Raw genomic sequence first — 111,456 nt, forward strand, 5'->3', positions numbered from 1 at the left:
GCCCGGTAACATTCCGAACCCGGAAGCTAAGCCCTCCAGCGCCGATGGTACTGCACTCGGGAGGGTGTGGGAGAGTAGGACACCGCCGGACAAACATTCGAATTCAGGGCCACCCCCAACCGGGGTGGCCCTGAATCGCGTCATGCCCCCGAGAGCCGGCCGGAGCCCGGCCCTCGGATGAGCGAGGTCAGCGGCGCTGGACGGACTCGCGGATGTCGCGGAACAGCGTCGCGGCGTCGTCGACGCGGCGGCCCGGGAACATACCCATCACCACGCTGCCGTGGTCGGCCCAGCCGCAGACCGCGAAGTCGCCGCCGTCGCCGCTGGTCGTGCCGCACTTCATCACGCCACCCAGGCGGCCGGCGTCCACCTCGCGCAGCCCGGCCACCCGGCCGGTCTCGTCGGCCATCAGCCGGAACAGGGTGTCCAGGTCGCGTTCGGGCTGCCACAGCAGCGTCGTGCCGCCGAACAGGAGCACCGAGCGCTTGACGTCCCCCTGGTCGGAGTAGACAGCCCCGAAGCCGCGATCCAGCTCGATGTCGGCGGCCAGGCCGTCGCGCAGGTATTCGGCGGTGCTGCGGGCCCGCTCGCTGTCGTCCCGTACCAGGCCGGCCACCTCGGCGGGCTGGCCGAGGGTGGTGTCCTTCTGCTGGAGCACGCGCCAGCCGCCCAGCCCGAGGGCGCCGGCGCCGGCCAGGCCGGCCGCGACGAGGGCGGTCAGGATGATCTTCCGGCGTCGCGAGAAGGGACGGCGTTCGGGCTCCTGCGCGGGATCGCGGCGGCTCAGCTCGATCGGCTCTTCGGTCAGCTCGACCGGATCGGAACCCCCGTCGACCGCGCGCTCGGTGAGATGCGCGTCGGACATGACCGCCACCGTACGCGAATCACAGGTGGTGCACGTCGGGTCCCCGAAAGCGCTCCGTAGACTTTCAGGGTGACCGAGAGACTGGATGCCCGACGCCCCGACGCCCCGACCCTCGCCGGCCAGTACCAGCCCGGCGAGGTAGAGCAGCGACGGTACGAGCAGTGGGTATCCGGCGGCCACTTCCGGGCGTCGGCGGACAGCGAGAAGCCGCCGTTCACCATCGTCATCCCGCCGCCGAACGTCACCGGCTCGCTGCACATGGGTCACGCGTTCGAGCACACGCTCATGGACGCGCTCACCCGGCGCAAGAAGATGCAGGGGTACGAGGCGCTCTGGCTGCCGGGCATGGACCACGCCGGCATCGCCACCCAGAACCTGGTCGAGCGGCAGCTCGCCGGGGAAGGGCTGTCCCGCCACGACCTCGGGCGGGAGAAGTTCGTCGAGCGGGTCTGGCAGTGGAAGGCCGAGTCCGGCGGCGCGATCCTCGGCCAGATGCGCCGGCTCGGCGACGCGGTCGACTGGGACCGTGAGCGCTTCACCATGGACGAGGGCCTGTCCCGGGCCGTGCAGACCATGTTCAAGAAGCTCTTCGACGACGGGCTCATCTACCGGGCCAACCGGATCATCAACTGGTGTCCGCGTTGCCTCACCGCGCTGTCCGACATCGAGGTGGAGCACACCGACGACGAGGGCGAGCTAGTCTCGATCCGCTACGGCGACGAGGTCGTGGTGGCGACCACCCGCGCGGAGACGATGCTCGGCGACACCGCGGTGGCGGTGCACCCCGACGACGAGCGCTACCGGCACCTGATCGGCACCGAGGTGGAGGTGCCGCTCACCGACCGGCGCATCCCCATCGTGGCCGACGAGCACGTCGACCCGAGCTTCGGCACCGGCATGGTCAAGGTGACCCCGGCGCACGACCCGAACGACTTCGAGATCGGCCAGCGGCACGACCTGCCCTCGCTGACGATCATGGACGAGCGCGGCGTCATCACCGCGCCCGGCCCGTTCGAGGGCCTGGACCGGTACGAGGCCCGCCCGGCGATCGTCGCCGCGCTGCGCGAGCAGGGCCGGATCGTGGCCGAGAAGCGTCCGTACCTGCACGCGGTGGGGCACTGCTCGCGGTGCAAGACGACTGTCGAGCCGCGGCTGTCGTTGCAGTGGTTCGTCAACACCGCGCCGCTGGCGAAGGCGGCCGGTGACGCGGTGCGCGACGGCCGGGTGAAGATCGAGCCGGCCGAGCTGGCCAAGCGTTACTTCGCCTGGGTCGACAACATGCACGACTGGTGCATCTCCCGCCAGCTGTGGTGGGGCCACCGCATCCCCGTCTGGTACGGCCCGGACGGGGAGATCGTCTGCGTCGGCCCGGACGAGGAGCCGCCGTCCGGCGAGGGCTGGCGGCAGGACGAGGACGTGCTGGACACCTGGTTCTCCAGCGGGCTGTGGCCGTTCTCCACGCTCGGCTGGCCGGAGCGCACCCCGGACCTGGCGAAGTTCTATCCGACAAGCGTGCTCGTCACCGGCTACGACATCCTGTTCTTCTGGGTCGCCCGGATGATGATGTTCGGCCTCTACGCGATGGACGGCGTGCAACCGTTCGACGTGGTGGCGCTGCACGGCATGGTCCGCGACGAGCACGGCAAGAAGATGTCGAAGTCGTTCGGCAACGTGGTCGACCCGCTGGACTGGATCGACCGGTTCGGCGCCGACGCCACCCGGTTCACGCTGGCCCGGGGCGCCAACCCCGGCCAGGACGTGCCGGTCAGCGAGGAGTGGTGCCAGGGCTCCCGGAACTTCTGCAACAAGCTCTGGAACGCCACCCGCTTCGCGCTCCTCAACGGCGCGCACACCGACGGCCCGCTGCCGGACGCCGCCGGCCTCTCCACCGTCGACAGGTGGATCCTGTCCCGGCTGGCGCACGTCACCGCCGAGGTGGACGAGCAGTTCGAGGCGTACGAGTTCGCGAAGGTCTGCGACCTGCTCTACCACTTCGCGTGGGACGACGTCTGCGACTGGTACGTGGAGCTGAGCAAGCCGGTGCTGGCCGAGGGCGGCCCCGCCGCCGACGCCACCCGCCGCGTGCTCGGCCACGTGCTGGACCAGCTCCTGCGGCTGCTGCACCCGGTCATCCCGTTCGTCACCGACGAGCTGTGGGCCGCGCTCAGCGGCGGCGAGACCGTGCTGACGGCGTCCTGGCCGGTCGCCGACCGTACCCTCGTCGACGACGCCGCGGAGGGCGAAGTCGGCACCCTCCAGCGGGTGGTGACCGAGGTCCGGCGGTTCCGGTCGGACCAAGGGCTGCGACCGACCCAGCGGGTCGCGGCGCGGCTCGACGGCCTGGCCGGCGCGGGCATCGCGGCGCACGAGCCGCTGGTGCGCTCGCTGGCCCGGCTCGACGCGCCGGGCGACGACTTCCAGGCCAGCGCCACGCTCGCCATGCCCGGCGCGGTCAGCGTCGCGCTCGACACCCGCGGCTCGATCGACGTGGCCGCCGAGCGGGCCCGGCTCACCAAGGACCGGGCGGCGGCCGAGAAGGAAGCCACCCAGGCGCGGGCGAAGCTGGACAATCCGGCGTTCGTCGGCAAGGCGCCCGAACCGGTGGTGGCGAAGATCCGGGAACGGCTGGCGGTGGCCGAGGCGGACCTGGTCCGGATCGACGCCGCACTGGAGGCGCTTCCCTCGTGAGCGCGAGGAGTGAGCCGGGGTCGCGAGCCCCGCAGTCGCGAACGAAGGATGGCTCCGCATGAGTGACCGCACCGAATTCGCCGAGGTGGAGGCCGCGCTCAACGCGCGCGGCTTCACCCGGATGCGCTTCGAGCTGGAGAAGATCGAGACGCTGCTCGACCTGCTCGGCAGCCCGCAGCGGGCGTACCCGTCGATCCACCTGACCGGCACCAACGGCAAGACCTCGACGGCCCGCATGATCGACTCGCTGCTGCGGGCGTTCGGGCTGCACACCGGCCGCTACACCAGCCCGCACCTGGACACGGTCCGGGAGCGGATCAGCCTGGACGGCGAGGCGGTGAGCGAGGAGCGGTTCGTGGCGATGTACCAGGACATCGCGCCGCTGGCCGAGCTGGTCGAGCAGCGGTCCACCGAGCCGCTGACGTATTTCGACATGACCACGGCGCTGGCCTTCGCCACGTTCGCCGACGCGCCCGTCGACGTAGCGGTGGTGGAGGTCGGGCTCGGCGGCGTGGAGGACGCGACGAACGTGATCCAGGCCGGCGTCGCCGTGATCACCCCGATCGGGTTGGACCACACCGAGTGGCTCGGCGACACGATCGAGGACATCGCGCTGCACAAGGCGGGCATCATCCACCCCGGCGCCACCGTCATCGCGGCGGCGCAGGAGGAGGAGGCGGCCCGCCCGCTCCTGGAACGCTGCGCCGAGGTAAACGCCACCGTGGCGCGCGAGGGCGCCGAGTTCGGCGTGCTGCGCCGCGCGGTCGCGGTCGGCGGCCAGGTGCTGACCATCCAGGGCCTGGGCGGGGTGTACGAGGAGATCTTCGTCCCGCTGCACGGCGCGCACCAGGCGCAGAACGCGGCGGTGGCGCTCGCCGCGGTGGAGGCGTTCCTCGGCGCCGGGGCGCGACGGCAGCTCGACATCGAGGCGGTCCGTGAGGGCTTCGCCGCGACCAGCTCGCCGGGCCGGCTGGAGCGGGTGCGTACCGCGCCGACGGTGCTGCTCGACGGCGCGCACAACCCGCACGGGATGGCCGCGACCGTGGCCGCGGTGCAGGAGGAGTTCGCGTTCAGCAAGCTCGTCGGCGTGCTGGCGGTGCTCGGCGACAAGGACGCGGCGAGCCTGCTCGAACTTCTCGAACCCGTGCTCGACTCGATCGTGGTCGCGGAGAACAGCTCGCCCCGGGCGATGCCGGTGGACGAGCTGGCCGAGCTGGCGCGGGAGGTATTCGGGCCGGAGCGGGTGCAGGCCACCCGGGAGATGCCCGACGCCATCGAGGCGGCGGTGGCGGAGGCCGAGTCCGACGTGCCGGGCGAGCTGTCCGGGGTGGGCGTGCTGGTCACCGGATCGGTGGTGACAGTGGCCGACGCCCGCCGGCTGCTCAAGCGATGACCGGCTCGCAGCAGGGTGCGGGCGCGGACCAGTCGGCCGGTCCGGAGCAGGTGGGCGGCGAGCGGCGGTCCGGGCTGCGGAACCCGGACAAGGCGGTACGCGGGCTCGGCGCCGGCACCATGTCCCTGGAGGCGCTGGTGCTGCTGCTGGCCATCCAGCCGATCCGGGTGGTCGGCGGGGACCTGAGCGGCGCGGCGATCGGCGCGATCGTGGCGCTGGCGGTCGCCTGCGTGGTGCTCGCCGGCATGATGCGCCGCCCCTGGGCGTGGCACGCCGGCACCGTGATCCAGGGCCTGCTGCTGCTCTCCGGGCTGCTGCACTGGTCGCTCTTCGCGCTCGGGGTGATGTTCGCGCTGGTGTGGGCGTACGCGCTGCACGTGCGGCGGGTCATCCTCGGCTGAGGACGGCCCGCCGCGTACGGCTCAGGCGTCGGCGAGCGTGCGCCACTGGGTCAGCGCGACGCCGTGGCCGTCGGGGTCGCGGAAGGCCGCCGCCCACACCTCCAGCTTGGTGCCCCGGTTGACCACCCGCGGGGCGTACGTGAACCGGACGCCGGAGTCGCGCAGCCGCTCGTACGCGCCCTGGATGTCGTCCACCTCCAGGTTGACGTGCACCAGCCGGCGGCTGATCGGGGCGGCGCCGGTCACCCGGCGCAGCACCAGCCGGGTCGGCCCGGAGGCGAGCACGGCGTTGCCCTCGCCCCGGTCCAGCTCGTCGAAGCCGAGTTCGCGGTAGAAGTCGAGGGACCGGTCCAGGTCGGCGACCAGCAGCGTGATGCCGACGCCGCTGATCGGGCTGGCCAGCTCCTCCGGTTCGGCCGGCTCGGCCGTGCCGGACGAGCCGAAGATGGCCTCGTCCAGTTCCTCGGCGGTCGGCGGCACGTCGGAGCGTCGAGGCGCGTCCGAGGGGTCGTCCAGCGGCACGTCGATCGGGTCGGGCACGGTGTCGGCGGCTGCCGGCCCGGGGTCGACGAGCAGGGTCTCGACCGGCACCGTGTCGACCGGCTCCTCGGCAGGCGAGCGGGGCGCCGGGGCGCGGCGCGGGAGCGGGCCGGCACCGGGGCCGGGGCCGGCCGTGCGGTCGGCCCGTTCGACGAGTTGCCCCTCCAGCACCACCGGGCCGCCGGGGCTCTGGTGCAGCACCACCGGCTCGCGTTGTTCGGCCCGGGGCGGGACGTCGTCCAGGTACGGGTCCGGCGCGGGCGGGTAGTCGTCGCGGAAGTCCTCCTCCGGCGCGCGCCCGGCCCACGGCGGCGCCTCCTGCGCGATCAGCGGCTCGTCCAGCGGGTCCGGCTCGGGGGCGTACTCGGGTGGCAGGTCGGCGAGGGAGGCGGCGCTCTCCGTGTGCGTGGGCACCTCGTCCCAGAGCACGCGTACGTGCCGCTGGTCGTCCAGCGCCACCCGGACCGGCAGCGCCTGGCCCAGCGAGGGCCACTTGGCGACCGGCACCCGAGGCTCGATGATCTTCTTGGAGCGGGGCGGCAGCCCCGGCGCGTCGATGACCAGTTGCAGCTCGCACCGGCCGAACGCGTACTGGGTGGGCGGCTCGGAGGCGCTGTGCACGTGCCCCAGGCCGATCACCCACGTGCGACCGCCGCCGCGCACCGTGGCCAGGGCGATCGCCAGCACCAGCAGGGCGACGCCGAGGGCGACGATGGCCCAGCTCGTCATGCCGAGCCCGAACACCGTCACGAAGGTGGCAACGGTGCCCAGCACCACGCCGATCAGTTTGCGTACCGGCGCGATCGTGCGGTTCCCGCCATTCGCCACAGTGGACCTCCCAGGGGTTCCAGGGCCAGGCTAGGCCGCCGCGGCGGGCCAGGGAAGACGCAGCCGCCGCGCCGGCGCCGGGACCGGGTCGCTACGCTGACCGTACCCAGCCGAACCCCGTTGAGCGCACAGGAGGCAACCAGCGTGTCCAGCAGCAGCCCGGACGAGCGGACGCTCGTACTGATCAAGCCCGACGCGGTGCGCCGAGGTCTGGTGGGCGAGGTCCTGTCCCGCTTCGAGCGCAAGGGGCTGCGGATCGACGCGCTGGTGAGCCGGAGCATGGACGGCGACTTCGCCGACCAGCACTACGCCGAGCACGTCGACAAGCCGTTCTACCCGCCGCTGAAGACGTTCATGACCAGCGGGCCGCTGGTGGCGCTCGTGCTCTCCGGCGACCAGGTGATCGAGGTGGTGCGCGCGATGATCGGCAGCACCGACGGCCGCAAGGCCGCCGCCGGCACCATCCGCGGCGACCTGTCGCTGTCGAACCGGGAGAACCTGGTGCACGCCTCCGACTCGGCGGACAGCGCCAAGCGCGAGATCGCGCTCTGGTTCCCCGAGCTGGCCTGACCGACCCGCCGACGGCCCCGGTCCCGCGCCGCGCGGGACCGGGGCCGTCGTGTGTCCGCGGTCGGACCAGGGCCGCCCTCAGACTAGGGCCGCCGTCGGACCAGGGCCGCCGTCAGACCCGGGCCGGCGGCTGGGTCTGGCAGGTCACCGCGATCCGGTTCCACACGTTGATGGTGGCGATCGCCATCACCAGGTCGGCCAGCTCCTTCGCCGACCACACCTTCGCCGCGGCGTCCCAGACGTCGTCCGGCACGCCGTGCTCGCCGAGCCGGGTCACCGCGTCGGTGAGGGCCAGCGCGGCCCGCTCCCGCTCGTCGAAGAACGGCGCCTCGCGCCACGCCGCGACCGCGAACAGCCGGCGGCTGTCCTCCCCGGCCGCCAGGGCGTCCCGGCTGTGCATGTCGACGCAGAACGCGCAGCCGTTGCGCATCGACGCCCGCAGCTTCACCAGCTCCAGCACGGTGTGGTCCACGTTCGCCCGGACGTACTTCTCCAGGCCCAGCACGGCCTGGTACGCCTCCGGCGCCACCGCCGCCATGTCCATCCGGCTCATCGCCGCCTCCTCCGAGATTCGGGTACGTGGACAGGACGAGGCTGCGCGGGCGCGGTGTGACGGGACCGCGGTGTGACGGTGGTCATGATCGGACGTCGCCGTCAACCTCATGATCAACGGGGGGAGGGCCGGGCGGGCGATACTCGGCGGCGCGGCGGGCGGGGGGTCGAGTACGCTTGACGGGCACAGGCGACGACCCGGCCATCACCGGCGAGCCTCCGGAAGAACGGCCGGGTCACCGGCTCAGTAGACCCGGACGGGACCGGCCCGTCACAGCCGGCCAACGAGCGGGCGGTCGCACCTCGGCCGCCAAGCGGGGTGGTACCGCGGGCCAAGCCCGGGCGCCGGTCACGGCGTACCGGATTCGGCTCGTCCTCGCAGACCACTGACGAGTGAGCTGCTGAGGGAGAGCGACAGGCGATGGCCTATCCGTTGCACGACCCGACCGGCGCCGGTGTCCCGGCGAGCCCGGACCTGCCCGCGGTCGAGCGCCGGGTGCTGGAGCACTGGACGGCCGACAAGACCTTCGAGGCGTCCGTCGAGGCCCGCGACGCCGGCCCTGACGGCGAGAACGAGTACGTCTTCTACGACGGCCCGCCGTTCGCCAACGGCCTGCCGCACTACGGCCACCTGTTCACCGGCTACGTCAAGGACGTGGTGCCGCGCTACCAGACCATGCGCGGGCGGCGCGTCGAGCGCCGGTTCGGCTGGGACTGTCACGGCCTGCCCGCCGAGGTGGTGGCCGAGAAGCAGCTCGGCATCACCACCAAGGCGGAGATCCTCGACCTCGGCGTGGCCCGGTTCAACGACGCCTGCCGCGCCTCGGTGCTGGAGTTCACCCACGACTGGGAGCGGTACGTCACCCGGCAGGCCCGCTGGGTTGACTTCGCGAACGACTACAAGACGCTCGACCTGGACTACATGGAAAGCGTCATGTGGGCCTTCAAGACCCTGCACGACAAGGGTCTGGTCTACGAGGGCTTCCGGGTGCTCGCGTACTGCTGGCGGTGCGAGACGCCGCTGTCGAACACCGAGACCCGGATGGACGACGTCTACCGGGACCGGCACGACCCGACGCTCACCGTCTGGTTCGAGCTGACCGCCGACGAGAACGCGCCGGAGCCGCTGCGCGGGCCGGTCAAGCTCGGCGTCTGGACGACCACGCCGTGGACGCTGCCGTCGAACCTGGCGCTCGCCGTCGGCCCCGACATCGAGTACGCGCTGCTCGAGCGCGACGGCGAGCGGTACGCGGTCGGCGCCGCGCGCCTCGGCGCGTACGCCAAGGAACTCGAGGGGTACGAGCAGGTCGGCACCGTGTACGGTCGCGACCTGGTCGGACGCCGCTACACGCCGCTCTACGACTTCCTCGTCGAGCCGGCCGGCCCGAACGCCTACCAGGTGCTCGGCGCGGACTTCGTCACCACCGAGGACGGCACCGGGATCGTCCACCTGGCCCCCGCCTTCGGCGAGGACGACCAGAACACCTGCAACGCCGCCGGCATCCCCACCGTCGTGACCGTGGACGACCACACCCGGTTCACCGCGTTGGTCCCGCCGTACCAGGGCGAGCAGGTCTTCGACGTCAACAAGCCGGTGATCCGGGAGCTGAAGGAGCGGGGGGTGGTGCTGCGGCAGGACACCTACACCCACTCCTACCCGCACTGCTGGCGCTGCGACACCCCGCTCGTCTACAAGGCGGTGTCGTCGTGGTTCGTCGCGGTGACGACGTTCAAGGACCGGATGGTCGAGCTGAACCAGCAGATCAACTGGACCCCCGGGCACATCAAGGACGGCTCGTTCGGCAAGTGGCTGGCGAACGCCCGGGACTGGTCGATCAGCCGGAACCGGTTCTGGGGCTCCCCGATCCCGGTGTGGCGCTCCGACGACCCGAACTACCCGCGCGTCGACGTGTACGGGTCGCTGGCCGACATCGAGCGTGACTTCGGCGTACGCCTGACCGACCTGCACCGGCCGGCGGTGGACGACCTGGTCCGTCCCAACCCGGACGACCCGACGGGGAAGTCGATGATGCGCCGGGTGCCGGAGGTGCTGGACTGCTGGTTCGAGTCCGGCTCGATGCCGTTCGCCCAGGTGCACTACCCGTTCTCCAACCGCGAGTGGTTCGAGCACCACTACCCGGGTGACTTCATCGTCGAGTACATCGGGCAGACCCGCGGCTGGTTCTACACCATGCACGTGCTGGCCACCGCACTGTTCGACAGGCCGGCGTTCCGCAACTGCCTCAGCCACGGCATCCTGCTCGGCTCGGACGGGCGCAAGATGTCCAAGAGCCTGCGCAACTACCCGGACGTCTACCACGTGTTCGACTCCTACGGGTCGGACGCGATGCGGTGGATGCTGATGTCCTCGCCGGTGCTGCGCGGCGGAGACATGGCGGTCACCGAGTCGGGCATCCGGGACGCGGTGCGCCAGGTGCTGCTGCCGTTGTGGAACGTCTGGTACTTCTTCTCGCTCTACGCCAACGCCGACGGCCACACCGCGCGGCGTCGTACCGATTCCACGAACGTGCTCGACCGGTACGTGCTGGCGAAGACGAACGAGCTGGTGGCGACCGTCGGCGCGCAGATGGACGCGTACGACATCTCCGGCGCCTGCACGACCGTGCGGTCCTACCTCGACGCGCTCACCAACTGGTACGTGCGCCGGTCCCGGGACCGGTTCTGGGCCGGCGACGCGGACGCGTTCGACACGCTCTGGACCGTGCTGGAGACGCTGTGCCGGGTGGTCGCGCCGCTGGCGCCGCTGACCGCCGAGGAGATCTGGCGCGGGCTGACCGGCGAGCGGTCGGTGCACCTGACCGACTGGCCGCAGGCGGCGCAGTTCCCGGCCGACCACGAGCTGGTCTCCGCGATGGACAACGTGCGGGCGGTCGCCTCGGCGGCGCTGTCGCTGCGCAAGGCCAAGGGCCTGCGGGTGCGGCTGCCGCTGGCGAAGCTCACAGTGGCGTCGCCGGTCGCCGACCAGCTGCGGCCCTTCGCCGAGCTGGTCGCCGACGAGGTGAACGTCAAGGAGGTCGTGCTCACCGACGAGGTGTCCGCGTACTGCCAGCAGGTGCTCACAGTGGTGCCGCGGGCGCTCGGCCCGCGCGTCGGCAAGGCCGTCCAGCAGGTGATCAAGGCGGTCAAGGCGGGGGAGTGGGAGCTGCGCGACGGCGCCCCGGTCGCCGCCGGGGTCACGCTGGCCGAGGGCGAGTACGAGCTGCGCCTCGTGGCCGCCGACGCCGAGCACTCCGCGCCGCTGCCCGGCGGTGAGGGCGTGGTCGTGCTGGACACCGAGGTCACGCCGGAACTGGCCGCCGAAGGGCTGGCCCGGGACGTGGTGCGCGTCGTGCAGCAGGCCCGCCGCGACGCCGACCTGGACGTCTCGGACCGGATCACGGTGGCCGTCTCCGCCTCGGAGGAGGTACGCGCGGCGGTCGCCGCGTACACCGGGTTCGTGGCCCGGGAGGTGCTCGCCGACAGCGTCGACTTCGCCGACGGCCTCGACGGCTTCGACGGCGAGGCGGGCGAGGGCGAGCGCGTGACAGTGGTGGTACGCAAGGTCTGATGTAAGGCGGGGGCCCTTCCCGACGCCTGAGGTACAGGAAGGGTCCCCGCTCGACACCCGCCCCAGGAGTGGACCACGGGCGACCCGCTCGGTGGCGGACGGCAGCGTCCGCTACCGTGACAGCGCCTGTTTCACGTACGACCGCCGGAGGACCCGTGCCCCTGCTCTACACCATCGGCAAGCTCACCGTGGCGCCCGCGCTCCGGTTGGCCTTCCGTCCGCACGTGGAGGGTTTGGAGCACATCCCGGCGACCGGTGGCGCGATCTTCGCCAGCAACCACCTCTCCGTCGCCGACGAACTGCTCCTCGGCACCGTGGTGCCCCGCCACCTGGCGTTCTGGGCCAAGTCGGAGTACTTCACGGGCACCGGGCTCAAGGGCGGCTTCTCCAAGTTCGTGCTCACCGGGCTGGGTGCGATCCCGGTCGAGCGGGCCGGTGGGCGGGCCGCGCTCACCGCGTTCGACGCGGCGATCCCGGTGCTCAAGGCCGGTGACCTGGTCGCCGTCTACCCGGAGGGCACCCGCTCCCCGGACGGGCGGCTCTACCGCGGGCGTACCGGCACCGTCCGGCTCGCGATCGCCGCGGGCGTGCCGATCATCCCGGTCGGCGTGACCGGAACCGACAAGGCCCAGCCGATCGGTACGCGGATCCCGCGTCCCGGCCGCGCCAAGATCACCATGAAGTTCGGCAAGCCGCTGGACTTCACCGGCCGCCCCGACGACCGCACGTCGCTGCGCGCGATGACCGACGAGATGATGGCCGAGATCCAGCGGCTCAGCGGCCAGGAGTACGTCCCGCGCTACGCGCCGAAGCGCGCCGACCAGGCCGGCGGCGAGCAGACCGCCTGAGCGGTCAGGACTTCGGCACCACCACACGCTGGCGCAGGTCGTTCAGCAGCCGCCCGCTGTCGTCCACCGACAGCCGGGTGAACACGCCGGCGGCGAGACTGCCGTGGTCCACCGAGACGCAGACCACCACCGAGTCGCCGTCCGCCAGGCCGACCGCGCATCGCGCGTACCGGCCCCGGACGCCGGTGTCCACGCTCACCGACCCCTGCAGGGCGTAGTCCCCGGCGAGGCGGTCGAGTTCCGACTTGGCGTCCGACTCCGGACTGAACCGCAGACCGGTGCTGCCGAACAACGTCACCTGCTTGTCGTCGCTCGTGGTGTAGATGCCGGCGAACGTGTCATCGGCGAGCAGGTCCGACGCACGTACCCGGGCTTTCAGCTTCTCGGCGGCGGCCCGGCTGCTCTCGTCCTGGCGCAGCTGCAGCGAGTCGATCTGGTCCGGGAGGCCGGCGCTGGCCGGGTACTGGCTGGAGATCGGCTGGAACCACCAGAGCGGGAGGCCGCAGCAGCAGGCGACGGAGAGCAGCAGCACCCAGGGCCAGCGGCGCCGGCGGCGGTTCCGCTTGGGCGGCTGCTGCCAGCCGGGCGGCGGCGCGACCGGCGGACCGGCCTTGCCCCGGCGTTGCTTCGGCGGCCGTCCGCGCTTCGCCGGCGGCGCGACGGGCGCGGCCGGCGGCATCGGCCGGGCGGCCGGCGGCGCGGGGTGGCGCGGCGGCGAGACCGGCCGGGCCGCTCCGGGGTACGGCGCGCCGGGCGGCGACACCGGGCGGGCGGCGGGCGGCGCGGGATGGGCCGCGGGCGGTGCCGGCTGCGGGGCGGACTGCGCCGGCGGCGCCGGGTGGGCCGGGTGCGGGTTCGCCGCGGCCCAGGGCGCGGTGTACGGCAGCGTCGGCGTCAGCGGCGGCAGCTCCGGCGAGTGCAGCTCCCAGCCGGTGGTGTCCACCCCCGCCCACGGGTCGACCGGTGTGGCGTGTTCCGGCGCTGCGAGCGGCGGCACCGGCGTGGGCTCGGCGGACTCCCCCCAGGCGGGCCGGCGTGGCGGCGGTGGCGGGACGGCGGCGGAACCACTCCAGCGGGGCGCAGGCGCCTCGACCCGGGTCGGGTCGGGGGTCGTCTCCACACGTGTGGGATCCGGCGTGCTCGCGGCCCGGGCGGAGCCGGCGGCGTTCTCGACCTTCGTGGGGTCCGGGGCGGTCGTGGCCCGGGGCGGCTGCGGCGCGAGGTCGACGCGGGTCGGATCCGGCCGGCGATCGGTCCGGGGAGTGGGTACGGGCGTGGTGCGGCCCGGAACCGGAGCCGATCCCCGAGCCCGGGTGACCGGTGCGGGCGATCCTGTCTCGGCGGTCGGCGCGTCGGCCGTGTCACCGGGTGTCCCGGCGTCGCCGGCCGCCGTGCCGGCGGGCGGGTGCGGGTTGGCGTCGTCGAGTAGGGCGGTGTCGGCAGGGCCCGCGTGGCTCCCCGCCGGTTCGGCCTGCGGTGCCGGTTCGGTCGGTACGGGCGTGGACTGAGGGCCGAGGGTCGAGGTCGCCGGGCTCTGCGCGGTCGGGACCTCGGGCGGCGAGTCGTGGGAGTGATCGCCCGGCGGCCGGGCGCCGGGCGGCTGCTCGTCGGACGCGGCGGACGGCTGGCGGTCGGGCGCACCGTCGTGCGGCCGGCCGTCGGCGTCGGACGGGCGTTCGACGGGCGCCCCGGCGGGGGTCTGGTCGGCGGCGGCGTCAGACGGTCGGTCGGCCGGCGCCCTGTCGGGGGTCCGGTCGTCGACGGTCTCCGTGCCGGCCGGAGCCGAGGCGCCGGTGGCGTCCTCGGTGTCGACGGCGGTCGGCGGCTCGGTGACGGACGGCATCTCGGCCCCGTCCGCCGGTCGGCGCGCCGCCGGCTGCGGCTGCGGCATCGCGGCTATCTCCTCTCGCGCCCGTTGCGAGGTTAGTACCGTCCCGCCACCCGGCACGAATCCCGCCCGCCCCCGCCCACCCTCCGCCCCGCACCGGTGGCCCGGTCCCCACGCCCGGTGATCAAGGAGTTCGTGTCCGTCAGGAGCGCGGGACAGCACGCAAACTCCTTGATCAACGCGGCGGAGGTGGGCGCGGGCGGGTGGCGGCGGGGCGGAGGGCGAGGGAGGGCGGGGGGCACCGCGTACGCTTGGGCATCATGAGTGCCCCGTCCACGACCCCGCGTCCCGCCGCCGCCAACTCGGTCTGGCCCCGGCTGGAGCCGTTGCTGCCGCAGGTGACAAAGCCCATCCAGTACGTGGGTGGAGAGCTGGGAGCGGTGGTCAAGGACTGGGACGCGGCCACCGTCCGCTGGGCGCTCATGTACCCGGACGCGTACGAGGTGGGCCTGCCCAACCAGGGCGTGCAGATCCTGTACGAGGTGCTCAACGAGCTGCCCGACGTGCTGGCCGAGCGCACCTACGCCGTCTGGCCCGACCTGGAGAAGCTGATGCGCGCCCACGGCGTGCCGCAGTTCACCGTCGACGCCCACCGTCCGGTGCGTGACTTCGACGTGTTCGGCGTCTCGTTCTCCACCGAGCTGGGCTACACCAACCTGCTCACCGCGATCGACCTGGCCGGCATCCCGCTGCTCGCCGCCGACCGTACCGACGCCGACCCGGTGATCGTGGCCGGCGGGCACGCCGCCTTCAACCCGGAGCCGATCGCCGACTTCGTCGACGCCGCGGTGCTGGGCGACGGCGAGGAGGCGGTGCTGGAGATCACCGCCATCGTCCGGGAGTGGAAGGCGGAGGGCTCCCCGGGCGGCCGGGACGAGCTGCTGCTGCGGCTGGCCCGCACCGAGAGCGTCTACGTGCCGCGCTTCTACGACGTCGACTACCTGCCGGACGGCCGGATCCAGCGGGTCGTGCCGAACCGCCCGGACGTGCCGTTCCGTGTGCACAAGCGCACGACCATGGATCTGGACGCCTGGCCGTACCCGAAGAAGCCCCTGGTCCCGCTCGCCGAGACCGTGCACGAGCGGTACGCGGTGGAGATCTTCCGGGGCTGCACCCGGGGCTGCCGGTTCTGCCAGGCCGGCATGATCACCCGCCCGGTGCGGGAGCGTTCGATCACCACCGTCGGCCAGATGGTCAAGGAAGGGCTGGAGTTCTCCGGCTTCCACGAGGTGGGCCTGCTGTCGCTGTCGTCGGCCGACCACTCCGAGATCGGCGACATGTGCTCCGGCCTGGCCGAGCAGTACGCGGGCACCAACGTCTCGCTGTCGCTGCCGTCGACCCGGGTGGACGCGTTCAACATCGACCTGGCCCAGGAGCTGTCCCGCAACGGGCGGCGGACCGGTCTGACCTTCGCCCCGGAGGGCGGGTCGGAGCGGATCCGCAAGGTGATCAACAAGATGGTGTCGAAGGAAGACCTCATCCGCACGGTGGTCACCGCGTACTCCAACGGCTGGCGTCAGGTGAAGCTCTACTTCATGTGCGGCCTGCCCACCGAGACCGACGAGGACGTCCTGGAGATCGCCGACATGGCGCACGAGGTGATCCGGGCCGGCCGCGCGGCCACCGGGTCCAAGGACATCCGCTGCACGGTCTCCATCGGCGGGTTCGTGCCGAAACCGCACACCCCGTTCCAGTGGGCCTCGATGGCGCCGCCGGAGGTCATCGACGCCCGGCTCAAGCTGCTCAAGCAGGCGATCAACAGCGAGCGCTCGCTGGGCCGGGCGATCGGCTTCCGCTACCACGACGGCGAGCCGTCGCTGATCGAGGGCCTGCTGTCCCGGGGCGACCGCCGGGTCGGCGCGGTGATCCGCAAGGTCTGGGAGAACGGCGGCCGGTTCGACGGCTGGAGCGAGCACTTCTCGTACCAGCGGTGGGTCGACGCCGCCGCCGAGGTGCTGCCGGCGTACGGCGTCGACCTCGACTGGTACACCACCCGGGAGCGCGAGGAGCTGGAGGTCCTGCCCTGGGACCACCTCGACTCCGGCCTGGACAAGGACTGGCTCTGGCAGGACTGGCAGGACTCGCTGTCGGAGTACGAGCAGGACGACTGCCGCTGGACGCCCTGCTTCGACTGCGGCGTGTGCCCGTCCATGGACACCGAGATCCAGATCGGCCCGACCGGCCGCAAGCTGCTGCCGCTCACCCCGGTCAACGGGCTGAAGCTGCCCGCCGCGGCCCAGGGCTGAGGCCGCAGGACTCCGACCGAGCGCGGGCACCCGACCGGGTGCCCGCGCTCCGCCGTCTCTCCCGGCGGTCGCCGCGATACGCGGGGTGGGGGTGCCCCGACTGGTCCTTCCTCGATACGCTGCGTCCGTAATGGACCGGCCGGGGCCGGCAGCGGGGGAGGACAGGCAGCATGGGTATCAATCCGCCGGACACCGGCGATCTGCACGTCAGCGTCGAGGACCTGGATGCGACGGCCGAGTACATCGAGCGCCTCAAGCAGTACGTCGAGGACACCATCTCCTGGGAGATGGAGCGCATCAAGCTGAACATGAAGGGCGACAGCAACAGCCCGCAGATCGTGGCCAACGGCACCCCGTTCGGCGCGTTCGACGACGCCCGCCTCCAGTGGCAGGAGCTGGAACGCTCCACGGCCAACATGGAGGCTCACCTCAAGGGCCTGTCCGCGAAGCTGGACGGCCTGAAGAAGGGCACCCAGGACATCGCCAAGGCGTTCCGCGACGCCGAGGAGCGCAACGCCGCGAACGGCAAGGACATCGAACGGCTGCTGGAGTCGGCGGCTCCGCCGCCCACCGGCGCAGAGCCGCCCACCTACCCGTACCCGGCCTGAGAGAGGAGACGGTCATGGCTGGAGCCACCTGGGAACGTTGTGTCCGCGAGGTGACGCTGTCGGCGGATCCGTACACCGTCGGCCTGGTCGGCTCGGGGTGGAGCAACCTCTCCACCGCGCTCGGTCACCTGCGCGACTCCCTCGTCGGCCGGTCGTTCGTCGGCCCGATCGCGGCCGGCCAGGAGCGCCCGCACACCGGCGGCCTGCCCGGGATGCTCGCCGGCTGGAAGGGCAGTGGCGGCGACGCGTACCGCGAGCACCTGTCCGAGATCGGCAAGGACATCGAGGAACTCATCACGCACGCCAGCAACGTCAGCGGCGCGCTGTCCCGGATCGAGGGTGACATCCGCAAGACGGTGGCCAGCATCCCGGTCCCGCTGATGGACAACTTCGGCTGGAACGAGTGGAGCCTGCCCGGCGGCACCGAGCTGGACGACGCCCGCGACGGTGAGAGCCAGTCCGGATTCCTCGCCGCCCTGCGCAGCGACTTCCAGGCCAACCAGGCGTTGTACGCCGACGGCGCGTTCCGCGACAAGGCCGACGACCTCGAAGCCACCATGAAGATCGACGGCAACGCCAACGACCAGAAGCGTGGCGGCTGGTGGGACACCAAGTCGCACCTCGACAACTGGTACAACGACAACCAGAAGGCGGCAAACACGGCGATGTCGCCGTTGCCGGCCGCGGTGGAGGCCGAGCGCCCCAAGCTGGCCGTACCCCGCCCCTCCGGGGACGATCTGGGCGACGGCTACCGGCCCGACCCGCGGGTTCCCCCGGCGGGCGTGCCCGGCGGCGGCCTGCCGGGCGGCGGCGCACCCGGCGGGGGTGGGCCCGGCGGCGGCCTGCCCGGCGGCGGCCCGACGCCGTCCCTGGGCAGCACCGGCATCGGTGGTGGCATGCCCGGTGGCGGTTCGTTCACCCCGCCGAGCACCGGTGTGCCCGGCGGCGGCATCCCTGAGGGCGGTTCCTACACCCCGCCGGGCACCGGCGGGATCCCCGAGCTCGGCGGCGCCCCCGGCTCGGGCACCCCGGAGTACGGCAGCGGCCTGGCCGGCGCGGGCGGACCGGGCACGATCACCGCCGGCGGACCGGGCACGCTCGGTCTCGGTGGTGGCGGTGGTGGCGCGGGTGGACTGAGCGCCGGTGGCGGCGGCTTCGGTGGCGGCGGCGCCGGGCTGGGCTCGGCCGGCGGGATCGGCGGCGGCGGGATCGGGGCGGCCGGCGGAATGGCCATGGGCGGCCTGCCCGGCATGGTCGGTGGCGGTAACGGCAAGGTCCCGCCGCTGACCAGCGCGGCCAGCGCGCTGAAGGCCGCGGCCGGTGCGGGACCGGGCGGCGCGGCCGGTGCGCGTGGCGGGATGGCCGGGGCCGGGATGATGGGCGGCGGAATGATGGGCGGCCACGGCGGCGCCGGTCACGGCGGCGACGCGGCCGGGCACTCCTCATGGTTGACTGAGGACGACGATCCGTGGGGCACCGGTGACGGTGCGTCCCCGGGCATCCTGCGATGAGGACGGACGGATGAAGGTGCACGTCGGCGCGCTCCGGCCGGTGGCGGCCGGTCTGCTTGCCGGACTGATGCTGCTGGGCGCCGCCCAGCCGGCGGTCGCCGCTCCGCGCCGCGCCGAGCAGTGGTATCTGGACGAGCTGCGGATCGACCGGGCGCATCAGATCTCCACCGGGCGGGGCGTCGTCGTCGGGGTGGTGGACACCGGCGTCGACGCCGGGCACCCCGACATGCGGGGCCAGGTACTGGCCGGGGGCAGCACCCGCGGCTCCGGCGACGGCCGGCGCGACCCGGACGGCCACGGTACCCACATGGCCGGGATCATCGCGGCCAACGGCGCCGGGGTGGTCGGCATCGCGCCCGACGCCCGGATCCTGCCCATCCGCAAGCCCGCCGGCGCGGCGGCCACTCCGGACGACTCCGCGACCGGCATCCGGATGGCTGTCGACGGCGGGGCGAAGGTGCTCAACCTGTCGTACGGCGGCGCCGGGGCCGTGGACGAGGGCGAGGAGGCCGCGATCCGGTACGCGCTGGAGCGCGACGTGGTCGTGGTCGCCGCCGCCGGCAACACCCGGCAGTCCGGCCCGGACGTCGCCTCACCCGCCAACATTCCCGGCGTGATCGCGGTGACCGGCACGGTCCGGGGCGGAGGATTCTGGTCCGGATCGGCCCAGGGCCCGGCAGCGGTGATCGCCGCGCCCGGCGACGAGGTCTACAACATCGGCCCGGACCGGGGCTACGGCTGGGGGGACGGCACCTCCGACGCCGCTGCCATCGTCTCCGGTGTCGCGGCGCTGATCCGGTCGAAGCACCGAGACCTCTCCGCGCCCGACGTGATCAACCGGATCATCCGCACCGCCCGGGACGCCGGCCCGACCGGCCGGGACCCGCGGTTCGGCTTCGGCCGGATCGACCCGGTGGCGGCGCTCACCGCCGACGTGCCGTCGGCGGCGGCGAACCCGCTGCTCGGGGACGCCGCGCCCAGCGCGTCCGCGCCGCCGGCCGCCGCCGAGGACGACAACTTCGACGTGACGAAGTACGGCGACCGGGGCGGCCCCACCGACCAGCAGGTGATGGTGATCGGCATCGGCATCGCCGTGGCGCTCGTCGTGCTGCTGGCGCTCGTGGTGTTCCTGATCTGGAACCGCCGTCGTCACCGGCGCGAACTGGCCCGGGCCGGCTCGATCCCGGCCGAGGAACTGGACCGGATGAACGGGCAGGGCCCGCCGGTCCCCGCCGGTCACCCCCAGCAGGGCGGATACTCCCAGCCCGGTGCGTACCCGCCGCCCGGCGTGGGCGCCTACCCGCCCCACGGTCAGGCCCAGCACACTCCACCCGGCCGGAGCCCGTACGCCCCACCCGGCGACGACGACCGTTCCTGACCCGCCGCGTCCCCGGCACCAATCCCGCACACCCACCCTCACCGTCCCCGCGCAGCCCTCCGAGGCCCCTGAGCTGGTCGATCATGACGTTGACGACGCAATCGGAGATCAAATCGCCGCCAGCTTCATGATCGACGGGATGGGGTGCAGGGCGGTGCGGGGCGAGTTTGGGTGGGTTTGGGGTGGGTGGGTGGCCCCGGGTGTGGGGCGCGGTGAGCGCTGCGTCAGGATGAGACCGATACGCAGGCACAGCCGAGGAGCTCACGATCGCCAGAAAGCCTCAACCCGAGGGCGGCCAGGCCCCCGTCGTCCAGCGGGTCCGTATCCGGTACGCCAAGCGTGGGCCGCTGCGGTTCACCTCGCACCGGGACTTCGCTCGGGCCTTCGAGCGCGCGCTGCGCCGGGCCGGCGCGCCGATCGCCTTCTCCCAGGGCTTCACCCCGCACCCGAAGATCTCGTACGCCTCGGCCGCTCCGACGGGCGTGGCGAGCGAGGCCGAATACCTGGAGATCGGGCTCCGTGAGCCGGTCGACCCGGCGCGGCTGCGCGAGGCCCTGGACGCCGCGCTCTCGCCCGGTCTCGACGTGCTCGACGCGGTGGAGGCCACCGGTGGGAGCCTGGCCGACCGGATCGAGGCGTCGTACTGGCGTATCGAACTGCCCGAAGTCGATCCGAAGGTGCTGGCGGAGGCCGTGGCGGCCTTCACCGCAGCCGAGGAGATCCAGGTCGAGCGGATGACCAAGCAGGGGCGGCGTACGTTCGACGCCCGCGCGGCAGTGGCGTCGATCGATGTCGTGGCTCCGGCTGAGATGCCTTCCGGGGCGGCGGCCGTACCGTGTGCGATACTCGAACTGGTCGTGCGGCAGGTCACCCCGTCCGTTCGGCCCGATGACGTCCTGTCCGGCCTCCGCGCGGTGGCCGCCCTGGAGCCGCCGGTCACCCCGAAGGTGATCCGGCTGGCGCAGGGCACGTTGACCGCGCAGGGCGAGATCGTCGATCCGTTGGACGCGGATCGCGACGGGGCAATCATCGGAGAGCGCTGACCGTCGGTCAACGCTCTGGCAGGCAGACTTCGGCGGTCGTGCGTTTGCGCGTCCGGCGGAAACACCTTTGCGGCAACCCTGCGTGGCAGCGCTCACCCGCGCCCGGGGCGGCCAGAACTGGAGAACGTCCATGCTCGAGAACGAGCCCGAGGGCGGCGAACGGACCGGCGCAGAGCCGACCGGGACGACCGCCGACAGTGCCACCACCGCCTCCGGCAGCGCCGGGAGCGCGACCTCCGCCGGCGCCGAGGGTGCCGCCTCCGGCAGTGCCGACGGCACTGTCGCGGAGGGCGTGGCCGAGACCAAGCCGCCGGCCCGCAAGCGGGTCAGCCGCCGCAAGGCCGCCCCGCTGAACCAGCCGGAGCAGACCGACGCGCCGGTCGAGGCGTCCACGACAGTGACCGGCAGCGGCGAGTCGCCGCAGGCCGAGGTGTTCGCACCGGTGGCCGGCGAGTTGGACACCGCGCCGAAGACCACCCGCCGGCGTCGCAAGGCGACACCGGCGAAGGCGGTCGAGGAGCCGGTGGCCGCGGCCGGGGTGGAGGCCGCCTCGGAGGAGGTCGTGCCGCCGGTCAAGGTGACCCGGACCCGCCGTCGCAAGGCCACGCCGCCGGCCGCCGAGACCGTCGCGCCGGACGAGACCGCCGCTGGGCAGACGCGCGCGGACGCGGTGATCGACGGGCCGGTCTCCGCGCCCGGTGGCGACCTGATCGCCGAGGGACGCGCCGACATCGACGGCGGCGAGGCCAGCGTCGACCGGCCCGCCACGGACGAGGCCGCCGCCGGGACCGCCGGGCAGTCCGCTACCGGCGAGAGCACCACCGGCCGGCGCACCGCCCGCACCCGCAAGGCGAGCACCCGCGGCACGGCGAGCACCGGGGCCACGGCGAGCACCGCCGGCATCAGCGAGGGCGTCGAGGACGAGGACGCCGAGAGCGAGGCCGGCGAGGCCACGAGCGCCGCGTCCACGCGTACCCGGGAGATCGACCTGGCCCGCGGTGGCGGCCCGGCGGACGCGACGGGCGTGGTGTCGACGGGCGCCGCCGTGCCGCGTGCGGACGAGGAGCCGGCCGAGACGCCGCCCGCCACCGGCCGCTGGCGTCGTGCCGCGCTCTCCGCGCCGACCGTCCTGTTCATGGCGCCGCAGCCCGACGAGGCGCCGGCCGTCCAGGTGACCTACCCGGCCGCCGAGGAGCCGATCGAGGAAGCGGTCGAGACCACCCGGCGCCGCCGTCGTGGCCGCCGTGAGGTCGAGCCGGTCGAGGCCGAGGTCGAGCCGGAGGTCGTCGAGGAGGAGCCGGTCACCGAGGCCGACGCGGACGACGCGGACGAGGACGACGAGGACGACGAGACAGCCGCGGGCCGGCGTCGCCGCCGCCGGGGCCGCCGTGGTCGCGGCCGGGGCAAGGGCGGCGCGGACGAGGCCGACGACGAGGATGTCGACGAGTCCGGCGCGGCCGAGACCGTCGAGGGTGAGGCCGAGGAGCCCGCGGAGGACGAGGAGGCCGAGGGTGACGGGATGACCCGCCGCCGTCGCCGTCGCCGCCGCCGGGGCGCCGGGGAGGCGGACACCGCCGCCGAGGACGGCGTGCCGACCGTCGTCAAGATCCGTGAGCCGCGCAAGCCGGTCGACGAGGTGCAGGGTGTCTCCGGCTCGACCCGGCTGGAGGCCAAGCGGCAGCGCCGCCGGGACGGCCGCGAGCAGCGGCGTACGCGGCCGCCGATCCTGAGCGAGTCGGAGTTCCTGGCCCGTCGCGAGGCGGTGGACCGGGTGATGGTGGTCCGCCAGCGCGGTGACCGCACCCAGATCGCCGTGCTCGAGGACGGCGTGCTCGTCGAGCACTACGTCACGCGCAACTCGTCCGGCACCATGGCCGGCAACGTCTACCTGGGCAAGGTCCAGAACGTCCTGCCGAGCATGGAGGCGGCCTTCGTCGACATCGGGCGCGGGCGTAACGCGGTCCTGTACGCCGGTGAGGTCAACTGGGACACCACCGGCCTGGAGGGCCGGGCCCGCTCGATCGAGCAGGCGCTGCGCTCCGGCGACTCGGTGCTGGTGCAGGTGACGAAGGACCCGATCGGGCACAAGGGCGCGCGGCTGACCAGCCACATCGCGCTCTCCGGTCGGCACCTGGTCTACGTGCCGAACGGCAACGCCTCCGGGATCAGCCGCAAGCTGCCGGACACCGAGCGCAAGCGGCTGCGCGACGTGCTGAAGAAGCTGGTGCCGGACGGCGCCGGGGTTATCGTCCGGACCGCGGCCGAGGGCGCCAGCGAGGACGAGCTGGCGCGCGACGTCAAGCGGCTCCAGGCGCAGTGGGAGGACATCCAGGCCAAGGCGACCGAGGGCGGCGCCCCGGTGCTGCTCTACGAGGAGCCGGACCTGGTCATCCGCGTGGTCCGGGACCTGTTCAACGAGGACTTCCGGGAACTGGTCATCGAGGGCGAGTCCGAGTACGACCTGGTCGAGTCGTACCTGTCGCACGTGTCCCCGGACCTGGTGGCGCGGCTGCGCCGGCACGCCGGGGTGGCGGACGTGTTCGCCGAGTACCGGATCGACGAGCAGATCCTCAAGGGGCTGGACCGGAAGGTCTTCCTGCCCTCGGGCGGCTCGCTGGTGATCGACCGGACCGAGGCGATGACGGTCATCGACGTCAACACCGGCAAGTACACCGGCTCCGGCGGCAACCTGGAGGAGACGGTCACCCGCAACAACCTGGAGGCGGCCGAGGAGATCGTGCGCCAGCTCCGGCTGCGCGACATCGGTGGCATCCTGGTGATCGACTTCATCGACATGGTGCTGGAGTCGAACCGGGAGCTGGTGCTGCGCCGGCTCACCGAGTGCCTGGGCCGGGACCGTACCAAGCACCAGGTCACCGAGATCACCTCGCTCGGCCTGGTGCAGATGACCCGTAAGCGCATCGGCGCGGGCTTGCTGGAGGCGTTCAGCGAGACCTGCGAGTGCTGCAAGGGCCGGGGCGTGATCATTCACACCGAGCCCGTGCCGGAGAAGCCGCGCGGCGGGGCGGGGGAGAAGGTCAAGGCGGTCGCCTCGGCGGTCGTCGCCCCGGCCGAGGAGAAGGGCCGCCGCCGGGGCCGCAAGGCCGCCGCGGAGAAGCCGGCCGTGGAGACGGCGCCGGAGCCACCCGCCGCACAGCAGCAGGCCGCCGCCGTGCCGCCGGCCGCCGCCGTGCCGCCGGCCGCCGCCGTGCCGCCGGCCGCCGCCGTGCCGCCGGCCGCCGCCGTGCCGCCGGCCGCCGTCGCGCCGCCGGTCACGCCGGAGCGGACCGCTGCCGAGGTGGTCGAGACCGACGACGACTACTACGACACCCAGGGCTACGACCTGTCCCGGTTCGAGACGGACACGCCTGCCGCTCCGGCGGTGTTCGACAGCCAGGAGGGCGACTCGGCCCGGCTGGCCGCCGCCGACGACCCGGACGCGATCGGTGACGGCGACAACGGCGACAACGACGACGACAGCGGCGCCCCGCGTCGGCGGGCGCGGCGCGGCGGTACTCGGCGGCGTACCCGGCCGTGAGGCTACGGCGCTGACCTGCGCGAACAGGGCCCCCGTTCCGCCGGGAAAGGCGGAGCGGGGGCTCTGTCGTGCGCGCCGGGCCCGACGAAAGGCACCTACCGGCAGCCCGGTTTGGGGGGCGGGCCGGGTATGGCGTAGGCTTGCCTGCGGCGCACTTTGGTGTGCCGAGTTCCCGCGTGCCCGCGCCGCCGGTGTCACGGCTCCCGGCGAGACGCCGTGGGAACGACCGTCGACGGTGTGACAGCCGACAACGGTGGAATAGACGCCAGCAGCCTCAACGACAGGGAGTCCGCCTCCGATGTACGCGATCGTCAAGACCGGCGGCAAGCAGTACAAGGTCGCCGAGGGCGACGTGATCGAGGTCGAGAAGCTCGCCGGTGCCCCCGGCGACGCGGTGAAGCTCACCGCGGTGCTCCTCGTCGACGGTGACGACCTGGTGACCGACGCGGCGAAGCTCGCCAAGGTCGCGGTGTCCGGCGAGATCGCCGCGCACACCAAGGGCCCGAAGATCCGGATCCACAAGTTCAAGAACAAGACCGGCTACCACAAGCGTCAGGGTCACCGCCAGCCGCTGACCCAGATCAAGGTGACCGGCATCTCCAACAGCGGGAAGTAGGTCGTCCTCCAATGGCTCACAAAAAGGGTGCGTCCAGCTCGCGTAACGGCCGTGACTCCGCGGCCCAGCGACTCGGCGTGAAGCGCTTCGGTGGTCAGGTCGTCAGCGCGGGTGAGATCCTCATCCGTCAGCGTGGCACCAAGTTCCACCCCGGTGACCTGGTCGGCCGTGGCGGCGACGACACGCTGTTCGCGCTGGCCGCCGGTTCGGTGCAGTTCGGCACCAAGCGCGGTCGCAAGACCGTCAGCATCGTTCCGCAGCAGTAGTTCTGAAAGCGTTGCGGGCCGCGGACCTCGAGTCCCGGCCCGCTTCGCTTTTCCCCGTGCGGGGCGGACCCCGCTGGAAGGATTGGCGTCGTGACGACGTTCGTTGACCGGGTCGTCCTGCACATGCAGGCCGGCGACGGCGGGCACGGCTGTGTCTCGATCCACCGGGAGAAGTTCAAGCCGTTCGGCGGGCCGGACGGCGGCAACGGCGGCCACGGCGGCAGCGTGTCGCTGGTGGTCGACCCGCAGATCACCACGCTGCTCGACTTCCACTTCCGGCCGCACCTCAAGGCCGAGAACGGCAAGGGCGGCGCCGGTTCGAACCGGGACGGCGCCAACGGCCGCGACCTGATCATCAAGGTGCCGAACGGCACCGTCGTGCAGAGCCTCGACGGCGAGGTGCTGGCCGACCTGGTCGGCGTCGGCACCACCTTCGAGGCGGCCCGGGGCGGCCGGGGTGGGCGCGGAAACGCCTCGCTGGCCAACGCCCGCCGCAAGGCGCCGGGCTTCGCCGAGCTGGGTGAGCCCGGCGACCGGCTGGACGTGGTGCTGGAGCTCAAGAGCGTCGCCGACGTGGGCCTGGTCGGCTTCCCCTCGGCCGGCAAGTCGTCGCTGATCTCGGTGATCTCCGCGGCCAAGCCGAAGATCGCCGACTACCCGTTCACCACGCTGGTGCCGAACCTGGGCGTGGTCCGGGTGGACAATCACACCTTCACCGTCGCCGACGTACCCGGCCTGATCCCGGGCGCGGCCAGCGGCAAGGGCCTGGGTCTGGAGTTCCTCCGCCACATCGAGCGCTGCGCCGTGCTGGTCCACGTGATCGACACCGCGACGCTGGAGCCCGGCCGCGACCCGCTCGCCGACATCGACGCCCTCGAGTCGGAGCTGTCGCAGTATGGCGGGCTCGCCGACCGGCCCCGGCTGGTCGCGCTCAACAAGGTCGACGTGCCGGACGGCAAGGACCTCGCCGACATCGTCCGCCCCGACCTGGAGGCGCGCGGCCTGCGCGTGTTCGACGTCTCGACCGCCACCCGCGAGGGCCTGCGCGAACTGATGTACGCGATGGCGGAGCTGGTCGACCAGGGCCGCCGGGCCGCCCCGCCGGCCGAGCCGACCCGGATCGTGATCCGCCCGAAGGCGGTCGACGACGCCGGTTTCACCATCGAGACCGAGGACGACGGCTCGTACACGGTGCGCGGCAGCCGGCCGGAGCGCTGGGTGAAGCAGACCAACTTCGACAACGACGAGGCAGTGGGTTACCTGGCCGACCGGCTGGCCCGCCTCGGCGTCGAGGAGAAGCTCGCCAAGGCCGGCGCGCAGGCCGGTGACCTGGTGCGCATCGGCGACCGGGAGTTCGACTGGCGGCCGACGCTCTACGCCGGTGCCGACTTCGTGCCGGGTAACCGGGGCACCGACGTGCGGCTGGAGGAGAAGTCGAACCGCCCGTCGGCGTCCGACCGGCTGGCGGCCCGCAAGGCCCGCCGGGTGCGGCCGGAGGACGAGATCGAGGCTGCGCCCGCGGCGGAAGCGGACGCCGAGTAGCCGTTTCCGGGGCGGTGGCGGGAAACCGGCGCGAAATCCGGCCGCTCTAGCGTACGGGCATGTTGGTCGAGTCCCGTCCCGCCACCGATCCGGAGATCGCCGCGCTCGTCGTCGCCCAGCAGCGTGAGCTGCGCGACTCCGACGGCGGGCTGGACGGGCAGGTGACCGTCGTGCACACCGACATCCACTACCTGGCCGCTGTGATCGGCGGCCGGGCGGTCGGCTGTGGCGGGCTCCAGGCGCTCGACGCCGACACCGGCGAGCTGAAGCGGATGTACGTGCGGCCGGCGTACCGGGGGCGGGGCATCGCCCGGCAGTTGCTCGTGGCGCTGGAGGAACTGGCGTTCCGGGAGGGGCACCGCACCGTGCGCCTGGAGACGGGCACCTACCTGCCGGCCGCGATCGGGCTCTACCGGTCCAGCGGTTACGAGCCGATCCCGGTCTACGGCGAGTACGTGGACAACCCGTACAGCGTCTGCTTCGCCAAGCGGCTGCCGGTAGCGGCCTGACGTTCAGGCGCTGGTCTGCGCGTGCGGCGCGGTGACCGGCTTGGACTCCGGGCTGGCGTGTTGGCGCAGCACGATGCTGAGCAGGATCAGCGCGCCGACGGCGAGGAACTCGCTCTGCCAGTTCTGCATCGACTGGAACCAGAAGTCGCTGGTGCCGAGGAACTGCCAGGCGCTGATCGGGGCGCCGCCGTTCTCCAGCGCCTGCTCCTGGTTGTAGGCGGCCACGCCGCCGAACAGGTGCCCCAGGAACGCGCCCCCGAAGATCATCAGGAGGGCGACGGCGAGGCTGTTGCGGTAGACCACGAGCGGCAGCCCGCCGACGCGTACCGGCCACGGCGCGTTCGGGCCGGCGTGGTCGCGGTTGTCCTCCGGCCGGTCCGTCTGGTCCACCGGCTTCGACTCGGCCGAGCCCTTCTGCACCAGGTACGCGGTGAGCAACACGTAGCCGCCCATCTGGAGGAACTCCGACTCCCAGTTCTCGAACACCGCCTCGGCGAAGTGCCCGGTGCCGAGATAGGCCCACCAGCTCAGCGGCGCGGCGCCGTACCGGGTCAGCTCCTCGTTGTGCACCTGCCAGCCGAAGACGCTCTGCAGCAGCAGGAAGACCAGGAACGCGCCGAGCATGGCCACCGAGAGCATGTTGTCGCGTAACCACCGTGGCATCGCCGAACCTCCTCGTCGCGGCCCTCCTGCCCCCGGCCGTGCCCGGGCAAACGCCGGCCCGGCGTGTCGTGCCTGGTCAGGGGCGGTCGAACGGGGCCTCCACCGGGCTGCCGGTGCCGAGGTCGTCGTTCAGCAGCAGGCCGGCGGCGAGCATCCCGAAACCGAGGAACAGGTGCAGCCAGTTGTCGGCGTCGTTGACCGGCACGAAGTTCACCGCGGTGTCCCGGTCGATGGCGAAGCCGTACAGCCACAGCACCAGGTAGAGCGCGCCGCCACCGGCCAGGAACACCCGCGCCCCGGCCAGCCGCCGGGCCATCACCAGCCCGACCAGCCCGAACGACAGGTGCAGCAGGTTGTGCAGCACGGACACCTGGAACACCCCGAGCAGCTTCGCCTCGGAGTGGTGCCCGGCGAACGTCAACTCGCCGTAGTGCGTGGTGATGCCGGGCACGAAGCCGAGTACGCCGATGAGCGCGAAGAGGGCCGCCGCCGCGAGGGCGACCTTCTGCACCGCAGGCCGGGCGGGCGCGTGTTCGCGCACGTCACGTGCCATCCCTGTCACCCCCGTGGAACTCGCCGCCGCCCGGGCGGGCAGCACCTCATTGTCCGACCGGGGCGGTCCGGTCCCGCAGAGAATTCACGAATTAGGCATGGAGCCGCCGACCTGGGGTAGGGCAGTTGCTACGCGGAAACGATCCGCGTACCCCCCCGAAGACAAACCGCTGGGAACACACGAGCGGAAGGGACACCATGACTCAGGATCTTTCCCCCAGTTCTTCCACGTACCAGTCGACGAACGGTGGTGGCGGCGTGCGTGACCAGGCCCGCCAGGTCGGCGCCGACGCCGCGAACGCGGGCGGCGCGGTCGCGCAGACCGCCAATGAGCAGGGCCGGGAGGTGGTGGGCGAGGCCAAGCGGCAGGCCCGCGGCCTCTACGGCGAGACCCGCAGCCAGGTCACCGCGCAGGCCGGCCAGCAGCAGCAGCGCGCCGCCACCGGTCTGCGGTCGCTCGCCGACGAGATGCGCACCATGGCGCAGCAGGGTGGCGGCTCCGGGCCGGTCACCGAGCTGGCCCACCAGGCGGCCGAGCGCGTGCACGGCGTGGCCGGCTGGCTGGAGCAGCGCGAGCCGGGCGACCTGCTCAACGAGGTGAAGAGCTACGCCCGCCGCAACCCCGGCACGTTCCTCGTCGGCGCGGCGCTGCTCGGCGTGGTCGCCGGGCGGCTCACCCGCAACATCACCGCGCTCGGCGACGACAGCGGCGTGCGGCCGGCGTACGACCCGGACCGCACGGCCGTCATCCCGACCGCGCGCGAGGTGCCGGGCCAGGTGCCGCCGGGCGGCTACCTCGACCCGACGCCGGGCAGCTACGCCGAGCCGGACCCGGGTTACTCCGCGCCGGGCGCGACCTACCCGGCCGGTGGCGCCCCGAACACCTGGGCCGACCCGGCGGGTGGCACCGGTCAGCCGCTGCCGCCGCCGGAGCGCACCGACCCGCTGCCGGGTGTCCCGTCCACCGGCGCTCCCCGCCCGTGACCGGCCGCACCGGCAGAAGGGAGGCGACGGCATGACCGTACCCACGCAGGACCCCGGCTATCAGGCGGCGGGCGCCCCGCCCCACGCCGACGAGGTGCGCGGCAGCTCGCTCGGCGACCTGATGCGCCAGGTCACCACCGACCTGTCCACGCTGATGCGCCAGGAGGTCGAGCTCGCCAAGGCCGAGATCCGCCAGGAGGGCAAGAAGGCGGGCAAGGCCGCCGGCCTCTTCGGCGGCGCCGGCTTCGGCGGCTACATGGTGGCGCTCTTCGTCTCGATCGCGATCTGGCAGTTCCTCGACAACGTCATGGACTCCGGGCTGGCCGCGCTGATCGTGGCCGTCGTCTGGGCCGCTGTCGCGGCGGTCCTGTACTCGATGGGCAAGAAGAACGCCGAGCGGATCCGCGGCCTGAAGCAGACAAACGACAGCGTGCAGCGCATCCCCGATGCGCTCAAGCCGCACCCGGAGGGAGTCGCCCGATGAGCACCGATCCCGAGCAGATCCGCCGCGAGATCGAAGCCACCCGCAACAACCTCAGCTCGGACGTGGACGCCCTGGCGTACAAGGTCAGCCCGAGCCGCATCGTCGACGACCGCAAGCAGCGCGTACGCAGTGCGCTGACGAACGTGAAGGACAAGGTGATGGGAACCGCATCGGACCTCGGCCACAGCACCGGCCACGCCGCCCACTCGGTGGGCGACCACGCCTCCTCGATGGCATCCACCGTGGGCGACAAGGCGCAGTCCGCCGCCGCCACGGTGAGCGACGCCGCCCACCGGGCGCCGCAGGTGGTGCGGCGCAAGTCCGAGGGCAACCCGATCGCCGCCGGTGTGATCGCCTTCGGCGTCGGCATGCTGGTCTCCTCGCTGATTCCGGCCACCCGCCGCGAGCAGCAGGTCGCCGCGCAGGTCAAGGAGAAGGCCGCCGAGCACGGCGGGGTGGTGAAGGAGAAGCTGGGCGAGGTGGCCACCGAGCTGAAGGAGGAGCTGCGCGAGCCGGCGCAGCACGCCGCCGAGTCGGTGAGGGCCACCGCGCAGGACGCCGCGCACACGGTCAAGGACGATGGCCGCGCCGCCGCCCAGGACGTCCGGCACAGCGCCGAGCAGGCGCGGTCCTGAAGGTCCGCGCCCTCGGGTAAGGAAGGGCCCCTCTCATCGCCCAGGCGATGAAAGGGGCCCTTCCTTACGCCTCGGCGCGCAGCGGCGCGGGCGCCGTCCCGGTCTCCACCCAGAGGACCAGGTCGTCGGGGCGGCGCCGCGTCATCCGCCGGCGCAGGGCACGCGTGGGGTTGGCCGCGGTCCGCAGCCGGGCGCCGGCGTAGGGCACCCCGCCGCGCAGCCGCCGGCCCACCGCCAGCCACGCGCACAGGCCGCGCTCCAGCACCCAGGCGGGCGCGGCGAGGCTGGTGTGCGCCGGGAAGACCCGGGTGCCGCCGGCCCGTCGCCGGCCCAGCTCCGCCACCGCGACCGTCGCCAGCCCGGCCCGCAGCAGCAGCCCGGGCCGGCGGGCGGCGAGCGCGACCGCCGCCGCCGGCAGCACCGCCAGCGCGGCCAGCAGCCAGCCCGGCCGGGCCGTCTCGTCGTACGCCTGGCGCACGCGCTGCCCGAGGAAGTGCGCGGCGGTGGGCGGGCGCCGCCGCACGTACAGCCATGCCGGGGTGGCGGTGCTGCCGCCGTACGCGCGCACGGTCCGGACCAGCTCCAGGTTCTCGAAGAGCACGTCCGGGTCGTAGCCGCCCATCGCCAGGAACGTGCTCCGCCGCACCGCGAGCGTGCCCGGCCAGTCGCCGCCGAACACGCGGGCGAGCAGCGTCCGGCCGGTGTCCCACCAGGCGTGCCAGGGCAGCGGGTCGAAGTGGTTCTGCGGCCGGACCAGGTCCACCCCGTCCAGCATCTGGTGCACGGCGCACAGCGCCGGCCGGTCGTACCGCACATCGTCGTCGGCGACGACCACGTGCTCGTGCCGGGCCAGCGCGACGCCGGTGAGCACGCCGAGCACCTTGCCGTTGCGCCCGCGCAGCGCCGGGTCCGGCGGCACGTGCCGCACCAGCCCGCGCCAGGCGGCGGCGTGCCGGGCGAACAGCTCCGGCGTCGATCCGTCGACCACCACCACGTCGACCCACCGGCTCAACTCGCGCAGGTACCCGGTCAGCTCGTCCAGGCCGCTGTCGTCGTGGGCGCGCAGCGGCAGGACGTACGCCATCGGAAGCCGGACTGGCGCGGACGCGGCGCCCTCGTCGCGCGGATGCGCGGCGGTCTTTCGGGTCACGTCGCCTCCCTCGTGTCGGGTGACGCGACTTGCCCGCAATGCGGTCGCTGAAACCGTTTCGGGCGCCCTGCGTCGGGTAGCGCAGCCGGATACGACGGACCGAGTCGGAAGGAGACGTGATGCCCAGCAACGCGACGAGATGGGCGCTGGCCGGCGCCGCTGCCGTGACAGCGCTCGGAGTCACCCGGACGGTGGCGCGGCGGCGGCACCGGCACCAGCCCGACCGGGAGGACGGCTGGTACGTGGTGCATCGCGGGATCACCGTGGACCGGCCGGTCGACGAGGTGATCGGGTTCTGGACCGATCGGGAACGGCTCGACCGGGGTCTGGCCGAGTGGGCCACGCTGGAACAGCTCGACGCGAACCGATGGCGCTGCGTGGCGGCCGACCCGGCCGGCGGCGGCACCGAATGGCGGGCCGAGATCACCGTCGACGGGCCGGGCCGGCTGAGCTGGCAGGTCACCGACGGGCCGGTCGCTCAGCGCGGCCGGGTCGAGCTGGTCGCCGCCCCCCAGGACCGGGGCACCGAGATTCGGGCCGAGCTGCGGTGGCGCTCCGGGCCGATCCGGCGGATGGCCGGCCTGGCCGGCGGCAGCGACCCGGACCTGGGGCTGCGCACCGCACTGCGCCGGATCAAGTCGCTGATCGAGACCGGGCAGGTGCTCGACACCCGGCACGACCCGTCCGGGCGCAGCCCGCGGCAGGAACGGGCGACGGACAAGGTACGCGAGAAGTTGATGGCGGGAGGACGACCGTGAGGGCGTTGTGCTGGGAGGGCGTCGGCAAGCTGGCCGTGCGGGACGTGCCGGAGCCGACCATCAGGTCCGGCGGTGACATCATCGTCAAGGTGCGCGCGAGCAGTGTCTGCGGCTCCGACCTGCACCTGATCAACGGCTACCTGCCGGCCATGCGCGAGGGTGACATCCTCGGTCACGAGTTCATGGGCGAGGTGGTCGAGACCGGCCCGGACGTCCGACGGATCTCCGTCGGCGACCGGGTCGTGGTCGGATCCGTGGTGGCCTGCGGCTCGTGCTGGTACTGCCGCACCGAGCAGTTCTCCCTCTGCGACAACTCCAACCCGCAGCCGGTCTTCACCGAGAAGCTGTGGGGCCACTCGCCCGCCGGCATCCTCGGCTACTCGCACGCGGCCGGAGGCTACGCGGGCAGCCACGCCGAGTACATCCGGGTGCCGTTCGGCGACGTCGGCGCGTTCACCGTGCCGGAGGGTGTGCCGGACGACTCGGTGGTCTTCGCCTCCGACGCGATGCCGACCGGCTGGATGGCGGCCGACTTCTGCGGCCTCAAGGGCGGCGAGGTGGTCGCCGTCTGGGGTGCTGGCGGCGTCGGTCAGATGGCGGCCCGGTCCGCGCAGATCCTCGGCGCCGAGCGGGTCGTGGTCATCGACCGGCTGCCGGAACGGCTCGACACCGCGGCGCAGCGTCTCGGCGTGGAGACCATCAACTACGCCGAGACCGACGTGCTGGAGGCGCTGCGGGAGATGACCGCCGGTCGGGGCCCGGACGCCTGCATCGAGGCGGTCGGCATGGAGTCGCACGACGTCGGCCCGGCGTACGCGTACGACAAGGCCAAGCAGACGGTGCGCGCGCAGACCGACCGGCCCACCTCGGTCCGGCAGGCGATCATGGCGGCTCGCAAGGGCGGCACGGTCAGCATCGTCGGCGTGTACGGCGGCCTGGTGGACAAGTTCCCGCTCGGCGCGGCCATGAACAAGGCCCTGGTGCTGCGGATGGGGCAGATGCACGCCCAGCGTTACATCCCGATGCTGCTGGACCGGATCGCGGCCGGCGAGATCGACCCCGGCTACCTGGCCACCCACCCGATGTCGTTGGAACAGGGCGCGCGGGGCTACGAGATCTTCGAGAAGAAGGAGGACGGCTGCCTGCGCAGCGTGCTGCACCCGCAGGCCGCCTGACCGCGCGACGGGGTGCGCCCGTTCACCGCAGCGGGCGTACCCCGTCGGCCGGGTGCGCGCCGTCGGCCGGGCGTACCCCGTCGAGCACCAGCCCGCCGGGCGGCAACGCCGGCATGGAGCCGAGGTCGAGCGCCAGATCCTGCGGCGGTACGCGGTAGCTCATCGCGCCGGTCAGGTTCGTCACGGCCCGCTTCATCAGCTCGATCGTGATCCACTCACCGGCGCAGCGGTGGCCGGTGAAGTGGTCGCCGCCGCCCTGCGGGACCAGGCCGAACGGGTCGTCGCGCCAGCCCGCGAAGCGCTCCGGCCGGAACCGCTCCGGCTCCGGCCACACGTCGGGATGGTGGTTCGTGCCGTACAGGTCGAGCAGAACCCGGCGGCCCTGCGGGAACGCGTATCCCCGCCACTGGAACGAGCGGCGCACCCGGGCCGCGGCGACCGGGAAGAACGGATAGTAGCGGCGTACCTCCTGCACGAACTGCTCGGTCGCGGCGTCGTCGCCTGGTAGCCGGTCCCGCCAGTGCGGGTGATCGTGCAGCGCCAGCGCGGCGAAGACCACGTACCGGTCCACCGCGACGGTGGGGCGCAGCACGTTCAGCAGCTCCACAGCGGCGATCCGGCGCGGCAGCGGCCGCCCTCGCTCGTCCCGGTGCCCGGCCACGACCGCGAGCGCGCTGCCCTCCGGGGCGGGTGCCGTGCCCGCGCGTACCCGCTCGATCAGCTCGCCGGCCCAGCGTTGCGCGTGGCGGCGGCCGAGCCGCCCGCGCCAGTGCCGGGGGCCCAGCGCGGCCGGTGACTCGATCATGGCGTGCATCTCGGCGGTCCGGCGCGGCACGTCGGCGTCGGCCAGCGGGACCCCGGCCCAGGCCCAGACCGTACGCGTCAGGATCCGGCCCACCTCGTCGTAGAGCACCACCGGTCCGCTCCGCGCCCAGACCGGGATCCGGGCCCGCCACTGCTCGTCGAAGATCTCCCCGAGCCGGCGGATCGTGGCCGGTGTCATGATCGACATGAACATCGCCTTGCGGACCCGGTGCGCCTCGCCGTCGAGGCCCTGCACACCACCGACGCCGGTGAGCGTGCGCTGCCCGCGCATCGGCATCGCGCCGCGCCGGACGAACCGCTCCTCGTCGTAGAACAGCTCGGCGGCCTCCCGGCCGCGCAGGCAGATCGTCGGCTCCAGCAGCAGCCGGGTCTGGAAGACGTCCGTGCCGAGTCGGTCGCAGCGGGCGCCGACGAAGCGGTAGCCCTCCCTCAGGAACGCAAGCGTGCTGTCCGGGCTCCGGTCGCTCGACATGGTGCGCATCTCGGCTGCTCCTGACGCGGTTCGGCGGCGTTGGCTACCTACCCGGGGCGGCGCGGCCGAACCCTCCATTCCAGCAGTTCCGGCCCTTCGAGGGAGGGGCCGGCGACGCGGGCGCGTGCTGGCCCCTCCCCGGGCGCGGAAAAGCTGGTTTGCTCGGTTTCGCGGACCGGCGGCGACCGGTCCGCCGCCGCCGGCACGACGTCCGGCGGCGCGGTCACCGGCGACGGGGGAGGGCACCGATGCGTGACGACAGGGCGGCACGACGGCACCGCGAGGCAACGGCTCGGCTGCGCGGCGACCGCGGCGACGGGCCGCTGATCGGCGGGCCCCGGCGCTCCGCACCCCGCCCACCGCGCCACTTCACAGTGCACCTGGGCTTCGCCGCCGCCGATCCCGCCGTCGCGCGGGAGCACGCCGTGGCGTACGCCGAAGCCCTCGGCCTGCTCCGCCCGGAGCTGGCACTCGGCGCGGCGGCGTTGTCCCCGGCGGACGCCTGGCACCGGGCCGAGCGGCTGTTCTGCGACGTCGTCGGGCCCGACGGCGAACGCTGTGCCGACGTGGCCGGTCACCCCGGCTTCCACCACGCGCCCGGTCCGGGCGGCCTCGGCTGGGGTGACGGTGACTGAGGCGCGCTCAGTCCAGGTCGAACTCGCCGTCCTGGGCGCCCGCGACGAACGCGTCCCACTCGGCCTGCGTGAAGACCAGCACCGGCCCGTCCGGCTCGGCGGAGTTGCGCATACCGATCAGGTCGTCGACGAAGGCCACCTCGACCGCTCCCTCGGAAGTGTCGCCCTCTGCCCGCTGCCAAACCGCCCGGGAGAGGTCGAAATCGCCCTTGGGGTGCTGACCCATCGCTGCTCCTCCATCGCCACGCGTAACGAGAGGGCCCGAGCGGACCTCATCGGGCAGGATAAGCGGATGCCAAGCCTCACCCGCGCAGAGGCGACCGCGCGTCGCGCGTCGATCACCGTCGAGTCCTACGATGTGGACCTCGACCTGACCGGCGACGCCGAGCGGTTCCGCTCCGCCGTCACCATCCGGTTCCGGGCGACCCCCGGCGCCGAGACCTTCGTCGACGTCAAGCCCCGCCGACTCCTCGCCGTCCGCCTCAACGACAGCGACCTCGACCCGGCCCTGCTCGCCGGCGACCGGCTGCCGCTGACCGGCCTGGCCGCGACGAACACGCTCACCGTCGAGGCCGAGATGGCCTACTCCAACACGGGCGAAGGGCTGCACCGCTTCGTCGACCCGGCCGACGGCGAGACCTACCTCTACGCGATGTCCTTCCTGGACGACGGGCCGCGCGTCTTCGCCGCGTTCGACCAGCCCGACCTGAAGGCACCGGTGACGCTGACCGTCACCGCGCCGCCGGAGTGGACGGTGGCCGCGAACGGGCCGCTGGCCGCCCGGCCCGAGCCCGGACGCTGGGAGTTCGCCGCAACCGAGCCGCTGGCCACCTATTTCGTCTCGCTGATCGCCGGGCCCTGGCACGTGTTGCGCGCCGAGCACGACGGCATCCCGCTCGGCCTCTACTGCCGGCGTTCGCTCGCCGCCCACCTGGACGCCGACGCCGACGAGATCTTCACAGTCACCCGGCAGTGCCTCGACCGTTTCCACCAGCTCTTCGCCGAGCGCTACCCGTTCGGCAAGTACGACCAGGCGTTCGTGCCCGAGTTCAACGCCGGCGCGATGGAGAACCCGGGCCTGGTCACGATCCGCGACGACTACGTCTTCCGTTCCGCTGTCACCGACACCCAGCGGGAGTTGCGCGCCACCACCATCGCCCACGAGATGGCGCACATGTGGTTCGGCGACCTGGTCACCATGAGCTGGTGGGACGACCTGTGGCTCAACGAGTCCTTCGCCGACTACCTGGGCACCCGGGTCACCGCCGAGGCGACCCGGTTCGACCAGGCGTGGACCACGTTCGCGAGCCGCCGCAAGGCCTGGGGCTACACCGCCGACCAGCGCCCCTCCACCCATCCCGTCGCCCCGGAGGAGGTCGCCGACGCCGCGCAGGCGTTGCTCAACTTCGACGGCATCTCGTACGCCAAGGGCGCCAGCGTGCTGCGCCAGCTCGTCGCCTGGCTCGGTGACGACGCGTTCCTGCCTGGGCTGAACGCGCACTTCGCCGCGCATCGGTTCGGCAACGCCACGCTCACCGACCTGCTGGCCGCCCTGAGCGCGGCGAGCGGCCGCGACCTGGACGGCTGGGCCGAGCGCTGGCTGCGCCGCGCGCAGGTGAACACGCTGCGGGTGGAGACCGCTGTGGACGCCGACGGCCGGTGGACGGACGTGGCGATCGTGCAGACCGCCCCGGCCGGCCACCCGGTGCTGCGGCCGCACCGCATCGGCGTGGCCCATCTCACCGCTGACGGGCCGGCACACCGGTTCGAGGCCGACCTCGACCCGGACGCCGACGGCGGCCGTACCCCGCTGCCGCAGCTGATCGGGCAGCCCGCCACCGGGCTGCTGCTGCCGAACGCCGGTGACCTGACGTTCGCCAAGATCCGGCTCGACCCGGCCTCGGCGGACGCGGTGCCGCTGCTGCTGCCCGGCCTCGCCGACCCGCTGGCCCGGGCGCTGCTCTGGGGCGAGACGCTGGACGCGGTCACCGACGGGGAACGGCCGGCCGCCGCGCTCTCCGGCCTGATCGCGGCGGCGCTGCCCGCCGAGACCGAGGTGACGATCGTCGAGGACGTGCTGTTGCTCAGCCGCCGGCTGATCGACAGCTACCTCGACCCGCTCGCCCGCGACGCGGCGCTGCTGCGCGTGGCGACCGCCTGCGCGGCGCTGCTCGACTCGGCGCCGGCGGGCGGCTCGTTGCAGCTCGCCGCCGCGCGGGGCCTGATCGCCGCCACCACCGACACCGCGATGCTCACCGGCTGGCTGGCCGGCAAGGGCGTCCCGCCGGGGCTGGCGATCGACGCCGACCTGCGCTGGGCGGTGCTGCGTCGCCTGGTGGTGCTCGGCGCGGCCGGCGCACCGGAGATCGACGCCGAGGCCGACGCCGACCGCAGCGCCACCGGCGCCGAGCGGGCCGCCGCGTGCCGGGCCGCGCTGCCCGACGCCGACGCGAAGCGGGCCACCTGGGAGATCGTCACCCGCAGCACCGAGCTGTCGAACCGGCTGGTCGAGGCGACCGCCCAGGGCTTCTGGCAGCCCGAGCAGGCCGAGCTGACCGCCGGGTACGTCGAGCGCTACTTCACCGACATGCCGGCAGCGGCGCGTCTGCGTACCGCGTGGGTGGCCGACGCGGTCACAGTGGCCGCGTATCCCCGCTACGCCGTGGCGCAGCCCACCCGGGAGCTGGCCGCGGCGCTGCTGGCCCGCGACGACCTCACGCCCGGCCTGCGGCGGTGGGTGACCGACCTGGACGACGACATGCGCAGGGCGCTCGTGGCCCGGACGGCGGTGGCCGTCGCGTCGGCCTGACCGGGCACACCGGGCGGGGCCTGCCCCGGCATGGCCGACCCCGCCCGGGCCCGTCCGAGACGCGGCCTACGATCGCTGAGTGGAGGAAGACATCCGGCGGGTCGGCATCATGGGTGGCACGTTCGACCCGATCCACCACGGGCACCTGGTGGCGGCGAGCGAGGTGGCCGACCGGTTCGGCCTCGACGAGGTCGTCTTCGTGCCGACCGGGCAACCGTGGCAGAAGGCGGAGGAAGCGGTCACCCCGGCCGAGGACCGCTACCTCATGACGGTGATCGCCACCGCCTCCAACCCCCGCTTCCAGGTGAGCCGGGTCGACATCGACCGGGGTGGTCCCACCTACACCGTCGACACGCTGCGCGACCTGCACGCCGAGTACGGCCCGAAGGCGCAACTGTTCTTCATCACCGGCGCGGACGCCCTGGAGCGCATCCTCTCCTGGAAGGACCTGGACGAGGTCCTCGAACTGGCCCACTTCATCGGCGTGACCCGGCCCGGCTTCGAACTCACCGACAAGCACCTGCCGGCCGACTCGGTCAGCCTGGTGCAGGTGCCCGCGATGGCGATCTCGTCGACCGACTGCCGCGCGCGGGTCGCCCGGGGCGAGCCGGTGTGGTATCTCGTGCCCGACGGTGTGGTGCAGTACATCGCGAAACGGCGTCTTTACCAGCGGTGATTCGACCCGCCCCGTCCCGTTTCATGCCTGAAACCGACCAGAACTGACAAGTCGCCACACCGCCGGGTGTGAGACGCTTGGAGGGTCGCACTGTTGATCGAAGGAGTACGGTGACAGTTTCCGAACGCGCGCACGAGCTGGCGATGGCCGCCGCCCAGGCCGCGGCCGACAAGAAGGCACAGGACATCGTCATCATCGACGTGGGCGACCAGCTCGCGATCACTGACGCGTTCCTGCTGGCCGCCGCTCCGAACGAGCGTCAGGTGCTCGCCATCGTCGACGCCATCGAGGAGCGCCTGCTGGAGCTGCCGGAGAAGGCCAAGCCGCTGCGCCGCGAGGGCGAGCGGGGTGGCCGCTGGGTGCTGCTCGACTACGTCGACATCGTGATCCACGTCCAGCACACCGAGGAGCGCGAGTTCTACGCGCTCGACCGGCTCTGGAAGGACTGCCCGCAGATCCCGTTCACCGATCGCGACCTGGCCGACTCGGCCGCCGGCACCGCCACCGCCGAATGACCCGCCTGATCGTCTGGCGGCACGGCAACACCGACTGGAACGCCGCCAACCGGGTCCAGGGTCAGACCGACGTGCCGCTCAACGACCTCGGCCGCGAGCAGGCCCGCGCCGCCGCGCCGGTGCTGGCCGCGCTGCGCCCGGACGCGATCGTCGCCAGCGATCTGCGCCGGGCCGCCGACACCGCCGCCGCGCTGTCGGCGCTGACCGGGCTGCCGGTCCGCTCCGACGCCCGGCTGCGCGAACGGCAGTTCGGCCAGTGGCAGGGTCTCACCCTGACCGAGGTGGCCGAGCGCTTCCCCGACGAGTACGCCCGCTGGCGGGCCGGCGATCCCGACCCCGGCGCCGGCATCGAGCCCCTGGGCGACCTGGGTGCCCGGCTCGGTGCCGGGTTCCAGGACGCGGCCGACCTGGCCACCGGCGGCACGGTCGTGGTGACCACCCACGGCGGCGGCGCCCGGCAGGGCGTCGGTCACCTGCTCGGCTGGGACCACACGGTGCTGCGCAGCCTCGGCGCGCTGGCGAACTGCCACTGGACCGAACTGCGTCACGACGACGTCCGGGGCTGGCACCTGCGCGCGCACAACGTCGGTCTGATCACCCAGCCGGCGCTCACCGACGCGGTCTGACACCTCCGGCCCCGGCACGTCACAGCGCCATCGGCTAGCGTGCCGGTCATGTCCGTCGCGGTCGTCACCGACTCCACCGCCTACCTGCCCCCCGACCTGGTCCGCGCACGCGGGCTCACAGTCGTCCCGCTGACAGTCGTGCTCAACGGCGCGGAAGGGCTGGAGGGTGTCGAGACCTCCCCGGCCGACGCCACCCGCGCGCTGAGCGGCCGGCGGGTCTCGGTGAGCACGTCCCGGCCCGCGCCGGAACAGTTCGCGCAGGTCTACCGCACGCTGCTCGCCGAGGGCGCCGACGGCGTGGTGTCGGTGCACCTGTCCGCCGAGCTGTCCGGCACGGTCGAGGCCGCCCGGCTGGCCGCCGCCGAGGTCGGCGACGACCGGGTCACCGTCGTGGACAGCCGATCCACGGGCATGGGCCTCGGCTTCCCGGCGCTCGCGGCCGCCGCGGCCGCCGCGCAGGGCGCCGACCTGACCGGGGTACGCGACGCGGCGCTGGACGCGGTCGCCCGGACCACCATCTACTTCTACGTCGACACGCTGGAGTTCCTGCGCCGGGGCGGCCGGATCAACGCGGCCGAGGCACTGCTCGGCACCGCCCTCTCGGTCAAGCCGATCATGCACATGCCGGACGGCGCGATCGTGGTCAAGGACAAGGTCCGTACCGCCAGCCGGGGCGTGGCACGCCTGGCCGACCTGGCCGTCGAGGTGGCCGGCGACGCGCAGGTGGACCTCGCGGTGCACCACCTCGCCGCACCGCAGCGGGCCGAGCAGTTGCTGACGGCGCTGACCGAGCGGCTGGGCGACCGCCTGCACGACACGTACGTGACCGAGGCCGGAGCGGTGGTCGCCGCCCACGCCGGGCCGGGGCTGGCCTGCGTGGTGATCCACCGCCGCACGCCCTAGGGTGGCCGGATGAGCCCACTGTCGTACGTCGTCACCGGCGGCGGACGCGGCGTCGGACAGGCCATCGTGGAACGGCTCGCCGCCGACGGGGGAACCGTTGTCGTGGTCGAGCGGGAGACCAGCGCGCTGGACTGGCTGGCCCGGCATCCGCTCGCCGACCGCCTGCACGCGGTGACCGGGGACGCCGGTGACGAGGCGGTCACCGATCGGGCCGCCGACCGCGCCGAGGCGCATGCGCCGCTCGGCGGCTGGGTCAACAACGCGGCCGTCTTCCGCGACGCCGACCTGCACCGCGCGCCCGCGCGCGAGGTCGTGGACCTGATCGCGCTCAACCTGCGGCCCGCCGTGGCCGGGGCCGGCACCGCGGTTCGCCGGTTCCTGGCCGCCCGCACCGGCGGCGCGATCGTCAACGTCTCCTCCCACCAGGCCCGCCGGGCGGTGCCGGGCGCGCTGCCGTACGCGACGGCCAAGGCCGCGTTGGAGGGGCTGACCCGGGCGCTCGCCGTCGACTACGGCCCCCGGGGGATCCGCGCCAACGCGGTAGCGCTCGGCTCCGTCCACACCGAACGGCACGCCGCCTACCGCGCCGGACTCGATCCGACGGAGGTCGCGCACGTCGACGCGGAGATGGCCCGGCTGCACCCGCTCGGCCGGATCGGGCGTACCGACGAGGTGGCCGAGGTGGTCGCGTTCCTGCTCTCCGAACGCGCGTCGTTCGTCAACGGCGCGACGGTGCCGGTCGACGGCGGACGGGCCGCGCTCGGGCTGGACCCGGAGGCGCGCTGACGTGACCCGCTGATCCCCCGAGGCGCCGCCCCTAGCACGGCCGCTGCTTGATCGGGTGCCTGTCCACAGCGCCTCCGTCGTCCACAGGCGAGCGTTCACCGGCCGATGCGGGACGGGTGATCGCCGTAGCGTCCCGAGCCGTGCCAGACGACGAGGAGACGACGGTACGGCGGCGGCTCGCCCGGCTGTTCGGGTTCGCGGACGCGGAAGCCGGACCGGTCTTCGAGGGCGGGGCCGGCTCCGGGTCCGCCCTCGGCGGCACCCGACCCGATGTCCGAGCTCGGCTCGGGCGTGCGCCGGACGAGATCGAGCCGGGCTTCGGCCTGCGCCGCGGCTTCCCGGGGCACGACAGGGGGCGGGAGCATCCGTCCGGGACGGAGTCGCCCTCCGGCGAGCCGGACGCCGACGACATCCATGACGCCCCGGCAGCCGGGCGCGGCCTGTCGTCCCGGCTGCCTGGCCCCGGGGCGTTCGATCCCGGTCGCCGGGGCGTGCGCGCGCTCGCGGCGGTGGCGGCAGTGGTGGTCATGGCGGCAGCCGTCTGGGCATGGCGCTCGCGTCCCAGCGCCGAACCCGTCCAGCCGGTCGCGGCGTCCGCCGAGGCGCCGGTGAGCGAAGCGGTTTCCGGGATGCCCGCGCCGGCTGGCTCATCCGGTCAGGTGGTGGTGGCGCTGGCCGGGAAGGTCCGTCGTCCCGGCCTCGTCCGTCTCCCGGCCGGCGCGCGAGTGGCCGACGCGATCGAGGCGGCGGGCGGTGCGCTGCCCGGCGTCGACGTGGCGCTGCTCAATCCCGCCCGCAAGGTCACCGACGGAGAGCTGATCCTGGTCGGCGTCACCGCCCCGCCCGGCCAGGCCGCGCCCGGCCCTGCGGTGGGCGGCGGTGGAGCGCCGGGCGGCCCGGCGGCGCCGGCCGGACCGGTCAACCTGAACACCGCCACCCTGGCCCAGCTCGACGCGCTGCCGGGCGTCGGTCCGGTGCTCGCCCAGCGGATCCTCGACCACCGGGACCGCAACGGCGGGTTCCGGTCCGTGTCCGACCTGCGCCAGGTCGACGGCATCGGCGACGCCCGGTACGAGCAGCTCAAGGAACTGGTGACGGTGTGACAGGCCGACGTGGGCCGCGCCCGGCCCCGGGCGCCACCGACGGGGAGGCGGCGGGCCGCGACGCGCCCGACCTGCGGCTGGCCGGGTTGGCGGTGGCGGCCTGGCTCGCCGCGCTGGCCGGGCTGCACCTCAGCGTCAGCGCGACCGTGTGGGTGGCCGCCGTCGCCGCGGCGCTCGCCCTGCTCGCGGGCCTGCACCTGTGCGGCGTGCTGGGCCGGCCGGGTGCGCCGGCCCGCCGCTACGGCTGGATCGTGGTCGCCGTGCTGCTCGGCGTGCTATGCGGGGCGGCGGCCACCGGCGCTCGCGTCGCGGTCCGTGACGCCGCTCCGGTCCGTGCCCTCATCACCGAACGTGCCCAGGTCACCGCCGAGCTGGTGCTGCGCGACGATCCCCGCCCGGTACGCGGTGCGCCCGGCCGGCAACCGATGCTGCTGGTCCGCGTGGACCTGATCCGGCTCACCGGACCCGACGGCGCGCGCGTCACCGGCCCGGTACGCGCCCTCGTGCTCGCCACCGACCCGGCCTGGCGGCCACTGCTGCCGGGGCAGCGGGTCACCAGCCGGGGACGGCTGTCCGCCCCGCGCGGTGGCGACCTGACCGCCGCCGTGCTCTCCACCACCGGCCCGCCCACGCTGCGCGGCGAGGCGTCCTGGCCGCAACGGGCCGCGGGCGTGCTGCGGACCGGGCTGCAACGGGCCTGCGAGCCGCTGCCCGACGCTCCGGGCGGGCTGCTGCCCGGCCTGGTGGTGGGCGACACCAGCCGGTTGCCGCCGGAGGTGGAGGAGGACTTCCGGGCCACCGGGATGACCCACCTCAACGCCGTGTCCGGCTCCAACGTGGCGATCGTCGTCGGGGCGGTGCTGCTGCTGGCCCGCTGGGCCCGCGCCGGTCCGCGTACCGCCGCCACGCTCTGCGTACTCGCGCTCGTCGGGTTCGTCATCCTGGTGCGGCCCTCGGCGAGCGTGGTGCGTGCCGCCGCGATGGGCGCGATCGGTCTCGCCGCGCTCGCCGCCGGACGGTCCCGATCGGCGCTGCCGGCGCTCGCCACCGCCGTCACCGGGCTGATCCTGTACGACCCGGACCTCGCGGGCGACCCGGGTTTCGCGTTGTCGGTCTGTGCCACCGGGGGACTGCTGCTGCTCGCGCCGGGGTGGCGGGACGCGCTGCGGCGCCGGGGCGTACCGGCTGGGCTGGCCGAGGCACTCGCGGTGCCGGCCGCCGCGCAACTGGCCTGCGGCCCGGTGATCGCCGGGCTGTCCGCGACGGTGAGCCTGGTGGCGGTGCCGGCGAACCTGCTGGCGGTGCCGGCCGTCGCGCCGGCCACCGTGCTCGGCGTGCTGGCGGCGGTGCTGTCGCCGGGGTGGCCGGGCGGCGCGGAGTTCCTGGCCTGGCTGGCGAGCTGGCCGGCGCGCTGGCTGGTGGCGGTCGCCGCACATGGGGCGGACCTGCCCGCCGGGAACCTGCCGTGGGCGGGCGGGGTGGCCGGGGCCCTGCTGCTCGCGGCGGTGAGCGTGGCGCTGCTGCACGCCTTGCGGCAACGCCGGGCGCGGCGACTGATCGCTGTCGTCGCGGTGGCGGTGGTGCTGGGCGCGGTGCCGGTCCGGCTGCTCGCCTCCGGCTGGCCGCCGCGCGGCTGGGTGGTGGTGGCGTGTGCGGTGGGGCAGGGGGACGCCGTGGTGCTGCCGGTCGCCGCCGGCCGGGCCGTCGTGGTCGACGCCGGCCCGGAGCCGTCAGGCGTGGACACCTGCCTGCGCCGCCTTGGCGTACGCGAGGTGCCGCTGCTGGTGGTCAGTCACTTCCACGTCGACCACGTCGGCGGCGTGGCCGGGGTGTTCCGGGGCCGGCGGGTGGGTGCGGTGGTGGGTCCGTCCTGGTCCGAGCCGCCCTACGGCGCCGCCCAGGTACGCGAGGCGGCCCGCCGGGCCGGTGCGCCGCTCGCTGCGGTGCAGGCGGGCTGGCGGTGGCGGGCGGGTGCGGTGGACCTGCTCGCGGTCGGTCCGCCGTATCCGCTGCGGGGCAGCCGGTCCGATCCGAACAACAACTCGCTGGTGCTGGCCGCCACCGTGGGTGGGTTGCGGATCCTGCTCACCGGTGACGCCGAGACGGAGGAACAGCGGGCGATGCTGGAGACGACGCCGGCCACCGGGATCCGGGCCGACGTGCTGAAGGTCGCCCACCACGGGTCGGCGTACCAGGCGCCGGAATTCCTGGCCGCGGTGCGTCCGGCGGTGGCGCTGGTGTGCGTGGGCGTCGACAACGACTACGGGCATCCCAACGCCGGGCTGCTGGACCGGCTGGCCCGGGGCGGCGCCCGGGTGCTGCGTACCGACACCGATGGGGACGTCGCCGCGGTCCGGGCGGGTGGCGGTCTCGTGGTGGTGAGGCGCGGCGCCGAGTCCGGACCGTCACGGTGAACGGGGATCTTGTGGTGGTAGGCGGTAGATCAAGGCAAATGTCTGGATTTGCGCTGTGTGCGGGCTGCGCCGTCACAGTCCCCGATGAGCAGGCCCAGCAGGGTCGGAGGGCGTGCGAGTATGGGCGGCGTGACCCCCGCCGACCTGCCTCCTATTGTGCTCGTCCTCGGCGACGAGGAGCTGCTCGCCACGCGAGCGGTCACCGAAACCGTCGCCCGGGCCCGCGAGGTCGACCCCGACGTGGACGTGCGGGAATACCAGGCCGGCGCCCTCACGGTCGGCGAGATCGCCGAGATGCTCAGCCCGTCGCTGTTCGGCGGTCGCCGGGTGCTCGTGCTCCGCTCCGGCCAGGACGCCCGCAAGGACCTGTCCACCGCGCTGCTGGCGTACGCGAAGAATCCCGACCCGGACGTGCAGCTCGTGGTGCTGCACCTGGGCGCGGCCAAGGGCAAGGCGTTCGCCGACGGCCTGCGTGCGGCGGGCGCCACTGTGGTGCCGGCGGTCAAGCTCAAGGGTGACCGGGAGCGGGCCGCCTTCGTGCGCGACGAGATTCGCCGCATCGGCGGCAAGTGCTCGCCCGACGCGGCCGACGCCCTGGTCGCGGCCGTCGGCAACGACATGCGCGAGCTGGCCGCCGCCTGCTCGCAACTGGTCGCCGACACCGACGGGCGGATCGGCGCCGACACGGTCGCCCGGTACTACCGGGGCCGGGCCGAGGTGACCGGCTTCACCGTCGCCGACGCGACGATGATCGGTGACGTGCCCGGCGCGCTGGAAGCGCTGCGGTGGGCGCTGCACGTCGGCGTCGACCCGGTGCCGATCGCCGACGCGCTGGCCGACGGCGTACGGACCGTGGCCCGGGTCGCCGCCGCCGGCCGGGGCAACGCGTTCCAACTGGCCAAGACGCTCGGCATGCCGGCCTGGAAGATCGAGAAGGCTCAGGTACGCGCCCGGGGCTGGACGCCGGAGGGTCTGGTCGAGGCGATGCGGGTGGCCGCCGAGTGCAACGCGGCGGTGAAGGGCGGCGCCGACGACCGCGCGTACGCGCTGGAGCGGGCCGTGTTCTCGGTGGCGGCGGCCCGGCAGGGCGGCGCCCGGTGACCCGAGCGTGGTCGACGGTGGCCACGGACGAGGAGCGGTACCGTCCGCTCTACGCCCGGGCGCTCGGCCTGCGCTTCATCAACCCGGGCGGGGTGCTCTGTTTCCTCTTCTTCGAGGGCGCGATGGCGCTGGCCGTCCTGCTCGCGCTCGCCGAGCTGGTGAGCTGGTGGGCGGTGGTGGTGCTGCCGATCGCGGTGGCGGCCATGGTCAAGCTCAACGACGTGGTGGCCGAGGTGGTCGTCCGCACCGCGGCGCAGGTGCCCGAGCAGGAGCGGGACCGCTTCCGTCGGCAGATGGAGCCGGTGATCGGGCGGGCCCGGGTGCCCACCAGCGCCCGCGCGCTACCGGGCGCCACGGCGAGCGCCCGGCCAGTGCCGGGGAGCACGACGCCGGTCGCCGACTCCCGGGGCGTCCGCTACCACCATCCGCAACGGTCGACGTTCAACCACCCAGGCGAGCGGTAGCAGCCCGCAGGCAGCACCTCCGCCGAAGACGGCGGCGCGTGATCGGTGGGGATTGCGGACAGCCGGAAGCCCCGTGGGCGCGGTGGCCCCGGGGCTTCCGGTGGGATATGTAGCGCTGGTCAGGCGGAGAACGAGGCGACGCGCTTGGCGATCGCCGACTTCCGGTTGGCCGCCTGGTTGGAGTGAATGACACCCTTGCTGGCAGCCTTGTCCAGCTTGCGGGTGGCCTCACGCATGAGCACGGTGGCCTTCTCGGTGTCGCCCGCCTCGGCAGCCTCGTTGAACTTCCGGATGGCGGTCTTCAGCGACGACTTGACCGACTTGTTACGCAGCCGGCGCTTCTCGTTCTGCCGGTTGCGCTTGATCTGGGACTTGATGTTCGCCACGCGACAGCCTCGTCTTGATAGCTCGGGTTGGTCTGCTTTCGCGCACGACGAGCATGCGTCATCGCCGCGCGAAAAGCCAGGCTACCAGGTCGCCCCCGGGCGAGCCAAAACGCCTCTACCCCGGCCCCGGCCCGGGCCTGGTCACGAGCCCGGCGACGCCCGCCGCGAGCAGGGCGTCGGGCGTGATCACCAGCCCCGGCGCCCGGTCAGCCAGCCGAGCGCCTGCTCCCCACTCCAGCGCTGGTGGGCGCGCAGGTGCGGGGAGCCGTTCGACGGCCCGGCCGCGGCGCCGGTCAGGTAGTAGCCGGCCAGCGCGGCGAGCGTCACGTCCAGCGCGTCGCCGGGCGCTCCCGCCGCCGCCGGGTGGCCGGCGAACGCGGCGTCCGCGTCCAGGCCGCTGGCGTACGCGGTGAGTAGCAGCCCGGCCAGGTCGAACCAGGCGGGCCCGTGGCAGAGCCAGGGCCAGTCGCACAGCCAGGCCCGCCCGTCGGCGTCGATCAGCAGGTTGTCCACCCGCAGGTCGCCGTGGGCCAGCCCAGGGGCCGCGTCGGCGTACAGGGGCAGGCGCGACTCCAGGGCGACCAGCTCGGCCAGCGGCGCGCCGGCGGCCGCCTCGGGCAGCGGCTCGCGCCCGGCGGCCACCTCGCCCCACCAGAGGATGTCGTCGCGGGCCAGGTCCGCGAGGCGGGGGAGCCGGAGCGCGGCCAGCTCCGCGGGCGGGTCGCCGAGCGCGGCGGCCACTTCGGCGTACGTGGCGAGGGCGGCGTCCAGCTCGGCCGGCGCCCAGGGCAGCCGGGGGGTGTGCCCGTCGATCGCCTCGAGCGCGAGCGCGTACCAGCCGGACTCGGTGAGCGCCCAGCGCGGCCGGGGCACCGGCAGCCCGGCCGGGAGCCGGGCCAGGATCGCCGCCTCGTGGGCGTACCAGTCGACCAGGTGCCGCTGCCCGTGCAGCGCCGCCGCCTTGACGAACACGCGCTCCCCGGCGGGGCCGGTCAGCACGGCGGTGAAGCCGTTGGTGAACCCGCCGGCCGCCACCCGTACCGCCGCCGGTGGACCGCCGATCCGGGCGGCCAGCGCGTCGCGCAGCCCGGCCGGCAGGTCGGCCCAGCTTGGCCGGACGGCTGTCGACCCGTACGGGACCGGCGGTAGGGAGATCGCGCGCACCGCACCATGCTGCCGCACCGGCGGCGCGCGGCGAACCGACGCGTCGGTGGGCTCTGCCAGACTGCCTGCCATGAGGACCGACGAGTTCTGGCAGTTGATCGACGAGGCCCGTGCCGGTGCCGGGGGAGAGCCCGACGCGGTGGCCGCCCGGGCGGTCGCGCTGCTGGCCGAGCGTGACCCGGAGGAGATCGTCGGATACGCCCACCACCAGCGGCGGGTGCTCGCGGCTTCCTACAGGGTCGACCTCTGGGGCGCGGCCTACCTGATCAACGGGGGCGCCTCGGACGACGGCTTCGAGTATTTCCGGGGCTGGCTCATGACGCAGGGGCGGGCGGTGTTCGCGGGGACGGTCGGCGACCCGGACTCGCTGGCCGAGCTGCCGCAGGTGCGGGCCGCCGCGCTCAGCGGCGAGGAGTTCGAGTGCGAGCAGATGCTGGCGGTGCCGTGGGACGCGTACCGGAAGGCCACCGCGTCCGACCTGCCGGCCGAGCGTGACCCGGTCCCGGTGCCCGACCTGAACGACTTCTGGGACTTCGACGACGAGGAGGAGGCCCGCCGCCGGCTGCCGAGGCTGGCCGCCCTGTTCGTCGAGCCACCGGTGGAATAGCCGCGGAGTGAAGGGGGAGTCCGGGCGCGTCCCGGACGACGTGGGACCATGGAGAGGGCCGGCGGCGCGCCGGCCCGCTCACGTCAGCCGACCAGAACGGACCGCTGTGCCACCGACGCTCGATCCCGGCGCGAACGCTCCTGGTGCCACCGACCCGGCGCGCATCCGGAACTTCTGCATCATCGCCCACATCGACCACGGGAAGTCGACCCTGGCCGACCGGATGTTGCAGCTCACCGGTGTGGTCGACCCCCGGCAGATGCGCGCGCAGTACCTGGACCGGATGGACATCGAGCGCGAGCGCGGCATCACCATCAAGAGCCAGGCCGTGCGGATGCCGTGGACGATCCGTGAAGGTGACCGGGCCGGCGAGGCCGCCGTGCTCAACATGATCGACACCCCGGGCCACGTGGACTTCACCTACGAGGTGTCCCGGTCGCTGGCCGCCTGCGAGGGCGCGCTCCTGCTCGTCGACGCCGCGCAGGGCATCGAGGCGCAGACGCTTGCCAACCTCTACCTGGCGCTCGAGAACGACCTGCGCATCATCCCGGTGCTCAACAAGATCGACCTGCCGGCCGCCCAGCCGGAGAAGTACGCCGAGGAGCTGGCCCACCTGATCGGCGGGGACCCGGCGGACTGCATCCGGGTCTCCGGCAAGACCGGTGACGGTGTGTCCTACCTGCTCGACGAGATCGTCCGGCAGTTCGTGCCGCCGGTGGGCGACGCCGAGGCCCCGGCCCGCGCGATGATCTTCGACTCGGTGTACGACGTCTACCGGGGCGTCGTCACCTACGTCCGGGTGATCGACGGCCGGATCTCCGCCCGGGACCGGATCAAGATGATGTCCACCGGTGCGGTCCACGAGCTGCTGGAGATCGGCGTCATCTCGCCGGAGATGGTGAAGGCCGACGCGCTCGGCGTCGGCGAGGTGGGCTACCTGATCACCGGCGTGAAGGACGTGCGCCAGTCCCGGGTCGGTGACACCGTCACCATCAACAACAACCCGGCCAAGGAGGCGTTGGGCGGCTACAAGGACCCGAAGCCGATGGTCTACTCGGGCCTCTATCCGATCGACGGCTCGGACTACCCGAACCTGCGCGAGGCGCTGGACAAGCTCAAGCTCAACGACGCGGCGCTCGTCTATGAGCCGGAGACCTCCGGAGCGCTGGGCTTCGGCTTCCGCTGCGGCTTCCTCGGCCTGCTGCACCTGGAGATCATCCGGGAGCGGCTGGAGCGGGAGTTCAACCTCGACCTCATCTCCACCGCGCCGAACGTGGTCTACCGGGCCATCCAGGAGGACGGCGAGGAGATCGTGGTCACCAACCCGAGCGAGTACCCGACCGGCAAGATCGCCGAGGTGTACGAGCCGACGGTGCGGGCCACGGTGCTGACCCCGAACGACTACGTCGGCGCGGTGATGGAGCTGTGCCAGGGCCGCCGGGGCAGCCTGCTCGGCATGGACTACCTCTCCGCCGACCGGGTGGAGCTGCGCTACACGCTGCCGCTGGCCGAGATCATCTTCGACTTCTTCGACCAGCTCAAGAGCCGCACCAAGGGCTACGCCTCGCTGGACTACGAGCCCTCCGGCGAGCAGGCGTCCGACCTGGTGAAGGTGGACATCCTGCTGCACGGCGAGCCGGTCGACGCGTTCAGCGCGATCGTGCACAAGGACAAGGCGTACACGTACGGGACGACGATCGCGGCGAAGCTGCGCACGCTCATCCCGCGCCAGCAGTTCGAGGTGCCGATCCAGGCCGCCATCGGCAGCCGGGTGATCGCCCGGGAGACCATCCGCGCGATCCGCAAGGACGTGCTCGCCAAGTGCTACGGCGGTGACATCAGCCGCAAGCGCAAGCTGCTGGAGAAGCAGAAGGAGGGCAAGAAGCGGATGAAGATGGTGGGCCGGGTGGAGGTTCCCCAGGAGGCGTTCATCGCGGCGCTGTCGTCCGACTCCGGCGACGGCAAGCCCGCCGGCAAGAAGTAGCAGCCAGGCTCCACGTCCCCGGCCGGCGTCCTCCTCGGAGGCGCCGGCCGGTCGCGTACCCAGGAGTTTTTCAGCTTGTGGCAGCGCTCCCACCTGCGGTTTCGGCCCGGCCGGGGGAGCGGCGGTCGATGCCGTCGGTTTCGGTTTTCGATGCGTCGGGCACTAACCGGGGCACGACAGCAAACGCACAGAACGTGCGAAATCGCTTTAGGAGGACCGACCGTGGAGTTGACCGTCTGGGGCATCATCACCGCGCTGGTCGTGGGTCTGATCGTCGGCGCGCTGGGCCGGCTGGTCGTGCCGGGCCGGCAGAACATGCCGATGTGGCTGCACATGGTGATCGGCGTCGGCGCGGCGCTGCTGGGCACCGTCCTGGCCCGCGCGCTCGGCATCGCCACGCAGACCAGCGGCATCGACTGGGCCGAGCTGGCCGTGCAGGTCGTGCTCGCCGCCATCGGTGTGGCGCTGGTGGCCGGCGTCGGCCGCCGCCGCAGCGTCTCGCATCACTGATCCACGCACCACGCGCCTCGACGGGCGCCCGGCCGTATCGGCCGGGCGCCCGTCGGCGTATTCGGCGCATTGAACCCTGTCGGTGCGCCGGGTGCGCCCACCGCGCCGGGTTTCGGGGAGAAGCAGCAGGTCAGGGTACGTCTGAACAATTCGTCATCGGAGCCGGTTTGGATTTCGGGGCGGTCGGGAACTTAGCGATCACGACAGTAAACACACGAGAACGTGTGACCGGATCTTAAGGAGGAGGGCGACCATGGAGCTCACCGTTTGGGGCATCATCACCGCGCTGGTCGTGGGTCTGATCGTCGGCGCGCTGGGCCGGCTGGTCGTGCCGGGCCGGCAGAACATGCCCATCTGGCTGCACATGCTGATCGGCGTCGGCGCCGCGCTTCTGGGCACGATCGTCGCCCGGGCCTCCGGCTTCGCCAACACCGCCGGCATCGACTGGCGCGAGCTGATGCTGCAGGTGCTCTTCGCCGCGATCGGCGTGGCCCTGGTGGCCGGCGTCGGCCGTCGCCGCAGCGTCTCGCGCTACTGACCCCGCACCACGCGCCTCGACGGGCGCCCGGCCTCACCGGCCGGGCGCCCGTCGGCATGTGTGGGCTCCGAACAGCCCGGCCGGCATCGATGCCGACCGGGCTCCGGCTGCGATACGGTCCCCTGTGCCCTCCGTCACGCACACCCCCTGTTGTAAAGGAAATTTTCCTACTAAGGTGCGGCGGAGAAGGTTAGTGCCAAACGGCCCTGAGGGAGATATGGCGTGAACAGGTGGAAGCGGCTGGCTCCGGTCACCGCCATCGTGGCGTCGGCCGCGTTGGTGCTGACCGCGTGCGGTGGCTCCGGCGACGACGACAGCGCCGCCGACAACAGCAAGCTCACTGTGTGGATGATGGGTGAGGGCGGCGACGCCCAGACCACGTTCCTCGACGGCGTCGAGGCGGAATTCAAGAAGAAGCACCCCGAGACCGACGTCGTGGTGCAGTACATTCCCTGGCTCGAGGCGCCGAAGAAGTTCCAGGCTGCGCTCGCCGGTGGTGAGGGCCCGGACGTCACCGAGCTGGGCAACACCGAGACCCAGGGCTGGGCCGCGCAGGAGGCCCTGGCCGACGTCTCGGACAAGTTCGGCGGTTGGTCCGAGGGCAAGGACATCCTGCCCGACCTGGTCAAGAACGCCCAGCTCGACGGCAAGCAGTACGGCGTGCCGTGGTACGCCGGCGTGCGTGCCGTCTACTACCGCACCGACTGGTTCGCCGAGGCCGGCGTCAAGCCGCCGACGAACTGGGAGGAGATGGTCGCGGCCGCGAAGGCGGTCCAGGCCAAGAAGCCCGGCACCTACGGCATCGCCCTGCCCGGCAACTCCGAGCTGCCGTTCTACTCCTTCCTCTGGGGTGCCGGCGGGGAGATCGCCACCAAGGAGGGCGACACCTGGAAGTCCGGCTACAACACCCCCGAGGCGCAGAAGGCGGTCAAGTTCTGGACCGACCTGGTGACCGTGCACAAGGTCGCCCCGCCGGCCGCCGCCGGGTGGAACGAGGTCGACGCCCGTACCCAGTTCGCCACCGGCAAGGCCGCCATGGCGTTCGCCGGTAGCTGGCAGGGCGGCGCGATGAAGAAGGACAACCCCGACATCGAGAAGGTGTGGGGCACGTTCCCGATCCCCGGTCCGGACGGCAAGGCCGCCCCGGCGTTCGCCGGCGGCTCCGACATCGCCATCTGGAAGGACAGCAAGCGGGCGGCGCTTGCCTGGGACTACATGACCGTGCTGCTGAGCAAGCAGAAGGACAAGGAGTTCGCGAGCAGCCTCGGCTTCTTCCCGGTCTACCAGGACCTGGTCAGCAGCGGCGACTACGCCAACGACAAGGTGATGGCCGCGTTCGCCACCGCCATCCAGAACACCAAGCTGACCCCGCTCACCCCGAAGTGGGTCGAGGTCAGCCGGACCAAGACGGTGACCCAGGCGATGAACAGCTCGGTCATCAAGGGGCAGAAGACGGTCGAGAAGGCCACCGCCGACGCGGCCACCGAGATGGAAAGCATCCTCAACGCCAAGTGACCACGCTGACCGAGGTCACCGGTGAGGCCGCCGCGCGGGAGACCCCCGCGCGGCGGCGCCGCCGCCGGGTGGACCACCTTCCGTACCTGCTGCTCCTGCCCTGCCTGGCGATCATCGCCGTGCTGCTGCTCTGGCCGCTCGGCCAGGTCGTGTGGATGTCCTTCCACAAGCTGGACAGCGTCCGGCAGCTGCGCGGCGACCGCGAGTGGCCGTGGGTCGGCCTGGCCAACTACGCGCAGATCCTCGGCGACCCGTTCTTCCGTACGGTGCTGCGCAACACAGTGCTGTTCGCGCTCGCCAACGTGGCGCTCACGATGATCCTCGGCACCCTGGTCGGGCTGCTGCTCAACCGCCTGGGCAAGAAGATGGCCACGTTCGTGGCGAGCTGCGTGATGCTCGCCTGGGCCACCCCGGCGCTGACCGGCACGATCGTCTGGAAGTGGATCTTCGACGACACCAGCGGCCTGGTCACCTGGCTGTTCAACAAGCTCCCCGACGGGCTCTCCACCGCCCTGTTCGGGCGTAGCGACTGGACCGGGTACGGCTGGTTCAACGACCCGCTGCTGTTCTTCGCCATCCTGACGCTCGTGGTGGTCTGGCACTCGTTCCCGTTCATCGCGGTGAGCGTGCTGGCCGGGCTCAAGAGCGTGCCGACGGAGTTGCAGGAGGCGGCCCGGGTCGACGGCGCCGGGCCGTGGAAGGTGTTCTGGTCGGTGACGTTCCCGGTCCTACGGCCGGTCTTCGGCATCCTCGTGGTGCTCTCCACGATCTGGGACTTCAAGGTCTTCACCCAGCAGTTCGTGCTGGCCGGCGGCACCCAGGACCGGTCGACGTTCATGCTGTCGATCTACTCGTACGCGGAGGCGTTCTCGCCACCGCCCAAGTACGGCCTCGGCTCGGCCATCGCGGTCATCCTCACCGTGATCCTGCTCGTGGTGACCGCCCTGTACGTCCGCATGGTGCTGCGGCAGGAGGACGAATGACGAAGAAGATCGCCCTCAACGGCGCCGGCCTGCTGGTCGCGCTCTTCGCCGCGTTCCCGGTCTACTGGATGGTGGCGACCTCGCTGAAGCCCAACCGGGAGATCTTCTCGTCCACCCCCCGCCCGGTGCCGGCGGAGCCGACGCTGGAGCACTACCGGGAGATCCTCACCGGCAACCTGATCCCGGGCGTGACGTTCGCCGACTTCTTCCTCAACAGCGCGCTCGTCGCGCTGGCGACGGTGCTGCTGAGCGGGCTGGTCGCGCTGCTCGCCGCGACCGCCGTGGCCCGGTTCCGGTTCAAGCTGCGCACCACGTTCCTGATCATGCTGCTGGTGGTGCAGATGATCCCGCTGGAGGCGCTTGTCATCCCGCTGTTCCTGATGATCCAGCGGCTCGGCCTCTACAACACGCTGCCCAGCCTGATCCTCACGTACCTCGGCTTCTCGCTGCCGTTCGCGGTCTGGATGCTGCGCGGCTTCGTCGCGGCGGTGCCGAAGGAACTGGAGGAGGCCGCCGCCATCGACGGGGCCAGCCGGGCCCAGACGTTCCGCAAGGTGCTGTTCCCGCTCGTCGCGCCCGGCCTGGTCGCCACCAGCATCTTCTCGTTCATCACCGCCTGGAACGAGCTGATCTTCGCGTTGACCTTCATCAACGACCAGCAGAAGTACACGCTGCCGGTGGCCATGACGTTCTTCTTCGGCCGCGACGACACCGCCTGGGGCTCGGTGATGGCCGCGTCCACGCTGTTCACCCTGCCGGTGATCGTGTTCTTCCTGCTGGTGCAGCGCCGGATGGTCTCCGGCCTGGTCGCCGGAGCGGTAAAGGGCTGAGCGCCGGGGCGATCCGGCGCCGGTCAGGCGGCGAACACCTCGGCGCGCACCTCGGTGGCGGGGTCGCCCTTCACCCGGGCCCAGGAGCCCTGCTCGGCGGTCCATTCCAGGTTGCCGAAGCGGACCTTCTTCACGCCGTGGTCGTCGGCGTGCGAGACCAGCCAGTGCGCGTACCGCCAGCCGTTGCGATCGTCACCGGCCGGCACGGTGAGCGCGGTCAGGTCCGTCGCCGTGGGCAGCTGTGGCAGCCCCCAGTCCAGTGACAGGCTCTCCAGCACGGCGCTGGCGGCGGCCGGGCCGCGCATCGTCGGCGGTGAGGAGACGGTGCAGGCCACCGCGCCGGTCGCGTGGCCGAGCAGCGCCCGGGTGAGGACCTCCGACTCGTCCGACCACTTCTCGTACGCCTCGGGGAACGCCGACCGCTGCACCCGCTGGGCGGCGTCGGTGACCCGCATCCGCTCCCAGCCCTTGACCTTCTTCAGCGCGGCGTAGAACTTGTTCGCCGCGTACCGCGGGTCTTGGATCTCCTCCGGGGTGCCCCAGCCCTGGCTCGGGCGCTGCTGGAACAGGCCGAGCGAGTCGCGGTCGCCGTGCGCGATGTTGCGCAGGTGCGACTCCTGGTACGCCGTCGCCAGCGCCACCACCACCGCCCGCTCGGGCATCCGGCGCTGCATCCCGATGGCCGCGATCGTCGCCGCGTTCGCCATCTGGTCGGCGCCGAGCACCACCTCGCCGTCCGCCCTCACGGTGCAGGTCCGGCTGGCCAGCGGCAGCCGCAGGTGCTCACCGAACTGCTTGGTCACGACATAGACCGCGAGCAGTGCCAGCACGCACACCGCCACACCGGCCGCCACGATCGCCCCTCGCGTCCGCACCCGCACCCCCTGTCCCGACAGTCCGACAAGCGTACGTCCCTCCGCCGGCGCGGGCCTCGGCCGACCGGCGGGCCCCAAGATCGCTCATGTGGGGCCCGCCGCACAGCTCAGTCGCCGGCGGGCACCCAGGCGGCGGGACGCTTCTCCCGGAACGCCATCACGCCCTCGCGCCCTTCGTCGGAGAGGAAGTACCCGGTGGAGAGCGCGGCCAACTCGGCGATCTCGGCCCGCAGGTCGGGCCCGGCGGGCCGGCGCAGCAGCTCCTTCGCCCCGGCCAGCGCCCCCGGGGCGCCCTTGACGAGCGAGTCGCAGTAGCGGCCGACGGCGGCGTCCAGCTCGCCGGCCGGCACCGCGGCGGTGACCAGGCCGATCTCGGCGGCGCGGCGGCCGTCGAACGTGTCGCCGGTCAGGTACAGCTCGGCGGCCGCCCGCTGGCCCAGCCGGGGCAGCACGGTCGCCGAGATCACCGCCGGGATCACCCCGATCCGCACCTCGGTGAACGCGAACGTCGCCTCCTGCGCGCAGACCGCCAGGTCGGCGGCGGCGATCAGGCCCAGCCCACCGGCCCGGGCCGGCCCGGCCACCTTCGCCACCACCGGCTTCGGGCATTCCCGTACCGCCACCAGCACGTCGCCGAGCATCCCGGCGGGCACGGTGCCGCTGGCGTACGCGGCGGCGGTCTCCTTCAGGTCGGCGCCGGAGCAGAAGACCGGGCCGGTGTGGTCGAGCACGATCGCGCGTACCGCGTCGTCGGCGACCGCGTCGGCCAGCCCGGCCAGCAGCTGGGTCATCAGGGGTGTGGAGAGCGCGTTGCGGTTGTGCGGGCTGTCCAGGGTGAGGGTGGTCACCCCACGGGTCGTGGCGACTCGCACGAGAGCGTCCGGAGAGGTCATGCCGGGCAGACTAGTGGCCATGCCCGGCGTCCTTCCAGAAGGCGAACCCGTCCCGCGCGACGGATCGCTGCCCGCCACCGCCCGTCGCGCCGTCGGCGCGCGCGGCTTCGGCGTGTACGTCCACGTCCCGTTCTGCGCCTCCCGGTGCGGTTACTGCGACTTCAACACGTACACCGCCTCGGAGCTGGGCGGCGGGGCGAGCCGGGAGACGTACGCCGACTCCGTGCTGGCCGAGCTGGCGCTGGCCGCCCGGGTGCTGGGCGACTCGCCGCCGCAGCGGGTGGACACCGTCTTCGTCGGCGGCGGCACGCCCACCCTGCTGCCCGCCGACGACCTGGCCCGGATCCTCGACGGCATCGACCGCGTCTGGGGGCTGGCCGCCGACGCCGAGGTGACCACCGAGGCCAACCCCGAGTCGGTGAGCCCGGAGTCGCTCAAGACGCTGCGGGCCGCCGGCTACACCCGGATCTCGCTGGGCATGCAGTCCGCCGCGCCGGGCGTGCTCGCGGTGCTCGACCGGCGGCACAGCGCGGGCCGGGCCACCGCAGCCGCCCTGGAGGCCCGCGACGCCGGGTTCGAGCACGTGAACCTGGACCTGATCTACGGCACGCCGGGGGAGACGGCGGAGGACTTCGCCGCCTCGCTGGCCCAGGTGGTCGACGCCGGGGTGGACCACGTCAGCGCGTACGCCCTGATCGTGGAGGACGGCACCCGGCTGGCCGCGCGGATGCGCCGGGGCGAGCTGCCGTACCCCTCCGACGACGTGGCGGCGGACCGCTACCTGGCCGCGGAGGACGCGCTCGGCGCGGCCGGGTTCTCCTGGTACGAGGTGTCGAACTGGGCCCGCTCGGCGACGGCGGCGTGCCGGCACAACCTGCTCTACTGGACCGGCGCCGACTGGTGGGGCCTGGGCCCGGGGGCGCACAGCCACGTCGGCGGCGTGCGCTGGTGGAACGTCAAGCACCCGAGCGCGTACGCGGCGCGGCTGGCCGAGGGCGCCTCACCCGCGCTGGCCCGGGAACTGCTCACCCCGGACGAACAGCACATGGAGGACGTGATGCTGCGGGTGCGGCTCGCCTCCGGCCTGCCGCTGGACGTGCTGGACGAGCCCGGCCGGGCGGGCGCCGAGCGGGCCCGGGACGCCGGGCTGCTCGACGCCGGGGCGTACGCGCGAGGGCTGGTGGTGCTGACGCTGCGCGGACGGCTGCTGGCCGACGCGGTGGTACGTGACCTGCTGCCGTGACCGGCACCGGCCGGCCGCCCCCTCGGCCGGCCGGCGGTGTCACTTGATGAAGTTGAAGGTCATCGGGTAGCGGTAGAGCACGCCCTCGTTGGCCTTGACCCCACCGATGATCCCGAAGATCAGCGGCACCAGCCAGACCAGCATCGGGACGAAGAACAGGATCCCGCAGGTGACGACCGTGATCACCCAGGCGAGCACGCTGGCGATGGTCCAGGTGATCTGGAAGTTGAGCGCCGAGACCGCGTGGGCGCGGACGGTCGGCGACTGCTGGCCGCGGACCATCATCGCGATCAGCGGGGCGACCCAGCCGAGCAGGCCGCCGCCGACGATGACGCCGGCCGCGCCGCCGAAGTGCGCCACCAGGGCCCACGTCTTCTCGTCGCTGTTGGCGTACGCGGCGGGGCCGTACCCGGCACCGGCCGGGTAGCCGGTGTCGTAGCCGGGCGAGCCGCCCGGCGGGGGGTAGCCGCCCGGAGGCGGATAGTCGCCGGGCGGGGGATAGCCGCCGGCACCCGGAGCCCCGGACAGTGGGGCGGTGGGCGGTTCGCTGCCCGGCGACGAGCCGTACGGCGCCGACGGGTCGGGTTGGGGTCCGTAGTCCCCTGCCCCCGGAGGGCGAGGAGGTTCAGTCATGGTCGCCACGGTAGGTGCACGGGTCAACTCGCACCAGAGCGACACAGACCGACGATGACCGGCCGTTCGGGCCGATCGGGCGGAGCCGGGTGACGGGCCGCACCGCAGGTCCGTCAGACGATCGTCGCGTCTGCGGGGGTGCCGACGTAGACTGGCACTCGCTACAGTCGAGTGCCAGCCGCCCGGCGGATGCCGCGTGCCGGCCCGACCGAGGTGCGTCAGGAGGTGGGACATGGGTCTCGACGACCGCAAACTCGCCGTGCTGCGCGCGATCGTCGAGGACTACGTCGCCACGCAGGAGCCGGTGGGCAGCAAGGCCCTGGTCGAGCGGCACCAGCTCGGCGTCTCGCCGGCCACCGTGCGTAACGACATGGCGGTGCTGGAGGAGGAGGGCTACATCCGGCAGCCGCACACCAGCGCCGGCCGGGTGCCCACCGACCGCGGCTACCGTCTCTTCGTCGACCGGCTCTCCCGGGTGAAGCCGCTGAGCCCGGCCGAGCGCCGGGCGATCGAGCGCTTCCTCGTCGGCGCCGTCGACCTGGACGACGTGGTGCACCGCACGGTCCGGCTGCTCGCGCAGCTCACCCGGCAGGTCGCCGTGGTGCAGTATCCGAGCCTGGCCCGCTCCAAGGTGCGCCACCTGGAGCTGGTGCCGATCTCCACCACCCGGCTGATGGTCGTCATGATCGCCGACACCGGCCGGGTCGAGCAGCGGCTGGTCGAGCTGCCCGCCCCCGTGCCCGCCGACGACGTGACCGACCTGCGCAAGCTGGTGAACGAGAAGCTGGTGGGCAGCCAGCTCGCCGAGACGCCGCCGCTGGTGCAGGCGCTCGTCGAGGAGTCCGCGCCGCATCTGCGCCCGGCCATGACCACGCTCTCCACAGTGCTGTTGGAAACCCTCGTGGAACGGCACGAGGAACGCCTCGCGCTGGCCGGGCAGGCCAACCTCACCCGGGGTGGCCTGCTCGACTTCCAGGGCTCGCTGCGGCCCATCCTGGAGGCGCTCGAAGAAGAGGTAGTGCTGCTCAAGCTGATCGGCGAGACGGAGCCGAGCACCACCCGGGTGCTCATCGGCGACGAGAACGAATTCGACAACCTGCGGGCCGCCTCGGTGGTCAGCACCGGCTACGGACCGGGCAGCACGATCGTCGGTGGGCTCGGCGTGCTCGGGCCGACCCGGATGGACTACCCCGGCAATATCGCCATGGTCCGGGCCGTGGCACGCTACGTGGGCGAACTGCTGGCCCAGAACTGACAGTCAGGGCCGACGGCCGGTTCCGGCCGACGACCGGAGCGACGCGAGACGAACATGAGGACACCTAACGCAGTGGCCAGGGACTACTACGGCATTCTCGGCGTGAGCCGGGACGCCTCCGACGACGAGATCAAGCGTGCCTACCGCAAGCTGGCGCGGCAGTTCCACCCGGACGTCAACCCGGACCCGGAGGCCCAGGAGAAGTTCAAGGACATCAACGCCGCGTACGAGGTCCTCTCGGACGACCGGAAGCGGCAGATCGTCGACCTGGGCGGCGACCCGCTCGCCCCGGGCGGCGGTGGCATGGGCGGCCCGGGCGGGCCCGGCGGAGCCGGTCCGTTCGTCGGCTTCCAGGACATCATGGACGCGTTCTTCGGCGGCGCCGCGGGCGGCAGCCGGGGGCCCCGGCCCCGTACCCGCCCCGGCGCGGACGCGATCCTGCGCCTGGAACTGGACCTCAACGAGACCGCGTTCGGCGTTGAGGCGCCGATCACCGTCGACACCGCTGTGCTCTGCACCACCTGCTCCGGCGCCGGCACCGCCGCCGGCACCCACCTGGCCACCTGCGAGGCGTGCGGTGGCCGCGGCGAGGTGCAGTCGGTGCAGCGGACCTTCCTCGGCCAGGTGGTCTCCGCCCGGCCGTGCACCGTCTGCCAGGGCTACGGGACCACCATCCCGCACCCCTGTCCGACCTGCGCCGGTGACGGCCGGGCGCGTACCCGCCGCTCGCTGACCGTCAAGATCCCGGCCGGGGTCGAGGACGGCATGCGGATCCGCCTGGCCCAGCAGGGCGAGGTCGGCCCGGGTGGCGGCACTGCCGGTGACCTCTACGTCGAGATCCACGAGCGGCCGCACGACGTCTACTCCCGCAAGGGCGACGACCTGCACTGCCGGGTCACCGTCCCGATGACCGCCGCCGCGCTCGGCACCCGGCTGACCATCAAGACGCTGGACAGCGAGGAGACGGTCGACGTCAAGCCGGGCACCCAGCCCGGCAGCACGCTGCGGCTGCGCGCCCGGGGCGTACCGCACCTGCGCGGCACCGGCCGGGGTGACCTCTACGTGCACCTGGACGTGCGTACCCCGACCAAGCTGGACGCCGACCAGGAGCGGATGCTGCGCGACTTCGCCAAGACGCGCGGCGAGGAGGTCGCCGAGCTGACCAAGCAGGGCGGCTTCTTCTCCCGGATGCGCGACGCCTTCAACGGGCACGCCTGAGGTGTCCGCGCCGCTGTTCCTGGTCGAGGCGCTGCCCACCGGTGACACGCTGACGCTGGACGGCCCGGAGGGCCACCACGCGGCCACCGTGCAGCGGCTGCGCGTCGGCGAGGAACTGCTGCTCGCCGACGGCCGGGGCGGCACCGCCGCCGCGGTGGTCACCGCCGTCGGCCGCGGCACGCTCGACCTGCGGGTCACCAGCCGGGGGTACGCGGACGCGACGGTGCCCCGCCTGGTCGTGGTGCAGGGCATCGCCAAGGGCGACCGGGGTGAACTCGCCGTGCAGGCGATGACCGAGGTCGGGGTCGACGAGATCGTGCCCTGGGCGGCCTCCCGCTCGGTCGCGCAGTGGCGCGGCGAGCGGGGCGAACGGGCCCGGCAGAAGTGGGTGGCCACCGCCCGGGAGGCGGCCAAGCAGGCCCGCCGCCCGTGGCTGCCGGTGGTGGCGGGCGCACCTGACGAGTCCACCGCCTCGGTGGCCCGCCGGATCGCCGGTGCGGCCGGCGCGTTCGTGCTGCACGAGGGCGCCCAGGACCGGCTGACCACAGTCGACCTGCCGGCGGCCGGCGAGATCGTGCTCGTGGTAGGCCCGGAGGGCGGCATCGCCGACCACGAGCTGGCCACCTTCGCCGACGCGGGCGCCCGCCCGGTCCGCCTGGGCCCGACGGTCCTGCGCACGTCCACGGCAGGCGTGGCAGCCCTGACAGTCCTGGCCACCCGCCTGACCCACTGGTAACCCGCCCGCCCGGCTGTCTTGCCCGCCGCGCCCGCGCGCCCTGCCCTGCGCGCCGATCTTGCAGTTGCGGCCCCTGCTATGTCCCGTTAGGGCGTTTTGGTAGGGCCAAAACTGCAAGATCGCGGAGCCGGGGGGCGGGTTGACGGCGGCGAGGGCCGGGGGCGGGTCAGGAGCGGAGGTAGGAGGCGCCGTTCAGGTCGATGATGGTGCCGGCGGCCCACTCGGCCTCGGGGCTGGCCAGCCAGTGCACCGCCGCGGCGATCTCCTCGGGCCGGGCGACCCGGTGGAACGGCGACTGGGCGCGCACCGCCTCGCCCCGCTCGGCCTTCAGGTGCTCGTTCGTCATGTCGGTCTCGACGAAGCCGGGCGCCACGCAGGCCACCCCGATGCCGTACGGCGCCAGCGCCACCGCCAGTGACTGGGCCATCGCGTTCATCCCGGCCTTGCTGGCCCCGTACGCCGGGTTGGCCGGCTCGCCCCGGAACGCGCCCCGGGACGAGACGTTGACGATCCGGCCCCCGCGTTCGCGCATGTGCTGCGCGGCGCACCAGGCGGCGTTCGCGGCGCCGACCAGGTTGGTGTCGAGCACCTCCCGCCACCGCGCCCGCCACTGCTCGTAGCTGCTCTCGAAGACCGGGTGCGGGGGATCGGCCGGCCCGAACACGCCGGCGTTGTTCACCAGCACGTCGAGACCACCGAGCCGCTGTGCCGCCTCGTCCACCATGGCGCGTACCGCGTCGGGGTCGGCCAGGTCGGCGCGGACCACGACGTGCCCGTCGCCGGGCAGTTCGGCGCGCAGCCGCTCGGCCAGCTCGGCCGAGTCCCGGTGGTGGATCGCCACCCGGTCCCCGCTCGCGGCGAACGCCCGCGCCACGGCCCGCCCGATGCCCCGTGAGGCGCCCGTCACCAGCGCCGCCCGTCCCGTCATGGCGGCCATCCTGCCGCACCGGGCCGGTCCGTCCGGCGGTGCCCCCGCCGCGCTCGGCACCCTCTCCTTACACTGCTGCGATGGACTGCCTCTTCTGCCGGATCGTCGCCGGCGAGATCCCGGCCACCATCGTCCGCGAGACCGCCACCACGCTGGCCTTCCGCGACATCGACCCGAAGGCGCCCACGCACGTGCTGGTGATCCCGAAGGAGCACTACGCGGACGTGGCCACGTTGGCCCAGGGCGCACCCGAGCTGGCCGGCGAGGTGCTCCAGACCGCCGCCGTGGTGGCCGAGGAGGAGGGCCTGACCGTGGACGGGTTCCGGCTGATGTTCAACACCGGCCCGTACGGCGGCCAGGAGGTCTTCCACGTGCACGCCCACCTGCTCGGCGGCGCGCCGCTCGGCCCGATGCTCTGCCGATGACCGACGTGTCCGACCGGCTCGGCCGGATGGTGCGCCAGGCCCAGGCCACCGGACGGATCCCGGCGGTGTCGGCTGCCCTGCACCGGGCCGACCGGCCGCTGTGGACCTGCACCGTGGGCGACACCGGCAACGACACCGCGCTCGGGCCGGAGACGGTGTTCCGGATCGGCTCGGTCACCAAGACCTTCACCGCGGCGCTGGTCATGCAGTGCCGCGACGACGGCCTGCTCGACCTGGACGACCCGATCGGGCGGCACCTCGACCTGCCCGCGCACGGCGACGCGACGGTACGCCGGCTGTTGTCGCACACCGCCGGCCTGCAACGCGAGCCGCACGGCGACGTGTGGGACAGCCTGCGCGCCCCGGCCGTCGACGACCTGCTGGCCGACCTGGCCCGGGTGGAGCGGGTGCTGCCCACGGGCCGGCGCTTCCACTACTCCAACCTCGGCCCGGCGCTGCTCGGCGAGGCTGTCGCCCGCCTGCGCGGCGGCACCTGGGCCGAGGTGCTGGCCGATCGGGTGCTCAGCCCGCTCGGGCTGACCGCCACCGGCCCGGACCCGACCGGGCGCGCCGCGACCGGGTTCCTGGTCGACGCGTACTCCGACGAGGCCCACCCGGAACCACCTGCCGACTTCGGCGCGGTGGCCCCCGCAGCGCAGCTCTGGAGCACCGCGACGGACATGGCCCGCTGGGCCGCGTTCCTGGCCGACCCGGCGGCGATCGACCCGAACGGCGCGGTGCTCGCCGCGACGACCGTCGAGGAGATGCGCTGGCCGCTCACCCCCACCGACGAGTCGGTCTGGTCGGCCGGCTTCGGGCTCGGGCTGATCCTGGTCCCGCAGCCGGAGCGGGTGACCCACGTGGGCCACGACGGCGCGATGCCCGGATTCCTCGCCGCCGTCTACGGGCGGTGCGGCGGGCAGGGCACCGCCGAGGCGATGGGCGTCGCGGTGCTCGGCTCGTCCGGCACCGGCGTGGAGGTGTTCGACCTGTCCCACCGGCTGCTGGCCGCCGCCGCCGAGCACGACCCGGCGGAGATCGAGCCGTGGCGTCCCGGCCCGCCCGTCCCGGCCCACCTGCGCCGCATGCTCGGCCGCTGGTGGGGCGAGGGCTTCGAGTACGTCTTCTCCTGGCACGACGGGACGCTGCGGGCGCGGGGCGCGGACGACCCGGCCGGGAGGCCGCCCGCCGTGTTCGCGCCGCTGCCGGACCGGCCGGACGTGTTCCGCACGGTCTCCGGCCGCGAGGTGGGGGAGCTGCTGCGGCTGACCCGTGACGAACGCGGCGTGGTGGTGCGGATGCACTGGGCGACCTACCGCTTCACCCGAACCCAGGAGACCTTCGACGGGTACGACTTCCGCGCCGGTGGCTGACCGCCGGGCACCCGAAATGGGCGCGGTGCGCACGCTGCCGACCCGATACGATGGAGGTGACCGTACGCCGTCGCCAGCAGGGCCCGGCACCCGAGTAGCGGAGAGCAGGTGGCGCAGGGCCGACGGCCCGACCTATGACCGGCACCCCACCTCCCGGCGCGCCGCGTGTGCAGACCAGGATCACGGTCCCCGACCAGAAGATCATGGTGAACCTGCTCGGCGCGGGCGACGAGATCCTGCGGCTCGTCGAGCGCTCGATCGACAGCGACGTCCACGTCCGCGGCAACGAGATCACCATCACCGGCGCCCCCGCCGACAACGCCCTCGCCGAGCGCCTCTTCAGTGAGCTGCTCGAACTGATCGAGAAAGGCGAGACCCTGACCACAGACGCGGTACGGCGTACCGTCGGCATGCTCGAACAGGGCGGCGCCGAGCGGCCCGCCGAGGTGCTGACGCTCAACATCCTCTCCCGGCGCGGACGCACCATCCGCCCCAAGACGCTGGGCCAGAAGAAGTACGTCGACGCGATCGACGCGCACACCATCGTCTTCGGCATCGGCCCGGCCGGTACCGGCAAGACGTACCTCGCCATGGCGAAGGCCGTGCAGGCGCTCCAGGCCAAGCAGGTCAACCGGATCATCCTGACCCGGCCGGCGGTCGAGGCGGGGGAGCGGCTGGGCTTCCTGCCCGGCACCCTGAACGAGAAGATCGATCCCTACCTGCGCCCGCTCTACGACGCGCTGCACGACATGCTCGACCCGGAGACCATCCCGAAGCTGATGGCCGCCGGCACGATCGAGGTCGCGCCGCTGGCGTACATGCGCGGGCGGGCCCAGCCGTACGACGCCCGGGTGCTGACCCCGGAGGGCTTCCGGCCGTTCGGCTCGCTCCAGGTCGGTGACCTGGTCATCGGCTCGAACGGGACGCCCACGCCAGTGATCGGCATCTACCCCCAGGGTGAGAAGCAGGTCTACCGGGTCACCACCCAGGACGGCGCGTCCACGCTCTGCTGCGGCGAGCACCTGTGGACCGTAGCCACGCCGGACGACAAGCGTCGCGGCCGGCGGCGCACGGTCGAGACGCAGGAGATGATCGGCAAGGAGTGGCGAGGCCACACCCGTCGCTACGAACTCCCGCTCGTCGCGCCGGTGCAGATGGAGCCGCGGGCGGTTCCGCTCGACCCGTACGCGCTCGGGCTGCTGCTCGGCGACGGCACGATCTCGTCCCGCGCCACGCCGGCCTTCTGCACCGCCGACCCGGAGTTGGCGACCGCGCTGGAGGAGGCGCTCGTCGACATCCAACTGGTCCGCAAGGGTGACTACGACTACGTCCTCCGGCATGTCAACGGGCACCGCGGCGGCGTGATCGTAGCGAACCCGGTGACGGTGGCCGTCCGCGAACTGGGGCTGGCCGGGGCCACCTCGGCCACGAAGTTCGTCCCCGAGGTGTACAAGAACAACAGCGTCGGCGTCCGGCTGGCGGTCCTGCAAGGGCTGCTGGACACCGACGGCGGGCCGGTCACCCAGGCCGGGCGCACGTGCCGTGTGCAGTACTCGACCACTTCCCCCCGGTTGTGCGACGACGTGGTCCACCTGGTCGAGTCGCTCGGAGGGGTGGCCACAGCGCGGGTTCGTCCGGCCGAGGGACGCAAGCCCGGTCTGGCGAAGGGCCGGCCGGTTCCGTACCGGTCCGACGCCTACGTCGTGGAGATCCGGCTACCCGCCGGTGTCGCGCCGTTCCGCCTGTCGCGTAAGCGCCGGCTCTACGACGAGCACGGCGGTGGCCGGCCGATGCGGTTCATCGACTCGATCGTCCCGGCCGGGGTGCGGGAGACGATGTGCATCCAGGTCGCGGCGGAGGACTCGCTCTACGTCACCGACGACTTCCTGGTGACCCACAACACCCTCAACGACGCGTTCATCATCCTGGACGAGGCGCAGAACACCACGCCCGAACAGATGAAGATGTTCCTCACCCGGCTCGGCTTCGGCTCCAAGATCGTCGTCACCGGTGACGTCACCCAGGTGGACCTTCCCGGCGGGACGACCAGCGGCCTGCGGGTGGTCCGGGAGATCCTGAACAACGTCGAGGACGTGCACTTCGCCCAGCTCTCCAGCTCCGACGTGGTGCGCCACAAGCTGGTGGGCGAGATCGTCGACGCGTACGCCCGCTGGGACGCCGAGCGGGAGAACCAGCAGGCGCAGAGCGTGCACGCCGTACCGGGGCGGACCGCCCAGGGCGGCCGGGCCGGCCGGCGCCGCTGAACGACCGGCGCAAGCCGTCACATCACCAGAGGAAGACAGTTGTCCATCGAGATCGCCAACGAGTCGGGTGTCGACGTCGACACCGACGCCGTGCTCGCCGTCGCGCGGCACGCCCTCGACGAGATGGGGGTCAACCCCCTCGCCGAGCTGTCCGTGCTGCTCGTCGACATCGAATACATGTCGGAGCTGAACCACCGCTGGATGGGCGGCGACGGCCCGACCGACGTGCTCGCCTTCCCCATGGACGAGGGCAGCGTCGACCACGGCCCGGGGGAGAGCAGCCCGGCCGGTGGTGAGCCGGCCCTGCTCGGCGACATCGTGCTCTGCCCGGAGGTGGCGGCCAAGCAGGCCGCCGTGGCCGGGCACTCGGCGGCCGACGAGCTGCACCTGCTCACCGTGCACGGCGTGCTGCACCTGCTCGGTTACGACCACGCCGAGCCCGATGAGGAGCGGGAGATGTTCGGTCTCCAGGCCCGGCTGCTGGCCAGCTGGCGGTCGACCCGGTCGCGGTGATGGACGCCTTGGCGGCGGTCCGGGCCCCCGCCGGTCTGCCCGATCTCCAGCTCCTGTTCTTCGCCGCCGGGCTGGTGGTGCTCGCCGGCCTGATCGCGATGACCGAGGCGGCGCTCGCAGCGGTCTCGCCGGCCCGCGCCGCCGAGCTGACCCGGGACGGCTCCCGCGGCGCGCGCGCCCTCCAGATGGTCGCCGGTGACGTGGTCCGCCACCTGAACCTGCTGCTCCTGCTGCGGCTGCTGGCCGAGCTGACCGCCACCACGCTCGTCGCGCTGGTGGCCGTCGACACGTTCGGCGCAGGCTGGCGGGCGGCGCTGGTGACGGCGGGCGCGATGACTGTGGTGAGCTTCGTGGCGGTCGGGGTCGGCCCGCGCACGCTCGGCCGCCAGCACGCCTACGCGGTCGGCCGGGTGGTCGCGCCGCTGGTGCGGTGGCTGGGCCGCGCGCTCAACCCGCTGGCGTCGCTGCTGATCCTCATCGGCAACGCGGTCACCCCCGGCAAGGGCTTCCGCGAGGGGCCGTTCGCGACCCAGGTGGAGCTGCGCGAGCTGGTGGACCTGGCCGAGCAGCGCGGGGTGGTGGAGCACGGCGAGCGCCAGATGATCCACTCGGTCTTCGCGCTCGGCGACACCATCGCCCGCGAGGTGATGGTGCCGCGTACCGAGATGGTGTGGATCGAGGAACGCAAGACGCTCGCGCAGGCGCTGGCGTTGTTCCTGCGCTCCGGGTTCTCCCGCATCCCGGTGATCGGCGAGAACGTCGACGACGTGCTCGGTGTGCTCTACCTCAAGGACCTGATCCGGCGGGTGCAGGGCGACCAGGCCGCCCGGCAGATGCCGGTGGCCGAGCTGATGCGCCCGGCCACGTTCGTGCCGGAGTCCAAGCCGGTGGACGACCTGCTCTCGGAGATGCAGGCGGCCCGTAACCACATGGTCGTCGTGGTCGACGAGTACGGCGGCACCGGCGGCCTGGTCACCATCGAGGACATCCTGGAGGAGATCGTCGGGGAGATCACCGACGAGTACGATGTCGAGCGCCCGCCGGTCGAGCACCTGCCGGACGGGGCCGTGCGGGTGACCGCGCGGCTGCCGGTGGAGAATCTGGGTGAGCTGTTCGACACCGAGCTGCCCACCGACGAGGTGGAGACGGTCGGTGGCCTGCTCGCCCAGGCGCTCGGCCGGGTGCCCCTCCCGGGCGCCGAGGCCGAGGTGGCCCGCCTGCGGCTGGTGGCCGAGGGCACGACCGGCCGGCGCAACCGGATCGACACGGTCCTGGTGAGCCGGGTCGACCGGGGCGACGCCCCGGAAGGCACCAACCGAAGCGAGCCGCCCGATTCCCGGGGCGACAACAACCGATCCGAGGAGAGGCAATCCGCCGATGCCTGAGACACCCGCCGTACCGGCTGCCCTGCCCACCCCCGCCGACCCGGCCGAGCTGAGCGCCGAGGACGCCAAGCTGGTCGTCCTGGCCCGGGGCGCGCGGAGCCGGGTGGCGGCCGTGGAGGGCGCCGCGGTCCGCGACCAGGACGGCCGGACGTACGCGGCGGCGAGCGTGGCGCTGCCGTCGCTGACGCTGACCGCGCTCCAGCTCGCGGTGGCCTCGGCGGTGGCGGCGGGCGCGAGCCGGCTGGAGGCCGCCGTGGTGGTGACCGAGGCGTCGACGCTGGACGGGGCCGGGCACGCCGCGGTGCGGGACCTGTCCGCCGACGCGCCGATCCACGTGGCCGCGCCGGACGGCACCGTCCTCGGCACGGTGGTCGAGTGACCACGCCCGAGGCACGCCCCTACCGGGCCGGTTTCGCCTGTTTCGTCGGGCGGCCGAACGCCGGCAAGTCGACGCTCACCAACGCGATCGTCGGCACCAAGATCGCGATCACCTCCAGCAAGCCGCAGACTACCCGGCACATCATCCGGGCGGTGCTGCACCGGCCGGACTCGCAGCTCGTGCTGGTCGACACCCCGGGCCTGCACCGTCCCCGGACGCTGCTCGGCGAGCGCCTCAACGACCTGGTCCGGGAGACCTGGAGCGAGGTCGACGTGATCGGCCTGTGCGTCCCGGCGAACGAGCCGGTCGGGCGGGGCGACCGCTTCATCACCGGCGAGCTGGCCAGCCTGAAGGCCACGGTGCTGGCGGTGGTCACCAAGACCGACCTGGTCGACAAGAAGCGGCTGGCCGAGCAGCTGCTCGCGGTGAGTGAGCTGGGCGAGTTCGCCGCGGTGGTGCCGGTCAGCGCGGTCTCCGGGCACCAGGTCGACACGCTCGTCGACGTGATGACCGGCTACCTGCCGGAGTCACCGCAGCTCTACCCGGACGACATGCTCACCGACGACCCGGAGCAGGTGCTGGTGGCGGAGCTGGTCCGCGAGGCGGCGCTGGAGGGCGTACGCGACGAGCTGCCGCACTCCATCGCCGTGGTGGTCGAGGAGATGATCCCGGAGGGCAACCTCACCAAGATCTACGCCGACCTGTACGTGGAGCGGTCGAGCCAGAAGGCCATCGTGATCGGGCACCGGGGCAGCCGCCTCAAGCACGTGGGCACCACCGCCCGGCGGCAGATCGAGGAGTTGCTCGGCACCCGGGTCTATCTCGACCTGCACGTACGCGTGGCGAAGGACTGGCAGCGCGACCCGAAGCAGTTGCGCAAGCTCGGCTTCTGACCGGCGGCCGGGGCAGGTCCGGCGGCGGGTGATCAGGATCAGCCAGACCTATGGGACATCTCACTTTCCATGGGTGTTCGTGGCTGTTTCACAGCGTCCCGGAGCAGGGTAGGGAGCATTGTCTCTGCCCCCGGACCCCGCCGCGAGCTGATGCGAAACCGCTATCTGGACCTGCTCCGCTTCCTGGCCATCCTGCGCGTCGTCACCTACCACGTCACCGGCTACGCCACGCTCACGCTGGTGTTCCCGGCCATGTCGGTGATGTTCGCCCTGGCCGGGTCGCTGATGGCGGCGTCACTCGACCGCAGCGGGGTGCGCGCGGTCGGCCGCCGGCTGCGCCGCCTCCTGCCGTCGCTGTGGGTGGTCGCCGCGGTCTTCGTACCGGCCATGCTGCTCACCGGGCTGACGTTCGGCCCGGAGGTGCTGCTCTGGCTCTTCCCGATCAGCGACCCGCCGGCCAACTACTGGGGCGGGCTGGCGCTCAGCCCGATCTGGTACCTGCGGGACTACCTGTGGTTCGTGCTCGCCTCGCCGCTGGTGCTCTGGCTGTTCCGCCGGGCGCCGCTGCCCACGCTCGCCGCCCCGTACCTGCTGCTGATCGCGATCCAGGCCGGCGTCCTGGCGAACCCGCACACGGTGCTGCGCGAATTCGGCCTCTATTTCGGCGCCTGGCTGCTCGGCTTCGCCCACCACGACGGGCTGCTGCGCCGGATGCGCAACCGGGTGCTGCTGCCGGTGGCCGCCGTGGTCGGCGCCGCCGGGCTGGCCTGGATCGTCACCCACCCGGGCCCGCGCGGGTACGACATCAACGACCTCCCGCTCGGCAACGCGCTCTGGTCGGCCGCGTTCATCCTGGTGGCGATCGGCCGGGCGCCGGTCGGGGTGACCTGGGTCGACCGGGTGCCGGCGTTCGGCCGGGCGGTCACTGTGGTGAACCGGCGCGCGTTGACCGTCTACCTGTGGCACATGCCGTTCGTGGTGGCGCTCACCCCGCTGGTCGGCCTGGTCGGCTGGTCGCCGCGCGACCCGGTCGGCCTGTGGCTGCGGGTGGGGCTGGTCTTCGCCCTCGTCGGCGTGGTGACGCTGATGGTCGGCTGGGTCGAGGACGTGGCGGCCCGGCGTACCCCGGAACTGATCCCCGGCAAGCCGCGGCGGACCGTGGCCGACCGGGCGGCGGCCGCTCCGGCCAGCCCGGCCCCCGCCGGGGCGCAGGACGCGCTGGTGAGCGCCGGGGCCCGGGTGCCGGCGCAGCGCCGCGCGGCCGAGGATCCCGGCCGCGACGACGCGGCCCCGGCGTCCCGGCGGAACGCGCCCGGCTGAGCCACGACGGAGCGTCGCCCGCTCAGCGGGTGCTGACCGTGACGTTGCCGCTGGTGGCGGACGCTTCGAGCTGCACCGAGGCGGTCGGGTCGTCGGTGACGCGCACGTCGGTGTCCCCGGACGTCGCGGTGGCGCGTACCCGGTAGCGGCCCGCTGGTACGGCCAGGTCGACGTCTCCGCTCGTGGCGTGCACCCGGGCCGGAGCCGGCTGGTCCAGCTCGACGACGATGTTGCCGGACGTGGTCTCCGCGTCGATCGCGGAGGCGAGCCGGCGGGCCTCGATGTCGCCCGACCGGGCCCGCAGCCGCACCGGGCCGGCCGCCTCGACGACCCGGATGTTGCCCGACGTGGTGGACGCGCGGACCTCGCCGGTGGCGCCCCTGACGGTCAGGTCGCCGGAGCTGAGCGTGAACTCGACGGCGCCGACGTCGGTGAGGTCGACGTTGCCCGAGCCGGTGCCGCCGCGTACCACCACGCCGGGCGGCGCGGTCACCTCCCAGGAGATGCTGCACCGGTGCCCGCAGTCGGTGGGCAGGACGAGTTCGTCACCCTTGATCTCGTACCGGCTGGTCGGCTCGTCGCCCTGGTAGCGGACCACGCGCTTGACGCGTACCTGGTCGGCGGGGCCGTTGGCCCGGACCACCACGTCGCCGGCGCCGTCGTCGTCCACGGTGATCCGGGTGATCTTCGTTCGCTCGGTGTGGTCGTAGTCGAGCCGGCGGAACGAGAGGGTGTCACACCCGGCGAGCACGATGAGAGCGGTGGCCGCGGTGGCGGCCACCACCCCGCGTGGCCGGAAAACCGTGCGCGGCCCGAAAACCGTGCGCGGCCCGAAAACCGTGCGCGGCCCGAAAACCGTGCGCGGCCGGAGAGCGGTGCGGAGCGAAGCCATGGCCAGCACACTAGGACCGGCCGGACGCCCGGCACATCGGGGATCGCCCGACGGTCCACCCCGAGCCGACCCTGAGATCGCACCCGGAGGGAGAATGGCCTGATGGCCGGGTACCGCCGACAGCTCTACCGCGACGACGCGGTGGTGCTGCGTGTGCAGAAGCTGGGCGAGTCCGACCGGATCATCACGCTGTTCACGCGCCGGCACGGGCGGCTGCGCGCGGTGGCCCGGGGCGTGCGGCGCACCATGAGCCGCTTCGGCGCCCGGCTGGAGCCGTTCGGGCACGTCGACCTCCAGCTCGCCGGTGACCCCAAGGGCAACCAGGGCAGCTCGCTGCACACCGTCAGCCAGGTCGAGGCGATCGAGCTGTACGGCAAGCGGTTCCTCGGCGACTACCCCCGCTACACGGCGGCCAGCGCGATCGCCGAGACCGCCGAGCGGCTCACCCCGGTCGAGCGGGAGCCCTCGCTGCGGCTGTTCCAGCTCACCCTCGGCGCGATGAAGTCACTGGCCCGCGGCGAGCACGCCACCACGCTCGTGCTCGACGCGTACCTGCTGCGCGGCATGGCGTTCGCCGGCTGGGCGCCGGCGCTCGCCGCCTGCGCGGTCTGCGGCGAGCCGGGCCGGCACCGCGCGTTCTCCGTACCGGCCGGCGGCGCCGTCTGCCCGGACTGCCGGCCTCCCGGCGCGGCTCACCCCGCCCCGGCCACGCTGGAGCTGATGTCCGCGCTGACCTCCGGCGACTGGGGGTACGCCGACGCGGCCGGGACCGGCGTACGCCGGGAGTGCAGCGGACTGGTCGCGGCGCACCTCCAGTGGCATCTGGAGCGCGCGCTACGCTCGCTGCCGCTGGTCGACCGGGGCGCCCCGGCGTCCGGCGCGGTCCCGCCGCCCGGCGGCGCGGGGCCGGATGTGGTCCCGCCGCCGCGCTCCGGCGCCGGGCCCGTCGCCGGTGTGAACAGGGAGATGACCGAGTGATCCGATCGACGAGGGCGACCCGCCGCGAGCCGGTGCCGCCGACCCCGCACCCCTCCGGCGCCCGTCCGCCGGCGCTGCCGCCCGCCGCGGTGCCCCGGCACGTCGCCATCGTGATGGACGGCAACGGCCGCTGGGCCAAGGAGCGCGGGCTGCCCCGCACCAAGGGGCACGAGCAGGGCGAGCACAGCCTGTTCGACACCGTCGAGGGCGCGATCGAGATGGGCATTCCCTACCTGTCGGCGTACGCGTTCTCCACCGAGAACTGGCGGCGTTCGCCGGACGAGGTCCGCTTCCTGATGGGCTTCAACCGCGACGTCATCCGCCGCCGCCGCGACCAGCTCGTCGACCTGGGCGTACGGGTGGTCTGGTCGGGCCGCGCGGGCCGGCTATGGAAGAGCGTCATCTCCGAGCTGCAGACCGCCGAGGAGATGTCCCGCGGCAACTCGACGCTGACGCTGCAGTTCTGCGTCAACTACGGCGGCCAGGCCGAGATCGCCGACGCGGCCGCCGGGATCGCCCGTGACGTCGCCGCGGGCAGGCTCGACCCGGCCAAGGTGAACGAGAAGACGCTCGCGCGCTACCTCTACCACCCCGAGGTGCCCGAGGTCGACCTGTTCCTGCGCCCCTCCGGCGAGCAGCGCATCTCCAACTTCCTGCTCTGGCAGACCGCGTACGCCGAGCTGGTCTACCTGGACACGCTCTGGCCCGACTTCGACCGCCGCCACCTCTGGTACGCCTGCGAGCTGTACGCCCAGCGCGACCGTCGCTTCGGTGGCGCCCTGCCCAACCCGGTCGCCCCGGGCGCCTGACGTCACGCTTACCGACGCGCCGAGCTGGGTACCTCTACCGGTAGACGACAACGCGGAGGTGAACCACATGATTCAGAAGCGGATCGCGCAGTGGGCGGTCATGGCGGTCGCCGTGCCGCTGGCGGCGGCCGGCGCGCGCCGGCTCAGCCACACCCTGGAGGCCCGTCGCGGCCCGTCCGGGGTGAGCCGTCTGCTGACCAAGGGCGCCGACCTGGTCCGGCCGCAGAAGGCCAAGCGTCGCCGGTTCTTCTGACCGCGACGTCCGGCCCGACCGGAACGCCCCGCATCCGGCTTTCCGGCCGGGCGCGGGGCGTTCCGCTCTACGATCGGCGCAGGGCGCGCCGCCGGGTGCGCGCCCGCCACGGGGGTGGAGGATGCGCGATCTCCGGTACGAGATGACTGCTGCCCTGGCCGCCGCCGACCTGGTGGAGGCGACCCGCCGGGACGCGGTCGCCGCGTTGTGCGCCGACGTCGCGCAGCGGTGGTGCGCCGAGATGGGGCACACTCCCGCGGTCCGCTCCGGCGAGATCGGCGAGCTGGCCACGGGTGAGCCGGCCGCCGGCTGGGTGCCCGACCCGGACGGTCAGCGGGCCTGGTGAACCGCCCGGCAGGACTGCCCGTGGGGCTCACGCCTCCACTTCGGAGCGGTCTCCCGCCCAGCGGGTGTGGAACGAGCCGTCCCGGTCCACCCGGTGGTAGGTGTGCGCGCCGAAGTTGTCCCGCAGCCCCTGGATCAGCGCGGCCGGCAACCGCTGCGCCCGCAGCGCGTCGAAGTAGGCCAGCGACGAACCGAAGGCCGGGGCCGGCACGCCCGCCCGGGCCGCGTCGGCCACCACCCGTCGCCAGGCCGGTACGCCGTCGCTGACCCGCTCGGCGAACCAGGGCGCGACGAGCAGCGTGGACAGGTCCGGCTCGGCGTCGTACGCCTCCCGGATCCGGTCCAGGAAACCGGCCCGGATGATGCAGCCGCCCCGCCAGATGGTGGCCGTGCCGCCCAGGTCGATGTCCCAGTCGTACTCCCGGCTGCCGGCCCGGATGTGGTCGAAGCCCTGCGCGTACGCGACGATCTTGCTGGCCAGCAGCGCGCGGCGCACGTCCTCGACGAACGTCTCCCGGTCGTCCACCTGCCACTTGTCGCCCGCGTCGGCGAACACGCGACGCGCGGCCTCCCGCTGGTCGGCGTGGCCGGACAGCGACCGGGCGAACGTGGCCTCGGCGATGCCGGTGATCGGGATGCCGAGGTCGAGCGCGCTCTGCACGGTCCAGCGGCCGGTGCCCTTCTGCTCGGCCTGGTCGAGCACCACGTCCACGAACGCCTGGCCGGTGGCCGCGTCGGTGTGGCCGAGCACGTCGGCGGTGATCTCGATGAGGAACGACCCCAGCTCGCCGCCGTTCCACTCCCGGAAGATCTCCGCGATCTCCGCCGGGCTCGCCGACAGCCCGGCCCGCAACAGGTCGTACGCCTCGGCGATGAGCTGCATGTCGGCGTACTCGATGCCGTTGTGCACCATCTTCACGAAGTGGCCCGCGCCGTCCGGCCCGATGTGCCGGCAGCAGGGCTCGCCGTCCACCTGCGCGGCGATCCGCTCGAAGATCGGCCCCAGCTTGCGGTACGACTCGGCCGACCCGCCGGGCATGATGCTCGGACCGAGCAGCGCGCCCTCCTCGCCGCCGGACACGCCGGTGCCGACGAAGTGCAGGCCGTGCTCGCGCAGCGCCTCCTCCCGGCGGCGGGTGTCGGCGAAGTGCGCGTTGCCGCAGTCGACGACGATGTCCCCCTCCTCCAGCAGCGGGACCAGATCGTCGATCACCGCGTCGGTGGGTGCGCCGGCCTTGACCATCACGATCACCGCGCGGGGCCGCTCCAGCGAGGCGACGAAGTCCGCGAGCGACTCCGACGGCACGAACGTGCCCTCGTCGGCGTGCTCGGCGACCAGGCTGCGGGTGCGCTCCGGCGACCGGTTGTGCACCGCCACGGCGAAGCCGTTGCGGGCCAGGTTCCGGGCCAGGTTGCGGCCCATCACCGCCAGACCGGTGACTCCGATCTGCGCCGTCGCCTGCTCTGCCATGCGTACCGCCACCTCTCGTTGGTGCTGCCGTGCTGCGACCGTATCGCGGTCGCCGGGGCAGCGGCCCGGGACATGGACAGCGCGTGACGGTCGGGTGGCTGTGCGTTTGGCGGTAATTCGGGTGCGCGGCGTCCGCCAGCGGGATAGCTTTGCGTCATGCGTAAGTGACGCCCCACCTCCGAGCCCGGTCCACCGCCGCCAGTGCCGTGGACACGTCCTGCTCCGGGCGTCCGCATCCCTTCCCCGCCACCGTCGGTAGCGGTGTCCGCCGTGGTCGCACGCACCGGAGTCCTCGCTCGGCGCGTCCCGGTCGACGCGCCCGTACGACAGGAGGCCCGCGAATGCCCGCGAAGCGCAATCCGAAGAGGTCCCGCAAGCAGTCCGCGCCGCAGGTGACCCCGCCGAAGCTCGACGCGCTCACCGTGGCACCGCCCACGGTGGTGCTCCCGGCCGAGCCGGTGACGCCCACCGTGTCTCCGGATGCGGTGTCGCCGGCCCTGGCCACGCCGACGGTGTCGCCCTCGGAGTCTCTGGAGACGCCGGCCCTGCCGGGCGCATCCGCGACGCCGCCCAGATCGGGCCCACCAGCAGGGCGGCAGGCCCGGTTCACCGGGCGCAGCCAGCGTGCCGGCCAGACCCGGTTCTACGCCTTCCGCCGCAGCTGACCGACAGCTCCGCCCTCGGCCAGGCCCTCAGCCCTGGTTGATCATGAAGTTGGCGGCGACAAAACGGGCAACCGGTGCCGTCAACTTCATGATCAACAGGGCGGAGGGTGAGGGGGGTCAGCCGATCAAGGGGCGGAAGGTGCCCAGGGTGATGCTTGTCGCAAGGGCGCCGGCCGCCAGCAGCGCGGCGCCCGCGACGAGCAGGGCGTCGGCGCGGGTGAAGCGCTGCAGGCGGGCCACGGTACGCGGGGTGCCCGCGTCGAAGCCGCGGGCGTCCATCGCCACGGCCAGCCGCGTACCGCGCCGGATCGCGCCGACAAGCAGCGTGAACGCGGTGGACCCGAACAGCCGCAGCTTGGCCACCGGGTTGCGGCCGGCGTCCACGCCGCGGGCCCGGCGGGCCATGCTGATCATCCGCCACTCCTGCTCCAGCAGCGGCACCATCCGGAACGCGGCCAGCGCCCCGATGGCGAACCGGGCGGGCGTCTTCGCGTTCTGGATCAGCGCGTCGGCCAGATCGGTGGGGTCGGTGGTGGCGAAGACGAGGATGCCGGGCAGGGCCACCGCGAGCATTCGCAGCACCAACCCGAGCGCGGTCATCAGCACGCCCTGGGTGACCAGGATCGGCCCGGCCTGGAGCAGTACCGGGCCGGAGCGGTCGGCCGCGAAGAGCGTGAGCGTGACGAGGATGCCGACGGCGGCGGCGAGCAGCGGCCAGGCCCGGTGGGCCAGCACCCGGTAGCGGACGCCGAACAGCGGCAGCACCGCGAGTTCGACGGCGATGGCGACGGCCGGGGCCACCGGATCGAGCGTCGCCACCAGGATCAGCGTGAAGACCATCGCGGCGGCCAGTTTCGCCACCGGATTGCGCCGGGCCAGCGGGGCGCCCGGCGCGGCGACCGGTTCGAGGTCGATCACGGGACCACCCCGCCGGGGGAGCGGTCCACTGAGAGCGTCCGGTCGGCCAGCGCGGCCACGAAGTCCTCGTCGTGGGTCACCGCGACCACGCCGTGTCCGGCGTCGCGCAGTTCGGCCAGCAGGCCGACCAGCTCCAGCCAGGTGCGCCGGTCCTGGCCGAACGTGGGTTCGTCGCAGATCAGCAGGCGGGGCGCGGTGGCCAGGGCCGTCGCCACGCTCAGCCGCCGCGCCTCCCCACCGGAGAGGGTGTACGGGTTGGCGCCGGCCAGCTTGTCCAGCCGCAGCCGGTGCAGCAACGCGTCCACGGTGGCGGTCACCGCCGCCTCGGACTGACCGGTTCGGCGCGGCCCGAGCGCCAGTTCGTCGCGGACGGTGGCGCTGACGAACTGGTGCTCCGGGTCCTGGAACACCGAGCCGATCCGGCGCACCAGAGCGGGCGCCCGCCAGCGGTGCGGGGGAGTGCGCGCGTCCCGCCCGGCCAGCTCGGCGGACGCGGTGACGGCGCCGGTCCCGGGGCGGAGCAGGCCGCCCAGGAGCAGCGCCAGCGTGGACTTGCCCGCCCCGTTGGGGCCGAGGACGGCGAGCGCCTCGCCGGCGCGTACCCGAAGATCGGTGGGGTTCAGCCGGGGTGGCAGGCCGAGCCGGTCGGCGGTGAGCAGCACGTCGCCGGGCGGCGTGGTGGCGTGCCGGGGCGGCGCGACGTGGCCGGGCACCCAGACCCCGGCGGCGGCCAGCGCGTCGCCGTGCGCGGCGAAGACCACCTCGGGTGGCCCGTCGGCGCGTACCCCGCCGCCGGGTTCCAGCACCACCACCCGGTCGACCAGCGGCAGCGCCTCGGTGATCCGGTGCTCGACCAGGATCATCGTGGTGTCCGGGTCGAGCGCGTTCGCGACGGCGCGGCGGATCAGGGCGGCGCCGCCCGGGTCGAGGTTGGCGGTGGGCTCGTCCAGCAGGAGCAGGCCGGGGCGGAGCGCGAGCGTGCCGGCCAGCGCCAGCCGCTGCTGCTCGCCGCCGCTGAGCGCGGCGGTCGGGCGGTCCCGGGGGTACGGGAAGCCGACCCGGTGCAGCGCCTCGTCGACGCGGGGCCAGATCTCGTCGGCCGGCACGCCCCGGTTCTCCAGCCCGAACGCGACGTCGTCGCCGGAGCGGGCCATCACGAGCTGGGTCTGCGGGTCCTGGAACAGGATGCCGACGCGCTCGCGGGCCTTGCGCGGATCCAGCCCGTCGATCTCGACGGTGCCCTCCTGCTCGCCGGAGTCCTCCGGCAGCAGCCCGGCGAGCGCGGCCAGCAAGGTGCTCTTGCCGGCTCCCGAGGGTCCGAGCAGCAGCACCCGCTCCCCGCTCTCCACCCGCAGATCCACCCCGCGCAGAGCCCACCGCTTGCGTCCCCCGTGCCGCCACCCGAACCCCCGCAGCACCACAGCGCTCACCGCGTCCCCCTCTCCGCTCTCCAGCCTGGGTGATCAAGGAGTTCGCGTCCGGAAAACCGTGCCCGGCGGACGCAAACTCCTTGATCGCCGGGGCGGGGCGGGGAGGGGAGGGCTAGACCAGGGCGCGGTCTCGGCCGGCGGGGAAGCGGTCCAGCACGCCGGTGTTCGCCAGCGCGCGGGTGAGGACGTGCGCGCCCAGGCCGGCGACGATCGTGGCGCTGACGATCGTGATCAGCGCGTACGGGAGGCGGTAGGAGGCGAAGTCGTACGCCTTGTTCCAGTAGACGAAGTCGAAGGTCGCCGCACCGAGACCGGTCAGCGCACCGGCCAGCACCGCCACCGGCAGGCGGAACGAGCGGTACCGGAACGCGGCGAAGGCCAGCTCGGCGCCGATGCCCTGCATCAGGCCCTGGAGGATCACGATGCCCGCCCACTGGCTGCCCAGCAGGGCGGAGACGATCGCGGCAACCGTCTCGCAGTAGAGCGCGGCGCCCGGCTTGCGGATGATCAGGCCGGCGAGCACCGCCGGGATCAGCCACACGCCGTAGAGCACGGCCTGCGCCGGCGGGAAGAACGCGAACGCCGCGTCGGTGGCGCTCCAGAGCAGGCCCCAGGCCCAGAACACGACGCCGAAGGCGACGGCGATGACCGAGGCGACGACGATGTCGACGGTACGCCAGCGGTTGCTGTCGGTGTGGTTCACGGTTGGCTCCCAGTTCGTCGAGGTGAACCAGGAGAAGACGCACGCCGCGCCCGGTGGTCACCGGACGGCGACGCGGCTGGAGGTCGACCGAACTCCCTGCGCTGGCATTACCCAGATCAGGTTCGAGGGTCTGCGGGCACCGGCCCGCACTCTCAGCGCTGTGCGCTCCCCTGTCGGATGTGAAGTTGTCTCGTCGCAGACGCTAGCACCGACGACGGGCCCCGGCCCAGCAGGACGAGTGTCGGTATGGTGGCGATCATGCTGGTGAATGCGCGAGGACTGACGTTCGAGGTACGCGCCGGCGGCCCCGAGGCCGGCGACCCGGTCCTGTTGCTGCACGGCTTCCCGCAGCACTCGGGCGAGTGGGACGCGGTCACGCCCGCGCTGCACGCCGCCGGGCTGCGCACGTACGCGCTCGACCAGCGCGGCTACTCGCCCGGCGCCCGTCCGGCCGGCGTCGGGGCGTACCGGATTCCGGAGCTGGTGGCCGACGCGGCGGCGGTGCTCGACGCGCTCGGGGTGAGCCGCGCGCACCTGGTCGGCCACGACTGGGGCGCGATCGTCGCCTGGGGCCTGGCGGCGGCGCGCCCGGAGCGGGTGCGGACGCTCACCGCGGTGTCGGTGCCGCACCCGGCCGCGATGGGGCACGCGCTCGCCACCGACACGCGGCAGAAGGCCAAGTCCGCCTACATCACGTTGTTCCGCAAGCCCGGTACGGCGGAGAAGGTGCTGCTGGCGTGGAACGCCGCAGTGCTGCGCAAGATGCTCGGCGGGGTGGGCGACGCCGCCGCGGTGGCCCGCTACGCCGAGCCGATGCGCGAGCCGGGGGCGTTGACGGCGGCGCTGAACTGGTACCGCGCGATGACCGGGACGGACATGAAGGCGGTCGCCCCGGTCGGGGTACCCACCACGTTCGTCTGGAGCGACAAGGACGTGGCGATCGGCCGGACGGCCGCGCAGGCCTGCGCCGCGCACGTGACCGGTGACTACCGGTTCGTGACGCTGTCCGGCGTCAGCCACTGGATCCCGGACGAGGCGCCCGGCCCGCTGGCCGAGGCGATCCTCGCCCGGGCGGGAACGGAGGCAGCATGACGGTGAGCGCCGAGGCGTACCTGGCGGTGGCGACCGAGACGATCGGCCGGGTCGCCGCCGAGCAGCGAGGCAACGTGGCCGCCGCGGCCGACCTGATCGCGGCGGCGCTGGGCGCCGACGGTGTGGTGCACGCGTTCGGCACCGGGCACTCCGAGGCGCTGGCCATGGAGATCGCCGGGCGGGCCGGCGGCCTGGTGCCCACCAACCGGATCGCGTTGCGTGACCTGGTGCTGGTCGGCGGCGACCCGGCCGACGTGCTCGGGCCGAAGCTGGAACGCGACCCGGCGGTGGCGCACCGCCTCTACGAGCTGGCGCCGATCCGGCCGCAGGACGTGTTCGTGCTGGCCTCGAACTCCGGCGTGAACGGGGCGATGGTCGAGTTCGCGTCCATCGTGAAGGAGCGCGGGCACGGCCTGGTGGCGATCACCTCGGCGCAGCACTCGGCCCGGATGACCTCGCGGCACCCGTCCGGCCGCAAGCTGGCCGAATTCGCCGACGTGGTGCTTGACAACGGCGCCCCGTACGGCGACGCTACGTTGCCGTTACCCGGTGGCGGCGCGGTCGGCGCGGTCTCCTCGATCACCGCCGCGCTGCTCGCCCAGCAGATCGTCGCCGAGGTGGTGGCCCGGCTGGTAGCGGCGGGGCAGCGCCCGCCGGTCTACCTGTCCGCGAACATCACCGGCGGCGACGAGCACAACGCCGAGTTGGAAGCCCGGTACGCAGGCCGGATCCGCCGGGGTTCCTGAGCCGGTTTCGTGATCATCCGGACGGGGCACAGGCGGTGCTGCCGGTGGGTGTTCATCCGCCGGCCGTGCCGTCTCCCGGGGAGGTCCGCGAGTGTCGAAGGAATCCGAGAAGCAGCGCTGGCAGCGCAACTTCGCCGACCTGTTGCAGGAGCTGCGGGTCGCGCAGACCGGTGTGCAGATCCTCTTCGCCTTCCTGCTGACGTTGCCGTTCAGCAACGGGTTCGGCCGGACCACCGAGTTCCAGCGCGACATCTACATCCTGGCGCTGCTGACCGCCGCCGCGTCCGCCGCGATGATCATCTCCCCGGTCGCGTTCCACCGGGCACTGTTCCGGCAGGGGCGTAAGCCGGAGCTGGTCCGGTTCGCCCACCGGATGGCCACCGGCGGCCTGTTCTTCATGCTGATCGCGATGGTCAGCTCGGTCCTGCTGGTCACCGACTTCGTGCTGGACCGGCCGATCGCGTTCCTGCTCAGCGCGCTCACCGGCCTGTGGTTCCTGCTCTTCTGGGCCGTCCTGCCGTTCAGCCGGCGCAACTGGGGTGACGACGACATCGACGACGAGGACGACAGCCCGCAGTCGCTCACGGACTGACCGTCCCGCCAAATCGGACGTGCACACAGCGCTACCCCTGGGTAACACCCGGGGGTAGCGTCGTTTCGTCGAACGCGTCGACGCAGCCGGACCGACGAGGAGGCAGCCGTGACCACGACAGAGAACAGCCGGCCCGAGTCACCCGACGGCGCGGGGCCGCTGCCCACCGAAGCGGGCCGGGTCTCCGAGAAGGAGGCCCGCCAGGTCGCCGAGGCAGCCCGCGAGTCGGCGTGGGACCGGCCCAGCTTCGGCAAGGAGCTGTTCCTCGGCCGGTTCCGGCTCGACCTGATCGACCCGTGGCCCCGCCCTGACCCGGCGGACGTGGCCCGCGCGGACGAGTTCCTCGGCGCGCTGCGCGCGTACCTGACGTCCGAGGTGGACGGTGCGGCGATCGAGCGGGACGCGCACATCCCCGACGAGGTGTTCCACGGCCTGGCCGGGCTCGGCGCGTTCGGCATGAAGATCGACCGCAAGCATGGCGGGCTCGGGCTGAGCAATCTGCACTACTGCCGGGCGCTGATGCTCGTCGGCTCGGTGAACCCGGCGGTCAGCGCGCTGCTCTCCGCACACCAGTCGATCGGCGTGCCACAGCCGCTGAAGATGTTCGGCACGCCCGAGCAGAAGGAACGGTTCCTGCCCCGGCTCGCCGCCGGTGAGGTCTCCGCGTTCCTGCTCACCGAGCCGGACGTCGGCTCCGACCCGGCCCGGCTCGCCACCACCGCCGAGCCGACGGCGGACGGCACCGGCTACCGGCTCAACGGGGTGAAGCTCTGGGCTACGAACGGCACGCTCGCCACCCTGCTCGTGGTGATGGCCCGGGTGCCTGCCGGCGAGGGGCGGCGCGGCGGCATCACCGCGTTCGTGGTCGAGGGCGACAGCGACGGCATCACTGTGGAAAGGCGCAACTCCTTCGTCGGGCTGCGTGGCCTGGAGAACAGCCTCACCCGGTTCCACGACGTGTTCGTGCCCAAGGAGAACGTGATCGGCGGCGAGGGCAAGGGCCTCAAGATCGCGCTGACCACGTTGAACACCGGCCGGCTCTCGCTGCCGGCCATGTGCGTGGGCGCCGGCAAGTGGGCGCTCAACGTGGCCCGGGAGTGGACGGCGGACCGGGTCCAGTGGGGCCGCCCGGTGGGCGAGCACGAGGCGGTGGCGAAGAAGCTCTCCTTCATCGCCGCCACCACGTACGGCATGGAGTCGATGCTCGACCTGTCCTGCATGCTCGCCGACGACGACCGCAACGACATCCGGATCGAGGCGGCGCTGGTCAAGCTCTACGCCAGCGAGATGGCCTGGCGGATCGCCGACGAGCTGATCCAGATCCGCGGCGGCCGCGGCTACGAGACGGCCGACTCGCTGGCCGCCCGGGGGGAACGGGCGGCCGCCGTCGAGCAGCTCCTGCGCGACCTGCGGATCAACCGGATCTTCGAGGGCTCCACCGAGATCATGCACCTGCTGATCGCCCGCGAGGCGGTCGACGCGCACCTGTCGGTGGCGGGCGACATCATCGATCCCGACGCCGGCCTGGGCCGCAAGGCCAAGGCGGGCGCGCGGGCCGGCGCCTTCTACGCGAAGTGGCTGCCCACGCTGGCCGTCGGCAAGGGGCAGACGCCCGGGGCGTACCAGGAGTACGGGCCGCTGGCCGGGCACCTGCGCCACGTCGAGCGGACCTCCCGCAAGCTGGCTCGGTCGACGTTCTACGCGATGTCCCGCTGGCAGGGAAAGATGGAGCGCAAGCAGGCGTTCCTCGGCCGGGTGGTGGACATCGGCGCGGAGCTGTTCGCGATGAGCGCGGTCTGCGTCCGGGCCTACGCCGAGCGCGACGCGCACCCGGAGAACGTCGAGCTGGCCGACCTGTTCTGCCGGCAGGCGCGGCTGCGCGTCGACGAGCTGTTCACCGGCCTGTGGTCGAACACCGACTCGGTCGACGTGGCCGCCGCCAAGCGCATCGTCGCCGGCCGGTACGCCTCGCTGGAGGACGGCGTCGTCACCCCGCCGGCCGACCTGCCCTGGGTGGCCCGCTGGGAACCCGGCCCGTCGGCTGCCGAGGACGTCCGCCGCCGCATCCCGCCCACCGGCTGACCGAACCGCCCGGCGGCCGTGCCACCCGGTCGGCCGCCGGGGTGCGGACGCCGGGCCCGCGCGGACCGGGCGGCACACCTCACCGGCCGCCGCGCAGCCCCAGTTCGCGCAGCTCCAGCGCGGCGAGCGCGTCGACAGTCGCGTCGTCACCGCGCCGCCACGCCTCGGCGACGTCGGGCGCGATCCGGGTCAGCTTCGACAGCGGCTGACCGGCCAGCGCGCGCAGCGCCAGCAGGTCCCGGCCGGCCGGGACGCCGGCCAGGGCCTTCGCCGCGCCGGCCCGTCGCATCCAGCGCAGACGCAGTGGCAGCCAGCCGAACAGCACCAGGCCGAGCGGGAACACCAGTACCGCGATGGTCAGCCCGAGCGCGAGCTGCCCGACCAGCTCCTGCTGGTCGCGGCCGGCCTCGGCGACCGCGCGGGCGGCGTCGGCGGCCCGGGTGAACGGCGCGGTCAGCTCGTCGCCGACGATCGGCACCCGGCCGACCTTGCCGCCGGCGTCGGCCAGGTTGTCGGCGAGTCCACCGCCGGCCCCCTCCAGCTTCTGCCCGGGTACGGCGAGCTTCTCGACCACGTCGTGCAGCCACAACGCGAAGCGGATCGCCGCGTACACCCAGAAGACAACGAGCAGGTCGGTGAGGAACTGGCGGACGGCGGTGGGAAAACGGTCGGCGTAGATCTTCACGCCGGACAGCGTCCCACGGCGCGGGCGTGTCGGCACCTGGCCGATTTCCCGCTCAGTGCGACCCTTCGCCGGCGTGACTGACCGCGTCCGCCACGATGTGCGCGACATGGTCGTCGACAAGCGCGTACGCGATCTCCCGGCCGCGCCGCGACCCGCGCACCACGCCCGCGCCGCGCAGCACCCGCAGGTGCTGGGAGACCAGCGGCTGCGGGGCGCCGAGCTTCTCGACCAGCTCGTGCACGCAGCGCTCGCCCGCGGCCAGCTCGCTGACGATCGCGAGCCGGATCGGGGCCGAGAGCGCGCGCAGCAGGTCACCCGCACCCTCGAAGGCGTCGTACCCGTTCGTGCCGGTCACCCTGTAACGGTAACCAATACCGGCTGCGCCGGCGGGCAGGGCCTCATCCCAGCAGCACCTCGTGCTCGGCCGGCTCGGGCGGCGGCGTGGACCGGTCGGCCCGGACCCGCCGCCGCAGCGCCCGCAGACCGGCCGCGGCGAGCGCGACCAGCAGGAACGAGCCGATCGCCACGAGCACCACCGACGCGCCGGGCGCGGTGTTGGCGGTCGCCGCCACCCAGACCCCGGTGCCGGCGGCGAACAGGCCCAGCGCCATGGCCGCCGTCATGGTGGACCGGAAGCCCCGGGTCACCTGCTGCGCTGTGGCCACCGGCACGACCATCAGCGCGCTGATCAGCAGCACTCCGACCGCCCGCATGGCGATGGTCACGGTGACCGCGGTGCCGACCGCGATGACCAGGTTCAGCGTCCGCACCGGCAGGCCGGACACGCGCGCGTACTCCTCGTCGTGGCAGACCGCGAACAGCGCCGGGCGCAGCACCAGCATGGTCACCAGCAGGACCGCGCCGAGCACGCAGATGGTGACCAGGTCGCTCCGGGAGGTGGTGGTCAGCGACCCGAACAGGTACGCGTTGAGCGACCCGCTGCTGGCGTCGGAGAGCCCGACCAGCATCACGCCGCCGGCGATGCCGCCGTAGAACAGCAACGCCAGCGCGAGGTCACCGGAGGTGCGCCCGTACGCGCGGACCAGCTCGATCACCACCGCGCCGAGCGTCGCCGCGATCACCGCCACCAGCACGGGGGAGTGGTTGAGCAGCAGTCCCGCGCCGACGCCGGTGAGCGCCACGTGCCCGAGCCCGTCGCCGATCAACGCCAGCCGGCGCTGCACCAGGTAGATGCCGAGCGCCGGGGCGGCCAGCCCGATGATCAACGCGCCGGCCAGGGCGCGGAGCATGAAGTCGTACTGGAAGAGATCCATCTCAGATGCCTGTCCAGAGCCGGGCGGGCTCCTCGTCGCAGTGCGGGTGCACGTGCTCGTGGTCCGGGTCGGCGTGGTGACCGGCCGGTTCCGGCACCGCGCCGTCGTGCGCGATGCCGCCCTGGTGCACCACCACGGCCCGGCTGATCAGCGGGCGCAGCGGGCCCAGCTCGTGCGCGACCAGCAGCACCGTGCCGCCGCCGTCGCGGAATCCGCGCAGCGCCTCGGCGAACGCCTCCTGGCTGGCCGCGTCCACCCCGGCGGTCGGCTCGTCGAGCACCAGCAGCTCCGGCCCGCCGGCCAGTGCCCGGGCGATCAGAGTGCGCTGCTGCTGGCCGCCGGAGAGCGTGGACACCGGGTCACCGGCCCGGTCGGCGAGCCCGACCGCGTCCAGCGCCGCCGTCACCGCCTCCCGGTCCGCGCGCCCGGCGGGCCGCAGGACGCCCCGGCGGGCCAGCCGCCCGGACGCCACCACCTCGCGCACCGTCGCGGGCACTCCGCTGCCCGCGCCGGGCCGCTGCGGCACGTACCCGATGCGGTGCCACTGCCGGAAGCGGCGCCGCGGCGTGCCGAAGAGGGCGACCGACCCGGCGCCGACCGGCACCAGGCCGAGCGCGGCGCGCACGAGCGTCGACTTGCCGGAGCCGTTGGCGCCGAGCACGGCGACCACCTCTCCGGCGGTCACTGTCAACGAGACGTCACGAAGCACCGGGCGGCCGTCGTAGCCGACCGTGGCGTGCGCGATCTCGATCACGGGTGGGGTCATGAGCAGTCCAGGGCGGTTCGCAGGGTCTGCAGGTTGGCGCGCATCGCGGAGAGGTAGTCGCCCTCGGCGGGCGGGCCCTCCAGCGGGTCCAGCATCGCGGTCTTCGCCCCGACCTCGCGCGCGATGGTCTCGGCGACCTTCGGGCTGACCCGGCTCTCGAAGAAGATCGTCCCGGCCTGGTGCTCCCGGGCCTCCTTCGCGACCTCGGTGAGCCGCTGCGGGGACGGCTCGGTCTCCGGGGTGAGCCCGCTGATGCCGATCTGCTCCAGCCCGTAGCGCTCGGTCAGGTAGCCGAACGCGGCGTGGCTGGTCACCACCTCGCGGCGCTGGCAGGTGCGCAGGCCGTCGGCGTACTCGGTGTCCAGCTTCGTCAGCTCGGTGCGCAGCGCGCCGGCGCGGGCGGTGTAGTCGGCGGCGTGGTCCGGGTCGGCCCTGCCGAGGCGCTCGGCGAGCTTGTCGCCGATGGTGGCCAGCCGGGTCGGGTCGAGCCAGACGTGCGGGTCCCTGCCGCCGCCCTCGCCGGCGTGCCCGTCCTCGCCCTCGTGGTCGTGGTCGTGCCCACCGGCGGCGGCGTCCCGCAGCGGCGTCACGCCCGCCACGTCGAACGCGCGGTCACCGCCGTTCTGCTCCACGGCCTCGTCCACCGCCGCCTGGAAGCCGCTGAGGTAGACGACCACGTCGGCGTCGACGATCTGGCCGACCTGCCGTGGGTTGAGTTCCAGGTCGTGCGGCTCGGCGCCGGGCTTGGTCAGGTTGCTGACCGCGGCCGTGTCGCCGCCGATCCGCTCGGCGAGGAACTGGAGCGGGTAGAACGCGGCCACCACGCCCACCCTGCCCGGCTCGCTCGCGCCGCCCGTGCCGTCCGCGCAGGCGGTCAGGCCGGCGGCGGCGAGCAGGGCGGTGGCGGCGGCGATCAGGGTACGGCGAGGTGCGCGAACGGTCATGGGCTCAACTGTCCGCGACAACGAAAACTATTGTCAAAAACGCATGATTGCATGTCAGTGCAGGTCAGCTCGGCTTCCGAGTCAGCCGACCATGAGCTTCGCAAGCGCCACCGCGATCAACAGGGTGAGCATCACCAGCCGGAGCAGCCGGGTCGCCGCGGCCTGCACCGGCCAGGTGACCGACATCAGCCAGACCAGCCCGCCGGCCAGCACCAGCAGCAGGACGCCGCCCGCCGGGCCGGGTGCGAAGAGGCCGACAAGCACCACGGCCAGCGCGGCCAGGAACACCGCCGTCGGGTTGAGCCGTGCCAACCGGGACAGGACGGGACTCTGCGTACGCTGCATGCCACAAACTCTACGAGGAGGAACCCCGTGCTGGTCACCAACCGCTTCGTGGTGGAAGCCGAAACGGTGGACGAGTTCACCCGTGCGGCGCACGCCGCGCTGGCCGCGCTCGCCGCCCGCCCCGGCTACCTGCGCGGCGAGCTGCTGCGGGCGCTCGACGACCCGGACCACTGGGTTCTGATCACCGAGTGGGAGTCGGTCGGGGCGTACCGGCGGGCGCTGGGCGGCTTCGACGTCAAGGTCACCGCCGTGCCGTTGCTCGCCCGGTCGGCGGACGAGCCGTCGGCGTACGAGACGCTCGCCAGCGCTGCCCCCGAGGGTGAGATCGTCGTCGTCGCCAGCGATCGTGCCGCAGGTCCGTCCCGCTGAGTGCCGGGGCACTACCCTGGCGCGTATGACCGCTCCCGGACCGGCCGCGCCACCCCCGCCAGCAGTTCCGCCCGCGCCGCCGGCGGACCACGGGGTGCCCGCGCCGCCGCAGGGGCCCGGCGTCGCGCCGCCGTTCGCCGCCCCGCCCACCGAGGGCGGACGCACCCGGCTCTGGCTGGGTCTCGGCGCGGGCGCGCTGGCAGTGCTGATCTGCTGCGGTGGAGGCGGCGCGGCGGTGGTCGGTCTGGCGGTGAGCAACGTCCAGGCTATCGGCGAGCAGGGCCGGGCGGTCACGAACGACTACTACCAGGCGCTCGTGGCCCGGGAATGGTCCAAGGCGTACGACACGCTCTGCGAGGACATCCGGAAGCGCGAGCCCCGGCGCGAGTTCGAGCGGCGGGTGGCCGCCGAGCCGCAGATCTCCGGCTACCGGGTGGGCGAGGTCGACCTCGCCACGCTCACCGTGCCGGTGGACGTCACGCTCGCCGGGGGCCGGCGGGAGGCGCAGACCGTGACACTGGCGCCGGACCAGCAGACGGGCGGCGTGGAGGTCTGCGGGGTGGGCTGACCGGCCCCCGGTATTCTGCTGGGCTCGGGACGGACACGGTCGTACCGTTGTCCCGAACAGCCCGGTTCCATCCATCTCAACCGCGCCGACCGCCAGCCGGCGTAGGAGGAAACATGCCAGCCGACCGTATCGACGCCGTCACCAGCCTCGCCAAGCGCCGAGGCTTCGTCTTCCCCTCAAGCGAGATCTACGGGGGCACCCGGTCGGCGTGGGACTACGGTCCGCTCGGCGTCGAGCTGAAGGAGAACGTCCGCCGGCAGTGGTGGCGGACCATGGTGCAGCAGCGTGACGACGTCGTCGGCCTCGACTCGGCGGTCATCCTGGCCCGCAAGGTCTGGGAGGCCAGCGGCCACATCGCCGAGTTCGTCGACCCGCTGACCGAGTGCCAGTCCTGCCACAAGCGGTTCCGCGCCGACCACCTGGAAGAGGCGTACGAGGCCAAGCACGGCAAGCCGCTGACCTCGCTGACGGAGCTGAACTGCCCCAACTGCGGCAACAAGGGCACCTTCACCGAGCCGAAGATGTTCAACGGCCTGATGAAGACGTTCCTGGGCCCGGTGGAGAGCGACGAGGGCATGCACTACCTGCGCCCGGAGACCGCCCAGGGCATCTTCGTCAACTACAAGAACGTGGAGACGGTCGCCCGCAAGAAGCCGCCGTTCGGCATCGCGCAGACCGGCAAGTCGTTCCGCAACGAGATCACCCCCGGCAACTTCATCTTCCGGACCCGCGAGTTCGAGCAGATGGAGATGGAGTTCTTCGTCGAGCCGGGCACCGACGAGCAGTGGCACGAGTACTGGCTCTCCGAGCGCTGGAACTGGTACCTCGACCTGGGCCTGTCCGAGGAGAACCTGCGCTTCTACGAGCACCCCAAGGAGAAGCTCTCCCACTACTCGAAGCGCACCGTCGACATCGAGTACCGGTTCCAGTTCGGCGGCACCGACTTCGCCGAGCTGGAGGGCATCGCCAACCGCACCGACTTCGACCTGTCCACGCACAGCGAGCACTCCGGCGTCGACCTGTCGTACTTCGACCAGGGCAAGGGCGAGCGCTGGATGCCGTACGTGATCGAGCCGGCCGCCGGCCTCACCCGCGCGGTGCTGGCGTTCCTGCTCGAGGCGTACGACGAGGACGAGGCGCCGAACACCAAGGGCGGCGTGGACAAGCGCACGGTCATGCGCTTCGACCCGCGGCTGGCCCCGGTCAAGGTCGCGGTGCTGCCGCTGTCGCGCAACGAGGCGCTGTCGCCGAAGGCCAAGCAGCTCGCCGCCGACCTGCGCAAGCGCTGGGTGGTCGAGTTCGACGACTCGCAGGCGATCGGCCGCCGCTACCGCCGGCAGGACGAGATCGGCACGCCGTTCTGCGTCACGGTCGACTTCGACACGCTCGACGACAACGCCGTCACGGTCCGGAACCGGGACACCATGGCCCAGGAGCGCGTCTCGCTGGACCAGGTCGAGCGCTACCTGATCGAGCGCCTGCCCGGCTGCTGACGTCTCACCGAGAAGGGCGCCGTCGCCGACGGCGCCCTTCTCCGTGTCCACCGGGCCGGACGACGGGTCGACGTGTCTGAATCCCGCGAGCCGGGTGCCGTTATCCGGCGGGAGCGCCGGGTAGGAGATCCCTCACCGGCAGCGAAGGGGGCGAGATGCGGCAGGCAACCACCGGACCGTCCGCCACGCCGGCGCCCGCAGCGGTGGCGCATCGGTGGCCCACCGCCCTGGTCCTGGCCAGCGCCATGTTCCTGGTGTTGTTCGACAGCCTGGCGGTGGCCACCGCGCTGCCGCGCATCGGTGCCGAGTTCCACCTCGACCCGGGCCGCCTCCAGTGGGTCGTGACGCTGTACTCGCTGAGCATCGGCGGCCTGCTGCTGCTCGGGGGCCGGCTCTGCGACCTGTGGGGGCGACGCCGGCTGATCGTCGTCAGCCTCGCGCTGGCCACTCTCGGCTCGGCTCTGGCCGGGCTGGCGACCGCGCTGCCCCTGCTGCTGCTCGGCCGGGTGTTGCAGGGCGCCGGCGCGGCCCTCGCCATCCCGGCGACCCTGGCGTCGGCGGCCACGTACTTCCCCGACGAGCCGTGGCGCAGCCGGGTGTTCGCGGTCGTCGCCGCCGCCGCGAACACGGCCGGTCTGGCCGGGGCGATCGTCGGCGGCCTGATCACGTCACACCTCGGCTGGCGCTGGGTCTTCCTGGCCACCGTGCCGGTCGGACTGGTGGCGATGGTGGCGGCCCGGCTGCTGCTGCCGGCGAGCCGACCCGACCCGGGCGGCCGGCAGCGGCTGGACCTCGCCGGGGCGGTCCTCGCCACCGGCATGCTGCTCGCGCTGATCTTCGGCGCCAACCGGATCGCCGAGTCGGGTCCGGACCCGGTCGCGCTCGGCGCGGTCGCCGGTTCCCTGGTGCTGCTGTTCCTGCTGGTGCGCGTCGAGCGGCGGGTGGCCGACCCGCTGGTCCGGCCGTCCCTGCTCCGGTCGCGCCCGCTGGTCGCCGGTTGCCTCGCCTTCGCCGCCCACTCGGCCGCGTACGCGGTGGTGGTGGTCGTGGGCAGTCTCTACCTCCAGGAGGTCCACGGCCTGTCCCCGGCGGGCGCCGGGCTGGTGCTGGCCCCGGTGCTGCTCGGCGCGCTGGTCAGCGCCGCTCCGGCAGGCGCGCTGATCCGCAGGTTCGGCGCGCGGCGGGTCGTCGCGGTGGCGCTGGCCCTGTGCGCGGTCACGCTCGCACTGGTGGCGGTCAACGCGGGCGGTCCGCTGATCCTCGTCACGGCCGTCCTGGTCGCCTGGGGGCTCAGCGCCGGTCCGATCTACGTCGGGCTGACCCGGGTGTGTGTCGGCGACGCGCCGCCGAGCGACCAGGGAACGGCCTCGGCGGTGTTCGAGTCGACCACCCACGTGGCCGGGGCGATCTCCGTGGCGGTCTTCCTCACGCTGCTCGCCGCCGGGGTCGGCTACGGCGTCGTGCAGTTCGTCGGCGCCGTCGCGGGCGGGCTGGGCGTCCTCGCGCTGCTGCTGATCATGCCGGCGGGGGAGCCCGGGACCACGCCGTCACCCGCGCCGCAGCGGGTGGCGGCCCGGTAGGCGTCGATACCCGGGAACCCCTCCCTACACTGGTCAGGTGACCGCTGCGACCCTGCCCGCGTTGACCATCGGCCCGCATCGGGTGTGGCCGCCGGTGGTGCTCGCGCCGATGGCCGGGATCACCAACGTCGGCTTCCGCCGGCTCTGCCGTGAGCAGGGCGGCGGCATCTACGTCTGCGAGATGATCACCACCCGGGCGCTGGTCGAGCGGAATCCGAAGACGCTGCGCATGATCGCCTTCGGCGCCGAGGAGCAGCCCCGCAGCCTCCAGCTCTACGGCACCGACCCGGAGATCACCGCCGCCGCCGTGCGGATCGTGGTCGAGCGCGACCTGGCCGACCACATCGACCTCAACTTCGGCTGCCCGGTGCCCAAGGTGACCCGCCGTGGCGGCGGCTCCGCCCTGCCGTGGCGCCGCCGGCTGTTCGCCCGGCTGGTCAAGGCCGCCGTGGACGCCGCGTCACCCGCCGGGGTGCCGGTCACCGTCAAGATGCGCAAGGGCATCGACGACGACCATCTGACGTACGTCGAGGCAGGGCTGGCGGCCCAGGATGCGGGCGTCGCGGCGGTCGCCCTGCACGGGCGTACGGCCGCGCAGCGCTACTCCGGCACCGCCGACTGGGACGCGATCGCCACGCTCAAGTCGGCGCTCGACGTGCCGGTGCTCGGCAACGGCGACATCTGGGAGGCCGACGACGCGCTGCGGATGGTCGCGCACACCGGCGTGGACGGCGTGGTGATCGGGCGGGGCTGCCTGGGCCGGCCGTGGCTGTTCGCCGACCTGGAGGCCGCGTTCCACGGGAGCACCGAGCGGCGGCTGCCCAGCCTCGGCGAGGTGGCGGTGACCATGCGCCGGCACGCCGAACTGCTGGTGGAGCAGTTCGTGGCGGGCGCCCGGAACCCGGCCCGGGGCGAGCGGGACGGCTGCACCGATTTCCGCAAGCACGTCGCCTGGTACCTGAAGGGCTTCCCGATCGGCAGCGAACTGCGCCGCTCGCTCGCCATGATCGAGAGCCTGACGCAGCTCGACGACCTGCTCGGCAAGCTCGACCCGGCCGTACCGTTCCCGGTGGAGAACCTCGGCCAGCCGCGCGGCCGCACCAACTCCCCGGGCAAGGTGTTCCTGCCCGACGGCTGGCTGGCCAGCCGCGACGACGACACCCCGCCGGACGGCGCCGAGCTGGACGACTCCGGCGGCTGACCCGGATATGCCGAAGGGCCCGGCCCCCGTAGCGGGGTCGGGCCCTTCGTCATGTCGTTCGGTCAGGAGCTGTAGCCGCGGCTGGCGATCCAGCGGGCGAGCTCGTCCACGTCCATCCGGTAGGAGGCCTGGTTCGGGTTGGCCGAGTCGGCGATCGTCACGACCTTGCCGCCGTCGCGGTAGCCCACCACGCTGATGTAGTGGCCACCCTCGAAGGAGTGGGTGTTGCCGTCGGTGTCGGTGGCGGTGCCGGCGATGTTGGCGACCACGGCCCGGCCGTCGTCGACCGTACGCACCACGTCGGCGCGCAGCTTCTCGACCTTGTCACGGTCGCGGGCCTTGTCCACGGGGATCTCGGTGGACTTGTAGACGTCCTTGCCGGTCTCCTTGTTCAGCACCGGGGTGATGTCGTTGATGGAGTTGGTGCCGGCCTCGGTGGTGCCCATCTCCTCGGCCATGGCGTGCACGTCGATGTTCTTGCCCTGCACGCTCAGCGCGTTACGGGCGGCGGCGGGGCCGCAGAAGTAGAAGTTGGGCTGGGCCTCGTAGCGCACGTCCAGTTCCCGCTCGCCGTGCTTGCGGTCGTTGGTGACGACCTGGGCGGCGCGCTCGGCCGGGGTGGCCTGCGCGGCGAGGGCGGGGCCGGCGATGCCACCGGCGGTGGCGGCGATACCGGCAGCGGTCAGAACGGTCTTGCGGATCAGATCGGTACGCATGATGCGACTCCTCTGGTTCGGGGGTGTGCGGCACGGGGGCGCCGCGGGGGTCTGCCCGGCCCGGCGGTCAGCGGCGGCGACCTGCTCGGAGCGCTCGGGCGGCTCGGGGGGTGTAACCGACGGGCGGGGTCCGGCATTCCACCGGCACGGGCTCCGGCCGGCTCACCGCGTCCAGCCATGTACAACGCCCGGAGGCGGGCAGGGATTCCGGGCCGGCCGATCCGGACTTTTCGGACATACCTCAGATCCATCAACTCGATCGATGCCCCACGTGCCCCCGGACCGGACGGCGCACCCCAGACCCAACGGCGGGGTGCGGTTCGGCGGGCCGGGGCGGCTCAGGCCAGCACGGCGGCGGCGACGGTGTCGACGTACCAGCGTTCGAACCGGTCGACCGGCCAGCCGCGCTGCCGCACCAGCCAGTCGTAGTTGCGGAAGTCCATCGCCAGCCACAGCACGTCGGCGACGCTGTCGACGTCGTGGTCGGGCCGCACGGAGCCGGTGGCGACGAGTTCGGCCGCGAACATCGCCATGCCGCGCCGGCGTTCCGCCACGTTCTTGCGCCAGATGGCGGCTGCGTCGGGGTCGGCGCTGGCGGCGCCGGTGAGGGCGATCATCATGTCGACCTGCCGGGCCTGGGTCGCGCTGAGGTGCCGGGCGTAGCGGGCCAGTTTCGCCCGGGCGTCGGGCAGCGCCCGGATCTCCGCGACGAACGGCCGGTCGGGCAGCGCGGCCGGTTCGTCGTCGCCGGCGATGGTCACGTCGACGAGCGCGGAGAGCAGGTGGCGTTTGTTGCCGAAGATCGCGTACACGGTCTGTACGGCGACGCCGGCCTCGGCGGCGACGGCGGTCAGCGGGGTGGCGGCGTAGCCCGGGTCGACGAACAGCTTGCCGGCCGCGTCGAGGATCGCCCGCCGGGTCTGGCGGGCCTGCTCCTGACGTCTTGCCGACTCGTACCTCCTCTTGACACCCACGGCGCGAGTGTAGTCATCTATTAGATAGAGCAACACTCTATCGAAAAGAGTTGATCATCGTGCCGTTCGGTGTGGTTCAGGAGATGCCCGGCGTCAGCGAGGACGAATACCGGCTGGTCGAGCGACACCTCGGTCCCGACCGGCCGCCGGGCCTGCTCGCCCACGTCGCCGGGCCGGTCGAGGGCGGTTGGCGCATCATCAACATCTGGCAGGACGAGGCCGCGTTCCGGCGCTTCCAGTCCGAGCGACTCGTCCGGGCGGCGGGCCTGGCGGCCCAGGCCGACGGATTCGACGCGAGCAAGGCCGCCGGCTTCCGGTCCGTGACGGTCGACGGCGCCGAGATGCCGTTCTGATGGCGGACCTGGCCGACCTGCGGGACCGCAACGCCGCCTTCTGGTCGGGGGCGGCACCGGGCTGGGTGCGCCACGCCGACCGCCAGGACCACTGGGGGCGACGACTCGGCGCGGTCGCCCTGGAGTGGCTGCGCCCGCGGCCGGGCGAGCGGATCCTCGACGTCGGCTGCGGCTGCGGCGGCACCACGGCCGAGTTGGGGGCGGCGGTCGGGCCGACCGGGGAGGCCGTCGGCCTCGACCTGTCCGCCGAGATGCTGGCCGCCGCCGTCGCGCGCTTCCCGAACGGCCGTCATCCTCGGCTGCGGTTCATGGTGGCCGACCTGGACACCCTGGACGTCGTCCCGGGCGCGCCGTTCGACGCGGTGCACTCCCGGATGGCCCTGATGCTGCTCGCCGACCCGGTCACCGGGTGCCGCACCCTACGGCGGGCGCTGCGCCCCGGGGGACGGCTGGCGGCGACCGTCTTCCGGGACGGGAGCACGACCCCGTGGCTGATCGCGGCGGTGCTCGGCGCCGCCCCGCACGTCGGGGCGCTGCCGCCACTGCCGGTCGGCGACGAGCCGGGGCCGTTCGCCCTCGCCGACCCGGCGCGGGCCCGTCGCGTCCTGGCCGAGGCCGGATTCGACGACATCGCGGTCGACTCCCACGACGTCACCCTGACCGCACCCGACGACCCGGACACCGTCGCCGACTGGCTGATCGAGGTCGGCCCGGCCGGGGCCGTGTACCGGGCCGCCGGCCCGTCGCGGCAGGCCGCGGCGCGGGCCGGGGTGGCCGCACTGCTCGCCCGGTTCCGCGAGCCCGGGGCCGGCTACCGGCTGCCCGGCGGTCTCCTGCTGCTCACCGGACGGGCACCGGCATGACGCCCGCTTCGAGACCAAATCCGACACGTAAGGACGGTCAGCACATGAGCCCGGTCAGGCACGTCACGCTCGTCACCTCGGTGATCACGCTCGGCATCGCGTCGTTGGCCGGCTGTTCCGAGGCCGACGGCCCGTCCAGCCCGCCCTCGCCGGGCGCCGCGGCGCCGAGTCCGACCGCCACCGAGGTCCCGTGCGGGGCGATCGCCGACACGGTCAGTCGGCACCTCCGGTCGGACCAGGTCCGCGCGGTGACAGTGGAGGGGCAGTGCACCACGGTCGTGGTCGCCACCACGCTGGGCGACGGTGACGCCGGCCCGGGCCGGCAGTTGTGCGACCGGGCGGGCGAGGTGGCCTACTCCGGCGACGTCAACTCGCTCCGGGTGCTGAGTGGGTCCGGCAGCGAGCTCGCCAACGGGATCACCGGGATGAGATGTCTGACCTGACTGTGAGGCTGGCCGGACGACGCCACCGGCCTCACCCCAGCGGCGTGCGGTCGTGACCGGGCCGGTCGGTCGGGCGGTGCTGCGGTGGCACCGTCACCGGCCAGGGGATCTCGGGGGAGGGGTGGAAGGTGATGCCGGCGGTGGTCCAGCGCGGGCCTTGGCCGGCCAGCCGGCTGCGGAACCGGGGCCAGTCGTGCGTCTCGCGCGGTGACCAGCCCAGCTCGGCGACGGCGGGCAGGCGTGGGAAGAGCATGAACTCGGCCTCGGCGATCGTGGTGACCGACTCGGTCCACAGCGGCGCCTCCACCCCCAGCACCGCCTCGGCCGGTACGCCCCGCACGTGGGTCGCCGGATCCCACTCGTACGCCCGGCGTACGTCGATAAGACCGGCCCAGTCGTTCCCGATCGGGGTGTCCTGGGCGTACTTCATGTCCAGGTACGCGCGGTTGCCGGGGGAGAGGATCAGCCGGGCGCCCCGGCGTACCGCGTCGGCGGTCTCCGGGTCGTCGCCGTTCGTGCCCCACCACTGCAGGACGCGCCCGTCGACGTGTTCGGCCGGGGCGAGCTGGTGCCAGCCGACGACTGTCTTGCCGGTGACGGCGACCAGCCGCTGCGCCCGGTCCACGAAGGTGCGGTAGCTGTCGGCCGGCACCTTGAACGCCTCGTCGCCGCCGAGGTGCAGCCACGGTCCGGGCGTCAGCGCGGCCACCTCGCCGACCACGTCCGCGACGAAGTCGTACGTCCGCTCGTCGGCGGGGTCGACGTAGCTGAACCCGACCTCGGTGCCGGTGTACGGCGGCGGCGCGATCTTGCCGGGCGCCAGCTCGGGGTACGCGACGAGCGCCGCGTTGGTGTGGCCCGGCAGGTCGATCTCGGGCACCACGGTCACGTGGCGGCGGGCGGCGTACGCGACGATGCGGCGGTAGTCGGCATGGGTGTACCAGCCGCCCTGCCCGCCCCCGACAGCGGTCGCGCCGCCGACCTCCGCGAGCCGGGGCCAGGAGTCGACGGCGATCCGCCAGCCCTGGTCGTCGGTGAGGTGCAGGTGCAGGTGGTTGAGCTTGTAGCGGGCCAGGTGGTCGACCACCCGCAGTACGTCCTCGACGGCGAAGAAGTGGCGGGCGACGTCGAGCATGGCGCTCCGGTAGGGAAAGCGCGGCCGGTCGACGATCGTGCCGCCGGGCACCGCCCAGCGCGCGGCGACCACGGTCGGGCTCTCGATCGGCGCGGGTAGCAGCTGCCGCAGCGTCTGCGCGCCGTGGAACAGTCCGGCCGGGGTGGCGGCGGTGATCCGGACGCCGCCGGCGGTCACGTCGAGCCGGTAGCCCTCGTCTCCGAGCCGTGTGCCGTCCGGCTCGCCGGATCGGGCGAGGGCGGCCGGGGACAGCGTGAGCGTCGGCAGGCCGCCCTCGGGGGCGTCGGCGACCGGGAGCGGGAAGCCGGTGGCCGGGCGCAGCCAGGCGGCGAGCTGTTCGGCCACGTCCCGCCCCGCGGGGCTGACCCGCAGCACCGCGTCCGCGCTCAGGGTGAAGTCCGACGCCGGGTCCGGGACCACCCGCTCGGGCGCCGGCACCACGTCGTCGAGGCGGACCGGTGCCGCTGTGGCGAGCGCGCCGTCGGCGCGGCTCGCGGCCACACGCGCCAACTCGGCGGCGGGCGCCGGCACGCCGGGCAGCCCTGCGTCCGCCGCGGCACCGGCCGGCGCTCCCGCACCGGCCGAGGGCACCGCACCGGCGAGGGACGCCGCACCGGGCGGCGACATCGGGGGTACGTCGCCGGAAGGTGTGCTGGCAGGGCGGGTGGCGGTCGGCTCCGGCCCGGTCTCCGGGGCGGTGGGGGTCGTCGGCACGACGGCGGCTCCGAGGGTGTATTCGCGCGGGATATGGCAAAGGTGAGGATCCGCGAGATGTAGTGACGTCAAGAGTACGAGAGGAAGCGGAATTGCGTGATCGTGCTCGTGGAAGCGTTCCCAAAAACCCGTACGAACGCGGATTGTGGTGACCGTTGTGCCGAAAGTCACCGAACGCTCCCAGGTTTCGCGAAACTCGCCTAGCCTTCGGCCCACCGACGCTGACGAGCCGGGATTGCCGGTGGTCACTACCGGGGTATGTCCGAACTGAACCTTCGTTAAGTGTCAATGGCGCGCGTGGGAGGGCTCTGGTGGCAGCGCACGATTCGGTCGAGCGGAAGTACGTCTACGACTTCGCCGAGGGCAACAGGGATCTCAAGGATCTGCTCGGCGGCAAGGGGGCCAACCTGGCCGAGATGACGAACCTCGGGCTGCCGGTCCCGCCCGGCTTCACGATCACCACCGAGGCCTGCAAGACGTACCTGACGACCGGGCGCGAGCCGGACGGCCTGGCCGCGCAGATCGAGGCGCACCTGGAGTCGCTGGAGCGCGAGATGGGCCGGCGCCTCGGCGACCCGGACGACCCGCTGCTGGTCTCGGTCCGCTCCGGCGCCAAGTTCTCCATGCCCGGCATGATGGAGACCGTCCTCAACGTCGGCCTCAACGACCGCAGCGTCGAAGGACTCGCACGGCAGGCCGGAGGCAGTGCTGACCGGGTCGCCTCCGGCGGCGCGGATCGGTTCGCCTGGGACTCCTACCGGCGGCTGATCCAGATGTTCGGCAAGACCGTCTGCGAGGTGCCGGGCGAGGAGTTCGAGCACGCGCTGGACGAGATCAAGAGCGCCAAGGGCACGCACAACGACCTGGACCTGGACGCCGACGACCTGCGCGGGCTGGTCGACGCGTACAAGAAGATCTTCGCCAATCACACCGGCCGCGAGTTCCCGCAGGAGCCGCGCGAGCAGCTCGACCTCGCCATCCGCGCGGTCTTCGACTCGTGGAACGCCGAGCGGGCGGTGCTCTACCGCCGGCAGGAGCGCATCCCGGCCGACCTGGGCACCGCCGTCAACGTGGTCGCGATGGTGTTCGGCAACCTCGGCCCCGACTCGGGCACCGGCGTCGCGTTCACCCGCGACCCGGGCAGCGGCGCGCAGGGCATCTACGGCGACTACCTGGCGAACGCCCAGGGCGAGGACGTGGTCGCCGGCATCCGCAACACGGTGCCGTTGCAGGAGCTGGAGCAGCTCGACAAGGCCTCCTACGACCAGCTGCTCGGCATCATGGCCCGGCTGGAGGAGCACTACAAGGACCTCTGCGACATCGAGTTCACCATCGAGCGCGGCAAGCTCTGGATGCTCCAGACCCGGGTCGGCAAGCGTACCGCCGCCGCCGCGTTCGTCATCGCCGGGCAGCTCGTCGACGAGGGCCTGATCGACCTGGACGAGGCGTTGCACCGGGTCAACGGCGCGCAGCTCGCCCAGCTCATGTTCCCGCGCTTCCAGCTCGACCACGAGTTCCAGCCGGTCGCCAAGGGCATCGGCGCCTCCCCGGGCGCGGCGTCCGGCAAGGTCGTGTTCACCTCGGCCCGCGCGGTCGAGCTGGCCGCCGAGGGCGAGGCGGTGATCCTGGTCCGCCGGGAGACCAACCCGGACGATCTCAACGGCATGATCGCCGCCAGGGGCATCCTGACCTCGCGGGGCGGCAAGACCAGCCACGCCGCCGTGGTGGCCCGCGGCATGGGCAAGACCTGCGTCTCCGGCGCCGACGAGCTGGAGGTGAACGTGCCGGCGAAGAAGTTCACAGTGGGCGGCCACGTGGTGAACGAGGGCGACGTGATCTCGATCGACGGCACCACCGGCACTGTCTACCTCGGCGAGGTGCCGGTCATGCCGTCGGAGGTGGTGCAGTACTTCGAGGGCGAACTCGACCCGGAGACCATCGACGACGCGCTGGTCCGCGCCGTACACCGGATCATGACGCACGCCGACGCCACGCGGCGGCTGCGGGTGCGCACGAACGCCGACACCGGCGCGGACGCGGCCCGGGCGCGGCGCTTCGGCGCCGAGGGCATCGGCCTGTGCCGCACCGAGCACATGTTCCTCGGCGACCGCCGCGAGCTGGTCGAGCGGCTCATCCTCGCCTCCGGCGCGCGGGAGCGCGAGGACGCGCTCGCCGCGCTGCTGCCGCTGCAGCGGGCCGACTTCGTCGAGATCTTCCGGGAGATGGAGGGCCTGCCGGTCACCGTGCGGCTGATCGACCCACCGCTGCACGAGTTCCTGCCCCCGCTGGAGCAGCTCGCGGTGAACGTCGCGGTGGCCCAGGAGCGCGGCGAGGACGTCGCGAAGGAGGAGGCGTTGCTCGCCGCCGTGCGGCGGATGCACGAGGAGAACCCGATGCTGGGCCTGCGCGGCGTCCGGCTCGGCCTGGTCATCCCGGGCCTGTTCGCCATGCAGGTCCGCGCGATCGCCGAGGCCGCCGTCGCCGTCGTCCGCGACGGGGGTACGGCCTACCCGGAGATCATGGTGCCGCTGGTCGGCGCCGTGCAGGAACTGGAGACGGTACGCGCCGAGGCCGAGCGGATCATCGCCGAGGTGGTCGGGGACAGCGGCGTCGAGGTGCTGATCGGCACGATGATCGAGGTGCCCCGGGCGGCGCTGACCGCCGGGCAGATCGCCGAGGCGGCCGAGTTCTTCTCCTTCGGCACCAACGACCTGACCCAGATGGGCTGGGGCTTCTCCCGCGACGACGTGGAGGGCGCGTTCTTCTGGCGCTACCTGGAACTGGGCATCTTCGGCATCTCGCCGTTCGAGTCGATCGACACCGACGGCGTCGGCCGGCTGATCCGCATCGCCGCCGAGGAGGGCCGGGCGGCCCGTCCAGGGCTGAAGCTCGGCGTCTGCGGCGAGCACGGCGGCGACCCGGACTCGGTGCACTTCTTCCACGAGGTCGGACTGGACTACGTCTCCTGCTCGCCGTTCCGGGTGCCGGTGGCCCGGCTGGAGGCGGGTCGCGCGGCCATCACCACCACCGGTTCGGACTCCCGCTGACCGACGGGGGGCCGCCGGTGCTCGCCGGCGGCCCCGCGTACGCCCGACGCGCCTTTCCGGTCTCCTCGGCGTAACCTGAGCTTCCGCCACGTGTCGATCAGGAGGGGTGGGCGCATGACCGCCGTCTGGGAGAACCTGACCATCGACGCCCGGGACCCGTCCCGGCTCGCCAGTTGGTGGGCGGAGGCGCTCGGCTATCAGGTGATCTCCGACAAGCCGGACGAGGTGGAGATCCGCCGCACTCCCGACACCGCGCCCGGTCTCGTCTTCGTCCCGGTCGCCGGGCCGAAGGAGGGGAAGAACCGGCTGCACATCGACCTGCGTCCGGCCGACATGGAGGCCGAGGTGGAGCGTCTTGTCGACATGGGCGCGCGGCACGTCGACATCGGCCAGGGAGACGTGGAGTGGACGGTGCTCGCCGATCCGGAGGGCAACGAGTTCTGCGTGTTGCGGGAGAGATGAGCGACGCGGCCCGGCTGGTCGACGAGGCGCCGAAGGACACCGGGCACGGCCGGTCGCCGTTCGAGCGGGACCGCGCCCGCGTGCTGCACTCGGCGGCGTTCCGCCGGCTCGCCGCGAAGACCCAGGTGCACGCCGCCGGGACGAACGACTTCCTGCGTACCCGGCTGACCCACTCGCTGGAGGTCGCGCAGATCGCCCGCGAGATGGGCGCCCGGCTGGGCTGCGACCCGGACGTGGTGGACACCGCCGGGCTGGCGCACGACCTGGGGCACCCGCCGTTCGGGCACAACGGGGAGTACGCGCTGGACGAGCTGGCCGCCGCCTGCGGCGGCTTCGAGGGCAACGCGCAGACGCTGCGGGTCGTCACCCGGCTGGAGGCGAAGGTGTTCGCCCCGGACGGGCGCCCGGCCGGGCTGAATCTGACCCGGGCCGCGCTGGACGCGGTGAGCAAGTACCCGTGGCCGCGCCGGCCCGGTGAACGCAAGTTCGGCGTGTACGCCGACGACCGCCCGGTCTTCGACTGGCTGCGCGAGGGCGCCCCGCCCGGCGACCGGCGCTGCCTGGAGGCTCAGGTGATGGACTGGGCCGACGACGTGGCGTACTCGGTGCACGACGTCGAGGACGGCATCCACGGCGGGTACGTCGACCTGCGCCCGCTGCTGGCCGAGGAGGACGAGCGGCGGGCGCTCTGCGCCGACGTTGCCGCCACCTACTCCGGCGAGGCGCCGGAGGACCTGGGCGAGGTGCTGGGTGAGCTGCTCGCCGATCCGGTTCTCGCCCCGCTGGCCGCGTACGACGGCAGCCACCGCGCCCTCGCCGCGCTGAAGGCCACCACGAGCGTGCTCACCGGCCGGTTCGTCTCCGCAGTGGTGGCCGCCACGCAGCAGCGCCACGGCCCCGGCCCACACCGCCGCTACGCCGCCGACCTGGTGGTGCCGCGCCGGATCCGGGCGCAGTGCGCGCTGCTCAAGGGCATCGCGCTGCGGTACGTGATGCGCCGCCCCGGTGCGGAGGAGCGCTACGCGCGGCAGCGGGACGTCCTGGCCGGGTTGGTCGTGGCACTGCTGGACCGGGCGCCGGACGCGCTGGATCCGATGTTCGCGCCGCTGTGGCGGGACGCTCCGGATGACGCCGGGCGGCTGCGCGTGGTGATCGACCAGGTCGCCTCGCTCACCGATCCGGCCGCGCTGGCCTGGCACGCCCGCCTGGTGTCACCGAGCTGACGGATTCACCGCCGCGGAGCTTAGGCTAGCCTAAGCGTCATGACGGACCGCCCGAAGAAGCTCACCGCCGCCACGGTCGTCCGGACCACGCGGCCCACGGCGCACCTGATCCGCCTCGTCCTGGGCGGTCCCGAGCTGGCCGGGCTGCCCGTCGGCGCGTACACCGACCACTACGTGAAGTTCGTCTTCCCGCCGGCCGGGGTGACCTATCCGTACCCGGTCGACCTGGCCACGATCAAGCGGGAGTTCCCGGCGGAGCAGTGGCCGCGTCTGCGCGCGTACACGGTCCGGGCCTGGGACGCCGCGGCCGGTGAGATGACAGTGGACGTGGTGCACCACGGCGACGAGGGGCTGGCCGGGCCGTGGGCGGCGGCGCTGCGTCCCGGCGACCGGGTGTTGTTCACCGGGCCGGGCGGGGCGTACGCGCCGGACCCGGCGGCCGACTGGCACCTGCTGGCCGGCGACGAGAGCGCGCTGCCGGCCATCGCCGCCGCCCTGGAACGGCTGCCCGCCGGGGCCCGCGCGACGGTGTACGTCGAGGTGGGCGGCCCGGCCGACGAACTGCCGCTGACCAGTGCCGCCGCCCTCGACCTGCGCTGGCTGCACCGGGACGGGCGCCCGTACGGCGAGCCGCTGGTCGAGGCGGTCCGGGCGCTGGAGTTCCCGCCCGGCCGGGTGCACGCGTTCGTGCACGGCGAGGCCGGCGCGGTCAAGGAGCTGCGGCGGCTGCTGCGCCTGGAACGCGGCGTGCCCCGGGGTGACCTGTCCATCTCCGGCTACTGGCGGCGCGGCATGGACGACGAGGGCTGGCGCTCCACGAAGCCGGCCTGGAACGCCGCGGTCGAGGCCGAGGAGGCCGCCGCCGCCTGACGGGCCTCCCGAGGCGTTCGCCGGATCCGGCTGGGCGCCGACCTGGATCGTCATGATGTTCAGCGCCGGCGTGGGCATCGGCCCCCGTCACCCGCTGGTTCCACAGGCCTCGCGGCTGAGTGGGGGTACCTCGATTTGTAGTACAGGTGCTACATTTCGAGGCATGACTGCGGTCGAACTCTCCGGGACCGTCGCGGCCCCGCGACCACCCGACGAGGATCTCGTCCTCGACGTGCGGGATCTGCGCATGCGCTACGGCGCCGTCGACGTGCTGCACGGCGTCGACCTGACCGCCCGGCGGGGCGAGGTGGTGGCGCTGCTCGGGCCCAACGGCGCGGGCAAGACCACCACCATCGAGATCCTCGAAGGCTTCCGGCTGCCCTCGGCCGGCACGGTGCGGGTGCTCGGCACCGACCCCGCGCGCGGCGACGAACGGTGGCGCGCACGGCTGGGCGTGGTGCTCCAGTCCTGGCGCGACCACGGCAAGTGGCGGGTGCGGGAACTGCTCGCCCACCTCGGCGACTTCTACGCGCCGTACGCCACCGACCGGATCCCGCGCCCGTGGCCGGTCGACGAGCTGCTGGAGACGGTGGGCCTGGCCGCGCACGCCGGCAGCCGGGTGGCCCGGCTCTCCGGCGGCCAGCGCCGCCGGCTCGACGTCGCGGTCGGCATCGTCGGCCGGCCGGAGCTGCTGTTCCTGGACGAGCCGACTGTCGGCTTCGACCCGGCCGCCCGGCGCGAGTTCCACGAGCTGGTGCACCGCCTGGCCGACCTGGACGACACGACCATCGTGCTGACCACGCACGACCTCGCCGAGGCCGAGAAGCTGGCCGACCGCATCCTCATCCTGGCCGGTGGCCGGATCATCGCCGAGGGGTCCCCGGACCAGCTCGCCCGGCGCGTGGCGGGGGACGCCGAGGTGCGCTGGACCCGCGACGGCGAGCGGTACGTGCACGCCACCCCCGACGCCACCGCGTTCCTGCGCGCCCTGCTCCGCGAGCACGGCGACCGGATACAAGAGCTGGAGGTGCGCCGGGCCAGCCTGGAGGACGCGTACCTGGCGCTGGTGCACGAGGAGGAGACGGGTATCCGTACCGGCCGGGCCGAGCGGGTGTGGCAGCAGGAGGCGAACCGATGAACCCCACCACGAACGCGCTCCGGGCCGGGCTGCGGCGCGGCGTGATCGAGCTGCGCGCCACGTTCACAAACGGCCAGGACCTGTGGACCTACTTCTTCCCCACCGTCGTGCTGCTGGTCGCCGTGTTCTGGATGCGCGGCTCGACGGTGCCCGGCACCGACTTCTCCCTCGGCGCCCGGACGCTGCCCAGCGCGCTGGGCATGGGCCTGCTCTTCGGTGGCCTGCTCGGCCTGGCCAACCAGCTCGTGATCGACCGGGAGGACGGCACGCTGCTGCGCGCCAAGGCGATCCCGGACGGGATGCTCGGCTACCTGGTCGGCAAGATCGTGCTGGTCGCGGCGGTCTCGCTGATCGGCGTAGCCATCCAGCTCACACCCGGCCTGTTCTTTCTCGACGGGCTGCGGCTCGGCGACCCCGGCGCCTGGCTCACCCTGGCCTGGGTGGTGCCGCTCGGGCTGGTGGCGACGCTGCCGCTGGGCGCGGTGATCGGCTCGCTGGTCGAGAACCCGCGCAACATGGGCCTGGTGGTGATGCCGATCTTCGGTCTGATCGCGATGTCCGGCATCTTCTACCCGATCAACGACCTGCCCGGCTGGCTGCAGGGCGTCGCCCAGGTCTTCCCGCTCTACTGGCTAGGCTTGGGCATGCGCTCGGCGCTGCTCCCGGCCGACCTGGCGGCTGTCGAACTCGGCGGCTCCTGGCGGCACCTGGAGACGCTCGGGGTGCTCGGCGCCTGGGCGGTGCTCGGGCTGGTGCTGGCCCCTGTGGTGCTGCGCAGGATGGCCCGCCGGGAGTCCGGCTCGCGGGTCGCCGCCCGGCGGGAGCGGGCCATGCAGCGGGTCGGATGAGAGGGCGTCGATGAGCGAGACAGTGCACAACCGCATCGCGGTGCTGCGCGCCGAACGGGGCATCTCCCGGCGGCAGCTGGCCGACGCGCTCGGTGTGCACTACCAGACAGTGGGTTACCTGGAGCGCGGCGAGTTCCGGCCCAGCCTGCACCTGGCGCTGCGCATCGCCGCGTACTTCGAGGTGCCGGTCGAGGTGGTGTTCTCCATCGAGCCGTTCCCACGCATCGGCGACCCCGCGGCGGCCCGCTCGGCCTGAGCCGTCGGGACGGGCGTGGTCGGCCACACGCCCGTCCCCCCGGCCGCCGGAACGCCGGTCCGGCAGGGCAGGATGTACGCCGAGGGGGTGGCGGTCATGGCGGGGCGGATCCGGGACGAGGACATCGCGCTGGTCCGCGAGCGCACCGCCATCGCGGACGTCATCTCCGAGGTGGTGACGCTCAAGTCGGCCGGCGGCGGCAACCTCAAAGGGCTCTGCCCGTTCCACGACGAGAAGAGCCCGTCGTTCAACGTCTCGCCCGCCCGCAACGTGTTCTACTGCTTCGGCTGCGGGGTCGGCGGCGACGCGATCAAGTTCCTGATGGACGCCGAGCACCTCAGCTTCGTCGAGTCGGTCGAGCGGCTGGCCGCCCGCGCCGGCATCCAGTTGCGCTACGTCGAGGACGACAGGTCCGCGCCGCGGCCCCGGCCGCAGCAGGGGCAGCGGCAGCGCCTGGTGGCCGCACACGCCGCCGCCGCCGACTTCTACCAGGCCCAGCTCACCACCGCCGGCGCCCGCCCGGCCCGCGAGTTCCTCGCCCGGCGCGGCTTCGACCGGGCCGCCGCCGAGCGGTACGGCTGCGGATTCGCCCCGGACGCCTGGGACCTGCTCACCAAGCACCTGCGCCAGCAGGGCTTCACCCACGACGAGCTGGTCACCGGCGGCCTCTCCCGCCCGGCCCGCTCCGGCTCGCTGATCGACCGTTTCCGCCGTCGCCTGATGTGGCCGATCCGGGACATCACCGGCGACGTCATCGGCTTCGGCGCCCGCAAGATCTTCGACGACGACGACGGCCCGAAATACCTGAACACCCCCGAGACGCCGATCTACAAGAAGTCGCACGTCCTCTACGGCATCGACCAGGCCAAGCGGGAGATCGCCAAGCAGGGCAAGGTGGTGGTGGTCGAGGGCTACACCGACGTGATGGCCTGCCACCTGGCCGATGTGCCGACAGCGGTGGCGACCTGCGGCACCGCGTTCGGCGGTGACCACATCTCGGTGCTGCGCCGGGTGCTGTTCGACAGCGACGAACGGGCCGGGGAGATAATCTTCACCTTCGACGGCGACGCGGCCGGGCAGAAGGCCGCGCTGCGCGCCTTCGAGGACGACCAGCGCTTTGTCGGGCGTACCTTTATCGCGGTCAGCCCGGACAACATGGACCCGTGCGAGCTGCGCCTGGCAAAGGGCGACCTGGCCGTACGCGACCTGGTGGCCCGCCGCGAGCCGCTCGTCGACTTCGCGCTCCGGCACATGATCAACCGGTTCGACCTGGACACCGTCGACGGCCGGGTCGAGGCCATGCGCCGCGCCGCGCCGCTGGTGGCGAAGATCAAGGACCGGGAGAAGCGCCCGGAGTACGTGCGCAAGCTCGCCGGTGACCTCGGCATGGAGATCGAGCCGGTGCAGCGTGCGGTGCTCACCGCCGCGCACGGGCAGCCGGCGCCCGGCAACCGCGCCGCGCCCGCGCGCCCCGCCCGGGCCGTGCCCGCTGTGGACAATCCCCGGTCCATGGTGGAGCGGGAGGCGCTGAAGCTGGCGTTGCAGGAGCCGGTACTGGCCGGCCCGATGTTCGACGCGGTCGAGGCGGGCGACTACCAGCACCCGGTGCACGTCGCGGTGCGCGCCGCCGTGGCCGCGGCCGGCGGCGCGTCCGGCGCCACCGGCGGCGCGGTCTGGATCGAGCGGGTCCGCGACGCCTGCGACGACCTGGCCGGGCAGGCGCTCGTCGGTGAGCTGGCGGTGGAGCCGCTGCGCATCGACGGCGAGCCCGACCCGCGGTACGTCTCGATCACCATGGCCCGGCTCCAGTGGAGTTCGGTCACCGGCCGCATCCGGGACCTGAAATCGAAGGTCCAGCGGATCAACCCGGTGAGCAACAAGGACGAATACTTCGCGCTGTTCGGGGAACTGCTCTCGCTGGAACAGCACGCACGGGCACTGCGCGAGCAGGCCGCCGGAGGTTTGTGATGGGTCTGTTCAACCGCCGGCCGAAACTCCCGTCGGCCGACCGGCCGCCACTGGCCGCCGACGAGCGGGTGCTCGCCTGGGCCGCCGCGGGGACCGGCGAGGGCGGCAACGACGGCGTGCTGGTCGCCAGTAACCGGGGGCTCTGGCTGCCCGGCCGGGTGGACCGCATCGGCTGGCACGACATCCTCAAGGCGGTCTGGTCGGGCCGCGAGCTGACAGTCACCCCGGCCGAGCCGGTCGCCGAGCACGACGGCTACCTGGTGGTCGCCGACGGCCTCCCCGAGACGTACCTGCTCGTCGACCCCGGTGACCTGCCGCACCAGGTCCGGGCCCGGGTCACCGGCTCGGTGGCGTACACCTCGCACCACGAGATGCCCGGCGGCGCCGGGCGGATCGCGGCCCGGCGGGTGCCCGGGGTCGACGGTCTGACCTGGACGGTCCGCTACGACCCGGGGACACCCGGCGACGAGGCGGTGACCGCCGAGACCGCCCGGCTGGTAGCGGCGGCGCGTGCCGCCACCACCCCCGCCGACGCCTGAGGCCTACACCTTGAGGACGTCGACCTCGTAGAGCGGGATGGAAGCGTCGCGGGTGGCCAGGGTCAGGTTCTCCGTGATCGCCTGCGCCACCAACATGCGGTCGAAGGGATCCCGGTGATGCGGCGGCAGGCGGCCTGCGGTGATGGCGTGGCCATGGGTCACCGGTAGTTCACGGAAACCCATGTCCCGCACCCGCTCCGCGAGTTCGGGAGGACCGGCGAGCTTTCCCGCCTGCTGCTTGATCGTGATCTCCCAGAGGCTGACCGGGGAGAGGAAGATGTCGGGATCGTGGCGTAGCCGGTCGAGGAACTCGACGCCGAGGGTGGCGTCGCCGGTGATCGCCCAGAGCGCGACGTGAGTGTCCAGCAGCAGGGTCATGCGCCGATCCCGAAGTCGGCGGCGATCTCGGCGTTGGTCTGCGGCGAATCCCAGTCACCCGAGAGGTCCACCTGCCCCGCGAGGGAGCCGACCGCCGTGCGGTCGGTCCGGCGCACCAGCGGTACGACCTTTGCCACGGGGGTGCCCGCCCGGTCGATGATGATCTCTTCGCCGCGCTCCACCCGCTCGATGATGCGCGACAGGTGCGTCTTGGCGTCATGCATGTTGTAGTGCACAGCCTCAGCGGACACAGCGCGACCTCCTCGGTTAGCTAAGTGCTTAGTTTAGACACGTGGGCGGGCGCCGTCGAGGAAGAGCGCGACGACCCGGGCGGGTCCGGTGTCGTCGGTGAGGTCGGCCGCGCGGGCCAGGTGCAGGAACGCGTTCATCAGGAACTCCGGTTCGCCGGTGACGGCGCCCTCGTCCCGGGCGTCGGCGAAGAACCGGGTCACCGGCGCCAGCATCAGGGCGACGTAGAGGCCCGAGACGTGCTCGCTGGTCTCGGCGGAGACGAGCGGCAACGTGTCGTAGATGCGCTGCTCGAACGTGATCGCGTCGCCGTGCTGCCCGGCGGCGACGGTGGCGAGCGCGTGCAGCCGCCGCGGCACGTCGCCGGGGCCGGACAGCGCCGCCGAGATCAGGCCGCCGACGTCGCGGATGTACCGTTCCGCCACCGCGATGTAGAGGTCCTCCTTCCCGCCGGGGAAGTGGTGGTAGATGGACGGCTTCTGGATGCCGACGCTGCGGCCCACGCCGACCAGGGAGATGCCCTGGTAGCCGGTCGCGGCGAGCTGCTCGGCGAACGCGTCCATGATCTGGGTGCGGGTGTCGGTGGGGCTCATCGGTTCTCTCTCGCGTGGCGGAGGGCGAGGGCGCAGGCGGCGGTTCCGGCGACGGCGAGGGCGGCGATCGCCGTGACGCCGATCGGAGCCGCGGTGAGCGACGCGTCCCCACCGAGCTGGCGGGCGGTGTCGACGATATAGGTGAGCGGGTTGACGACGGCGATCACCCGCATCCAGCCGGCGAGTTCGTCGACCGGCGCGAACACGCCGGTGAAGAACGACAGGCCGAACACGGCCAGCGTGACCAGGTTGGTGGTCGACGCCGAGGCCGAGCGGATCGCGAGCGCCATGCTCAGCAGCGCGACACCGAGGCCCAGGGCCAGCATCAGCAGCAGCATCCCGGCGACGCCGGACCAGCTCTCCGGCCGGTAGCCGATCGCCGTGGCCCCGGCCACGGTCACCGCCATCTGGAGGACGACGGCGATCAGCGCGGCGACGACCGGGCCGACGAGGAACGGTGTCGTGGTGCCGTGGGCGAGCCGGAGGCGGTCCAGATATCCGCTGGTGA

Annotated in this window: 109 protein-coding genes, 1 rRNA gene, 3 pseudogenes and 1 riboswitch (1 of these 114 only partly in view); of the genes and pseudogenes, 80 read left to right on the forward strand and 33 right to left on the reverse strand. The window is 73.2% G+C overall.

What is annotated here, in order from left to right:
* Positions 1-91: ribosomal RNA gene (rrf, locus tag ACFYON_RS15280) — 5S ribosomal RNA — on the forward strand; the annotation flags it as partial.
* A gap of 96 nt (positions 92-187) precedes the next feature.
* Here rrf and ACFYON_RS15285 read toward each other — a convergent pair.
* Entirely contained in the window at positions 188-865 is a 678-nt protein-coding gene (locus ACFYON_RS15285; RefSeq protein WP_354873928.1) for a hypothetical protein, read from the reverse strand.
* A 69-nt stretch (positions 866-934) separates the two neighbouring features.
* On the opposite strand from ACFYON_RS15285, the gene ACFYON_RS15290 reads away from it, so the two are divergent.
* The 3 genes from ACFYON_RS15290 to ACFYON_RS15300 are packed head-to-tail and all read left to right on the forward strand — an operon-like array spanning position 935 to position 5,347.
* Positions 935-3,553, forward strand: a complete 2,619-nt coding sequence (locus tag ACFYON_RS15290) for a valine--tRNA ligase (RefSeq protein WP_354873926.1) — start codon at positions 935-937, stop codon at positions 3,551-3,553.
* A 58-nt stretch (positions 3,554-3,611) separates the two neighbouring features.
* Positions 3,612-4,946 carry a bifunctional folylpolyglutamate synthase/dihydrofolate synthase gene (locus tag ACFYON_RS15295; protein ID WP_387190278.1) on the forward strand — a complete coding sequence of 445 codons (1,335 nt, stop codon included), beginning with the start codon at positions 3,612-3,614 and terminating at the stop codon, positions 4,944-4,946.
* A complete protein-coding gene (locus ACFYON_RS15300) occupies positions 4,943-5,347 on the forward strand; it encodes a DUF4233 domain-containing protein (RefSeq protein ID WP_354873922.1) in 405 nt (134 codons plus the stop codon). Before ACFYON_RS15295 ends, ACFYON_RS15300 begins: the two co-directional genes overlap by 4 nt.
* Positions 5,348-5,368: 21 nt before the next feature.
* Here ACFYON_RS15300 and ACFYON_RS15305 read toward each other — a convergent pair whose 3' ends face one another.
* Complete coding sequence (locus tag ACFYON_RS15305) at positions 5,369-6,715, reverse strand: VOC family protein (RefSeq protein ID WP_354873920.1); 1,347 nt, start codon at positions 6,713-6,715, stop codon at positions 5,369-5,371.
* A gap of 144 nt (positions 6,716-6,859) precedes the next feature.
* Between ACFYON_RS15305 and ndk the strand changes: the two genes are divergently transcribed.
* Complete coding sequence (gene ndk, locus ACFYON_RS15310) at positions 6,860-7,285, forward strand: nucleoside-diphosphate kinase (RefSeq protein WP_354873918.1); 426 nt, start codon at positions 6,860-6,862, stop codon at positions 7,283-7,285.
* Positions 7,286-7,397: 112 nt separating this feature from the next.
* Here ndk and ACFYON_RS15315 read toward each other — a convergent pair whose 3' ends face one another.
* Complete coding sequence (locus ACFYON_RS15315; protein WP_357711146.1) at positions 7,398-7,838, reverse strand: carboxymuconolactone decarboxylase family protein; 441 nt, start codon at positions 7,836-7,838, stop codon at positions 7,398-7,400.
* Between the two features lie 420 nt (positions 7,839-8,258).
* On the opposite strand from ACFYON_RS15315, the gene ileS reads away from it, so the two are divergent.
* Together ileS and ACFYON_RS15325 are read left to right on the forward strand one after the other, a co-directional pair.
* On the forward strand, positions 8,259-11,405 hold the full coding sequence (gene ileS / locus ACFYON_RS15320; RefSeq protein ID WP_357711149.1) for an isoleucine--tRNA ligase: 3,147 nt from the start codon (positions 8,259-8,261) through the stop codon (positions 11,403-11,405).
* Positions 11,406-11,560: 155 nt separating this feature from the next.
* Positions 11,561-12,253 (forward strand): lysophospholipid acyltransferase family protein, encoded by a 693-nt coding sequence (locus tag ACFYON_RS15325; RefSeq protein WP_354873913.1) that lies wholly within the window; start codon positions 11,561-11,563, stop codon positions 12,251-12,253.
* A gap of 4 nt (positions 12,254-12,257) precedes the next feature.
* On the opposite strand, the gene ACFYON_RS15330 is transcribed toward ACFYON_RS15325, so the two are convergent.
* Positions 12,258-14,144, reverse strand: a complete 1,887-nt coding sequence (locus ACFYON_RS15330; RefSeq protein ID WP_354873911.1) for a hypothetical protein — start codon at positions 14,142-14,144, stop codon at positions 12,258-12,260.
* Between the two features lie 257 nt (positions 14,145-14,401).
* On the opposite strand from ACFYON_RS15330, the gene ACFYON_RS15335 reads away from it, so the two are divergent.
* The 10 genes from ACFYON_RS15335 to ACFYON_RS15380 all read left to right on the forward strand — a co-directional run bounded on the left by ACFYON_RS15335 (position 14,402) and on the right by ACFYON_RS15380 (position 27,398).
* On the forward strand, positions 14,402-16,387 hold the full coding sequence (locus ACFYON_RS15335) for a TIGR03960 family B12-binding radical SAM protein (protein WP_354873909.1): 1,986 nt from the start codon (positions 14,402-14,404) through the stop codon (positions 16,385-16,387).
* A gap of 170 nt (positions 16,388-16,557) precedes the next feature.
* Positions 16,558-16,995 carry a hypothetical protein gene (locus ACFYON_RS15340; RefSeq protein ID WP_354873907.1) on the forward strand — a complete coding sequence of 146 codons (438 nt, stop codon included), beginning with the start codon at positions 16,558-16,560 and terminating at the stop codon, positions 16,993-16,995.
* Between the two features lie 14 nt (positions 16,996-17,009).
* A complete protein-coding gene (locus tag ACFYON_RS15345; RefSeq protein WP_354873905.1) occupies positions 17,010-18,506 on the forward strand; it encodes a hypothetical protein in 1,497 nt (498 codons plus the stop codon).
* 10 nt (positions 18,507-18,516) lie between these two features.
* Positions 18,517-19,884, forward strand: a complete 1,368-nt coding sequence (gene mycP / locus ACFYON_RS15350) for a type VII secretion-associated serine protease mycosin (protein ID WP_354873903.1) — start codon at positions 18,517-18,519, stop codon at positions 19,882-19,884.
* Positions 19,885-20,207: 323 nt separating this feature from the next.
* Entirely contained in the window at positions 20,208-20,927 is a 720-nt protein-coding gene (locus ACFYON_RS15355) for a TIGR03936 family radical SAM-associated protein (RefSeq protein WP_354873940.1), read from the forward strand.
* A 130-nt stretch (positions 20,928-21,057) separates the two neighbouring features.
* Complete coding sequence (locus ACFYON_RS15360) at positions 21,058-24,465, forward strand: Rne/Rng family ribonuclease (RefSeq protein WP_387320824.1); 3,408 nt, start codon at positions 21,058-21,060, stop codon at positions 24,463-24,465.
* Positions 24,466-24,763: 298 nt separating this feature from the next.
* The gene (rplU, locus tag ACFYON_RS15365; RefSeq protein WP_099164006.1) at positions 24,764-25,081 is read left to right on the forward strand and encodes a 50S ribosomal protein L21; all 318 of its coding nucleotides are present in this window, start codon (positions 24,764-24,766) and stop codon (positions 25,079-25,081) included.
* Positions 25,082-25,092: 11 nt separating this feature from the next.
* Positions 25,093-25,347 carry a 50S ribosomal protein L27 gene (gene rpmA, locus ACFYON_RS15370; RefSeq protein ID WP_013288010.1) on the forward strand — a complete coding sequence of 85 codons (255 nt, stop codon included), beginning with the start codon at positions 25,093-25,095 and terminating at the stop codon, positions 25,345-25,347.
* A gap of 90 nt (positions 25,348-25,437) precedes the next feature.
* Positions 25,438-26,889 carry a GTPase ObgE gene (gene obgE, locus ACFYON_RS15375; protein ID WP_354873898.1) on the forward strand — a complete coding sequence of 484 codons (1,452 nt, stop codon included), beginning with the start codon at positions 25,438-25,440 and terminating at the stop codon, positions 26,887-26,889.
* A gap of 59 nt (positions 26,890-26,948) precedes the next feature.
* Positions 26,949-27,398 carry a GNAT family N-acetyltransferase gene (locus tag ACFYON_RS15380; RefSeq protein WP_354873896.1) on the forward strand — a complete coding sequence of 150 codons (450 nt, stop codon included), beginning with the start codon at positions 26,949-26,951 and terminating at the stop codon, positions 27,396-27,398.
* 3 nt (positions 27,399-27,401) lie between these two features.
* Here the strand turns inward: ACFYON_RS15380 and ACFYON_RS15385 are convergent, their stop codons facing one another.
* Both ACFYON_RS15385 and ACFYON_RS15390 read right to left on the reverse strand, forming a co-directional pair.
* On the reverse strand, positions 27,402-28,061 hold the full coding sequence (locus tag ACFYON_RS15385; RefSeq protein ID WP_354873894.1) for a DUF6766 family protein: 660 nt from the start codon (positions 28,059-28,061) through the stop codon (positions 27,402-27,404).
* A gap of 76 nt (positions 28,062-28,137) precedes the next feature.
* Positions 28,138-28,602 (reverse strand): DUF4383 domain-containing protein, encoded by a 465-nt coding sequence (locus ACFYON_RS15390; RefSeq protein ID WP_354873938.1) that lies wholly within the window; start codon positions 28,600-28,602, stop codon positions 28,138-28,140.
* A 209-nt stretch (positions 28,603-28,811) separates the two neighbouring features.
* On the opposite strand from ACFYON_RS15390, the gene ACFYON_RS15395 reads away from it, so the two are divergent.
* The 3 genes from ACFYON_RS15395 to ACFYON_RS15405 are packed head-to-tail and all read left to right on the forward strand — an operon-like array spanning position 28,812 to position 30,716.
* A complete protein-coding gene (locus ACFYON_RS15395) occupies positions 28,812-29,597 on the forward strand; it encodes a hypothetical protein (protein WP_357711168.1) in 786 nt (261 codons plus the stop codon).
* A 31-nt stretch (positions 29,598-29,628) separates the two neighbouring features.
* Positions 29,629-30,081, forward strand: a complete 453-nt coding sequence (locus tag ACFYON_RS15400) for a phage holin family protein (RefSeq protein WP_354873890.1) — start codon at positions 29,629-29,631, stop codon at positions 30,079-30,081.
* Positions 30,078-30,716, forward strand: a complete 639-nt coding sequence (locus ACFYON_RS15405; protein WP_354873888.1) for a DUF3618 domain-containing protein — start codon at positions 30,078-30,080, stop codon at positions 30,714-30,716. Before ACFYON_RS15400 ends, ACFYON_RS15405 begins: the two co-directional genes overlap by 4 nt.
* A 64-nt stretch (positions 30,717-30,780) precedes the next feature.
* Here ACFYON_RS15405 and ACFYON_RS15410 read toward each other — a convergent pair whose 3' ends face one another.
* Positions 30,781-31,866 carry a glycosyltransferase family A protein gene (locus tag ACFYON_RS15410; RefSeq protein WP_354873886.1) on the reverse strand — a complete coding sequence of 362 codons (1,086 nt, stop codon included), beginning with the start codon at positions 31,864-31,866 and terminating at the stop codon, positions 30,781-30,783.
* A gap of 119 nt (positions 31,867-31,985) precedes the next feature.
* Here ACFYON_RS15410 and ACFYON_RS15415 point away from each other — a divergent pair, with 119 nt between their 5' ends.
* Entirely contained in the window at positions 31,986-32,624 is a 639-nt protein-coding gene (locus ACFYON_RS15415) for a cyclase (RefSeq protein WP_354873884.1), read from the forward strand.
* On the forward strand, positions 32,621-33,799 hold the full coding sequence (locus ACFYON_RS15420; protein WP_354873882.1) for a zinc-dependent alcohol dehydrogenase: 1,179 nt from the start codon (positions 32,621-32,623) through the stop codon (positions 33,797-33,799). Before ACFYON_RS15415 ends, ACFYON_RS15420 begins: the two co-directional genes overlap by 4 nt.
* Before the next feature lie 22 nt (positions 33,800-33,821).
* On the opposite strand, the gene ACFYON_RS15425 is transcribed toward ACFYON_RS15420, so the two are convergent.
* Complete coding sequence (locus ACFYON_RS15425) at positions 33,822-35,105, reverse strand: cytochrome P450 (RefSeq protein ID WP_354873880.1); 1,284 nt, start codon at positions 35,103-35,105, stop codon at positions 33,822-33,824.
* 239 nt (positions 35,106-35,344) lie between these two features.
* Between ACFYON_RS15425 and ACFYON_RS15430 the strand changes: the two genes are divergently transcribed.
* On the forward strand, positions 35,345-35,731 hold the full coding sequence (locus ACFYON_RS15430; RefSeq protein WP_354873878.1) for a hypothetical protein: 387 nt from the start codon (positions 35,345-35,347) through the stop codon (positions 35,729-35,731).
* 7 nt (positions 35,732-35,738) lie between these two features.
* Here ACFYON_RS15430 and ACFYON_RS15435 read toward each other — a convergent pair whose 3' ends face one another.
* Positions 35,739-35,957, reverse strand: coding sequence for a DUF397 domain-containing protein (locus tag ACFYON_RS15435; RefSeq protein WP_013287999.1), 219 nt, complete (start codon positions 35,955-35,957; stop codon positions 35,739-35,741).
* 66 nt (positions 35,958-36,023) lie between these two features.
* Between ACFYON_RS15435 and pepN the strand changes: the two genes are divergently transcribed.
* The 10 genes from pepN to ACFYON_RS15485 all read left to right on the forward strand — a co-directional run bounded on the left by pepN (position 36,024) and on the right by ACFYON_RS15485 (position 47,128).
* On the forward strand, positions 36,024-38,540 hold the full coding sequence (pepN, locus tag ACFYON_RS15440; RefSeq protein ID WP_387188885.1) for an aminopeptidase N: 2,517 nt from the start codon (positions 36,024-36,026) through the stop codon (positions 38,538-38,540).
* Between the two features lie 79 nt (positions 38,541-38,619).
* Positions 38,620-39,216: a nicotinate-nucleotide adenylyltransferase gene (nadD, locus tag ACFYON_RS15445; protein ID WP_354873874.1), complete on the forward strand. Its 597-nt coding sequence runs from the start codon at positions 38,620-38,622 to the stop codon at positions 39,214-39,216.
* Between the two features lie 110 nt (positions 39,217-39,326).
* On the forward strand, positions 39,327-39,731 hold the full coding sequence (gene rsfS / locus ACFYON_RS15450; protein ID WP_091421810.1) for a ribosome silencing factor: 405 nt from the start codon (positions 39,327-39,329) through the stop codon (positions 39,729-39,731).
* A complete protein-coding gene (locus ACFYON_RS15455; RefSeq protein ID WP_354873871.1) occupies positions 39,728-40,357 on the forward strand; it encodes a histidine phosphatase family protein in 630 nt (209 codons plus the stop codon). Before rsfS ends, ACFYON_RS15455 begins: the two co-directional genes overlap by 4 nt.
* A 48-nt stretch (positions 40,358-40,405) precedes the next feature.
* Complete coding sequence (locus ACFYON_RS15460) at positions 40,406-41,260, forward strand: DegV family protein (protein WP_354873869.1); 855 nt, start codon at positions 40,406-40,408, stop codon at positions 41,258-41,260.
* Positions 41,261-41,269: 9 nt separating this feature from the next.
* Entirely contained in the window at positions 41,270-42,046 is a 777-nt protein-coding gene (locus ACFYON_RS15465; RefSeq protein WP_387190256.1) for an SDR family NAD(P)-dependent oxidoreductase, read from the forward strand.
* 140 nt (positions 42,047-42,186) lie between these two features.
* Positions 42,187-43,149 (forward strand): ComEA family DNA-binding protein, encoded by a 963-nt coding sequence (locus ACFYON_RS15470; RefSeq protein WP_357711184.1) that lies wholly within the window; start codon positions 42,187-42,189, stop codon positions 43,147-43,149.
* Positions 43,146-45,563 (forward strand): ComEC/Rec2 family competence protein, encoded by a 2,418-nt coding sequence (locus ACFYON_RS15475; protein ID WP_387320826.1) that lies wholly within the window; start codon positions 43,146-43,148, stop codon positions 45,561-45,563. Before ACFYON_RS15470 ends, ACFYON_RS15475 begins: the two co-directional genes overlap by 4 nt.
* A gap of 120 nt (positions 45,564-45,683) precedes the next feature.
* Positions 45,684-46,664 carry a DNA polymerase III subunit delta gene (holA, locus tag ACFYON_RS15480; RefSeq protein ID WP_354873864.1) on the forward strand — a complete coding sequence of 327 codons (981 nt, stop codon included), beginning with the start codon at positions 45,684-45,686 and terminating at the stop codon, positions 46,662-46,664.
* Positions 46,661-47,128, forward strand: coding sequence for a hypothetical protein (locus ACFYON_RS15485; RefSeq protein ID WP_355095683.1), 468 nt, complete (start codon positions 46,661-46,663; stop codon positions 47,126-47,128). Before holA ends, ACFYON_RS15485 begins: the two co-directional genes overlap by 4 nt.
* A gap of 119 nt (positions 47,129-47,247) precedes the next feature.
* On the opposite strand, the gene rpsT is transcribed toward ACFYON_RS15485, so the two are convergent.
* Positions 47,248-47,514: a 30S ribosomal protein S20 gene (rpsT, locus tag ACFYON_RS15490; protein ID WP_354873860.1), complete on the reverse strand. Its 267-nt coding sequence runs from the start codon at positions 47,512-47,514 to the stop codon at positions 47,248-47,250.
* 186 nt (positions 47,515-47,700) lie between these two features.
* Positions 47,701-48,678: a phosphotransferase family protein gene (locus tag ACFYON_RS15495; protein ID WP_387188881.1), complete on the reverse strand. Its 978-nt coding sequence runs from the start codon at positions 48,676-48,678 to the stop codon at positions 47,701-47,703.
* 70 nt (positions 48,679-48,748) lie between these two features.
* Between ACFYON_RS15495 and ACFYON_RS15500 the strand changes: the two genes are divergently transcribed.
* The 7 genes from ACFYON_RS15500 to ACFYON_RS15530 all read left to right on the forward strand — a co-directional run bounded on the left by ACFYON_RS15500 (position 48,749) and on the right by ACFYON_RS15530 (position 55,645).
* The gene (locus ACFYON_RS15500) at positions 48,749-49,285 is read left to right on the forward strand and encodes a DUF4240 domain-containing protein (protein WP_354873856.1); all 537 of its coding nucleotides are present in this window, start codon (positions 48,749-48,751) and stop codon (positions 49,283-49,285) included.
* Between the two features lie 106 nt (positions 49,286-49,391).
* On the forward strand, positions 49,392-51,269 hold the full coding sequence (gene lepA / locus ACFYON_RS15505; protein WP_354873854.1) for a translation elongation factor 4: 1,878 nt from the start codon (positions 49,392-49,394) through the stop codon (positions 51,267-51,269).
* Positions 51,270-51,491: 222 nt separating this feature from the next.
* Entirely contained in the window at positions 51,492-51,779 is a 288-nt protein-coding gene (locus ACFYON_RS15510; protein WP_354873852.1) for a GlsB/YeaQ/YmgE family stress response membrane protein, read from the forward strand.
* 253 nt (positions 51,780-52,032) lie between these two features.
* A complete protein-coding gene (locus tag ACFYON_RS15515) occupies positions 52,033-52,317 on the forward strand; it encodes a GlsB/YeaQ/YmgE family stress response membrane protein (RefSeq protein ID WP_354873850.1) in 285 nt (94 codons plus the stop codon).
* 222 nt (positions 52,318-52,539) lie between these two features.
* Entirely contained in the window at positions 52,540-53,832 is a 1,293-nt protein-coding gene (locus ACFYON_RS15520; protein WP_354873848.1) for a sugar ABC transporter substrate-binding protein, read from the forward strand.
* Positions 53,829-54,815 (forward strand): sugar ABC transporter permease, encoded by a 987-nt coding sequence (locus ACFYON_RS15525; RefSeq protein WP_354873846.1) that lies wholly within the window; start codon positions 53,829-53,831, stop codon positions 54,813-54,815. The genes ACFYON_RS15520 and ACFYON_RS15525 overlap by 4 nt, the downstream gene beginning before the upstream one ends.
* The gene (locus ACFYON_RS15530) at positions 54,812-55,645 is read left to right on the forward strand and encodes a carbohydrate ABC transporter permease (protein ID WP_128136489.1); all 834 of its coding nucleotides are present in this window, start codon (positions 54,812-54,814) and stop codon (positions 55,643-55,645) included. Before ACFYON_RS15525 ends, ACFYON_RS15530 begins: the two co-directional genes overlap by 4 nt.
* A gap of 23 nt (positions 55,646-55,668) precedes the next feature.
* Here ACFYON_RS15530 and ACFYON_RS15535 read toward each other — a convergent pair whose 3' ends face one another.
* On the reverse strand, positions 55,669-56,526 hold the full coding sequence (locus ACFYON_RS15535; protein ID WP_354873844.1) for a hypothetical protein: 858 nt from the start codon (positions 56,524-56,526) through the stop codon (positions 55,669-55,671).
* Positions 56,527-56,627: 101 nt separating this feature from the next.
* Positions 56,628-57,413: an enoyl-CoA hydratase-related protein gene (locus tag ACFYON_RS15540; protein ID WP_354873842.1), complete on the reverse strand. Its 786-nt coding sequence runs from the start codon at positions 57,411-57,413 to the stop codon at positions 56,628-56,630.
* Positions 57,414-57,432: 19 nt separating this feature from the next.
* On the opposite strand from ACFYON_RS15540, the gene hemW reads away from it, so the two are divergent.
* The gene (hemW, locus tag ACFYON_RS15545; protein WP_354873840.1) at positions 57,433-58,656 is read left to right on the forward strand and encodes a radical SAM family heme chaperone HemW; all 1,224 of its coding nucleotides are present in this window, start codon (positions 57,433-57,435) and stop codon (positions 58,654-58,656) included.
* 39 nt (positions 58,657-58,695) lie between these two features.
* Here the strand turns inward: hemW and ACFYON_RS15550 are convergent, their stop codons facing one another.
* Positions 58,696-59,289 carry a DUF4870 domain-containing protein gene (locus ACFYON_RS15550; protein ID WP_355015146.1) on the reverse strand — a complete coding sequence of 198 codons (594 nt, stop codon included), beginning with the start codon at positions 59,287-59,289 and terminating at the stop codon, positions 58,696-58,698.
* Positions 59,290-59,521: 232 nt separating this feature from the next.
* Between ACFYON_RS15550 and hrcA the strand changes: the two genes are divergently transcribed.
* From hrcA to ACFYON_RS15565, 3 genes are all read left to right on the forward strand, one after another.
* The gene (gene hrcA, locus ACFYON_RS15555) at positions 59,522-60,544 is read left to right on the forward strand and encodes a heat-inducible transcriptional repressor HrcA (RefSeq protein ID WP_354873836.1); all 1,023 of its coding nucleotides are present in this window, start codon (positions 59,522-59,524) and stop codon (positions 60,542-60,544) included.
* Positions 60,545-60,616: 72 nt separating this feature from the next.
* Entirely contained in the window at positions 60,617-61,762 is a 1,146-nt protein-coding gene (dnaJ, locus tag ACFYON_RS15560; RefSeq protein ID WP_355015182.1) for a molecular chaperone DnaJ, read from the forward strand.
* Between the two features lies 1 nt (position 61,763).
* On the forward strand, positions 61,764-62,498 hold the full coding sequence (locus ACFYON_RS15565) for a 16S rRNA (uracil(1498)-N(3))-methyltransferase (protein ID WP_355015147.1): 735 nt from the start codon (positions 61,764-61,766) through the stop codon (positions 62,496-62,498).
* A gap of 166 nt (positions 62,499-62,664) precedes the next feature.
* Here ACFYON_RS15565 and ACFYON_RS15570 read toward each other — a convergent pair whose 3' ends face one another.
* Positions 62,665-63,426 (reverse strand): SDR family oxidoreductase, encoded by a 762-nt coding sequence (locus ACFYON_RS15570; protein ID WP_354873832.1) that lies wholly within the window; start codon positions 63,424-63,426, stop codon positions 62,665-62,667.
* 80 nt (positions 63,427-63,506) lie between these two features.
* Here ACFYON_RS15570 and ACFYON_RS15575 point away from each other — a divergent pair, with 80 nt between their 5' ends.
* The 10 genes and pseudogenes from ACFYON_RS15575 (at position 63,507) to ACFYON_RS15620 (ending at position 71,978) form a co-directional block, all read left to right on the forward strand.
* Positions 63,507-63,851 carry a histidine triad nucleotide-binding protein gene (locus ACFYON_RS15575; RefSeq protein WP_013475524.1) on the forward strand — a complete coding sequence of 115 codons (345 nt, stop codon included), beginning with the start codon at positions 63,507-63,509 and terminating at the stop codon, positions 63,849-63,851.
* The gene (locus ACFYON_RS15580) at positions 63,848-65,224 is read left to right on the forward strand and encodes a serine hydrolase domain-containing protein (RefSeq protein WP_387190241.1); all 1,377 of its coding nucleotides are present in this window, start codon (positions 63,848-63,850) and stop codon (positions 65,222-65,224) included. Before ACFYON_RS15575 ends, ACFYON_RS15580 begins: the two co-directional genes overlap by 4 nt.
* Positions 65,225-65,358: 134 nt before the next feature.
* Positions 65,359-66,054 (forward strand): annotated as a pseudogene (locus ACFYON_RS15585) (PhoH family protein); the annotation flags it as partial.
* Positions 66,055-66,378: 324 nt separating this feature from the next.
* Positions 66,379-66,864 (forward strand): annotated as a pseudogene (locus ACFYON_RS15590) (LAGLIDADG family homing endonuclease); the annotation flags it as partial.
* Positions 66,865-67,125: 261 nt separating this feature from the next.
* Positions 67,126-67,488: pseudogene (locus ACFYON_RS15595) on the forward strand (PhoH family protein); the annotation flags it as partial.
* Between the two features lie 39 nt (positions 67,489-67,527).
* Complete coding sequence (gene ybeY / locus ACFYON_RS15600) at positions 67,528-68,001, forward strand: rRNA maturation RNase YbeY (RefSeq protein ID WP_354873828.1); 474 nt, start codon at positions 67,528-67,530, stop codon at positions 67,999-68,001.
* Positions 67,977-69,386 (forward strand): hemolysin family protein, encoded by a 1,410-nt coding sequence (locus ACFYON_RS15605; protein ID WP_354873934.1) that lies wholly within the window; start codon positions 67,977-67,979, stop codon positions 69,384-69,386. The genes ybeY and ACFYON_RS15605 overlap by 25 nt, the downstream gene beginning before the upstream one ends.
* The gene (locus ACFYON_RS15610; RefSeq protein ID WP_354873826.1) at positions 69,379-69,765 is read left to right on the forward strand and encodes a cytidine deaminase; all 387 of its coding nucleotides are present in this window, start codon (positions 69,379-69,381) and stop codon (positions 69,763-69,765) included. The genes ACFYON_RS15605 and ACFYON_RS15610 overlap by 8 nt, the downstream gene beginning before the upstream one ends.
* On the forward strand, positions 69,762-70,658 hold the full coding sequence (gene era, locus ACFYON_RS15615; protein WP_354873824.1) for a GTPase Era: 897 nt from the start codon (positions 69,762-69,764) through the stop codon (positions 70,656-70,658). Before ACFYON_RS15610 ends, era begins: the two co-directional genes overlap by 4 nt.
* 150 nt (positions 70,659-70,808) lie before the next feature.
* Positions 70,809-71,978, forward strand: coding sequence for an acyltransferase (locus ACFYON_RS15620; RefSeq protein ID WP_354873822.1), 1,170 nt, complete (start codon positions 70,809-70,811; stop codon positions 71,976-71,978).
* A gap of 22 nt (positions 71,979-72,000) precedes the next feature.
* Here the strand turns inward: ACFYON_RS15620 and ACFYON_RS15625 are convergent, their stop codons facing one another.
* Complete coding sequence (locus ACFYON_RS15625; RefSeq protein WP_354873821.1) at positions 72,001-72,759, reverse strand: DUF4097 family beta strand repeat-containing protein; 759 nt, start codon at positions 72,757-72,759, stop codon at positions 72,001-72,003.
* Between the two features lie 213 nt (positions 72,760-72,972).
* Here ACFYON_RS15625 and recO point away from each other — a divergent pair, with 213 nt between their 5' ends.
* The 4 genes from recO to ACFYON_RS15645 all read left to right on the forward strand — a co-directional run bounded on the left by recO (position 72,973) and on the right by ACFYON_RS15645 (position 75,256).
* The gene (recO, locus tag ACFYON_RS15630) at positions 72,973-73,848 is read left to right on the forward strand and encodes a DNA repair protein RecO (protein WP_354873819.1); all 876 of its coding nucleotides are present in this window, start codon (positions 72,973-72,975) and stop codon (positions 73,846-73,848) included.
* A 32-nt stretch (positions 73,849-73,880) separates the two neighbouring features.
* Positions 73,881-74,657, forward strand: coding sequence for an isoprenyl transferase (locus tag ACFYON_RS15635; RefSeq protein ID WP_387190282.1), 777 nt, complete (start codon positions 73,881-73,883; stop codon positions 74,655-74,657).
* Between the two features lie 67 nt (positions 74,658-74,724).
* Positions 74,725-74,910 carry a hypothetical protein gene (locus ACFYON_RS15640; protein ID WP_073831832.1) on the forward strand — a complete coding sequence of 62 codons (186 nt, stop codon included), beginning with the start codon at positions 74,725-74,727 and terminating at the stop codon, positions 74,908-74,910.
* A gap of 121 nt (positions 74,911-75,031) precedes the next feature.
* Positions 75,032-75,256: a thioredoxin reductase gene (locus tag ACFYON_RS15645; RefSeq protein WP_354873817.1), complete on the forward strand. Its 225-nt coding sequence runs from the start codon at positions 75,032-75,034 to the stop codon at positions 75,254-75,256.
* 27 nt (positions 75,257-75,283) lie between these two features.
* On the opposite strand, the gene gndA is transcribed toward ACFYON_RS15645, so the two are convergent.
* Positions 75,284-76,726 (reverse strand): NADP-dependent phosphogluconate dehydrogenase, encoded by a 1,443-nt coding sequence (gndA, locus tag ACFYON_RS15650; protein ID WP_354873815.1) that lies wholly within the window; start codon positions 76,724-76,726, stop codon positions 75,284-75,286.
* A 341-nt stretch (positions 76,727-77,067) separates the two neighbouring features.
* Between gndA and ACFYON_RS15655 the strand changes: the two genes are divergently transcribed.
* The gene (locus ACFYON_RS15655) at positions 77,068-77,391 is read left to right on the forward strand and encodes a hypothetical protein (RefSeq protein ID WP_357711199.1); all 324 of its coding nucleotides are present in this window, start codon (positions 77,068-77,070) and stop codon (positions 77,389-77,391) included.
* A gap of 117 nt (positions 77,392-77,508) precedes the next feature.
* Here ACFYON_RS15655 and ACFYON_RS15660 read toward each other — a convergent pair whose 3' ends face one another.
* The 3 genes from ACFYON_RS15660 to ACFYON_RS15670 all read right to left on the reverse strand — a co-directional run bounded on the left by ACFYON_RS15660 (position 77,509) and on the right by ACFYON_RS15670 (position 80,442).
* Complete coding sequence (locus ACFYON_RS15660; RefSeq protein WP_354873811.1) at positions 77,509-78,309, reverse strand: energy-coupling factor transporter transmembrane component T; 801 nt, start codon at positions 78,307-78,309, stop codon at positions 77,509-77,511.
* Positions 78,306-79,739: an ABC transporter ATP-binding protein gene (locus tag ACFYON_RS15665; RefSeq protein ID WP_354873809.1), complete on the reverse strand. Its 1,434-nt coding sequence runs from the start codon at positions 79,737-79,739 to the stop codon at positions 78,306-78,308. Before ACFYON_RS15665 ends, ACFYON_RS15660 begins: the two co-directional genes overlap by 4 nt.
* A 112-nt stretch (positions 79,740-79,851) precedes the next feature.
* Positions 79,852-80,442 carry an ECF transporter S component gene (locus tag ACFYON_RS15670; protein ID WP_387320829.1) on the reverse strand — a complete coding sequence of 197 codons (591 nt, stop codon included), beginning with the start codon at positions 80,440-80,442 and terminating at the stop codon, positions 79,852-79,854.
* A gap of 75 nt (positions 80,443-80,517) precedes the next feature.
* Positions 80,518-80,624, reverse strand: a riboswitch (TPP riboswitch).
* Between the two features lie 76 nt (positions 80,625-80,700).
* On the opposite strand from ACFYON_RS15670, the gene ACFYON_RS15675 reads away from it, so the two are divergent.
* From ACFYON_RS15675 to ACFYON_RS15690, 4 genes are all read left to right on the forward strand, one after another.
* A complete protein-coding gene (locus tag ACFYON_RS15675) occupies positions 80,701-81,534 on the forward strand; it encodes an alpha/beta fold hydrolase (RefSeq protein WP_387320831.1) in 834 nt (277 codons plus the stop codon).
* Positions 81,531-82,280 (forward strand): sugar isomerase domain-containing protein, encoded by a 750-nt coding sequence (locus tag ACFYON_RS15680; RefSeq protein ID WP_387320833.1) that lies wholly within the window; start codon positions 81,531-81,533, stop codon positions 82,278-82,280. Before ACFYON_RS15675 ends, ACFYON_RS15680 begins: the two co-directional genes overlap by 4 nt.
* Before the next feature lie 91 nt (positions 82,281-82,371).
* Positions 82,372-82,872, forward strand: coding sequence for a DUF6328 family protein (locus tag ACFYON_RS15685; RefSeq protein ID WP_354873801.1), 501 nt, complete (start codon positions 82,372-82,374; stop codon positions 82,870-82,872).
* 108 nt (positions 82,873-82,980) lie between these two features.
* The gene (locus tag ACFYON_RS15690) at positions 82,981-84,954 is read left to right on the forward strand and encodes an acyl-CoA dehydrogenase family protein (RefSeq protein ID WP_387320835.1); all 1,974 of its coding nucleotides are present in this window, start codon (positions 82,981-82,983) and stop codon (positions 84,952-84,954) included.
* A 79-nt stretch (positions 84,955-85,033) separates the two neighbouring features.
* On the opposite strand, the gene ACFYON_RS15695 is transcribed toward ACFYON_RS15690, so the two are convergent.
* The 6 genes from ACFYON_RS15695 to ACFYON_RS15720 form a co-directional block, all read right to left on the reverse strand.
* A complete protein-coding gene (locus tag ACFYON_RS15695; RefSeq protein ID WP_357711205.1) occupies positions 85,034-85,639 on the reverse strand; it encodes a hypothetical protein in 606 nt (201 codons plus the stop codon).
* Between the two features lie 52 nt (positions 85,640-85,691).
* On the reverse strand, positions 85,692-85,994 hold the full coding sequence (locus ACFYON_RS15700) for a metalloregulator ArsR/SmtB family transcription factor (RefSeq protein WP_216928710.1): 303 nt from the start codon (positions 85,992-85,994) through the stop codon (positions 85,692-85,694).
* Positions 85,995-86,037: 43 nt separating this feature from the next.
* Positions 86,038-86,913, reverse strand: coding sequence for a metal ABC transporter permease (locus tag ACFYON_RS15705; protein ID WP_354873795.1), 876 nt, complete (start codon positions 86,911-86,913; stop codon positions 86,038-86,040).
* 1 nt (position 86,914) lies between these two features.
* Complete coding sequence (locus ACFYON_RS15710) at positions 86,915-87,679, reverse strand: metal ABC transporter ATP-binding protein (protein WP_354873793.1); 765 nt, start codon at positions 87,677-87,679, stop codon at positions 86,915-86,917.
* Positions 87,676-88,623 carry a metal ABC transporter substrate-binding protein gene (locus tag ACFYON_RS15715; protein ID WP_354873792.1) on the reverse strand — a complete coding sequence of 316 codons (948 nt, stop codon included), beginning with the start codon at positions 88,621-88,623 and terminating at the stop codon, positions 87,676-87,678. Before ACFYON_RS15715 ends, ACFYON_RS15710 begins: the two co-directional genes overlap by 4 nt.
* Positions 88,624-88,704: 81 nt before the next feature.
* Positions 88,705-88,968, reverse strand: coding sequence for a DUF6703 family protein (locus ACFYON_RS15720; RefSeq protein ID WP_354873791.1), 264 nt, complete (start codon positions 88,966-88,968; stop codon positions 88,705-88,707).
* 27 nt (positions 88,969-88,995) lie between these two features.
* Between ACFYON_RS15720 and ACFYON_RS15725 the strand changes: the two genes are divergently transcribed.
* From ACFYON_RS15725 to dusB, 5 genes are all read left to right on the forward strand, one after another.
* A complete protein-coding gene (locus tag ACFYON_RS15725; RefSeq protein ID WP_387320837.1) occupies positions 88,996-89,337 on the forward strand; it encodes an antibiotic biosynthesis monooxygenase family protein in 342 nt (113 codons plus the stop codon).
* Between the two features lie 94 nt (positions 89,338-89,431).
* Positions 89,432-89,905, forward strand: a complete 474-nt coding sequence (locus ACFYON_RS15730) for a hypothetical protein (protein WP_354873930.1) — start codon at positions 89,432-89,434, stop codon at positions 89,903-89,905.
* A gap of 113 nt (positions 89,906-90,018) precedes the next feature.
* Positions 90,019-91,398 (forward strand): glycine--tRNA ligase, encoded by a 1,380-nt coding sequence (locus ACFYON_RS15735; RefSeq protein ID WP_387320839.1) that lies wholly within the window; start codon positions 90,019-90,021, stop codon positions 91,396-91,398.
* A 155-nt stretch (positions 91,399-91,553) separates the two neighbouring features.
* Positions 91,554-92,978, forward strand: coding sequence for an MFS transporter (locus tag ACFYON_RS15740; protein WP_387320841.1), 1,425 nt, complete (start codon positions 91,554-91,556; stop codon positions 92,976-92,978).
* Between the two features lie 37 nt (positions 92,979-93,015).
* Positions 93,016-94,179, forward strand: a complete 1,164-nt coding sequence (gene dusB, locus ACFYON_RS15745; protein ID WP_355096009.1) for a tRNA dihydrouridine synthase DusB — start codon at positions 93,016-93,018, stop codon at positions 94,177-94,179.
* A 62-nt stretch (positions 94,180-94,241) separates the two neighbouring features.
* On the opposite strand, the gene ACFYON_RS15750 is transcribed toward dusB, so the two are convergent.
* Together ACFYON_RS15750 and ACFYON_RS15755 are read right to left on the reverse strand one after the other, a co-directional pair.
* The gene (locus ACFYON_RS15750; RefSeq protein ID WP_387320843.1) at positions 94,242-94,895 is read right to left on the reverse strand and encodes a C39 family peptidase; all 654 of its coding nucleotides are present in this window, start codon (positions 94,893-94,895) and stop codon (positions 94,242-94,244) included.
* A 338-nt stretch (positions 94,896-95,233) separates the two neighbouring features.
* Positions 95,234-95,869 carry a TetR family transcriptional regulator gene (locus ACFYON_RS15755; protein ID WP_354872491.1) on the reverse strand — a complete coding sequence of 212 codons (636 nt, stop codon included), beginning with the start codon at positions 95,867-95,869 and terminating at the stop codon, positions 95,234-95,236.
* A gap of 50 nt (positions 95,870-95,919) precedes the next feature.
* Between ACFYON_RS15755 and ACFYON_RS15760 the strand changes: the two genes are divergently transcribed.
* The 3 genes from ACFYON_RS15760 to ACFYON_RS15770 are packed head-to-tail and all read left to right on the forward strand — an operon-like array spanning position 95,920 to position 97,528.
* The gene (locus ACFYON_RS15760) at positions 95,920-96,222 is read left to right on the forward strand and encodes a hypothetical protein (RefSeq protein WP_355094278.1); all 303 of its coding nucleotides are present in this window, start codon (positions 95,920-95,922) and stop codon (positions 96,220-96,222) included.
* A complete protein-coding gene (locus tag ACFYON_RS15765; protein ID WP_387320845.1) occupies positions 96,222-97,085 on the forward strand; it encodes a methyltransferase domain-containing protein in 864 nt (287 codons plus the stop codon). The genes ACFYON_RS15760 and ACFYON_RS15765 overlap by 1 nt, the downstream gene beginning before the upstream one ends.
* A 44-nt stretch (positions 97,086-97,129) precedes the next feature.
* Positions 97,130-97,528 (forward strand): hypothetical protein, encoded by a 399-nt coding sequence (locus ACFYON_RS15770; RefSeq protein WP_355047447.1) that lies wholly within the window; start codon positions 97,130-97,132, stop codon positions 97,526-97,528.
* 31 nt (positions 97,529-97,559) lie between these two features.
* Here ACFYON_RS15770 and ACFYON_RS15775 read toward each other — a convergent pair whose 3' ends face one another.
* Entirely contained in the window at positions 97,560-99,377 is a 1,818-nt protein-coding gene (locus ACFYON_RS15775) for a family 20 glycosylhydrolase (protein ID WP_387320847.1), read from the reverse strand.
* A 311-nt stretch (positions 99,378-99,688) separates the two neighbouring features.
* On the opposite strand from ACFYON_RS15775, the gene ppdK reads away from it, so the two are divergent.
* From ppdK to ACFYON_RS15820, 9 genes are all read left to right on the forward strand, one after another.
* Positions 99,689-102,424 (forward strand): pyruvate, phosphate dikinase, encoded by a 2,736-nt coding sequence (gene ppdK, locus ACFYON_RS15780; protein WP_354872477.1) that lies wholly within the window; start codon positions 99,689-99,691, stop codon positions 102,422-102,424.
* 114 nt (positions 102,425-102,538) lie between these two features.
* Complete coding sequence (locus ACFYON_RS15785; protein WP_354872474.1) at positions 102,539-102,886, forward strand: VOC family protein; 348 nt, start codon at positions 102,539-102,541, stop codon at positions 102,884-102,886.
* Positions 102,883-104,109, forward strand: a complete 1,227-nt coding sequence (locus ACFYON_RS15790) for a deoxyguanosinetriphosphate triphosphohydrolase (protein ID WP_354872472.1) — start codon at positions 102,883-102,885, stop codon at positions 104,107-104,109. The genes ACFYON_RS15785 and ACFYON_RS15790 overlap by 4 nt, the downstream gene beginning before the upstream one ends.
* A 39-nt stretch (positions 104,110-104,148) precedes the next feature.
* Positions 104,149-104,979: a siderophore-interacting protein gene (locus tag ACFYON_RS15795; protein ID WP_354872469.1), complete on the forward strand. Its 831-nt coding sequence runs from the start codon at positions 104,149-104,151 to the stop codon at positions 104,977-104,979.
* A 163-nt stretch (positions 104,980-105,142) separates the two neighbouring features.
* The gene (locus ACFYON_RS15800) at positions 105,143-106,117 is read left to right on the forward strand and encodes an ABC transporter ATP-binding protein (protein WP_355015149.1); all 975 of its coding nucleotides are present in this window, start codon (positions 105,143-105,145) and stop codon (positions 106,115-106,117) included.
* Positions 106,114-106,965: an ABC transporter permease gene (locus tag ACFYON_RS15805; RefSeq protein ID WP_355015150.1), complete on the forward strand. Its 852-nt coding sequence runs from the start codon at positions 106,114-106,116 to the stop codon at positions 106,963-106,965. The genes ACFYON_RS15800 and ACFYON_RS15805 overlap by 4 nt, the downstream gene beginning before the upstream one ends.
* Positions 106,966-106,975: 10 nt before the next feature.
* The gene (locus ACFYON_RS15810) at positions 106,976-107,221 is read left to right on the forward strand and encodes a helix-turn-helix transcriptional regulator (protein ID WP_013287928.1); all 246 of its coding nucleotides are present in this window, start codon (positions 106,976-106,978) and stop codon (positions 107,219-107,221) included.
* A 72-nt stretch (positions 107,222-107,293) separates the two neighbouring features.
* Positions 107,294-109,189, forward strand: coding sequence for a DNA primase (gene dnaG, locus ACFYON_RS15815; protein WP_354872459.1), 1,896 nt, complete (start codon positions 107,294-107,296; stop codon positions 109,187-109,189).
* Positions 109,189-109,728, forward strand: a complete 540-nt coding sequence (locus ACFYON_RS15820) for a hypothetical protein (RefSeq protein WP_354872456.1) — start codon at positions 109,189-109,191, stop codon at positions 109,726-109,728. Before dnaG ends, ACFYON_RS15820 begins: the two co-directional genes overlap by 1 nt.
* A 3-nt stretch (positions 109,729-109,731) precedes the next feature.
* Here ACFYON_RS15820 and ACFYON_RS15825 read toward each other — a convergent pair whose 3' ends face one another.
* The 4 genes in view from ACFYON_RS15825 to ACFYON_RS15840 are tightly spaced (at most 33 nt apart) and all read right to left on the reverse strand, a layout consistent with a single transcriptional unit that may run on beyond the window.
* Positions 109,732-110,106 carry a type II toxin-antitoxin system VapC family toxin gene (locus ACFYON_RS15825; protein WP_354872453.1) on the reverse strand — a complete coding sequence of 125 codons (375 nt, stop codon included), beginning with the start codon at positions 110,104-110,106 and terminating at the stop codon, positions 109,732-109,734.
* Positions 110,103-110,357, reverse strand: a complete 255-nt coding sequence (locus ACFYON_RS15830; RefSeq protein WP_354872450.1) for a type II toxin-antitoxin system prevent-host-death family antitoxin — start codon at positions 110,355-110,357, stop codon at positions 110,103-110,105. Before ACFYON_RS15830 ends, ACFYON_RS15825 begins: the two co-directional genes overlap by 4 nt.
* Positions 110,358-110,390: 33 nt before the next feature.
* Complete coding sequence (locus ACFYON_RS15835) at positions 110,391-110,948, reverse strand: TetR/AcrR family transcriptional regulator (protein ID WP_354872447.1); 558 nt, start codon at positions 110,946-110,948, stop codon at positions 110,391-110,393.
* Positions 110,945-111,456 carry the 3' portion of an ABC transporter permease gene (locus tag ACFYON_RS15840; protein ID WP_387320850.1) on the reverse strand. 313 nt of this gene lie beyond the right edge of the window, so 512 of the gene's 825 nt are visible here — the last part of the coding sequence; its start codon lies off the right edge, out of view; it ends in the stop codon at positions 110,945-110,947. The genes ACFYON_RS15835 and ACFYON_RS15840 overlap by 4 nt, the downstream gene beginning before the upstream one ends.

The organism is Micromonospora sp. NPDC005686, assembly GCF_042871665.1.
GTDB lineage: Bacteria > Actinomycetota > Actinomycetes > Mycobacteriales > Micromonosporaceae > Micromonospora.

What these genes read in the sequence shown, in the direction of transcription:
- ACFYON_RS15285 (WP_354873928.1), bottom strand. Translation starts at nt 865, where the DNA reads ATGTCCGACGCGCATCTCACCGAGCGCGCGGTCGACGGGGGTTCCGAT.
- ACFYON_RS15295 (WP_387190278.1), top strand. Translation starts at nt 3,612, where the DNA reads ATGAGTGACCGCACCGAATTCGCCGAGGTGGAGGCCGCGCTCAACGCG.
- ACFYON_RS15300 (WP_354873922.1), top strand. Translation starts at nt 4,943, where the DNA reads ATGACCGGCTCGCAGCAGGGTGCGGGCGCGGACCAGTCGGCCGGTCCG.
- ACFYON_RS15315 (WP_357711146.1), bottom strand. Translation starts at nt 7,838, where the DNA reads ATGAGCCGGATGGACATGGCGGCGGTGGCGCCGGAGGCGTACCAGGCC.
- ileS (WP_357711149.1), top strand. Translation starts at nt 8,259, where the DNA reads ATGGCCTATCCGTTGCACGACCCGACCGGCGCCGGTGTCCCGGCGAGC.
- ACFYON_RS15330 (WP_354873911.1), bottom strand. Translation starts at nt 14,144, where the DNA reads ATGCCGCAGCCGCAGCCGGCGGCGCGCCGACCGGCGGACGGGGCCGAG.
- ACFYON_RS15335 (WP_354873909.1), top strand. Translation starts at nt 14,402, where the DNA reads ATGAGTGCCCCGTCCACGACCCCGCGTCCCGCCGCCGCCAACTCGGTC.
- ACFYON_RS15340 (WP_354873907.1), top strand. Translation starts at nt 16,558, where the DNA reads ATGGGTATCAATCCGCCGGACACCGGCGATCTGCACGTCAGCGTCGAG.
- ACFYON_RS15345 (WP_354873905.1), top strand. Translation starts at nt 17,010, where the DNA reads ATGGCTGGAGCCACCTGGGAACGTTGTGTCCGCGAGGTGACGCTGTCG.
- mycP (WP_354873903.1), top strand. Translation starts at nt 18,517, where the DNA reads ATGAAGGTGCACGTCGGCGCGCTCCGGCCGGTGGCGGCCGGTCTGCTT.
- ACFYON_RS15360 (WP_387320824.1), top strand. Translation starts at nt 21,058, where the DNA reads ATGCTCGAGAACGAGCCCGAGGGCGGCGAACGGACCGGCGCAGAGCCG.
- rplU (WP_099164006.1), top strand. Translation starts at nt 24,764, where the DNA reads ATGTACGCGATCGTCAAGACCGGCGGCAAGCAGTACAAGGTCGCCGAG.
- rpmA (WP_013288010.1), top strand. Translation starts at nt 25,093, where the DNA reads ATGGCTCACAAAAAGGGTGCGTCCAGCTCGCGTAACGGCCGTGACTCC.
- ACFYON_RS15380 (WP_354873896.1), top strand. Translation starts at nt 26,949, where the DNA reads ATGTTGGTCGAGTCCCGTCCCGCCACCGATCCGGAGATCGCCGCGCTC.
- ACFYON_RS15385 (WP_354873894.1), bottom strand. Translation starts at nt 28,061, where the DNA reads ATGCCACGGTGGTTACGCGACAACATGCTCTCGGTGGCCATGCTCGGC.
- ACFYON_RS15395 (WP_357711168.1), top strand. Translation starts at nt 28,812, where the DNA reads ATGACTCAGGATCTTTCCCCCAGTTCTTCCACGTACCAGTCGACGAAC.
- ACFYON_RS15400 (WP_354873890.1), top strand. Translation starts at nt 29,629, where the DNA reads ATGACCGTACCCACGCAGGACCCCGGCTATCAGGCGGCGGGCGCCCCG.
- ACFYON_RS15405 (WP_354873888.1), top strand. Translation starts at nt 30,078, where the DNA reads ATGAGCACCGATCCCGAGCAGATCCGCCGCGAGATCGAAGCCACCCGC.
- ACFYON_RS15415 (WP_354873884.1), top strand. Translation starts at nt 31,986, where the DNA reads ATGCCCAGCAACGCGACGAGATGGGCGCTGGCCGGCGCCGCTGCCGTG.
- ACFYON_RS15425 (WP_354873880.1), bottom strand. Translation starts at nt 35,105, where the DNA reads ATGCGCACCATGTCGAGCGACCGGAGCCCGGACAGCACGCTTGCGTTC.
- ACFYON_RS15430 (WP_354873878.1), top strand. Translation starts at nt 35,345, where the DNA reads ATGCGTGACGACAGGGCGGCACGACGGCACCGCGAGGCAACGGCTCGG.
- ACFYON_RS15435 (WP_013287999.1), bottom strand. Translation starts at nt 35,957, where the DNA reads ATGGGTCAGCACCCCAAGGGCGATTTCGACCTCTCCCGGGCGGTTTGG.
- pepN (WP_387188885.1), top strand. Translation starts at nt 36,024, where the DNA reads ATGCCAAGCCTCACCCGCGCAGAGGCGACCGCGCGTCGCGCGTCGATC.
- ACFYON_RS15455 (WP_354873871.1), top strand. Translation starts at nt 39,728, where the DNA reads ATGACCCGCCTGATCGTCTGGCGGCACGGCAACACCGACTGGAACGCC.
- ACFYON_RS15460 (WP_354873869.1), top strand. Translation starts at nt 40,406, where the DNA reads ATGTCCGTCGCGGTCGTCACCGACTCCACCGCCTACCTGCCCCCCGAC.
- ACFYON_RS15465 (WP_387190256.1), top strand. Translation starts at nt 41,270, where the DNA reads ATGAGCCCACTGTCGTACGTCGTCACCGGCGGCGGACGCGGCGTCGGA.
- holA (WP_354873864.1), top strand. Translation starts at nt 45,684, where the DNA reads ATGGGCGGCGTGACCCCCGCCGACCTGCCTCCTATTGTGCTCGTCCTC.
- ACFYON_RS15500 (WP_354873856.1), top strand. Translation starts at nt 48,749, where the DNA reads ATGAGGACCGACGAGTTCTGGCAGTTGATCGACGAGGCCCGTGCCGGT.
- ACFYON_RS15515 (WP_354873850.1), top strand. Translation starts at nt 52,033, where the DNA reads ATGGAGCTCACCGTTTGGGGCATCATCACCGCGCTGGTCGTGGGTCTG.
- ACFYON_RS15530 (WP_128136489.1), top strand. Translation starts at nt 54,812, where the DNA reads ATGACGAAGAAGATCGCCCTCAACGGCGCCGGCCTGCTGGTCGCGCTC.
- ACFYON_RS15540 (WP_354873842.1), bottom strand. Translation starts at nt 57,413, where the DNA reads ATGACCTCTCCGGACGCTCTCGTGCGAGTCGCCACGACCCGTGGGGTG.
- hemW (WP_354873840.1), top strand. Translation starts at nt 57,433, where the DNA reads ATGCCCGGCGTCCTTCCAGAAGGCGAACCCGTCCCGCGCGACGGATCG.
- ACFYON_RS15550 (WP_355015146.1), bottom strand. Translation starts at nt 59,289, where the DNA reads ATGACTGAACCTCCTCGCCCTCCGGGGGCAGGGGACTACGGACCCCAA.
- hrcA (WP_354873836.1), top strand. Translation starts at nt 59,522, where the DNA reads ATGGGTCTCGACGACCGCAAACTCGCCGTGCTGCGCGCGATCGTCGAG.
- ACFYON_RS15570 (WP_354873832.1), bottom strand. Translation starts at nt 63,426, where the DNA reads ATGACGGGACGGGCGGCGCTGGTGACGGGCGCCTCACGGGGCATCGGG.
- ACFYON_RS15575 (WP_013475524.1), top strand. Translation starts at nt 63,507, where the DNA reads ATGGACTGCCTCTTCTGCCGGATCGTCGCCGGCGAGATCCCGGCCACC.
- ACFYON_RS15580 (WP_387190241.1), top strand. Translation starts at nt 63,848, where the DNA reads ATGACCGACGTGTCCGACCGGCTCGGCCGGATGGTGCGCCAGGCCCAG.
- ACFYON_RS15610 (WP_354873826.1), top strand. Translation starts at nt 69,379, where the DNA reads ATGCCTGAGACACCCGCCGTACCGGCTGCCCTGCCCACCCCCGCCGAC.
- ACFYON_RS15620 (WP_354873822.1), top strand. Translation starts at nt 70,809, where the DNA reads ATGCGAAACCGCTATCTGGACCTGCTCCGCTTCCTGGCCATCCTGCGC.
- recO (WP_354873819.1), top strand. Translation starts at nt 72,973, where the DNA reads ATGGCCGGGTACCGCCGACAGCTCTACCGCGACGACGCGGTGGTGCTG.
- ACFYON_RS15640 (WP_073831832.1), top strand. Translation starts at nt 74,725, where the DNA reads ATGATTCAGAAGCGGATCGCGCAGTGGGCGGTCATGGCGGTCGCCGTG.
- ACFYON_RS15645 (WP_354873817.1), top strand. Translation starts at nt 75,032, where the DNA reads ATGCGCGATCTCCGGTACGAGATGACTGCTGCCCTGGCCGCCGCCGAC.
- gndA (WP_354873815.1), bottom strand. Translation starts at nt 76,726, where the DNA reads ATGGCAGAGCAGGCGACGGCGCAGATCGGAGTCACCGGTCTGGCGGTG.
- ACFYON_RS15655 (WP_357711199.1), top strand. Translation starts at nt 77,068, where the DNA reads ATGCCCGCGAAGCGCAATCCGAAGAGGTCCCGCAAGCAGTCCGCGCCG.
- ACFYON_RS15675 (WP_387320831.1), top strand. Translation starts at nt 80,701, where the DNA reads ATGCTGGTGAATGCGCGAGGACTGACGTTCGAGGTACGCGCCGGCGGC.
- ACFYON_RS15680 (WP_387320833.1), top strand. Translation starts at nt 81,531, where the DNA reads ATGACGGTGAGCGCCGAGGCGTACCTGGCGGTGGCGACCGAGACGATC.
- ACFYON_RS15705 (WP_354873795.1), bottom strand. Translation starts at nt 86,913, where the DNA reads ATGGATCTCTTCCAGTACGACTTCATGCTCCGCGCCCTGGCCGGCGCG.
- ACFYON_RS15710 (WP_354873793.1), bottom strand. Translation starts at nt 87,679, where the DNA reads ATGACCCCACCCGTGATCGAGATCGCGCACGCCACGGTCGGCTACGAC.
- ACFYON_RS15715 (WP_354873792.1), bottom strand. Translation starts at nt 88,623, where the DNA reads ATGACCGTTCGCGCACCTCGCCGTACCCTGATCGCCGCCGCCACCGCC.
- ACFYON_RS15720 (WP_354873791.1), bottom strand. Translation starts at nt 88,968, where the DNA reads ATGCAGCGTACGCAGAGTCCCGTCCTGTCCCGGTTGGCACGGCTCAAC.
- ACFYON_RS15735 (WP_387320839.1), top strand. Translation starts at nt 90,019, where the DNA reads ATGCCAGCCGACCGTATCGACGCCGTCACCAGCCTCGCCAAGCGCCGA.
- ACFYON_RS15740 (WP_387320841.1), top strand. Translation starts at nt 91,554, where the DNA reads ATGCGGCAGGCAACCACCGGACCGTCCGCCACGCCGGCGCCCGCAGCG.
- ACFYON_RS15750 (WP_387320843.1), bottom strand. Translation starts at nt 94,895, where the DNA reads ATGCGTACCGATCTGATCCGCAAGACCGTTCTGACCGCTGCCGGTATC.
- ACFYON_RS15765 (WP_387320845.1), top strand. Translation starts at nt 96,222, where the DNA reads ATGGCGGACCTGGCCGACCTGCGGGACCGCAACGCCGCCTTCTGGTCG.
- ACFYON_RS15770 (WP_355047447.1), top strand. Translation starts at nt 97,130, where the DNA reads ATGAGCCCGGTCAGGCACGTCACGCTCGTCACCTCGGTGATCACGCTC.
- ACFYON_RS15785 (WP_354872474.1), top strand. Translation starts at nt 102,539, where the DNA reads ATGACCGCCGTCTGGGAGAACCTGACCATCGACGCCCGGGACCCGTCC.
- ACFYON_RS15790 (WP_354872472.1), top strand. Translation starts at nt 102,883, where the DNA reads ATGAGCGACGCGGCCCGGCTGGTCGACGAGGCGCCGAAGGACACCGGG.
- ACFYON_RS15795 (WP_354872469.1), top strand. Translation starts at nt 104,149, where the DNA reads ATGACGGACCGCCCGAAGAAGCTCACCGCCGCCACGGTCGTCCGGACC.
- ACFYON_RS15800 (WP_355015149.1), top strand. Translation starts at nt 105,143, where the DNA reads ATGACTGCGGTCGAACTCTCCGGGACCGTCGCGGCCCCGCGACCACCC.
- ACFYON_RS15805 (WP_355015150.1), top strand. Translation starts at nt 106,114, where the DNA reads ATGAACCCCACCACGAACGCGCTCCGGGCCGGGCTGCGGCGCGGCGTG.
- ACFYON_RS15810 (WP_013287928.1), top strand. Translation starts at nt 106,976, where the DNA reads ATGAGCGAGACAGTGCACAACCGCATCGCGGTGCTGCGCGCCGAACGG.
- dnaG (WP_354872459.1), top strand. Translation starts at nt 107,294, where the DNA reads ATGTACGCCGAGGGGGTGGCGGTCATGGCGGGGCGGATCCGGGACGAG.
- ACFYON_RS15820 (WP_354872456.1), top strand. Translation starts at nt 109,189, where the DNA reads ATGGGTCTGTTCAACCGCCGGCCGAAACTCCCGTCGGCCGACCGGCCG.
- ACFYON_RS15825 (WP_354872453.1), bottom strand. Translation starts at nt 110,106, where the DNA reads ATGACCCTGCTGCTGGACACTCACGTCGCGCTCTGGGCGATCACCGGC.
- ACFYON_RS15835 (WP_354872447.1), bottom strand. Translation starts at nt 110,948, where the DNA reads ATGAGCCCCACCGACACCCGCACCCAGATCATGGACGCGTTCGCCGAG.